Source organism: Microbispora hainanensis, assembly GCF_006874475.1.
GTDB classification, from domain to species: Bacteria; Actinomycetota; Actinomycetes; order Streptosporangiales; family Streptosporangiaceae; genus Microbispora; species Microbispora hainanensis.
Genome location: NZ_VIRM01000004.1, coordinates 114,684 through 229,131, shown reverse-complemented (window position 1 = coordinate 229,131; position 114,448 = coordinate 114,684). Strand labels below are relative to the sequence as shown.

The window sequence follows — 114,448 nt, the reverse complement described above, 5'->3', positions numbered from 1 at the left end:
CCTGCGCGAGACGGGCCGCGGGCCGGCGTAGCCGCCGGTAGAGCGCGCCGAGGGCCACCACCGCCGCCAGGAAGAGCAGGGTGAACCACTGGAAGAACCAGTGGCCGGTGATCGGGGCGTACACCTCGGCCCTCGGCCACGCCAGGTTGACCGCCATCGCCAGGCCGTAGCAGAGCGCCAGCGCGTTGACCGGCAGGCCCCAGCGGCCCATGCTGAACAGCCGGCTGCCGTCCTCGGCGAACCCGGCCGGCGCGCCGCCCCGCCAGCCGCCGCGGACGCGCTGGAGCAGCAGGGGGCCCGTCACCATCGCGTACGCCAGGTAGAGCAGCACGATGCAGGTGGTGCCGATGGCCAGGAACGCCTCGGGAGAGGCGAAGTTGAGCAGCAGGATGGCCGCCGCGGCCACCCCGGTGACCAGCGCGGGCCCGGTCGGCATCCCGGTGCGGGGCGAGACCCGCGACAGCGCCCTCGACCAGGGCATCGCCCCGTCGCGTGCCATGGAGAACAGCATCCTGGTGGCGGCGGTCTGGATCGCCAGAGTCGCCACGGTGATCGCGAGCACCACGTCGGCCAGCAGCAGCTTGCCCACCCAGTCGCCCAGCCTGCTGGTGAGCACGTACGACAGGCCCTCGGCGGCCAGCCTCCCGTCGGTCAGGCTGGGCGCGGCGAGCAGACCGGCGAACAGGATGAGCCCCCCGAGCACCCCCGCCGCCGTGAGCGCGGTCAGGATCGTACGCGGGGCGACCCGCCGGGGGTTGCGGGTCTCCTCGCTCAGCTCCCCCGCGCTGTCGAACCCGATGAGGACGTAGGCGGCGGTGAACGAGCCGACCAGCAGCGCGCCGATGGCTCCGCCGTGCCCGCCGGTGCTGAGCGTGATGCCGGGGCCGTGCTCGGCGTGGGTGAGCAGCAGCACCACGATGAGCACCGCCCCGATGATCTCGGCGCTGACGCCGATGCCGTTGACCCGGGCGAGAACGCGGTTGTCGACGACGTTGACGGTCGTGGTGAGCGCGAGCAGGATCAGGCCGAGGATCGCGGCGTTGGCCGCTCCCGTGGCGGTGGTGGGCGTGGGGTCGCCGCCGACGAGCTGGAATCCCGGCCAGATCGCGGGCAGCACGACCTGGAGGGCGAGCGCCGCGGCGGCGATCACGACGATCTGCCCGAGAATCATGATCCATCCGGCGAACCAGCCGAACGCCGCCGTGCTGAGCCGGGTGGACCACTGATAGATGGAGCCGGAGATCGGATAACGGGCCGCCAGCTCGGCGAAGTTGAGGGCGACCAGGATCTGCCCGGCCAGCACCACGGGCCAGGTCCAGAAGAAGGCGGGGCCTCCGAAGGCGTACCCGAACGCGAAGAACTGGAAGACCGTGGTCAGCACGGAGATGAAGGAGAATCCGGCGGCGAAGGAGGCGTACCTGCCCATGCTGCGGTGCAGCTCCTGGCGGTAGCCGAACGTCTGCAGGGCGCTCTCGTCGGTGGGGGGCGAGGAAGGGACGGTGACGGCCATCGAGGCTCCGGGCGCTGGGGGGATTTCTGTCGATTGACAGATATGTACGGGGCCGTCGTTTCCCCGGCGTCACGCGCACGTTCATCCGCCGTAACGCATCCCTCACCGCTGAACCGGCGCCCAGCCTCCGCCCGCAGCCGGTATCCCCTTGCCGGCGGGTGAGACCGCCGGCGGACCCGCAAGACGCAGGCCGCGCCGCTCTCCCGACCATCACGTCCGAGATCCACGCGCCGCCTGAGCGAGTCCGGCACAACCTCCCCGAGCGGAGCGTCCCCCCACTTCTTCATACGACTCCCATACAGCACGAAGGCCGCGGTCCAACGGACCGGGGCCTCGTCTCGACTGAGATCGAGGGATCAGCGGACGTAGACGGGCGAGGTCATCGCGACCATCGCCGCGTCGTACGGGCACAGGTTCGCGCCGACGTCGATCGGTGGCCAGTGCTCGCTCGATCCGACGAAGTTCAGGTCGTGCTTATCGCGCCCAGACCCGAAGTAGTCGGCGGGTCGCGAGCCGGGCCATCCGTCGGAATAGCCGCTGTGCTCGTGCAACGCGCCGATGAGCTCGCGCTCGTGGGGCGCCTTGATTCGGGGCGTTGTGACGGCCTGAGGTGTCGTGACGACCGAGGCCTTCTCGGTCTGAGCGTCGTCCGCCGAGCCGGACGTTGCGAGAGCGGGGGTCGCGGCGCCTATGGGCGCGGATGCGCATTTCGTGCTTCTCCGTCTGTTGGGTAGGAACGCCCGCCTCCGAGGAGAGGCGGACACGTTCCACCCGTCATGCGGGCGATGACCGCCGGGTGGCCTGGACCTGAACGTCGTGCGAGGCCTTGTCTCATGGAGTTGCGCCGGTGGCGGCTGACTCGTCATGGTCAGGAAGTGCTGGAGTACGCGGAGCCGGACAGCATGCGCCAGAGCTCTACCGACGCCACATGTGGGGGCCGGCCTTCATCGTGCTCAGTGCGCCGCGCGCACCGCCGAGACCAGTCCGCCGGCGCCCTCGTCAAGCTGCGACGGGGTGAGCATCGGACGCCCGTAGACCTCGGCGCGCTCACGCAGGGTGAAGGTCTCCGCCTCCCAGCCGAGGCCGTCCAGCCAGCCGACCGGGTCTTCCGGCATCTCCCAGACCCACATCGACGCCGCCGATCCCGGAGTGGTGTCCCCGCCGAAGCGTTCGAGCACACCGCGCGAGCCCAGTGTCAGGCCCATCCTGCTGCCTGCGGCGGACAGCGCGCCGACCCGTTCGAGCAGCGACTGCACCGCGTCCTCGGGCAGATAGATCAGCAGTCCCTCGGCGATCCACACCGTCGGCTGCGCCGGATCGTGCCCGGCCGCGGCCAAGGCGCCGGGCCAGTCCTCATGCAGGTCGACCGAGACGATGATCCGCTCGCAGCGCGGAACGGCCCGCTCCTGACGCAGCACCGACGCCTTGAAGTCCAGCGGTTCGGCTGTGTCGACCTCGAACAGCCGGGTCCCCTCAGGCCATTCCATCCGGAAGGCCCTGCTGTCCATCCCGGCTCCGAGCAGCACGACCTGCCGGACGCCGGACGCGACCGCCCGCTCCAGCAGGTCGTCGAGGAACTTCGTCCGAATGACGATCGAGAAGGCTACACCGAGGCGGCGGCGCTGCGCCGCCTCGTCCGCGCGCGGGGGCGGCGGCGCCCCAGGGTCTCTCCCACCGGCCATGGCGAAGGCCTGCGCCAGCGGGTCGCGGAACAGCGGCTGCTCGCGTGCCGTCTCCATCGCCCTCACCCGGGCCACGCCCACGGCTGTGGCCCACACCCCAGACGGCTCGACCCGTCCCGCCGCATCAGTCACGCGTTCAGCCTAGCCAGCACAAAAACCCGAGCGTAGATCAGCGATCGACGCGTCCCTCCGCCTGGGCACCTTCCAAGGGAACGACGTCGTCGAGCACTCAGACGGCTCTTCTGGTTCACCGGACAGCCGGCGTCGGTGATCGTGATGTTGACGCCGAACCCGCTGCCCCACGATGTGTCCGTTTACCTCACCGCGCAGGGGATGGCCGAGGGCGTCCAGTTCGTCGTCATGGCCCGGCGCCCTGCTCCGCGAGCCTGGCCTGGTCGCGCGCATGCGCTGGGGTGCCGCCGCCCGGTCACTGTGCGTCCACTGCAAGAAGTGCATGCCGATGATCTACACCGGCACCCACTGCGTCCTCTCCTGAGGCAAGGTCCCGTCCGAGGGCCTCTCCGCAGACGCGAGGCCGCGGGCGCCGGGGGTGCTCGTGTCGGGGGCACCGGTGCCACTGTCCCCCTCTCCAGCCGACGCGGGCCACCTCCAGAGGAAGCCTGGTCAAACCTTCTCCGGGTGTGATCCGCGCCATATTTCGGTCCGATCGGAATCCTTCTCTCGGCTCACGGTGTTGCCATTCCGGACAATTGCCCCAAAGAAGGACAAAGAAGTGCCCTTGCCTGCGGCGACGCTGCGCTCTTTTCGCCATCACAACTACCGCCTCTGGGCAGGAGCAGACCTGGTCTCGGTCACTGGCACCTGGATGCAGGTGCTGGGGGTCAACTGGCTGATCCTCTCGGCCACCGGATCCGCGACCAGCGTGGGCCTCAGCCTGGTCCTCCAGGCCGCGCCCACGCTCCTGCTGGGGCTGTGGGGCGGCTCCCTGGCCGACCGGCTCCCCGCCCGCCCGGTCGTGCTCGCCACGCAGGTGGCTCAGGCGGCGCTCGCCGCTCTCCTCGCGCTCGCCGCCGCGGGCGCCCCCGGCTCGCTGGCACCGGTGTACGCCATCGTGTTCGCGAGCGGCGTCGTGAACGCCATCGGCGGCCCGGCCCTCGGCAGATTCGGGGCCGAGGTGGTCCCCGCGCGGGACCTGCCGAACACCTTCGCGCTGGGATCGATCATCAATTCGGCCGGCCGCATCCTCGGCATGAGCCTGGCCGGGGCCCTTCTCCCACTCACCGGCACGGCCGGCTTGTTCCTCGTCAACGCCCTGAGCTTCGCCGCCGTCATCGTGGCCGTCCTCGCCATGCGTGCCTCCGAGATGCACCGGCTCCTGCGCTCCGAGACGGACCGGGGCGGGGTGCGCGCCGGCCTGTCGTACGTGCTTCGCACGCCCTGGCTCGTGGTGCTGCTGGCGCTCGCGCTGATTCTGGGCAGCCTGGGCCGCAACTACCAGGTCACCATGGCGGCGATGAGCTCCGGACCGCTGGCCGCCGGCGCCGGAGGATACGGGCTGCTGTCGACGATCTTCGCGATCGGCACGGTGATCGGCGGGGTGATCGCCGCCGGACGTCCCCGCCTCACGGTGGCCCTGCTGCTCGTCACCGCGCTACTGACCGGCGTGGGCCAGAGCGTCAGCGGCTTCATGCCCGGCCTGGCCGCCTTCGGCGTGCTCATGCTGCCGATCGCCGCCGGCGCTGTGATCATCGACACCACCCTCGCGACCCGCGCCCAGCTGGACAGCCCCGACCACATGCGCGGCCGGGTCATCGCCGTCCAGGGCGTGGTCAGCGCGGGCGCGGGGGCCATCGGCGGGCCGCTTCTCGGCCTGCTCTGCGACATCGTGGGCCCCCGCGTGACTTTGCAGGTCACCGGTGTCGTGGTGGTCCTGGCCACCGTGGCCGCCGGGCTCGCCCTGGCCCGGCTGCGCGGGCGCGCGCCGGCCCGGCCCGCACTCGCGCATGCGGCTCCCCTCCAGTTGCCGCCCGCGCCTGAGCCGCCCGGCCGGGAGCCCGCCCAGCAGCGTGTCCCCGCCGGTGTGGCGTCCGGTTCGGCCGAGCAGGCGCCTGCGCTGGCATGATCCGTCCGCCCTGGCCGTCTCCCCGACCGAGCGCCGCCCCTGCGCCCTGCACCCGCACGCGCGGCCGGTCGTACGACGTGTGACCCCTCATTCGCTGGGCTGGCCGCGTCGGGCTTCCCGGCCGGCCTACGCCATCCTCGACGGCACGCTCACTCCGGTAGAGCGCGGCTGGCGTCGATGACCACTCCCGCTACTGCGTGATCGTTAAGGCGTTGCCGAGGGCCACCAGACGTGCGGTCTGCCTGGCCTTCGTCGAGGCCCTGCGCGTTCGGGGCGCCGGGTGAGGTGCTCTTCGATATTCAAATCGATCAACTTATGTAGTCCCCAGAAGGCCAATCAGGCTGCGCCTGTCGAGGCCCTCCATCTCGATCCCGTCGTAGATCCGTGCCTCACTGGGCGAGCCGGTGGGTCCCCCTGCCTGTGCTCCATGCCGTCACCCCGCCGGAGGCGAAGAAGGATCTCAGCCGTCTGCGGCGCGTACGTGTGGTCGCGGTGGCCGGCGTCGTGCTCGTCGCTTTGAGCCCTCGGCAGGAGCGGGTGCGGCCCCGGCGGCACGCATCCTCGGGCACGAGCGGATCACGACGCACGCACTCCTCACGCACCGCTACGGCAGTCTGCCCCCGATCTGCCCCTGAGACCGGACATTCCCCCTGGCCGCTGCGACGAAGTCCCGGGCCGGTGTCAAAGCTTTGGACAGCGAAAAGGCCCGCTGGAGAGGCGGTCTCCAACGGGCCTTGATCGCGTGGGCGATACTGGGATCGACCCAGTGAGCTCTTCGGTGTGAAGCACATCCACCAGATCGTCGACATGCCCGGACACGGCTGCTGACCTGGACCGATTGGCCGTGGACGTCCGTCTCCGTCTGTGGGCGTCCAGGGTCGTTGTCACTCAGCTCGTCACCCCGATGGCGGACCACCGGGCACAACACCGGCCTCCCGCTGAGTCTCGCGTTACCCTGCCCATGTCACATTGAAGATCGTGATGAGCTCGTCGGCATCGTCCACTTTGAAGTACATGACACCGAGATCCCCGAATGCGGTCATGCGGAATTCCGGCTCGTCCTTGTAGAGGGCACGCGCGTCCCAAGGTTCTTCCACAAGATCCGCCGTTCGTGAAATCAGAGCATCGAGCGCCTCCACCGGGAGCCCCTTCATCTGAGACAACGCCGCCACGTGTAGCTCCACGCGGTAGCTCATCAGCGATCGGCCCAACCAGGAAAGGCATCCTCCATTGAGACGAACTCGTCGCGGCGATTCTCCCGAACCGCTCGCTCGGCACGGGCGAAGTCCGGATTGGACACCGCGGCCGCGTGTAGCCGCCACACATGCAACAATTCACGAAGTTGCTGGAATCGCCATACTTCGTGGGCTGCATCCAACGCGCTGTGGTACTCGTTGAGGAACTGCTCGTGCCACCGCTCCGGCAGCACACGCAAGATCTCCGCAGGGTCGTCGTCGGCGTGATGTACCGGCTCGGCAGTCATGCCATCAGGCTACCCTCCGCAGCTTGGAGCACCCCGAAGGTTCCACCACATCGATCAACTCATGTAGCCCCCCGCAGAAGGACGCTCGTCCTTCGGCTGTTGAGCCCTCCTCCTCCTCGATCCCGATGCTTGGATCGTGCCTAGCGGGGCGAGCCGGTGGGTCCCCCTGCCTGTGCTCGATGCCGTCACCCCGCCGGAGGCGAAGAAAGATCTCACGCGGGCAGGACCGGCCCGAAGAGGCCACATGCGCGGCCGCGTCCGGACGCGCCGCACCAACGTCGCCCGGCACGGGCGGCGGTTTGAACCGTGAGGCAACCTGTGACTACGCCCGGCTGCCCCCGTGCTTCCGTCCCCAGGTCGCTCGTCGGCCGCCTATGGCTCTGTTAGCGCCCCGGTCCACCTGTAGGTTTCGGTGGTGATCGAACTACATGTCCTGAACGAGGACGATTGGGCGACTTGGCGCGAGCTGCGGCTCGCTGCGCTGGCCGAGGCGCCGCAGGCGTTCGGCTCGACGTTGTCGGAGTGGCAGGGAGAAGGCGACCGCGAGGAACGCTGGCGGGCGCGCCTGGCGATGCCCGGTTCCCACAATGTCATCGCCACGATCGACGACCGTCCGGTTGGAATGGTCACCGGCATTCCGGCCGAGACAGCCGACGAAGCAGAGTTGATCTCCTTCTGGGTGAGTCCCTCGGTTCGCGGTGAGGGAGTGGGAGGCCTGTTGATCGGAGAGGTCGAGCGGTGGGCCGTGTGTGATCGGGCGGCTAGGACGTTGCGGTTGTCCGTGATGCCGGATAACAGTCGGGCCATCGCCCTGTACGAACGCCACGGCTTCAAGGACACCGGAGAGTCGGGGGACCTGCTGCGTGACGGCGTGGGCAGGAAGCAGGTCATGGCGAAGGCGCTGACGGGCAGAGGAGAGGGCCCTTCGGCAATCACCGCTGACCAGCTCTGAGTCCTCTGCAGGAGCGGGCACGCGCCCCCGGCGGCACGCATCCTCGGGCACGAGCGGATCGCTACGCACGCACCCCTCACGCACCGCTACGGCGGTCTGCTCCCGAAACCGGACAGTCATCCCGCCGCCGATCTCCGAGGCGAGGAGGACCGGAGCCGGTATCAAAGCTTTGGACAGCGAAAAGGCCCGTTGGAGACGTGTCTCCGACGGGCCTTGATCGTGTGGGCGATACTGGGATCGAACCAGTGACCTCTTCGGTGTGAACGAAGCGCTCTCCCGCTGAGCTAATCGCCCGGGTTCGTCTGCGCCTTGCGGCGCCGACGGGGAAAACCATACCGCACTCGAGGGGGTGATGGCGAAAGCGCGGACCGGCCGGCCCGATCGTCCCGCCTTCGTCAACACCTTCGAAAGGTTCGCCAGAGCGTCCCCGGCGTGGGGGTGTGGTGTCATAGCATCGTGATGCTCCATGCTCGACCTATACGCACGACCTGAGATCATTCGCCCGCAATGGCATCGCCGACGCGGCCCCGCCGACACGCAAAGCAGAGGTAAGGACAAGCCTGTTGGTGATGTTTGAGCTGGTAGATGACCGAATGTCAAGCTGTGATCTGCGTTACAGAAGGGCCTGGAGGCGGAATCTTTCCTACGGGTCTCTTCGTTCGTCTCGTAGCACGAGCGCCCGGCGAGGCCCGACCGCACAGTGAAGACGCAGTGAAAGCCCCTGACAGGGGACCCGACGACGAAAAGGTTTGGCTGACGATGAACAGCACCACCGTCTCTGCCGAGCTAGGCCTTCGGCTTGTGGTCCCCGACCGTACGACCGTCCCCCTGCTCGCCGGCCTGAGTTATACGGCAGAGGATCCGTACGCCATCCGGATGGCCTTCCACGTGGGGAATGACGAGCCGGTCGAGTGGATCTTCGCCCGCGAGCTGCTTACCGTGGGCATCGTGCGGCGCGTGGGTGACGGCGACGTCCAGGTGTGGCCGGCCCGCTCGGACGGCGAGCGGACGCTCAACATCAGCCTCACCTCGCCCTTCGGCCAGGCCCTGTTCGAGGTGCCCCTGGCCCCTCTCACCGAGTTCCTGCATCGGACCTACGAGCTCGTCCCCGCCGGTCGTGAGACCGACTTCATGGACCTGGACGAGGAGCTCACCAACATGCTCTGGAGTTCCTAGAACGACTAGCCCAGCCTCCGCTGGATCCCCCGCATCCGGGCGATCTCGATCTGCTGGCCGGTGACGACGTCCTGGGCCATCGTCCGCATGGCCCGGTCGCGTCCCCGGCGCAGTTCCTGCGCCGCCATGCTCACCGCTCCCTCGTGGTGCCGGATCATCAGCGTGAGGAACAGTTTGTCGAAGTCGCGCCCGCGTGCCGTACGCAGCCGGTTGAGCTCCTCCTCACCTGCCATTCCATAGCCGCCCGGTCCGTGGTCGTGCGCGGGCGGCGCGGTGCGGCCCAGGCCCCGCAGCCACGACTCCATCACGGCGATCTCCGGGCGCTGCCCGTCCACCACGCGTTCGGCCACCGCCGTCACCAGCGGGTCGCCGGCCCGCGCCGCGGCCAGCGCCGCCATCTCCAGCGCCTGCCGATGATGCGGGATCATCGCCTCGGCGAACCGTACGTCGGCCGCCACAGGCCCCGCCTGCGCCGGTGAACGGGCCGGCGCGGCCCCGGACTGCCCGGGGGCGCCCGGGACGATCACGGGGGCGTCGGCGTGCGCCGGTGGAGCGGCTTCGGACGAGCAGGCGGCCAGCACCGGCGCAACTGCCAGCCCAACCGTTACCAATCCGGTCCACAGCGGCCGCGGGCTCGACATAGCTTCCATAGTGGGCGATGATCCACCGACATGGGGGCGACGTGAGCAGACCGAGGCTGAAGGCCGCGCTGGCGGCGTCCGCCCTCCTCCTGGCGGCGGCCTGCTCCTCCGGCGAATCCGCGCCGTCCCCGGAGGCCGCTGCGACCGGCGTTCCGGGCCAGGACGAGATCCGGCACAGCCCCAACATGACGCTGGTCGCCAACGTCCCCCTGGCGGCGCCGTTCGACGGCCCGGAGGACTGGGGCACCGACATGGCCTTCCAGGGCCGCTACGCGTTCGTGGGCAACTACAAGGGCTTCACGGTGCACGACATCGGCGACCCCGCACACCCCAAGACCGTCGCGAGGGTCGAGTGCCCCGGCGGGCAGAACGACGTCTCGGTCTCCGGCGACCTGCTGTTCCTGTCGGTGGACGAGCCCCGTACGGACGACACCTGCGCGAGCCAGGCCGGAGACCCGGCGGACTCCGGAGAATGGGAGGGCATCCGCGTCTTCGACATCTCCGACAAGACCCACCCGCGCTACCTGAAGTCCGTACGCACCGAGTGCGGCTCCCACACGCACGCCATCGTGCCGGGGAAGGACGCCGGGACGCTCTACCTGTACGTCTCCTCCCCCGGCCCGGAGCCGGACACGACGAACTGTGCGCCGCCCCATCAGAACATCTCGATCGTCGAGGTCCCCGTCGCCGATCCCGGGAAGGCGCGGGTCGTGGCCAAGCCGGAGCTGTTCGCGGGCAGGCCGGACAGCGATGACGTGGCGGGCGGCTGCCACGACATCACCGTCTATCCGGAGAAGAAGCTGGCCGCGGGCGCGTGCTTCGGCGACGGTGTGTTGCTGGACATCTCCGACCCGGTGCACCCCACGCTGCTGCAGTCCGTACGCGACGAGAAGAACTTCTCCATCTGGCACTCGGCCACGTTCAACAACGACGGCACGAAGGTGGTCTTCAGCGACGAGCTGGGCGGCGGGATGGCCGCCACCTGCCTGCCCTCGATCAGCGCGACCAAGGGCGCGGACGCGATCTACGCGCTGACGCCGGAGCGCACGCTCGTCCGGCAGGGCTATTTCAAGATCCCCCGGGCCCAGAGCGACAAGGAGAACTGCGTGGCCCACAACGGCGCGCTGGTGCCCGTGCCGGGCCGCGACGTGATGGTGCAGGGCTGGTACATGGGCGGAGTCTCGGTCTGGGACTTCACCGACTCCGCCCACCCGCGGGAGATCGCCTACTTCGAGCGCGGGCCGCTGGCGCCGGATCTGCATCTCGGCGGCTCATGGTCGGCCTACTACTACAACGGCTACATCTACTCCAGCGACATCACCAAGGGCCTCGACGTGCTGCGTCTGGACGATCCCCGCACCGATCCCGCCAAGGCCGTACGCCTCGACGAGCTCAACGCCCAGAGTCAGCGCTCCTACTGACCGATCACGGGTCGAGGTCGGAGGCCGAACGCTCGGCGAAGACCTTCATGGCCGCCAGCGTGACCGGTCCGGGCGCCTGCGGCAGCGCCTTCCCGTCCACGGCCCTGATCGGCTGGATGTCGCGGGTCGTGGAGGTGAGGAAGGCCTCCTCGGCCTCGTACAGCGCCGAGATCGGCACGTCGGCCTCCTCGCCGCCGCACCATTCGAGGGTGAGCGCGCGGGTGATGCCGGCCAGGCAGCCGGAGGAGAGCGTCGGGGTGATCAGGCGCCCGCCGGTGACGATGAAGATGTTACTTCCGGTGCCCTCGCACAGGTTCCCGGCGAGGTTCTCGAAGATCGCCTCGGCGCCGCCGCGCTCCTTGGCGTACGCCAGGGCCTTGGCGTTGTCGCCGTAGGAGGTGCTCTTGACGCCGGCCAGCGCGCCGCGCTCGTTGCGGGGCCAGGGAACGACGGTGACGTCGGCGGTGGCGGGGAAGGGCGCCTGCTCGCCCACGATGACGATGGCGTTCGTGCCGGCCGCCCCCCGGTCGGAGCCGAGCGGGCCAGGGCCGCTGGTGTAGGTGATCCTGATGCGCGCCAGCGGCCACTTCGGCGCGGCCGCCAGGCAGCGGCGCACGCCGTCGGCGATCGCGGCGAGATCGGGCTCGGGCAGGTCCATGCGCTTGGCCGACAGCGCCAGCCGGTCGAGGTGGCGGGTCAGCGCGAAGGACTCCCCGTTCACCGCCTTGACCGTCTCGAACACGCCGTCGCCGACCATCAGCCCGTGGTCGTACACCGAGACCACGGCCTTGTCGGGCTCGTACAGCTCCCCGTTCACCCAGATGGGTACAGACATCTCCTGCTCCGTTCCTTACCGACGTCGCGGCCCGTCCTCGGACCGTCCTCCGGAAGCGAGGCCGATGAGCCGGGCGGCCTTGAGCTCGGTTTCGTGCCATTCCCTCCCGGGGTCGGAGCCCCAGGTGATGCCCGCGCCCGTACCGAACCGGATCGTGTCGTGCTCGATCCAGAAGGTGCGGATGCCGACCGCCAGCGCCCCCTCGCGCCGGTCGGCGTCGACCCAGCCCACGGCCCCACAGTACGGCCCGCGGGGCTCCGGTTCGAGCTCGTTGATGATCCGCAGCGCCGACGACTTCGGCGCTCCGGTCACCGATCCCGGAGGGAAGGTGGCGGCGAACAGCTCCGGCCAGCCGGCGTCGCCGTCCAGCCGCGCCCGCACCGTGGACACCAGGTGCACGAGCCCGGGGTGCTCCTCGACCGCGAACAGCGAGGGCACGGTCACAGAGCCTACCTCCGCCACGCGACCGAGGTCGTTGCGAACCAGGTCGACGATCATGAGGTTTTCCGCGTAGTCCTTGTCGAGGAGATCGTCCGCCGTCACGCCGGTGCCCTTGATCGGCCGGGACTCGATCACCTCGCCGTGCCTGGACAGGTACAGCTCCGGCGAGGCCGACACGACCGTCAGCCCCGGCACGTCCACGACGGCCGCGTACGGGGCCGGGTTGCCCTCGGCCAGCCGTACGGCGAGGGCAAGGGGGTCCACGTCCGGCGAGGGCAGCGGCGCGGACAGGACGCGGCAGAGGTTGGCCTGGTAGACCTCTCCCCGCTCGATGTAGTCCCTGATCCGCTGGACGCCCCGCTCGTATCCCTCCCGGTCGAGGGACGTGGCCCAGGCGTCGCGGCCGGGGCCCCGCCACGGGCCGCGCGGCCGGGGCAGCGGAGCGCGCCGCACGTCGTCGAACCGGGCGCAGACGACCTTCCCCTCGTACGACACCACCACCGCCCACCAGCCGGAGCCGTCGAGGGCGGCCAGATCGGTGGTCACCTCCCGCAGGCCGGTGGCCAGGTGACCCCCGATATGGGCGAATGCGTCGTACACGTGTCCATTCTCGCGCCCCCGGGCCGTCCCGTGCGCGGCCGGCCGGAGCCGTCAATCGGACGGCCCGGCCCACGCCCTACGCGGACGCCGTACGCGGACGCCGTACGCGGACGCCGTCGCTCAGGCCGCGCGGCGGGCCAGCAGGCCGAGCAGCGCGCGGGCGGCGGGCAGCGGAGCCGTGCGCGGCAGGGCGGCATACACGGTGCGGCGCGGCGCGAGCTCGCCGAGCGACCGCAGCGCCACGTCCCCGCGTACGGCGGGCGCGGCCATGGCGGGCACCAGCGTGACACCGAGCCCGGCGGCCACGTAGCCGAGCTTGCCGGTCCACTCCCCGATCCGCAGGTCGACCCTGGGGGCGAAGCCGGCCCGGGCGCAGGCGGCGCCGAGCATGGTCACGGTGCCGGGAGGAGCGCCCTCGATCCAGCTCTCGTCGCGCAGGTCGCGCAGGTCCACCCGCTCGCTCCCGGCCAGCGGGTGATCGGCGGGGAGGGCGACGAGCAGCTCGTCCTCCAGCAGGCGGGTGACCTCGACCTCGGGACCCGCCCCGAGCCCGGAGGGGTAGTCGCTCACGACCGCGATGTCGATCTCCGCGCGGCCGAGCCCGTCCATGAGCGCGGTGCTCAGGCCTTCCACCATGCTGACCGACACCTCCGGGCGGGAGGCTCGCAGCTCGCGCAGGGCGGCGGGGACCAGCACGGCGTTGGCCGTGGCGAACGCGCCGACCCGCAGCCGCCCGCCGCTGCCCTGGTGGATGGCGGCGAGCTCCTCCCCCGCCCGGCCGAGCCGTTCCAGCACCTCCCGGGCGTAGCGGTGCAGCGTCCGGCCCGCGGGCGTCAGCCGCACGCCCCGCGGCAGCCGTGCGAACAGCGGACCGCCCGCCTGGGCCTCCAGGGACGCGATGCGCCGGGACACGGCCGACTGGGTGTAGTTGAGCTGTATCGCGGCGGCCGTGAACGATCCCGTACGGGCCACGACGTCGAGCAGCACAAGCGCGTCGGTGTCGAACATGCTCCGATCCATGAGGGAGGGGAATGGTCGCCATGCAATCTAGTCGCTGGTGGAATGGTTTTTTCCTCCAATAGTGTCCAGGACATGATTGCTTTTCTTGGTTTGGGGCGTATGGGTGTCCCGATGGCCGGTCGCCTCGTCGCGGCCGGTCACAAGGTGACCGTGTGGAACCGTACGCCACGGGACGTGCCGGGCGCTGAGGCGGCCCCCTCTGCCGCGGAGGCCGCCGCAGCAGCGGACATCGTGATCACCATGCTGAGCGATCCGGACGCGGTGTCCGAGGTCGTGCGGGCGGCGCTGCCGGGGCTGCGGCCGGGGTCGGTGCTGGTGGAGATGTCCACGATCGGCCCCGACGCGGTGCGGAGCCTGAGCGGCCTGCTGCCCGAGGGCGTGGGCCTGGTCGACGCCCCCGTGCTCGGCAGCGTGGGCCCGGCCGCCGAGGGAACGCTGGTCGTGCTCGCCGGGGGCCGCCCAGAGGACCTCGCCCGGGTGTCGGACGTGCTGCGCGTCTTCGGGACGGTCCACGAGGCGGGCGGGCCGGGATCGGGCGCCGCGACCAAGCTCGCCGTGATGAGCGCGCTGGTGACCGCCCAGGTGGGGCTGGCGGAGACGATGGCGTACGCGGACGAGCTCGGAGTCGGCCGCACCGCGCTCCTCGACGTCCTCGGGGCGACGCCGCTGGCCGGGCTCGCGGAGCGGCTGCGGCCGGTGGCCGAGTCCGGCCCCTTCGAGACCCGGTACGCCCTCGGCCTGGCCGCCAAGGACCTGCGGCTCGCCACCGAGGGGCCGGGGAGACACCAGACGGTGACCGCCGCCGCCCGTGACCTGCTCGCGGGGGCGGTCGCGGCCGGGCTGGCGGGGCACGACCTCACCGCCGTCGTCCCGTTCGCGGCGTCCCGGGCGACGGAAGCCCCCGCCGGATCCCGCACATCAGGACGTTCCTGACCGACATGGACCGACATGGACCGACATGGACCGACATGGACCGGCTGCGCCTCTGAGGCGTCGATCTGGGGGCTCAGACCAGGCGGACTCGGTCCAGGAGACCTAGCGCAGGAGACTCAGTCCAGGGGGCCGACGGCGGACTCGGCGGCGGTGACCACGGCGCCGCTTTCCACGAGCCGGACGACCGCCTCGATCTCCGGCGCGAGGAAGCGGTCCTGCCCCGGCCCGGCGACGGACTCCCGCAGGGTCGCCACGACCGCGCCGGTGCCCGGCGCGGGCGCGTGCGGCGCGCGCAGGTCGAGCGCCCTGGCGGCGGTCAGCAGCTCGATCGCGAGCACGCGGGTGAGGCCGTCGACGGCGCGGCGCAGCTTGCGGCCCGCCGACCAGCCCATCGAGACGTGGTCCTCCTGCATCGCGGAGCTCGGGATCGAGTCCACGCTGGCCGGCACCGCCAGCCGCTTGAGCTCGGACACGATCGCCGCCTGGGTGTACTGCGCGATCATGTGCCCGGAGTCCACCCCCGGATCGTCGGCGAGGAACGCCGGAAGGCCGTGGCTGCGCGCCACGTCCAGCATGCGGTCGGTGCGCCGCTCGGCGATCGACGCGAGGTCGGCCACCGCGATGGCCAGGAAGTCCAGGACGTACGCCACCGGGGCGCCGTGGAAGTTGCCGTTGGACTCCACGCGCCCGTCGGCGAGCACGACGGGGTTGTCGATGGCGCTGGCGATCTCGCGGGCCGCGACGGCGGACGCGTGCGCGAGGGTGTCCCTGGCGGCGCCGGCGACCTGGGGGGCGCAGCGCAGGGAGTAGGCGTCCTGCACCCGGGTGCAGGAGCCGTCGCGGTGGGAGGCCATGACGCCCGAGCCGGCGAGCAGCGTCCGCATGTTGGCCGCCGCCAGGGCCTGACCGGGATGGGGCCGCAGCGCCTGCAGGTCGGCCGCGAAGACGTAGTCGGTGCCGAGCAGCGCCTCCACGCTCATCGCGGCGCTGATGTCGGCGGTGGTGAGGAGCCGCGACAGGTCGTGCAGCGCGAGCACCAGCATGCCGAGCATGCCGTCGGTGCCGTTGATCAGCGCCAGCCCCTCCTTGGCGGCCAGCTCGACGGGCTCGACGCCGTGTTCCTTGAGCGCCTCCGCGGCGGGCCGCAGGCGTCCCTCGGCGTCCCTCACGACACCCTCGCCCATGATCGTCAGCGCGACGTGGGAGAGCGGGGCGAGGTCGCCCGAGCAGCCGAGGCTGCCGTACTCGTGGACGACCGGGGTGAGCCGGGCGTTCAGCAGGGACTCCAGCACCCGGGCCGTGGCCGGGCGCACACCGGTGTGGCCGGTGGCGAGCGTGCGCAGGCGCAGCAGCATCATGGCCCGCACCACCTCGGTCTCCACCTCTGGCCCGGAGCCGGCCGCGTGGGAACGGATGAGGCTGCGCTGGAGCTGGGCGCGCAGCGAGGGGTCGATGTGGCGGGTGGCGAGGGCGCCGAAACCGGTGGAGACGCCGTAGGCCGGGGTGTCGGACTCCGCGAGTTCCTCCACCCGCCCGCGCGAGGCGGCCATCTCGGCGATCGCGTCGCCGGTCAGACGGACCTGTGCGCCGTGCCTCGCGACCCGGACCACGTCGTCGAAGGCGAGGGGTCCCGGGCCGACGGCCACGACCTCGTTGTCGCGCATGTCCCACTCTTTCACGTCGTGCCGCTCGCGCCCTCTGCGCGTGGCGAGTAACTAGCGTATCTCAGCTTAGGTCCTTACATCCAAAGATCCTCTCCAGTCCCTCCCGCCCCGCGCCGGTCAGCCGCAGAGCGCGGGGAACAGTGCCCCGGACCAGCCATTCCCGCGCCAGGAGCCGGTCCAGCACCGCGGCGCCGAGCGCCCCGCCGAGGTGCGGGCGGCGCTCCAGCCAGTCGAGGCAGTCGGGGGCGAACCTGCGGCGGGCGCGGCGCACCCGCTCCACGTCCACGCCGAGCTCCGCCAGCGCGTCCGCGCCGCTCGCGGTCAGCAGGCAGCCGCCGTCCGCCTCGATCAGACGCCCCTCGCGCACCAGCGCGTCGTACAGTTCGACCCCCACCCGGCCGGCCAGGTGGTCGTAGCAGCTACGGGCCTCCCGCAGCAGCCGGGCCTGCCGCGACTGCCGCAGGGACCGTACGGCGACGCGCCCGCTGATCCGGGCCAGCACCTCCAGGGTGCGGGCGACGTCGGGACCGGCGAGACGGTAGTAGCGATGCCGTCCCTGCTTGACCACGGTCACCAGGCCGCCGTCGAGGAGCCGGGCCAGGTGGGAGCTCGCGGTGGGGGCGCTCACCCCCGCGATGGTGGCCAGCTCCCCCGCCGCCAGCGCCCTGCCGTCGAGCAGCGCGGTGAGCATGGCGGCCCGGGTGGCATCCGCGATCAGGGCCGCGACGGGGGCGATGTCGGCGTCCCCCGCGACCTCGGCGGTCCCCCCGATCTCCTCGCCTGCCGCGATCCCGGCGTTCGGCGCGACTCCGGCACTCCCTGCGATCTCGGCGTTCCGTGCGATCTCGGCCGTGCCGGGCTCCGGCGCGGCCCCGGCGGCGCCGAGGACGGCGGCGTGTGTGCGGTCATGTGTCACGGACATGCTTCGACGCTAACGCGGAGACGGTTCGACCGGGCTCGAAGCATCGGCCCGAACTCGCGGCCTGAGCAGGGGGAACGCCGTTGATTTGGGGAGTCGGCGGGAGATTCGATAAAGTCTTCCCGTGAGCCCGGCCGGACAGAGCCGGGGACGCGGAAGTGGCTCAGTGGTAGAGCATCACCTTGCCAAGGTGAGGGTCGCGGGTTCGAATCCCGTCTTCCGCTCGGAGCTTGACACTGTGCAGCTTGTCACGGTGGAGTGGCCGAGAGGCGAGGCAGCGGCCTGCAAAGCCGCGTACACGGGTTCAAATCCCGTCTCCACCTCTTGGTTCGTCCAAGGGCGATTAGCTCAGCGGGAGAGCGCTTCCCTGACACGGAAGAGGTCACTGGTTCAATCCCAGTATCGCCCACCACCAAGCACCATCCGAAGGCCGGACCCGAGACCACGGGACCGGCCTTCTTCGCGCTGCGGCCACCCCTCGCCGACCGGTCAGGGCCCGGTTCGAACGGCAGGGCACGATCAAGAGCCGGACCTCGTCCGGCGAGGACGGCGGATTCTGTCGGAGCCGTCTGTGAGGATGCCGGCATGCGCATTCGCATCGAGGCCACCGATCTGCCCGGCCGCGTCTGCCCGCCCGGCGCGGGGTTCCCGGGATACTCCGGCATCCACGTGGGCGTGCAGCGGCGAGACCGCCCTGGCGAGGTCCTCGATCTCCACCCGGGTGACGCCGCGACGGCGCAGTGGACGCTCGACTGCACGGTGTCCGCGACCGCCGAGGGCGCGGCGGACATCCGCGGGCCGTACGTCCAGGGCAGGCCGGGCGGCCGGTTCGTCTACCTGTGCTGGGGCACGCTCGACGCGGCCGGCGGCTTCACGGTGTTCCGCCGGGCCAAGCTCATGCTCGACCGGCTCGAACCGGATCTCATCGAGGCCGCGATCGGCTCCGGCACGCTGGTCGGGCGGCTCGGGCTCACCGACGCGCAGGGGCGTCCCCTGTGCGCGGCCGTCCGGCCGCCCGTCATCGCCTGGTCGCCCGCGCCGTAGCGGGGCGCGGCCGGCGAGCCGATCAGTCGGCCCGGGCGGAGAGCTCGTCGAAGAGCTCCAGCGCGGCCTGCCGGACGTCGTCGGGCGAGATGCCGTTCAGTGTGCTGCGGGCCTGGGCGGCGTCGCGGGTGGTGGCGAAGGTGATCGCGACGGACTTGGCGGCGGCGTGGCGCAGAGATCCGGTGGGCGCGCTGTCGGCGACTGCCTCCGCGCTCGCGGCCAGGTCGAGGTTGTCTTTGCCGAATTGAGTGGTCAAAGCGTTCTCCTGGGATGATGGCGGCTTGGCCCATTATCCGTGATGGCCCCCGTGTATGGGGCGGCACCCCGCGTTGTTCGCGTGTCCGCGTCCTGTTTCACCGTTCAGTCCCCCGATGGGCGTCCGGCGAGCCGGGTCCGTACGACGAGGTCGTGCAGGGCGTCGTGGGCCGAGGGGGCGTCCGGGAGCGCGGAGGCGTCCCGGGCCTCCTCCAGGCGGGCGGTGAGCGCGTCGAGGTCGGCCGCGAGCCGTTCCGCGGCGGGCGCGCCGCCCGTCAGCCCGCCGTGCTCGGCCGCCCGCTTGGCCTCCACCAGGCCGGGCAGGTACGGCGGCCCGTCGTCGAGAAGCGTGAGATCGGCGACGAGCTCGCCCGTACGCATGAGGTGGACGCCCGTCAGCAGCACCCGGAACGCGTAGAGCAGCGGCTTCAGCTCCCCCGTACGGTCGAACAGCCGCCGCTGCGTGCGCGCGAACCCCAGGTAGTGGTGGGCGTGGTGCCGGGTCAGGCAGCCCCGCGCGAGGGCCCGCATCTCCTCGTGCAGCGGGGATGTGGTCACGACCAGCGGCGACAGGAGCTGCTCCAGCACGTAGCCGTTGCGGCCCAGCAGCAGCCGGCAGAACTTGGCGAGGTCGTGGGTCACGAGGTCGACCTCCACGCCCTCGCGGATCCACGAGCGGGTCACGGTCTCCTCACCCGTGCGCAGGCCGACGACCTCCTCGGCCGGCAGCACGTGCACGCCCCGCAGGTCCACGTCCGAGTCCACGGAGGGGAACCCGTACAGATGGGCACCGCTCACGGTGGCGAACACGAGCGGGTGCCGCTCACCCGCGGCCACCTCCGGCAGCCAGGACGGCAGGACGGCGGTCACGGCGCCTCTCCTTCGATCACGGTCATGGAGCGGGCCTCCGCGACGCCAGGAGTCGTCCGCGCGACGCCACGAGTCACAGGGCCGACCTCCGCACCTCGGTCAGGAACTCCTCGACAGCCGCCCTGTCGGGCCGTACGGGCAGCGCGCGTCCGGCCGGTTCGTCCAGCTCGGCGAGCAGCCGCGCACGCCACGCCAGCACCTCGGGCCAGGGCGTCTCCCCCCGCCGTACGGCGAGCAGCCGGTCGCGGTGGGCCCCCACCGCGATCAGCGGCTCCCCCTGACGGGCCAGGTGGACGGCGCCCAGCAGCAGCCGGATCATGTGCATCGCCATCTTCCACCGCCTGCCGTCGCCGCCCGGCCCGGGCGGGTCATGCGGCCCAAGACGGCGGAACTGCCGTTCGGCCGATCCCGCGAACGCCCGCTGCGCCTTCGCGGACAGGAACGCCGGGCGCAGCGCAAGCAGCCGCTCGCCCACCGGGGTGACCAGCTCCACCAGCGGCGACCACAGACACTCCAGCACGACCGGGTTGCCCTCCAGCGCGAGTACGCAGAACCGCTCGACCTCCCACGAGAACTGCTCGGGCAGCGGCCCCTCCACGTGGTCGGGCGGCTTGTCGAGCCACCAGAACATCGGGGTGGGCGTCACGAACACCCCCCGCCTGTCGACGTCCGACTCCTCGGTGTCCAGCCCGTACGCGCGCGAGCCGATGACGACCGACAGGACGGTGCCACCGGGGGCGGTGAGGGACATATCGCCGGATCTTGTCACGAAGGTAGGCTCCCGGTCCGAGACGCGGAAAGGTAGCGATTTAATGGCCGACTTTGGACATGAGCTGTGGTTCGGGGCGTTCCTCACGCCCGACGCGGCGGGGCACCACCGAATCGTCCGGCAGGCCGTGCTGGCCGACGATATCGGGCTCGACATCGTCGGCATCCAGGACCACCCCTACCAGCCGGCGTTCCTCGACACCTGGACGCTGCTGTCCACGCTCGCGGGGCGCACCGAGCGGGTGCGGCTGTTCCCCGACGTGGTGAACCTGCCGTTGCGCCCGCCGGCGGTGCTCGCCAGGGCCGCCGCGTCGCTCGACATCCTGAGCGGAGGCCGGGTCGAGCTGGGCCTCGGCTCCGGGGCGTTCTGGGACGGCATCGCCGCCATGGGCGGCCCCCGACGCAGCCCCGGCGAGGCCGTGGACGCGCTGGAGGAGGCCATCACGGTCCTGCGCGCGCTGTGGACGCCGGGCGACGAGGGCGTACGGCTCGACGGCGGGCACTACCGGCTGGAGGGCGCCCGCCCGGGGCCGTTCCCCCCGCATCCGATCGGGCTGTGGCTCGGCGCGTACAAGCGGCGCATGCTGGAGCTGACCGGGCGGCTCGGCGACGGGTGGGTGCCCTCCTCCGGCTATGCCGCGCCCGGCGAGCTGGGCGCGATGAGCGAGATCGTGGACACCGCGGCCGATCGGGCCGGGCGCGACCCCGGTGAGATCCGCCGCGTCTACAACATCGCCGGCCGGTTCTCCGGCGCCGCCGGTGAGGGGTTCCTGGACGGCCCGCCGGCCGTGTGGGCCGAGCAGCTCAGCGAGCTCGCGCTCGGCCACGGCATGAGCGTGTTCGTGCTGGCCGTGGACGACGACAGGGACCTCAAGGTCTTCGCCGAGGAGGTCGCCCCCGCCGTACGCGACGCAGTGGCGCGGGAGCGCGCCCGCGAGCCGCGGCCGGACGCCGAGGGCCCGATCGGGATCGCGAAGGCGGCCCAGGCGGAGGGGACGCAGACGAGGGCGGTGCTCGACGAGGCCACCCGGCCGCGGCTGCCCAAGCGGGACATCGCCGCGCTGCCGCCGCGCCAGCAGGCGAACGGTCAGCGGCTCGTGCTCATCCACGACCACCTGCGCCGGGAGCTGACCCAGATCAGGGACGCCCTGGAGCAGGTCGCCGCGGGACGCTCCGACGCCGCCGCGCTCCGCTCGATGATCAACGAGCTCACCATGCGGCAGAACTACTGGACGCTCGGCACGTTCTGCGCGTCGTACTGCCGTCTGCTGACCACCCACCACACCATCGAGGACGAGCACATGTTCCCGATGCTGGCGGCGGCGCAGAAGTCGCTGGCGCCGGTCGTGGCCCGGCTTGAGGAGGAGCACGAGGTCATCGCCGGGGTGCTGACCCGGCTGGACGCCGCCCTCGTCGCGATGATCGAGGACCCGGACCGGCTCGACGGCGTACGCGACCAGGTCGAGCTGCTGTCCGACGTACTGCTGTCGCACCTGCGCTACGAGGAGGAGGAGCTCGTGGAGCCCATCGCCCGCCTCAACCTCGACATCTGACGGACGCCGGACCGGCCGGGCTTCGGACGGGCTTCGGACGGGCCGGGTGCGGCGCGGTTCAGCCGGCCTTGACCAGCAGCCGGCGCGGCCGGTGGATCAAGCCGTCGTCGGTCCACCGCACGCCCGGAAGATCCTCCTGCGGGCGCAGCCGCGGCAGCCGCGTGACCAGGGCGCGGAACGCCTCCTGCAGCTCCATCCTGGCCAGGTTCGCCCCAAGGCAGTAGTGGGGGCCGTGGCCGAACGCCAGGTGCGGATCGGGCGTGGACTCCGCGAATCTCCGGATGTCGAAACGCCACGGGTCGTCGAAAACCGAGGGATCGTGGTTGGCCGCCGCCGGGTTGGGCAGCACGACGGTCCCCGCCGGCACGGTGCCGCCGGACAGCTCGACGTCCTCCGTCACGAGCCGGAGCAGACCGTTGCCTCCCGGACCCTCATGCCGCAGGATCTCCTCCACTGCGGCCTCCAGCAGCTCGGGGCGCACGGTCAGCTCCGCGTACTGCCCGGGGTGACACAGCAGGCGGAACGCGCCCCGGATGATCATCGAGGCGGTCGTCTCGTGCCCCGCCATGATCAGTGTGAAGACCATGTGGGTCAGCTCGTCCTCGCTCAGCGCGTCCTGCCCGTCGCGCGCCGAGATGAGCAGGTCGATGAGGTCGTCGCCCGGCCTGGTCCGGTGCTCCGCGACCAGGTCCCGCGCGTACGCCATGAACGCGGTGAACCCCTCCGCCCTGGCTTCCGCGCTCGCCTCGGAGGTGGACAGGAACATCTCCGTCCAGCCGCGGAACTGCTCGAACCGGTCCATCGGCACGCCGAGCACCTCGCAGATCACCCGGGCGGGCAGCGGCAAGGCGAAGTCGGCGACCACGTCGAACTCCTCCCCCGCCGCGTCGAGCAACTCCGCGGCGATGGCCACCGCGCGGGGCCGCCAGCGCTCGATCTGCCGGGGAGTGAACGTGCTCTGCATGATGCGCCGATAGCGGGTGTGCTCGGGCGCGTCCTGGTTGATCAGAGCCGCCGGGTCGTCGTCCAGGCTCGTGCCGCCGACCATCCTGGGCAGGCTCGGCGCCCGCAGGTTGCGGCTGCTCGCCGGTACGTAGCGGTCACCGGCCGGTCAATGTCCCGCCGCGGCCACACTCCCGTTGAACCCGCGGCGACGGCGTGTTCACGGAGAGCCGTGTTTGGCACCAAAGGGCGGCGCGATTCTGGAATGATCTCGAGGAAAACCATCGGACGTCGAGAGACCGTGACTGATGCCCCCCATTGACCAAATCACCGCCTTCGTATCGGCCAATCCGGTCGAAACGATCATCATCAGCGTCATCGCCCTGGTCTTACTGGTCCTTGCCTTCTTCGCCCTGCGCGCCCTGATCCGTCTGTTCCGCCGCTGGGCGGCCGGCCGGCCCACCGAGGACGTTCTCACGATCGTCGCCGCCAGCATCGCCACGGGCGTCTCCGCCCAGGGCATGTGGCGCTTCTCCGGCGACGTCCTCGGATTCGACGGGCCGCTGCGGCTCCTGCTGTTCGCCTTCATCGAGGTCGCCGTCATCACCAGCGCCGTACGAGCGCGCCGCAACATGCGGGAGAACTACTCGGCCGGCATCGACGGCCTTGCCGTGTGGGTGCTGACGTGCCTGTCGGCCGTCCTGTCGAGCATGGACGCCCGCAGCGTCGCCGAGGCCGTCTTCCGTCTCGCCGCCCCGCTCGTCGCCGCCTGGCTGTGGGAGCGCGGCATGGCCATCGAACGGGTCCGCATCACCGGCCGGGGCCGCATCAACTGGCGGCTCACCCCGGAGCGCATTCTGGTCAGGGTCGGCCTGGCCGAGGCGAGCGACCGCACGGCGAGCGAGGTGGACGCCCACCGCAGGCTGACCAGGGTGGCGCTGGCGGCCAAGCGGGTCCGTGCGCTGCGCGAGGCCGGGGCGTCCGGCCGCAAGCTGCGCGTCGCGATGGCCAAGCTCGACAAGGCGATGGACCAGGCCGTGGAATACACCGGCCTGGCCGTGGACGAGAAGCGGCAGGAGGCCCTGCTGTCCCAGATCGGCGCGCTCTACAACACCTCCGCGCTGATCGACCTCGCTCCGCCGGTCCCCTGGGCGCCCGAGCCCGAGCAGCCCGTTCCCCCGGCGCTGCCCGCCCCCACCATCGCCGAGCTGATCGACGACGAGGAAGAGGACATCCCGGCCGAGCCGGCGCCGCCCGTCGTCGACACCGCCCAGCGCGCGGCCCAGCTCCGGGCCGCCCGGCAGTATTGGGACCAGCAGATCGCCCGCAAGTACGTCCCCCGGGCCGCCGACATCGCGCAGGAGGTGGGCATCCCCCTCATGGTGGCGAAGGAGTGGCGGGCGCTGTGGAAGCTCGAACCACAGGCGTACGCGCTGATCGAGGCGGCGTTCCGGGAGCACGGGATCGTCGACACCGGAACGTTCCCGGCCATCGAGGTGCCCGAGCGCGAGCGCGTGCTCGTCGTGAACGGCTCCGCCCCGGGGTCGGCGGCGCACGACTCCTGATGCAGGCCCTGACGCGGACCCTGACCCGGACTCTCACGCGGAGAGCCACGCGCGGCTCCTGACAGAGAGAGCGCCGCGCGGCTCCCGACGGAAGCGGGGCGGCGGGACCGGACGAACCGGTCCCGCCGCCCCGTCGCTTTCCCCCGCCGGAGGTGATCGCACGGCGACCGCCTCCGAGACACCTCGCGTACGGTGACCCGTCCCGCCACGCGAACCTGATCAAGATCAGATTGTGTGCGGTTTCCGCAAAACGTATCGCGGGGCCCGCAATCAGGCGATCATGGAGCCCGCGACGACCGGAGGGCGCCGTCCGTCACCGGGCCGGCGGCACGACCAGTGCGGCACCGTCTCCGCCGCCTACGCGATCGACCACTGGACCGGCCACGAGGAGAACCCCATGCGCAAGGTCGTGCTCTATCACCTGATGTCGCTCGACGGCGTCGCCTACGAGGACGGCGACTGGCTCGCCGACGACGGCCCCCAGCTGGTCGCCTACCTCGGCCGGGTCATCGCGACTCAGGACGACGTCCTGCTGGGACGCGGGACCTACGACTACTGGGCCGGATATTGGCCCACATCGGACTTTCAGCCGTTCGCCGGCTTCATCAACGGCACCCGCAAGCACGTCGTCACCTCCAGCGCACCCACGCAGGATTGGGCGAACACCAGCGTGGTCACGACCCCCGCGTACGACTACGTGACCGCCCTGAAGTAGGGGCCTCCGGTAGCTGTCGCCGCCCTGCGCCACACAGCCCGCCCCACCGAGCCGTTCGCCCCGCACATGTCGAGAGGGCGGGGTGCTTTTCCGGCATAGCGGGGCAAGGACACTCCTACTTTCCCGTGACATCGCGGGCGCGGGCGCGGACGTCCTCTCCTGCGGCGGCCACATGGTCACGCGTTGGGAGGAGCTCATGGAGATCTCGGGGGACGGCGCGGGGAACCGCGTGGCCCGGCTCGCGGGTGGGCGGGACCAGGTGGGGCGGGCACGCAGGCTCGTGTCCGCCGCGCTCGGGCGCGGACATCCCCGGCATGACGACTGCGTGCTGCTGACCAGCGAGATCGCGACGAACGCGGTCGTCCACTCGCGATCGGGGGACGGCGGCACCTTCACCGTCACCGTCTCGCGCCTGCCCGACCGCGTGCGGATCTGTGTGGAGGACGACGGGTCGGCCGCGCCGCCGTGCGCCGGCCATCCGCTCCCCAACGGGTCGAGCCAGGGCGGCCGGGGCCTGCCGCTGCTGGACCTGCTGGCCGACCGGTGGGGGCTGGTCCGCGAGGCCGGCCGCAACGAGGTGTGGTTCGAGGTCTGGTCCGACGGCGAGCGGCACGCCGCCGCGCTCACCCGTCGCCGACCGGCCGTGTGGGTGCGACCGGCCGTCGCGGCGCGCGGCGCGACCTCCGGCTGACCCGGTCCCCACCGCGTCCCACCACGTCCCACCGCGTCCCACCACGTCCCACCACGTCCCACCACGTCCCGCCGCTTCCCGGTCGCGGCCCTGCGTACCGGGCGGGGAGCCATGCGTCCAGATAGGGGCTGCGATACGGCATTGCCACCCGTTTCGGGTGGTACTACACCGACGTCGGGTGATTTTTCCGGGCAAGGAAGGGGCAAAACCAATCTAATCAATCGGGAAAGTAGGAGGACTCCCATGGCCCTGCCCGACTTCCTGGTCATCGGGGTGCCGAAGGCCGGCACCACCGCCCTGCACACGGCACTGGCCCGCCATCCCCGGCTGTTCATGTCTCCCGTCAAGGAGCCGAAGTTCTTCCTCACCGACGGCCCGCCTCCGCTGAAGGGTGGGCCGGGGGACGCGGAGACCTACCGCGAGCACGTGTGGCGGCGCGCCGACTACGAGGCGCTGTTCGCGGACGCGCCGCCGCAGGCGCTGCGCGGCGAGTCCACCCCCTTCTACCTCTACGACCGGGCGGCCCAGCGGCGGATCAAGGAGGCGGTCCCGCACGCGAAACTCATCGTCTCGCTGCGCGACCCAGTGGAGCGCGCCCACTCGAACTGGACCCACCTGTGGTCGGCCGGGCTGGAGCCGATCGGCGACGTCATCGAGGCGTGCGCGGCCGAGAAACGGCGGATCGCCGACGGCTGGTCGCCGTTCTGGCACTACGTCGGCCTCGGCCGGTACGGCGAGCAGCTCGCGCACCTGTTCACGCTGTTCCCCCGCGAGCAGGTGCTGGTCTTCCGCTATCGAGACCTGGTGGACCGCCCCGCCGCCACCCTCGATCGCATCTGCGCGTTCCTCGGGGTGGAGCAGGGGCTGGTCGGCGAGGTGCCCAGGGAGAACGTCACGGCCCATCCGCGGCACAACCGCAGGCACCGCCTCCTGGCCCGGCTCGCCCGGTTCGGCGATCCGGTGCTGGGCCAGCGGCTCACCGCGCCGCTGGAACGGGTGCTGCAGCGCGACGGCCAGCCCCGGCGGCCGCTCACCTGGGCGCAGCGCCAGGAACTGCTCGCCTATTTCGCCGCCGACATCGCGCTGCTGCGCGACGTGCTCGGCCGCGACTCCGGCGACGACTCCGGCGACGACTCCGGGGACGACTCCGGGGACGACTTCGGCGACTGGCTGCGCCCCCGGGAGCGCTCGGGCGGCCTGGTCGGAGCCCGCCCCTCCGGCCAGCGGCAGGCTCGCAACGGCCGCGTCAGGAACACCCCCGATCCGGCCGTCCGGCCACAGGGCATGAACGGCCCGCCTGGAGGCGATCCCATGGGGGCGTGACCCCCGCCCGGGGCCCCGGGCGCCGTAACCGCCCGCCGGAGCGATCAGTGCAGCTCGGTGCGCAGCTCGTGGGCCCCGTCGACGCGGGTCAGCTCGTAGTAGAGGCGGTGGCCCCCCGCCACGGGCACGATCGACAGATAGCGCAGTCCTCCCCCGGCGTGCTCCGACTGGGCGACGGGGGCGGTTCCGGTGGCGGTGAGCGTGGACGGGTCGGGGCCGATGGCCACGCCGGTGCGCTCCTCGTAGTTCTCCTCCGCCGACGCGCGGCCGTCGTAGTAGGCGATGACGGTCCCGCCGCTGAACGTGACCGCGCTCACCCGCACGCCGCGCGAGTCCCACTCGCCGGGCCGCCGGTCGAGCGCGGTCCCCTGCCAGGTCCACTCGACGCCGTCGGTGCTGGTGGCGTACTCGGTCACCATCTGGTCGGCCTCGTCGGGGTCCTCCAGGGGGTGGCAGGACGCCCACAGGTGCCACACGCCGCCGTGGTGGAGGATCACGGGGTCCTTCACACCGGTCTTGAGGTCGCCGGGCAGCACCACCCGCGCGTCGGCGGGGTCGAACTCCGCGGGCCCGGCGGCCTCGATCATCTCGACCCGCCAGTGCTTGGTGCCGTACGTGGCGCAGCTCAGGTAAAGGCGCCACCTGCCCTCCGGCGTCACCACGAGGGTCGGGCGCTCCAGCGACTCGGTCTTCATCTCGTCTTTGGTGATGGTGAGGATCTTCTCGAACCGCTCCCCGTCGGCCGAGCGGGCGATCTCCACGGCGTACCCCCGCCCATCACCGAGCGGCCGGCGCAGCCGGTAGGCCAGGTAAATCCATCCGTCCCTGGCCACGGCACTGGGCGCACCCGCCCAGAATCCGGGCCCGTCTCCGGGCGGAGGAACCGCGACGACTGACCGTTCCGGCTTCGGTGCGAACACGTCTCTTCTCCGTACTGAGCGACGACGGTGGACGGGGCCGGCTCGGCACCGGCCCTTCTTGGCTGTAGTGAATTACCAGCGGGCTGGCGCGAGGCCAAGTGTCCTCGCCATCGGACGACCATGTCTATACAAAACCCGCTTGCTTTGCGGGTTTTGTCAGGATAGGGCAAACCTGCCACTGCCCGCGCCCGCTACCTGCGGAAAAGTCGGGTGAACCCGGAACGGGACGGCGGCGTATCTCCGGGCGTAAGGGCATGCCGACACAGTTCTGACCACTCTCAGGAGGCCCCATGCGGGCACGTATCGTCACGCTCTGCGCCGCGCCGCTCGCGCTGGCGCTGGCCGGAGCGGCACCGGCCCACCCCGCTTCGTCCCTCCACGCGTCCCACGCCCCCCAGGCCCCCCACGCCTCCCGCTCCGGGCAGGGCTCCGGCCACCAGGTCCACACCGCGGCGAACCGGTCCGGGAGCACGGCGCGCACCCCCGCCCGGTTCGCCCGGGTCGACCTGGTCTCCGACGTGGCGGGCAGGGCGGCGCTCACCGACCCCGAACTGGTCAACCCCTGGGGCCTCGCGATGGGCGCCACCCTCTGGGTGTCCAACGCGGGGACCGGCACCGCGACCGTCTACACGGGAGGCGCGGGTACGGCCAGGAAGGCCCCCACCACGGTGGCGATCCCCGGCGGCACCCCGACCGGCCAGGTGGCGTACACGGGCGACGCCTTCACGATCAAGGGAAAGGCCGGCACCGCGCCCGCCTCGTTCATCTTCTCCAGCCCCAGCGGCGCCATCACCGCCTGGAGCGCCAAGGCCGATCCGCGCAGCGCGGTCATCGCCGCGTTCACGCGCGGCGCCGACTACAAGGGTCTGGCGCTGATGAACACCGACCGGGGCACTTTTCTGCTCGCGCCCTCCTTCTCCCACGGCGCCCTCCACGTATTCGACGACGACTTCCGGCGGGTGCGGCTGTCGCGCCGCGCGTTCCGCGACCCGTTCCTCCCCGCGCACTACTCCCCCTTCAACGTCGAGATCGCCGGGACCTCGGTCGTCGTCGCGTACGCCAAGCGGGACCCCGCGACCGGCAGGCCGGTGGCGGGCCGGGGCAACGGGTTCGTCAGCCAGTTCACCGCGAGCGGCCGCTTCGTGCGGCGTCTCGCCTCCCGCGGCCCGCTGAACGCGCCGTGGGCGCTGACGCTCGCCCCCGCCGGGTTCGGCGCGTACGCCGGTGCGCTGCTGGTGGGCAACTTCGGCGACGGATGGATCAACGCGTACAACCCGAGGACCGGCCGCTACCTCGGCCCGCTGCGCGGGGCGGACGGCAGGGCGATCGCGGTCGAGGGGCTGTGGGATCTCGAACCCGGCACGGCGGCCAACGGCGGCGCCGACGCCGTGTGGTTCTCGGCCGGCATCTCGGGGGCGCGGCACGGGTTGCTCGGCCTGATCCGCCCGGCCGCGGGCGCCGCCTCGCCCAGGCCGACGTCCAGGCCGGCGCCCACGACCTCGGCCAGACCGGCGCCGTCACACTCCCATCCGTCCGGCGGCTACGGCTACTGAGCATCCACTGACCGGCCACTAAGCATCCACTGAGCGGCCACGAATCGGCACAGATCGACCACCGAGCGGTCACCCGCGGCGGACCGGCCCGGGACACACCCACCCGCGCCGGTCGCCCACACCCCGGGGAGCGGTATGACTGTAGACATGGACAAGGCAGACATCGGAGTGACGGGCCTGGCGACCATGGGCCGCAACCTCGCCCGGAACTTCGCCCACCACGGTTACGTGGTCGCGGTGCACAACCGCACGGAGAGCCGTACGACCCGGTTCATGGAGGAGCACCGCGACGAGGGCGCGTTCCTGCCGGCGGGCACGATCGAGGAGTTCGTGGCCTCCCTCGAACGGCCTCGCAAGGCGATCATCATGGTCAAGGCCGGGGCGCCCACCGACGCCGTGATCGAGGAGCTCGCCGCCGTCATGGAGCCGGGTGACATGATCATCGACGGCGGCAACGCCCACTATCTGGACACCCGCCGCCGGGAGGCCGCGCTGCGCGAGCGGGGCATCCACTTCGTCGGCACCGGCATCTCGGGCGGCGAGGAGGGCGCGCTCAACGGCCCGAGCATCATGCCCGGCGGCGACGCCGCGGCGTACGAGACCCTCGGCCCCCTGCTCGAGGACATCGCGGCGAAGGTCGACGGGGTGCCGTGCTGCGTGCACGTGGGCCCCGACGGCGCGGGCCACTTCGTCAAGATGGTGCACAACGGCATCGAGTATGCCGACATGCAGCTCATCGCGGAGTCGTACGACCTGCTCCGGCAGGCTCTCGGGCTCACCCCGAAGGAGCTGTCCGACGTCTTCCGCGAGTGGAACCGGGGCGACCTGGAGTCGTACCTGATCGAGATCACCGCCGAGGTGCTCGGCCACACCGACGCCGCCACGGGCAAGCCGTTCGTGGACGTCGTGCAGGACCAGGCCGAGCAGAAGGGCACCGGCCGCTGGACCGTGCAGAGCGCGCTCGACCTCGGCGTCCCGGTCACCGGCATCGCCGAGGCGGTGTTCGCCCGGGCCCTGTCGGGCCACCCCGAGCAGCGGGCCGCCGCCCGTTCGCTCACCGGCCCCTCGGGGACGGCCGGCGACTCCGGCCTCGTCGAGGACGTGCGGCGGGCGCTGTACGCCTCCAAGATCGTGGCGTACGCCCAGGGGTTCGACCAGATGGCCGCCGCGAGCGCGGAGTATGGCTGGGACCTGAACCTGGGCGCGATGGCCACGATCTGGCGCGGCGGCTGCATCATCCGGGCGCGCTTCCTCGACCGGATCCGGGCGGCGTACGATGCGGACCCGAATCTGCCGACGCTGCTGGTGGACCCGACGTTCGCCCAGGCCCTGGACGAGGCCCAGGAGTCGTGGCGACGGGTCGTGGCGACGGCGGCGACGATCGGGGTGCCCACGCCGGGCTTCTCCTCGGCGCTGGCCTACTATGACGGGCTGCGCCGCGACCGGCTCCCCGCCGCGCTGCTGCAGGGGCTGCGCGACTTCTTCGGCGCGCACACCTACCGGAGGGTCGACCGGGAGGGTTCCTTCCACACCGACTGGTCGGGCGACCGGGCCGAGCGGCCCGCCTGATCCGCCCGCAGAACGCGATACGGCGCACGTCCGCGCGGGGACGTGCGCCGTATCGGCTCCGGATCAGGCCACCGGATCAGGTCATCCGGATCGGGTCACTCGAAGGCGGCGGCCGCCATCGGCTCCGCCTTCTCGCCGGGGGCGGCGCCGGGAGCGCCGCTGCGCAGCGGAACGTGCTTGATGAAGGCCGCCATCACCGGGACGACAGCGGCGAACACGACCGACCACAGGAAGACCGTTCCGATCGTGTTGGCGAGCGCCTCCAGGAAGCCCGCCTTGATCGTCGGCGGGAGAGCGTCGAGCACCTTGTGGTCGACGGTCCCGCTGCCGGAGCCCGCCAGGGCGGCGCCCTTCGGGCCGAGCTTGGCGGTGATCTCGTCGACCAGCCGGCTGTTGAAGATGGCGCCGAACAGCGAGATGCCGAACGAACCGCCGATGGAGCGGAAGAACGTCGAGGCGCTGCTGGCGACGCCGATGTCCTTCTGCTCGACGCTGTTCTGCGCGATCAGCATGGTCGTCTGCATCAGGAAGCCCATGCCGAGGCCGAGGACGGCGATGTAGACGCCGGTCCGCCAGGCGGGGGTGTGGACGTCCTGCGTCGACAGCAGCCACATCGCGATGGCCATGATCACGCCACCGATCACCGGGTAGCTCTTGTACTTGCCCGTCTTGGTGATCGCCCGGCCGACGAACAGCGACACGACCATGGACGAGGCCATCATCGGCAGCAGGAGAAGCCCGGAGTTGGTGGCCGTCGAGCCCTGCACGATCTGCTGGAACATCGGCAGGAAGGTGATCGCGCCGAACATCGCGAAACCGAGCAGGAAGCCGAGCAGGTTGATCAGCGTGAAGTTCCGGTTGGCGAACACGTGCAGCGGCAGGATCGGCTCCGCCGCCTTGCGCTCGATCGGGACGAACACCGCCAGCGCGACGACCGCCAGCGCGGCCAGCCCCAGGATCTGCCAGGAGCCCCAGGGGTATCCGTGCTCCTGACCGCCCCACGAGGTGATCAGCACGATCGCCGTGATCGCCACGGTGAGGACCGCCGCGCCGAGCCAGTCGATGCGGTGCTCGGTGCGGTGCCGGGGCAGGTGCAGCTTGAGGACCAGCCAGAGCAGCGCCACGCCGCCGAGCGGGAGGTTCACGTAGAACGCCCAGCGCCAGTTGAGGTTGTCGGTGATGAAACCGCCGACGAGAGGCCCCGCGATCATGGCCAGCGACATGATCGCCGCCATGATGCCCTGGTATTGACCCCGCTCACGGGGCGGGACCAGGTCCCCGATGATCGACATCACGCCGACGATGAGCCCGCCGGCGCCGAGGCCCTGCAGCGCCCGGAAGGCGATCAGCTCGATCATGCCGTCGCCGGTGCCGCCGAACAGCGACGAGCCCGCCATGCCGCAGAGCGCGGAACCGACCAGGAAGATGACGATCGAGCTCAGGAAGATGTTCTTGCGCCCGTAGAGGTCGCCGAGCTTGCCCCAGATCGGCGTGGAGACCGTGGTGCCGAGCACGTACGCCGTGGTGACCCAGGTGAAGTAGTCCAGGCCGTTGAGTTCCCCGACGATCCTCGGCATCGCCGTACCGACGATCATGTTGTCCAGCATCGCCAGCATCATCGCCAGCATCAGACCAGGTAAAACGATCATCACTTCCCGGGACCGGCCGGGCGCGGCCGCGGTCTCCGTAGTCATGGGTGCCCCCTTTGGAGAAAATTACTTACTTGCCGACAGGCTAGTGCCCGAGGCACGGTATTGTCCTTACTTGCCGGCCGTCAAGTTAATTAGGAACCGTGGGAATGGGTGCTCAAACCGATACGCGCAGCCGCATCCAGGAGGTCGCGATCAGGCTCTTCACCGAGCAGGGGTACGAGGCGACGTCGCTCCGGGAGATAGCCGAGGCCCTCGGCGTGACCAAAGCGGCACTCTACTACCACTTCCGCACCAAGGAAGACATCGTCGCCAGCCTGATCGAAGACCGCGTCAAGGCGCTGGACGAGCTGATCGCATGGGCGAACGGGCACCCCCGCACCCCGGAGATCCGGGGGGAGCTCATCCGCCGCTACTCGGCGCAGATGACCGACGGACGCCACCACGAGATCATGCAGTTCATGGACCGCAACAAGACGGCGCTGCAGGGCCACGCCCAGGTCGACCTGATGCGCGAGCGCATGGGCGAGCTGATGCGGGCGCTGTGCGGCCCGGACGACCCGCTGCCGGTCCGGCTGCGGCGCTCGATGGCGCTGTTCGCGATGCACGCGGCCTGGTTCTTCATCCGCGACGAATCCTCCACCGAGGAGGAGCGGACCGCGGCGGGGCTGCAGGTCGCCCTGGAATTGGCCGACGCCTCGGGTAGTTGATCCCGCTCTGATGGGAAGGTGATCGACATGCTCTTCGGACAGGAACACGTCAAGCGTTACATCGAGACCGACGGCGAGGAAGGCCACGACTGGCAGGGCACCACGGTGGCCATCCTCACCACCAAGGGCCGCAAGTCGGGCCTGCCTCGTAGCACTCCTTTGATCTATCAGCCGTACGGCGACGCCTATCTGGTGGTGGCCTCCAAGGGCGGGGCCCCCGAGCACCCGCTCTGGTATCGCAACCTCCAGGCCGAGCCCGAGGTGGAGTTCCAGATCAAGGGGGACAGGTTCAAGGCGCACGCCCGTACGGCGACCCCCGAGGAACGCCCGGACATGTGGCGGACGATGACCGCCACCTGGCCCGCGTACGACGAGTACGTCACCAAGACCGACCGGGAGATCCCGATCGTCGTCATCGAACGCGTGTAGCCGGCGGGGGCGGGCCGGGCGGCCGGCGGTCAGGAACCGCCCGGCTCCCGGCTCGCCCCGTCGCCCGCACGCCGCTGACCGTGCGGGGCAGCCGCACCCTCTGGGCGGCCCGCCACACTCTCCTGCCTGCCCCGCGAACCCAGTGACTCGTGCGGCCGTCGGCGGTATCTTTCCCGCGTGATCCTCAGTGACGGGGGAGGTTCCGTGAGCGACGGCCGCACCGCCGAAATCATGATCGCCGAGGCCAGGAAGGCCTTCTGGGTCATGGTCGGCTTCCTGGCGCTGATCTGGGTCGTGCAGGTGGCCAACTGGGCCTCGGCCTACTCGCTCAGCTACAGCTACGGAATCAGGCCATGGGACCTCGGGCGGCTGCCCGGGATCGTGTCCGCGCCGCTCCTCCACTGGAGCTGGGAGCACATCGAGGGCAACTCCGGGCCGCTGTTCATCTTCGGGTTCCTCGCGGCCTACCGGGGCGTGCGGCGCTTCCTCGGCGTGACCGCGCTGATCGCCGTCGCCAGCGGGCTCGGCTCGTGGTTCACCGCCGACTCCTCCACGGTCGGCGCGGGCGCGAGCGGGCTGGTGTTCGGCTACTTCGGGTACGTGCTCGTGCGCGGAGCCTTCGACCGGCACCTGATCGACATCGTCATCGGCCTGGTCATGGGCCTGTGCTTCGCCTACCAGTTCGCCGGGCTGCTGCCGGCCGAAGGCATCGGCTGGCAGGCCCACGTCTTCGGCTTCGCGGGCGGCATCCTCGGCGGCTACCTGTTCCGCGACCGGCGGGCCAAGGGCACCAGCGCGGGCACGGGCACGGGCACGACCGGGAGCGGGTCCACCGGCACGCCCGCCCCGCCCGGCTCCAGGGCGGCCCTGCTCAAGGAGATCGAAGACCTCGGCCTGTGACGCGTACGGGTCAGGCCTCGCACGGCTCGGGCGGGTGGAAGGGGATGGTGGCGGTGAGCGCGAACCCACCCTCGCGGGTCGGGCCGTACGTGAGCCGCCCGCCCAGCTGGGCGACCCGCTCACGCAGGCCCGGCAGCCCGTAGCCGCCCCCGGCGTCGGCCGGCACCCGGACCGGCACCGCCCGGCCCTTGCCGCTGTTGACGACCGACACGTTCAGCACGCCGCCGTGGGCCTCGCAGACCACGTGCACGTCGGCCCCGGGCGCGTGTTTGCGCACGTTGTTGAGGCCCTCCTGGACGACGCGGTAGCAGGCGTGGCCCGTCTGCCGCGACAGCGTCTCCTCCGGCACGTCGTAGTGCAGGGCGACGCGCAGGCCGGTGGCCCTGCACTCCTCGACCAGGCGGGGTATCCCCTCGACGCTCTCCGCCGAGGGCGGCAGGTCCCTGCGCCGCAGCGCCGTGAGCAGCTCGCGCAGCTCGGTCAGCGCCCGCACGCCCTTGTCCTCGATGTTCCTGGCCAGCTTGCGGATCTCCTCCAGTTCGTCGGTGTCCTGGATGAGACCGGCGTTCAGCACCATCACGGTCACCGCGTGCGTCACCGTGTCGTGCAGCTCACCGGCGATGCGGCGGCGTTCCTGGGCGGCGGCGCGCTCCTCGCGCGCCCGCACGCCCGCGCGCAGCTCCCGGATCATCGTGCGGTAGCGCCACACCCAGGTGCCCACCAGCGCTGGCAGGAAGATCAGCGTGATCGCCCGCACCGCGACGGCGACGGGCAGCCGGTCGGTGTAGGGGCTGGCCCAGTCGGCCAGCATGTAGATCCCGGCGAGCGCGGCGGCCACCCACGGCCATCGGCGCACCGTGTTGTGCGCCGTCATCGAGTACGCCGCCAGCATCAGCGGGATGGTCTCACCGGCGAGCAGGGCGCAGGCGACCGTGGCCCCGATCATCGGCCAGGCCACGCTGCGCCGCACCAGCATGGACAGGGCCGCCGCGCACACGGCGGTGACCTGCGCCCACCACGGCACGGCGAGGAACGGCAGGTCCGTGAAGGCACGGCCGAACAACACCGGCGGCAGCCCGAAGGCGAGCACCGCGACGGCGAGCAGCACGTCAGCCGCCGCATCCCGGCGCGCGGCGAGCCCGGCCCACTTCTCCCCCATACCGCTAGTTTGTGGGTTTGACCTGCGGCTTCGTGCAGCGCCACACCCCTTTGACGTAGCTGTGCCACACCTTGCCGTACGTCGGGCCGGTCGAAACAGTCATGCGTCTTGGGCAGGATAAGAGGCGTGAGCGAAAGCATGAGCCTCCTCCGCCGTCTTCCGTCCGGCCCAGAAGCCGGAGCCGACCCGGACGCGCTGTTTGACGCGTTCGCGTCCTGGAACGCCGATCGGGGGCTCACGCTCTACCCGGCACAGGAGGAGGCGCTGATCGAGGTCGTCTCCGGCAACAACGTGATCGTGTCCACGCCCACGGGCTCGGGCAAGAGCCTCGTCGCCGCCGGGGCGCACTTCGCGGCGCTGGCCCGCGACGAGATCAGCTTCTACACCGCGCCGATCAAGGCCCTGGTGTCGGAGAAGTTCTTCGACCTGTGCGCGCTGTTCGGCACGGAGAACGTCGGCATGATGACCGGCGACGCCACCGTGAACGCCGACGCGCCCGTCATCTGCTGCACCGCCGAGATCCTCGCCCAGATCGCGCTGCGCGACGGCGCGGACGCCGACGTCGGCACCGTCATCATGGACGAGTTCCACTTCTACGCCGAGCCCGACCGCGGCTGGGCCTGGCAGGTGCCGCTGCTGGAGCTGCCGCAGGCGCAGTTCGTGCTGATGTCGGCCACGCTCGGCGACGTCGAGCGCTTCCAGACCGACCTCACCCGCCGCACGGGCCGCCCCACCAGCGTGGTCAAGCACGCCGAGCGCCCGGTGCCGCTGATCTACTCCTATCGGACCACTCCCCTGCACGAGACGCTGGAGGAGCTGCTGTCCACCCAGCAGGCCCCGGTCTACGTCGTGCACTTCACCCAGGCCGCGGCGATGGAGCGGGCCCAGGCGCTCATGAGCATCAACATGTGCACCAAGGCCGAGAAGGAGGCCATCGCCGCCCTCATCGGCAACTTCCGCTTCACCACCCGCTTCGGCCGGGCCCTGTCGCGGCTCGTACGGCACGGCATCGGCGTGCACCACGCGGGCATGCTGCCGAAATATCGCCGGCTGGTGGAGCGGCTGGCCCAGGCGGGCCTGCTGAAGGTCATCTGCGGCACCGACACGCTCGGCGTGGGGGTCAACGTCCCGATCCGCACCGTGCTGTTCACGGCGCTGTCGAAGTTCGACGGCACCAAGGTGCGGCGGCTGCGGGCGCGGGAGTTCCACCAGATCGCCGGGCGGGCCGGCCGGGCCGGTTTCGACACGGTCGGATACGTCGTCTGCCAGGCGCCCGACCACGTGATCGAGAACGAGCGGGCGCTGGCGAAGATCGGCGACGACCCCAAGCGGCGCCGCGGCTACGCGCGCAAGAAGCCCCCGGAGGGGTTCGTCGGCTGGAGCGAGGACACGTTCGAGAAGCTCCAGACGGCCGAGCCGGAGCAGCTCACCTCCCGTTTCAAGGTCAGCAACGCCATGCTGCTGTCGATCATCAACCGGCCCGGCGACTGCTTCCAGGCGATGAAGCGGCTGCTCACCGACAACCACGAGGACCGCAAGGCGCAGCGCCGCCACATCAGCCACGCCATCGCGATCTACCGCTCGCTGCTGGCCGGCGGCATCGTGGAGAAGCTCGCCGAGCCCGACGAGCACGGCCGGATGGCCCGGCTCACCGTCGACCTGCAGGAGGACTTCGCGCTCAACCAGGCGCTGTCCACCTTCGCGCTGGCCTCCTTCGAGCTGCTCGACCGCGCCTCCCCGACGTACGCGCTCGACATGGTCTCGATCGTCGAGTCCACGCTCGACGACCCCCGGCAGATCCTGCACGCCCAGCTCAACAAGGCCAGGGCCGAGGCGGTCGCCCAGATGAAGGCCGACGGCATCGAGTATGAGGAGCGGATGGAGCGCCTCGCCGAGATCACCCATCCGATGCCGCTGGCCGACCTGCTCTTCGGCGCGTACGAGACCTACCGGCGCGGCCACCCGTGGGTCGGCGACCACGTCGTCAGCCCGAAGACGATCGTGCGCGACATGTACGAGCGGGCCATGACCTTCACCGAGTACATCCAGTTCTACGAGCTGGCCCGCTCGGAGGGCACGGTGCTGCGCTACCTGGCCGACGCCTACCGGACGCTGTCGAAGACGGTGCCCGAGCACCTGAAGACCGACGACCTGGTGGACCTCATCGAATGGCTCGGCGAGCTGGTGCGCCAGGTCGACTCCAGCCTGATCGACGAGTGGGAGAAGCTGGCCAACCCGGCCGAGGCGTTGGCGGCCGGGGAGGAGCTGGAGACCAAGACCCGCCCGGTCACCGCCAACGCCCGCGCCTTCCGGGTGCTGGTCCGCAACGCGATGTTCCGGCTGGTGGAGCTCGCCGCGCTCGACCGCGAGGAGGAGCTGGTCGAGCTCTACCCGGACGTCGACTGGGGCGCGGGCCTCGACGCCTACTACGAGGAGCACGACGAGATCCTCACCGGCCCCGCCGCCCGCGGCCCGGCCCTCCTGCTCATCGAGGAGGAGAAGGAGCTGTGGCGGGTGCGTCAGATCATCGACGACCCGGCCGGCAACCACGACTGGGGCATCGGCGCCGAGGTCGACCTGGCCGCCTCCGACGAGGAGGGCCACGCCGTGCTCCACGTCACCGGCCTCACCCGCCTGTGAGCCGCGCCCTTCTCCGCATCGGGCCCGCCTCCGGATCGGGCCCGGTCAGCCGTAGAACTTCCGGGCGCCCTCGTGGAGCGGCACGGGGTCGGTCTTCGGCGCGTCGGCCAGGGTGATCTCCTTGGCCGACGCGTGCACCTTCTCCAGGTCGGCCTTGTGGTCGAAGAGCAGCCGGGTGAGGTCCTCCGCGAGCTTGGCGTCCATCGCGGTGTTCACCACGAGGAGGTTCGGCACGACGATGGTCGGCACGTCGGACGCGGTGCCGTACGCCGCCTTGGGGAGCACGCCCGCCGCGTAGACGGGGCCGTGCGCGGCCTGCACGGCGGGCAGCACGTCGTCCAGCGGCACGAAGGTCACCTCGTCGCCCATGCTCGTCACCAGGTCGGTGATGCCCGAAGTGGGCAGCCCGCCCGACCACACGAGCGCGTCGAGGGTGCCGTCCTTGATCCCCTGCACGGTCTCCGGCAGCGACAGCGCCTGACGTTTCACGTCCTTGTCGGGATCGAGCCCGGCGGCGGCGAGCAGCCGCTGCGCGATCACCTCCGTTCCCGAGTTGGGCGAGCCCGTGGACACGCGCCTGCCGCGCAGTCCGGCGACGGAGGTGATCCCGGCGTCGGCCCGCGCGATCACGTGCGTGTAGTTGGCGTACAGCCGGGCGAGCGCGCGGATCGGCTGCGGCGAGGTGAAGGCGCCGGTGCCCTTGACCGCGTCGGCCGCCGTGTCCGCGAGCGTGAAGGCGACGTCGGACTGCCCCCTGACCACCCGCTGGATGTTCTCGACCGAGGCGCCGGTGGCCTCCGCGGTCGCCCGGTGGCCCGGCAGGTGCTTGTCGATCAGCTCGGCGAGCCCGCCGCCCAGCACGTAGTAGACGCCGGTGGTGTTGCCGGTGGCGATCGACAGACGGGTCCCGCCGCCCGTGCCGCCGTTCGCGGCCGACCGGTCGCCGCCGCAACCGGCGGCCAGCAGTGCAGTGGTGACGGCCAGCGCCGTCACAAGCCTGAACCTCACGGAAGGGCCTCCCTGTGTCTGCGGACGAAGTGGACGGCGAGCGCCAGGGCCGCGACGCCCAGCCCGGCCAGCACGGGCCAGGGCGACAGGACGAGCAGCAGGACCGCCGCGAGCGCGCACAAACCCCTCTCGGCCGGACCGGCGGGGCCGATGATCCAGCCTCCGGTGGCCGCCGCGAGGACGGCCACGGCCAGCGCGGACACGGCCGCGGCGAGCAGGACCTCGCCGATCGGGCCCTGGGCCAGCAGGCCGGCGCCGGACGGCGTGAGCACGAAAGCGAACGGCACGAGGAACGCCGGAAGCGTGTACTTCCAGGTGGCCCACATCGTGCGGTGCGCGTTGCCGCCCGTGATCGCCGAGGCGGCGAAGGCCGACAGCGCGGTCGGCGGGCTCACCTCGGACAGCACGGCGTAATAGAAGATGAACATGTACGCCTCGGCCGGGGTGACGCCGAGGTTCAGCAGCGCGGGGCCGATGATCACGGCGGCGATGACGAACGACGCCGTGACCGGCACGGCCAGCCCGAGCAGAAGCACGGCCAGCGCGCAGGCCACGGCGGTGGCCGCCAGGTTCCCCCCGGACAGGCCGACGATCAGCGATCCGGCCTTGAGCCCGAGCCCGGTGAGCGTGACCACGCCGACGATCGTGCCCGCCGCCGCGCAGGTGACCGCGACGGGCAGCACGCCGGTGGCGCCCGCCGCCAGGGCCCGTACGGCACGGCGCGGGGTGAGCCGGTGCTCCCGGTCGAGGAACGAGAGCGCGAAGGCCAGCAGCGTGGCGTACACGACCGCGCGGAACGGCGACTGGCCGAAGGCCATCAGGATGATGATCACGAACAGCGAGCTGAAGTGGTAGCCGAAGCGCCTGATCAACGGCCAGGGGCCGCCCGTGTCCACCGGCACCGCCCGCGTGCCGTACCTGCGGGCGTCCATCTCGATCGCGAGGAAGACGCCCAGGTAGTAGAGGACGGTCGGGATCGTGGCGTAGACGAGCACGGTCAGGTAGCTCACGCGCAGGTATTCGGCGATGATGAACGCCGCCGCGCCCAGCGTGGGAGGGGAGAGGATCGCGCCGATGCCGGCCGCCGCGAGCACTCCCCCGGCCTGCTCGCGCGGATAGCCGGCCCTGCGCAGGATGGGCCAGGCCACGCTGCCCACGCTCACCGTCGTCGCCACGCCGGAGCCGCTCACCGTGCCGAGCAGGAACCCCGCGAGCGTGACCGTGCGCCCCGGCGCGGAGCGCGAGCGGCGGAACGCGGCGAAGGAGACGTCGACGAAGAACCGTCCCGCCCCGGAGACGTCGAGCACCGCGCCATAGATCGTGAACAGGATGATGTAGGTCGCCGCGACGTCGAGGGGCACGCCGTACACGCCCTCGGTGCCCATCGTGAAGGCCGCCACGATCCGGTCCAGGTCGTAGCCCCGGTGTCCGAGCGCCCAGTCGGCGGGCAGGTAGCCGCCGTAGTAGGCGTACGCGAAGAAGACCACGCACACGACGGGGAGGATCCACCCCACGGTCCGCCGGCACGCCTCGAAGAGCAGCAGCGTGAGCAGCGCGCCCGCCGCCACGTCGAGCGCCGTCGGCGCGTACGCCCGGCGGATGAGGTCGTCGAAGACGACGATCGGATACAGGCAGACGGCCAGGGACAACGCGGCGAGCACCCAGTCGATGGCGCCCGGGCGGTCTCTGCCCCCGCGCCGCGCCTTGTAGCAGACGAAGGCCAGCGGCAGCACCACCGCCAGGAACGCCATCCGGTAGGGCAGGACCGCCCCCGGCCGGAAGGTCTGGTAGAGCGCGTAGAGCGACAGGGCCAGCGCGACGATCGTCACGAGCGCCGCCGTGCGGCCGGACAGGCGCCGGGCGGGACGCTCCGCGTCGAACTCGGCGACGAGGTCCTCCGCCGACGTCTCGGCCCGGGTCTCGGTCACGCCCCTCCCCTGCGGTGCGGCAACGCCTTGACGGCAAGGTACGCCGAAGTTGACTTCGCGTAGTCATCATCGAGATCACAGTCGGGTCACAGTCCGTAGTCCCACTCCTACGCGCAGGCCGGGCCGTTCGAAGCGGGTCGCGCACTCCTGCCCGGCCGTCCGCAGAGGCGGGCTCCGGCTGTCAAAGCCCGATCGGGCATGGCCCGTTCGCGGGAACGCCAAGCGCCGCGGCGCCGGGCTCGGCACGATGGCCACCGCACCACCACGATCCCCGTCCGCGAATGTCGGTGCCGGAGCGTACGTTCTCGCCGGAAGCACATCCGAGTTGGTGATGAGCATGACCACGATCCAGGAGCAGGCGGGCGTCCTCGCCCTCACCAGGGCCACGCACGGCGCGCCCTGGTTCCACACCGCACGCGTCATCCTCGACGCCGGCAGCGCGCTGAAGCTGCTCGACGGCGCGTGCGCGAGCCGGGACGAGGACGACCGGGCGCACGCCGCCGCCCTCGCCGCCCGCGTCGGGCCCGCCGACCTCGCGTGGGGGCGTGAGCTCATCGCCGCCATGCGAGCCGAGGGGGTCCACCTCGTCACCGTGCTCGACGCCGTCTACCCCGGCAACCTGCTCTGGGCGTACGACCGGCCGCCGTTCCTCTGGGTGCGCGGCGGGTTCCGGCCCGGAGACCATCGGGCCGTCACCGTGATCGCCGGCCACGCCGCCGGCCACGCCACCGCCGCGGCGCGGGCCCTAGCCGAGGCCGGGCTGGTCGTCGTCGCCCCCCTCCGCACCCCCGTGGACGCCGCCGTCCACCGGGCCGCGCTGGCCGCCGGCGGGCGGACCGTGTGCGTCCCCGAGGGCGGCGTCGGCGACCTGGCAGCCCTCGGGGAGTACGCCAGTGTGGCCGAGCGGATAGCCGAGCGCGGCGCGGTCGTCTCCTCCTGCTGGCCCGGCACCGCTCCCGGCGGCCGCGCCGCGGACCGCGCGCGCGTCGTGACCTGCGGACTGGCCGACTGCCTGTACGTCGTGGACGGCGCCGACGGCGGCCCTTCCTCCCGGCACGTCGCGGAGGCGCTGCACACCGGCAAGCATGTGTTCGTGTCACAGCGGCTCCACCAGGAACAGCCGTGGGCGCGGCGAGCGGGCGCGCGGGGAGGCATGACTGTGCGCCAGGGCGGTCGTGGCCCTCGTGATCGCCAGGTTGGTGAACCCGGCGTCGAGCGACCCCTACAGCGCCGGGATCTGGCAGGAGTCGGGCGACCGGCCGTTCCGCTTCGACCGCTGCTGCGTCTGCGACCGCGGCGGGGACCACCCGGCGGCGTGGCAGCCGGTGCGGCGGGCCCGGGGATGATCCGGGCCCGCGTTCACGGGCGGTTGCCGCTGCCCGTCCGCAGGATGTAGGCGGCGAGCACCGCGGCCCCGGCGACGGCCTGGACCGCGAGGTACGGCGCTACCGAGGCGGGTCGCGACGCCAGGGCGGCCAGCGTGGGCAGCGACCCGACCAGCGCGAGGTCAACGCCGGTCAACGCCCAGAACAGCGGTCCCGTCGGCACCGCGCCGCCCGGGGTGTCGATGACCGGCATGGAGTGGTCGACGGGCCGTCGCCGGGCCATCCGCAGCGCGCCCGCGGCGAGCGCGGGGGCGACCGCAGGACCGAACGCCCACCAGGCCCCCGGCGGCAGCGCGCCCACGGCCTGGAGCACCGCCAGGGCGAGCGCCGACCAGGCGGCGGCCAGCAGCGCGGGCAGCACCGCCCGTGCGGCCATCACGGCCCTGCCGTCCACGGCCAGCATCCGGGCCAGGGCCGGGTCGCCGCCGTCGCGCCGGACCCCTGCGGTGCACATCGCGGCCGCGGTCAGCGCCCCGCACAGCAGCAGCCCGGCGGCCGGTCCGAGCCCGCCGCCGGTGGCGCTCGCACAGACGGCGGGCAGGGCCGCGGCGCCCATCAGCGCCGCCAGGCGGCCCGGCCGCCTGCCCACCCGCAGCCACTCCTGCCAGGCCAGCGCGGACGCCGGGCCGAGCCGCGACACGAGGCGGGGCCAGGGACGCGAGCGCAGTGCACGGCCGCGCCAGTGGGCGTCCTCCGCGACCCAGGTGAGCATCCCGGGATCCAGGGTGGTCGCCGCCGAGGTCACCCGCGCCGTCCTGGTCGAGGAGGCCAGGATCCGGCGGGCGGGGATGCGGTCGAGCGCCGCCCAGGCCTGCCGTACGAGAAAGGCGGCCACGACGGAGGCGACGCCGGCGACCGCCGCGCCCAGGGACGCGGGCGCCTCGGCGACGGCGGCGAGCACCCGGCGGGTGGGCCCCGCGCCGAGCACGGCCGCGAGCACGGCCACGGAAAGAGCCCCGCCGATCAGGAGCTGCAGCCGGACGTCCGCCGCCGGGGACTGCTGGCCGAGCACCGCCGTGGCCATGCCGCCCACGCCCGCCGCGGCGCCGAGCACCAGCGCCGCCGCGAGACGCACCCCGAGTTGGCCGGGGGCTCCGAACATCCACAGCGCGGTCAGCCCGAGCGCCGCCCCGGCGAGCACCGCCGCCGCCAGCAGGAGCAGCGCCGTACGGCCGAGCACGGCCCGGCGGGGCAGCGGCGACGTCACCAGCCACGACGCGTCGGCGGCGGGCAGCACGACGGGCCCGAGCGCCCGGGCCAGGGCGAGGAAGCCCGCGTAGGCCGCGGCGACCAGCGCGAGCCCGGGGCCGAGCCGCGCGGGATCGGCCCGATGGGCCAGCCCCGCGAGCGCCTCCGCGACCGGATGGCCGAGCACCGCGGCGGCGACGAGCAGGACGAAGACGCTCGTGTAGCGGTCCGACCAGGACGCCGGCCGCCTCCGGCGGGCGCGGAGGTAGGCGAAAGCGGGATGTGTCCGCGCAGTCGCCGGGATCACGACGCCGCCCGCAGCGTGATCACACGGGCTCCCGCCTCCCGCGCCAGCAGCGCGTCATGGGTGGCCATCACGACCGTGCCGCCCTCGGCGGCGTAACCGCGCAGGATCCCCGCGAGGCGCTGCCTGAACCCGGCGTCCAGGCCGCGCTCCGGCTCGTCGAGCAGGAGCAGGCGGCTCGGCCGGAGCAGCGCCATCGCCAGCGACAGCCGCTGCCGCTGGCCGGTGGACAGCGACAACGGGGCGAGATCGGCCCGGGCGGTCAGCTCGAACGTCTCCAGCGCCTCGTCGACCGTCAGGCGGGCGTCCTGCTGGACGGCACTCATCAGCTCAAGGTGTTCGCGGACGCTCAGGCCCGGATACCAGGCGGGCTCGTCGCCGGCCTGCACGACCCGCCGCCAGAAGCCCGGGAGGTCCGCCGGCGGCCCGCCGAACACGTCGATCTCGCCGCGGGGCGAGGGATGCAGACCGGCCAGGCAGCGCAGGAGCGTCGACTTCCCGACGCCGTTCTCCCCCATGACCGCGACGATCTCCCCCGGAGCGGCGGTGAGATCGACGTCGCGCAGCACGGGCACACCGCCCAGGTCCAGCCCCACGCCACGGGCCGTGATGATCGCGTTCGCCATGCCCCCGAGCCTACGCGCGGGTGCCACAGGCGCGGTCAGCCGCCGGAGGTGGGGTCCTCGGCTCCGGCGCCGGGGATCGTCATGTCGTCGGGGTCGTCGAGCCAGCCGTGCGGCAGCGACACCTTCGACCGCTCGCCGCTCTTGCCGCGCGGGCCGTCGGCCTCCTCCGGCCACGGCTGGTCCGCGTCGAGCTCGGCCACCCGCTCGGCCATCTCCGGCAGCCGGGTGACCGAGGTGAGGGCACGGCGGGTCTCGGCTCCGACGACGAAGCCCTTGAGATACCAGCCGACGTGCTTGCGGAAGTCGGCCAGGCCGTGCGGCTCGCTGCCGATGACCTCGCACAGCAGCTCGGCGTGGCGCAGCATCATCGCGCCGACCTGTCCCAGGCTCGGCCGGACGCGCTCGGCCGAGCCCCGGAAGGCGAGGTCGAGGTCGCGGAACAGCCACGGCCGCCCCAGGCAGCCCCGGCCGATCACCACTCCGTCGCAGCCGGTCTCCGCGACCATGCGCAGCGCGTCGTCGGCGCTCCAGATGTCGCCGTTGCCGAGCACCGGGATCTCGGGCACCGCGTCCTTCAGCCGCTTGATCGCGTCCCAGTGCGCGGTGCCGCCGTAGTGCTGGCGGGCCGTACGGGCGTGCAGGGCGACGGCGGCGAGGCCCTCCTCGACGGCGATCCGGCCCGCTTCGACGTAGGTCAGGTGGTCCTCGTCGATGCCCATGCGCATCTTCATCGTGACCGGCAGCGGCCCGGCGCCGGTCACCGCCTCGCGCAGGATGGCGCGCAGCAGGTTGCGCTTGTACGGCAGGGCCGACCCGCCGCCCCTGCGGGTGACCTTGGGCACGGGGCAGCCGAAGTTCAGGTCGATGTGGTCGGCCAGGTCCTCCTCGGCGATCATCCGCGCGGCCTTGCCGATGACGGCCGGATCGACCCCGTAGAGCTGGATGCTGCGCGGGGACTCGTCCGAGCCGAACCGGATCATCTGGAACGTCAGCGGCACCCTCTCGACCAGGGCGCGCGAGGTGATCATCTCGGACACGAACAGGCCGCCGCCCTGCTCCCGGCATAACGTCCGGAAACCGATGTTCGTGATGCCCGCCATGGGAGCGAGCACCACCGGGGGCCAGACCTCGAGCGCGCCGACTTTCACCCGTTCATTCTCCCCGCTGCGGACTGTGAGACGTACAAGATCGTGGACGTGAGGGATTTGCCCCGGATAATCTGACCAGGACCATCGGTGGGGGAGGTCGTCATGCTGCTGCGGCTGAGAATCGCCTTGCCGGACCGTCCGGGCTCGCTGAGCCAGGTGACCGGGATCCTCGGGTCCGCGGGCGCCGACATCACGCAGGTGACGGTGCTCGACCGGGGCGACGGGCGCGCCCTCGACGATTTCACCGTCTACTGGCCCGACGCCGCCCCTCGCGAGGACCTCGTACGGGCCCTGGAAGGCGTGGACGAGGTCAGCATCGAGGGCATCTGGGGCACCAGGGAGGCGCCCGGCACCTATCCGGAGCTGGAGATCCTGAAGTTCCTCACCACGGCGGGCGACCGCGCGCTCGGCACGCTGATCGACTCCATGCCGGTGCTGTTCAGCGCCGACTGGGCGGCGGCGGCGACCGAGAAGGACCCGCGCATGACCGTGTACGCGAGCTGGCGGGCGCCCGAGGACATCCCGTTCCCGGAGGAGACCCCGCCCCGGCCGACGGCCGCCACGCTGCCGTCCGGCCTGCACGTGATCGTCGCGCCGCTGCCGCCGCTGGCGCTGTCGCTGATGCTCGCCAGGGCCGAGGGTCCGTACTTCCACCGCAACGAGGTGCACCGGCTCACGCGGATCCTGGAGATCTTCCTGACGCTGCCCGCGATCGAGCGGGGAGCCGACCGCGCGTTCCGCAAGCCGAGCGCCCGGCCGTTCTGAGTCGCGCACCACGGCGCCCTTCGGAGCCGGACACCGGAGCGCCGTTCCGAGTACACACCGCTGCCGAAAACCCGGTACAGTAGCCACGTCGCCGCAAGGCGGACGCGGAAGTGGCTCAGTGGTAGAGCATCACCTTGCCAAGGTGAGGGTCGCGGGTTCGAATCCCGTCTTCCGCTCCGAGAGGTCACGATTATGGGCCTCGCTCTGGTGGAGTGGCCGAGAGGCGAGGCAGCGGCCTGCAAAGCCGCGTACACGGGTTCAAATCCCGTCTCCACCTCTTCTTTTCTGTGCGGACGCCGCGGTGCGGTGCATCGGACGCCGTAACGCGGGGCGCGCTCGGCACACCGTGACTCGAGACATAAGCGGGCGGGGCATCGGCGACTGGTCTCCCGGTCCCGGCCGGCTCCCGGCTCGGTTCCACGACCCGGCGACCACGGGCCGGCGCTCTCCTCCCCTCCTTGTCTCCTCCTTGTCTCCGCCGTGTCACTGACGCGTCCCGGCATGCGATGGACAAGTCGCGGTAAGAGTTCTTCTCAACGTCCGAAGGCGGGCGCACACTGAAAGGGACACAACAGGCGATTCAGCGTGGAGTAGCTCGTGCACGGTCAGATGCCTCCAGCGATGCCCATGCTCTCTCGTGGAAAGCATCGCAATCCCAGCAAGGGCGCCTGCTTCATGGAGTTCGCGTCCTACCTCGCAGGCGAGCGGTGGAGCGACCATCCGTCGTGCACACACCCGCTGCTCGCCGGGCTCGCCCGCCTCGTCAACGACCACACCTCCGACGCCGCCCGGCCTCGCCTGGCCGAGCTGATCCCGTCGGTGATCGGCCTGACGGGCGACGATCCGCGCCTCGACGCGCGGATCGCCCTGTGCGCGGCCAGGGCCGCGCTGCCGGTCGTCGCACATGAGCGCCAGCTCGCGATGGCGGTCTCGATCCTGTCGGGCGAGCACGTGCTCGCCGAACTGGAGGGCCGCCCCGCCGGCTACCTGGACGAGCGCAGCAGGTATGCGCTGGCCCAGGTGCCGGAGGCCGCCCGCTGGGCCTACACCTTCGGGCGCGGCGTGCGGATCTCGCCCAAGGGCTTCCGCAGGTATGCGGCGCCCAACACGGTGCAGCTCGCGGTGCGGGGCATCGCGCAGGCGTGCGTGCCCGACCCCGATCCGCTGCTGCGCGACCTGCTGGCCGACGCGATCGACGACTGCTGGGCGCTGCTGCGTCCCGCCGCGGGAACCACCGCCGGATCCGACGCCGGATCGGGCGCCGGGCCGGATGCGGGAACCGCCGCGGAACCCGCGACGGCGACCGCCCCCAGCGTGGTCGATCCCGCGCGCTGGGCGGACGCCTGCCGCCTCACCGGCGTTTCGGCCTGACCACACGCGGCCACCGGCTCCCCGTCGAGCCGGTGGCCGCCCATGTGCCTGTGCCTTCTGTGGTGCGCTGTTCCTCCTGTGGCCGTACGAGCCGGGTCAGGTCAGCGCGGCCCCGCGTACGGCCCGCTTCTCCGGCGCGGCCCGCCGCGCCGTGATCGGCCGCAGCAGCAGGGCCTGGGCGAGCACGACCACGCAGAAGATCCCGAGCACGTAGCCCCAGCTCACGTCGGTCAGATGGTGCATGCCGCGATAGAGCCTGGCCAGGCCGACCGCCAGGGCCGCGCCCGCGCCGAGCAGCCACCACAGCGCGTTCAGGATCGTGTGGCGATGGGTGTGCAGGGTGAGCACGACCGCGGCGCCGCAGTAGAACGCCACGGCGGCACTGGTGTGCCCCGACGGATAACTGGACGTGGGCGGCGCCGGGTCGAGGTGCGGCACGTGCGGGCGGGCCCGCTGCGCGAACACGGTCGCCAGCAGGAAGATCGCCGACTGGGCGCAGACGGCGGCCACCAGGAAGACCGACTCCCTCCACCGCTTGTACGCGATCCGGAAGAGGATCGCCATGATCGCCGTGACCACGATGATCACCGGAGTGTCGGACAGCATCGAGGCGTAGTGGGTCACCTCGTTCCAGAACGGCGTGCGCTCCTGGGCGATCTCACGGCTGACCGCCTCGTCCTGCGCGACGAGCGTCGAGTGCTCCATGACCTTCGTGAGCAGCAGGCCGAGCCCGAGGGTCACCAGGGCCATGAGCGCGAGCGGCAGCAGGATCCGCCGCGCGGCCTCCGCGGCCGCTGCTCGTCGGCCGGGCGTCGAGGATGTCCGGGCGCTCCGGGCCGTGCCACGACTACCGTCCAATTCGTCCTCCTTAGGGGGAGATCGCCCTCTTCGTCTCGGGCCCGACGCCCTCGCGTAACGGCCGGGCCGGCCGGCGGCCCGCATCGCGGCGGCGCCAGGTCTCGAAGGCGGCGGCCGTGGTGGCCACCACGGCCACGCCGAACAGCAGCCCGCCCACCACGTCGCTGACCCAGTGCACGCCGAGCGCGATGCGGCTGAAGCCGACCGCCAGCGGAATCAGCACGGCGAGCGTCCAGGCGAGCACCCGGCCGCGCTTCCGTACGAGGGGCAGGACGAGCAGCAGCAGGATCCCGGCACCGAGCACGGCGTTGACCGTGTGTCCCGAGGGGAACGACGCGCCGGGGGCGACGGCGACGGGATCGGGCAAGCTGGGCCGGGCCCGCGCGACGACCACCTTCAGAGCGAGACCGAGCAGGCCGCCGACCGTGATCGTGGTGGCCGCCCACAGGGCGAGGTGGTAGGCGCGGCGCCAGACCAGCCAGGCGACCGCGACGCCGACCGCGATCCGCCAGGTCAGCGGCGCGAAGACGTCGCTGATCAGGTGCATCAGCCGGGCGAAGCCCGGGTTGTCGATCGCGTAGGCGTGCAGGCGCCACGCCACGCCGCGGTCGAGCTCGGTGAGCGGGCCGAAGGCGGTCTTGACGAAGACCAGCAGCACCGTGAACGGCACTGCGATCAGCGCCAGCGCCGCCGTCGCCACCGTCAGCCGCAGGCCCAGCGCGCGCTCGGGGCCGAGCCGCCCGCGCCACCCGTTCATCGGCCGCTCCCGGCCGGCCGCCGCTCCCGCGCCGAGGCCGGGGCGGGGCCGGAGCCGGCGGACTCGCCGCCGTGCCGACCGCCACACCGCCGGATGGCGGCGTGCGCGCCGTCGGCCGGCAGGTCGTGGTCGCTCCTGCTCCTGGTCTCCGGCACCGGGGTCGCGGTTCCCATGTCAGTCCTCACGTGATCAGGAAGTGAGGACCGCCGGAGGCCGGGTCGCGGGCGGGCCTCCGGCGGTCCCCGCAGGCCCACCGACTACCCCGATCACGATGCTTGGAACGCCAGGCCTCTCAAAAGCTCCGCTGACCTCCGTTGGGGACTCCCCGTGACATGCCGGAGGACCGGCCCGACCGGACCGGTCCTCCGTGCTGTCGTCAGTGCCGTCGTCTGCCGTGTGGTCGTCTGCCGTGCGGCGTCGTCGGTGCCCTCGTCCCGTGGCGTCCGTCACAGGACGGCGCAGCCGACGCGTACGGGAACGCGGGGCGACCAGCGGCCGGACACGACGTCCTGGGCCTGCGCGTAGGCGTTGGCCGCCTTGCCGCCCCCGGAGCAGTCGAACACGCCGGTCTTCTTGCCGAAGCTGCCGCCGGCGTAGCCGCTGTGCGCGCTCGCGTTCACCGTGCCGCTCCAGTAGAGCCTGCCGGTGTTGTAACGGATGTAGAGCCTGACCTTGCCGAAGTTGTAGTGGTCGCCGTTGAGCTTGAGGCGCGGGATGTCGTCGACCGAGGTGCGGGTGGCGGTGCCGTCGCCGTTGTCGACGGGCGCCACGGTGTAACGGCTGATCCACAGCCGGGCCGAGACCCTGCGGTCGGCGGCCTTGGCGTTGTCGGCCTTGGCCTGCGCGCGGACGGCGGGGGTGACGCACACGTCGTCGCCGGTGAACGCCTCGCGCCAGACGTACCCGTTCACGCAGGTGTGCGGGCCGAACGGGCCGGAGGTCCAGCGGGAGGCCTTTGCGGCGTTGTCGGCCTTGGTCTGCGTGCGGGTCGCGGGCGTCACGCAGACGACGTCGCCGGTGCGGGCCTCACGCCAGACGTAGCCCTCCAGGCAGGTGCTGGGGCCGAAGTCGCCACCGGCGGAGGCCGGGCCGGCCATGAGCGTGACGGGGGCGGTGACGGCCAGACCGGAGATCGTGGCGGCGGCCAGACCGAGCAGGGTGCGCTTCATGACAGTCTCCTGTGCTGCTGCGGGGGTGAGGGTGCTGGTCGGCGGTCCCGGTCCGGCCGTCGCCGCCGGGTCCGTGCACCTCAGTGATAGGCCCGCCCGCCTGCACATCCCTTGCCGCAGGCTTTCCGCAACCGCCGCAAGCCGCCGGCAAGAGCCCCCGCCGTCTGTGGCGTCTGTCGTCAGGTCCGGACCCCGCGCGAGGCCGCCCGCGTGCGGAGTCCGTCGAGGATGACGATGGTGAGCGCGTCGTCGGGCCGGGCACCGGGACGGCACACGGCGACGCTGAGCAGCCCGACGACCTGGCGCGGTGTGATGTCGTCGCGGACGGCACCCTCCCGCTGGGCTCCCTCGGCCAGGTCTTCGAGCATGGCGTCGAGGCCGCGGACGAGCGGACCCAGCTCCGGATGGGCCTCGGCGCCGTCCGACAGCGACTTGGTCAGGGCCAGTGGCAGGTCGGCACCGCGCCGGACGCACGCCAGCAGCGCGTCCCACCGGCTCCCCGGGCGGGCGGCATGGTCCCGAGCCGCATCCAGCAGGGTCCGCAACGCGCCGGCCGCGATCTCCTCCAGCAGCGCCCGCCGGTCCGGGAAGTGGCGGTAGAGCGTGCCCACCCCGAGGCCGGCCGCCTGCGCGATCTCCTCCATCGAGACCTCCGGGCCCCTGGCGGTGAACAGGCCGGCGGCCGCGTCCACGATGAGCGCGCGGTTGCGCCGGGCGTCGGCTCGCACAGGTCTCTCCCAACCGGAATCCGAGGTTCAGCTTATTGTAGGGTGCGCACCTGGAAGCGGAATTTCCGATTCACCTTGGAGGCGCGATGCGACTCGGAGTGCTCGCCGGAGGCAACGGCCTGGGCCTGGACGAGCTGATCGGGCAGGTGCGCGAGGCGGCCGGGGCCGGCCTCGACAGCGCCTACTTCAGTCAGGTCCTGTCGTGGGACGCCGTCCAGCTCGCCGCCCTCGCCGCCCGCGAGGTGCCCGGGATCGCCGTCGGCACGGCGGTGACCCAGACCTACCCGAGACATCCACTGGCGCTCGCCGGGCAGGCGCTCACCGCCCAGGCCGCCAGCGGCAACCGCTTCACGCTCGGCATCGGGCCGAGCCACGGGCCGCTCGTCGAGACACACTTCGGCCTGTCGTACGACCGGCCGGCACGGCACGTCCGCGAATACCTGTCCGCTCTGGTGCCGCTGCTGCGGGGCGAGCAGGTCGACTACCACGGGGAGACGCTGACCGCGGCGGGGCGGGTCGTGGTGCCCGGCGCCGAGCCGCCGCCGGTCCTGCTGGCCGCCCTCGGGCCGGTCATGCTGCGGATGGCCGGCGAACTCGCCGACGGCGCGGTGACCGTCTGGACCGGCCCGGAGACGATCGCCGGCCATGTGACACCGGCGGTCACCCGCGCCGCCGCGGCCGCCGGACGGCCGCGGCCACACGTCGTCGCCAGTGTGATCATGAGTGTGACCGCCGGCCCCGAGGGCGTACGGCGCCGGGTCGCGGAGTCCCTCGGACCCGCAGGCAACCTGCCCAGCTACCGGGCGATCCTGGACCGCCAGGGCAAGTCGGGGGTGGAGGAGACGGTCGTGGCCGGGGACGAGCCGGCGGTCGAGCGCGCCGTGCGGGCCTATGCGGAGGCGGGCGTGACCGAACTCGTGGTGAGCCTCTTCGGAGACCCGCGCGAGCGCGCACGAACCCTCGGCCTCCTGGGCGCGCTGCGCGGGCCGCGTGGCGATGCTCAGTAGGACTGGAGCTCCAGCAGGTTGCCGTCGGGGTCGCGCAGGTGGGCGGTGCGGCAGGTCGGCCCCCATTCGGGCCGGGGGCTCGGCGGCGCCACGATCCGGCCGCCGTTGGCGGCCCCCACGGCGGCGGCCTGGTCGACGTCGCTCACGGTCAGGACCAGCATCGTGCCGTCATGGCCGCGGTCGAGGTCCACGCCGATGACCTTGGCGAGCATCTCGCGGTCGAGCAGGGCCAGCACCCCCTCGTCGTCCCGGTCCCAGTTGACGTACGGCCCCGTCTCCGCGCCCTTGGCGAGGTGCACGCCCGCGACCGCGGTGAGCAGGCCGTCGTAGAAGCGGAAGCACTCGGCGAATCGGGAGGCGAGCACGCGAGGGTAGAGAGCGTCCATGAAAAATTCCTTGGTAGGTACCAACGATAGGATGTGCCCTATCCTGCTCCGGTGAGCGACGTGCCGCAACTTCCCCCGTCCCTGCTCGGGATCACCGCGTTCCTGCTCTCGAAGGTGGGCATCGCCGGACGGCGCCGCATGGGCGACCGGCTCCGCGCGCACGGCATCGGCCTGTGGGACATGGCCGTGCTGGCCGCGCTGCGCGACTTCGGCCCGGCGTCCCAGCGCGAGCTCGGCGCCCGGCTGGGCATCGACCCCAGCGACCTCGTGGCGGTGATGGACACGCTCGTGCCGCTCGGTCTCGTGGATCGCGAGCGCGACCCCGATGACCGGCGGCGTTACCGGGTGGCCTTGAGCCCCGAGGGCCGGGCCACGCTGGATGCGGCCCTGCGCGAGGCCGGAGAGGTGCGCGACGACCTGCTGGCCGCGCTGGACGAGGACGAGCGGGCGACCCTGCACGCGCTGCTCAGGAAGGCGTACGCCGGGCTGGAGCCACGGGCACAGGCCTGAGACGCCCCCCCGCGGCCGTCGCGAAGCGGGCTCAGGCGCCGGTGAGCCAGACGTAGCCGGCGAAGCGCCCGGTGCGCTGCTCACGGCGGTAGGAGTAGAGGTCGGCCGTCTCGATCGTGCAGCGGTCGTCGTGCCGGACGTCGGCGACCCCGGCCCGGGCGAGCTGGGCCGCGATCCCGGCCCGGATGTCGAGCGCGGGCGTGCCCTGCCGGGTCCGCGATCGGGTCTCGGGCACCCGGGCGGCGACGCGCTCGCACAGGTCTTCCGGCACCTCGTAGCACAGGCCGCAGGCCGACGGCCCGATCACGGCCGTCATCCGCTCCGGCCGGGCGCCCCGCGCGGCCATCGCCTCGACCAGGGCGGGCACCACGCCCGCCTCGGTGCCCGGCCGCCCGGAGTGTGCGCCGCCGACCAGGCCGGCCACCGGATCGGCCACCAGCACGGGCGCGCAGTCGGCGACCAGGACCGCCAGGCCGAGCCCGGGAAGGTCGGTGAACACCCCGTCGAGCGCGGGCGGTTCCTCCCCGAACGGCTCCTCCACGTAGGCGACGTCGGTCCCGTGGACCTGGCGCATGTAGACCACGCGGTCGAGCCCGAACTCCGCGGCCGTCTTCGCCCGGTTCCCGGCGACCGCCGCCGGGTCGTCCCCCACCGCCCCGCCGAGGTTGCGCGTGCCGTACGGTTCGGTGCTCATACCGCCGTGCCGGTCGGTGAAGGCCATCCGCACCCGATCGATCGCAATCACCCGATTAGCGTACGGCCTGGGAAAGGAGCGTGGACATGCGCGCGGTTGTGTACGAGGAGTTCGGCGGGCGGGCCGAGGTGCGCGAGGTGGCGGACCCGGTGGCGCCGCCGGACGGCGTCGTGATCAGGGTCGAGGCGACCGGGGCGTGCCGCAGCGACTGGCACGGGTGGATGGGCCACGACGCGGACATCGCCGTGCTTCCCCACGTGCCGGGGCACGAGCTGGCGGGTGTGGTCGACTCGGCCGGCCCGGGGGTGCGCGACTGGCGGCCGGGCGACCGGGTGATGGTGCCGTTCATCTGCGCCTGCGGGAGCTGCCGCGAGTGCACGACCGGCAACCAGCAGGTGTGCGAGCGCCAGACGCAGCCCGGCTTCACCCATTGGGGGTCGTTCGCCGAGCTGGTGGCGATCGACCACGCCGACGTGAACCTCGTGCGGCTGCCGGACGGCATGGCGTTCACGACGGCGGCGAGCCTGGGCTGCCGCTTCGCCACCGCGTTCCGCGCGGTCGTCGAGCAGGGGCGGGTGCGGGCGGGCCAGTGGCTCGCCGTGCACGGCTGCGGCGGGGTCGGCCTGTCGGCCGTGATGATCGGCGCCGCCGTGGGGGCGCGGGTCGTCGCGGTGGACGTGTCGCCCGGCGCGCTCGACCTGGCCCGGCGGTTCGGCGCGGCCGAGTGCGTCCTGGCGGGCGAGGGCGACGGTCCCGAGGAGACCGGCGCGCGGGTCAGGGCGGCCACCGGGGGCGGCGGCGCCGACGTCTCCGTCGACGCGCTTGGCGCCCCCGCCACCTGCGCCGCGTCGATCGGCGGCCTGCGCAGGCGGGGCCGCCACGTGCAGGTGGGCCTGCTGCCCGGGGAGACGTCCCTGCCGATGGGCCGGGTCATCGCGCACGAGCTGGAGATCGTGGGTAGCCACGGCATGGCCGCGCACGCCTATCCCCCGATGCTGGAGCTGATCGCGGCGGGCGTGCTCCACCCCGATCTGCTGGTCACCCGCACCGTCGGCCTGGACGACGCGCCGGACGCGCTGACCCGGCCGGGCGCGCATCCGGGCGTCACCATGATCATCCCGAGCTCGGCCGGGTGAGCGACGCGTAGAGCTCGTGGGTGCGCTCGGCGATCCGCCGCCAGGAGAAGTGCTCGATGGCGCGCACGCGCCCGGCCTCGCCCATCGCGGCGGCCAGGCGCGGATCGCCGAGCACCGCGTCGACCCGCTCGGCCAGCGCCGCGGCGAACGCCTCCGGGTCGTGCGGCTCGCCGTCCGCGCCCTGGTCGATCGGGACGAGCAGGCCCGTCTCACCGTCGGCGACGACCTCGGGGATCCCTCCGGTCGCGGTCGCCACGACGGCGGTCTCGCACGCCATCGCCTCCAGGTTCACGATGCCCATCGGCTCGTACACCGACGGGCACACGAACACGGTGGCGTGCGTGAGGATCTGGATCACCTCGGGCCTGGGCAGCATCTCGGAGATCCACACCACGCCCTTGCGGGAGGCCGACAGCTCGCGCACGAGCGCCGTGACCTCCTCGGCGATCTCCGGCGTGTCGGGCGCGCCCGCGCACAGCACGAGCTGCGCCGCCGGGTCGAACGACCGGGCCGCGTGCAGCAGGTGTACCAGGCCCTTCTGCCGGGTGATCCGCCCCACGAAGACGACGTACGGCACGGCCGGGTCGATGCCGTGCTTCACCAGGGCCTCCGTGCCCCGGGACGGCGCGTACTCCTCGGTGTCGATGCCGTTGTGGATCACCCGCACCCGATCGGGCGATATTTCGGGATATGCCGTTAGCACGTCCCGGCGCATGCCCTCGGAGACCGCGATGATCGCGTCGGCCGCGTGGAGCGCGGTCCGCTCCGCCCACGACGAGAGCGTGTAGCCGCCGCCGAGCTGCTCGGCCTTCCACGGGCGCAGCGGCTCCAGGCTGTGCGTGGTCATCACGTGCGGCACGCCGTACAGCAACTTGGCGACGTGCCCGGCGAAGTTGGCATACCAGGTGTGGCTGTGCACGACGTCCGCGCCCTCGCACCCGGCCGCCATCTCGACGTCGACCCCGAGCACCTGGAGGGCGGCGTTCGCGCCGGACAGTCCCCCGGGGACGGGGTAGGCCCGCACGCCGGGCTCCTCGCGCGGCGCGCCGAAGCAGCGGACGCGCACGTCGGCCAGCCCGCGAAGCTCCCGCGCGAGGTATTCGACATGGACTCCGGCGCCGCCGTACACCTCGGGCGGATACTCGCGGCTCAGCAGATCGACACGCATACGAGTGAGCTTAGAGTCCCGATCCGCGCTGTTTGCCGGTGTAACTGGTGTTTGTTAGCCATTTCGCGGGTTAAGGTCCTGCCTATGAAGGTCCTGGCGATCGTGCTCGCGGGTGGAGAGGGCAAGCGGCTCATGCCGCTGACCGCGGACCGGGCCAAGCCCGCCGTGCCCTTCGGCGGCATCTACCGGCTCATCGACTTCGTGCTGTCGAATCTGGCGAACGCGCACTACTGGCAGATCGTGGTGCTGACGCAGTACAAGAACCACAGCCTGGACCGGCACATCTCCCGGACGTGGCGGCTGTCGTCGATGCTCGGCAACTACGTGACCCCCGTGCCGGCGCAGCAGCGGCTCGGGCCGCGCTGGTTCGCCGGATCGGCCGACGCGCTGTTCCAGAACCTGAACCTGATCTACGACGAGATGCCCGATCACGTGATCGTCTTCGGCGCGGACCACATCTATCGGATGGATCCCCGTCAGATGGTCGACCAGCACATCGACTCGGGCGCGGACGTGACCGTCGCCGCGATCCGTCAGCCCCTCGAACTGGCCGACCAGTTCGGGGTCATCGAGGCCGACCCCTCCGGCCGCCGGATCGTCGCGTTCCGCGAGAAGCCGAAGGACGCCGTCGGCCTGCCCGACGCGCCCGACCAGATCTTCGCCTCGATGGGCAACTACGTCTTCAAGACCCAGGCCCTCATCGAGGCCCTGCGCGAGGACGCCCTCGACCCCAGCAGCAGGCACGACCTCGGCGGCGACATCATCCCGATGTTCGTCAAGAGCGGCGGCGCCGAGGTGTACGACTTCGCGGACAACGTGGTGCCCGGCTCGACCCAGCGCGACCGCGGCTACTGGCGCGACGTGGGGACGCTCGACGCCTACTACGAGGCCAACATGGACCTCATCTCGGTGCAGCCGGTCTTCAACCTCTACAACGACCGGTGGCCGATCTACACCGGCAACGATCCGCTGCCGCCGGCGAAGTTCGTGCACAACGAGGGCGACCGGGTGGGGCACGCGCTGGAGTCGCTCGTGTCGCCCGGGGTGATCGTGTCGGGCGGCACTGCGGTGCGCTCGATCCTGTCCCCCGGCGTGGTGCTGCACTCCCACTCGCACGTCGAGGACTCGGTGCTGATGGGCTCGGTCAAGATCGGCAGGGGTGCGATCGTCCGCAAGGCCATCATCGACAAGAACGTGGTCATCCCCGACGGCGCCCGGATCGGCTTCGACCTCGAGTATGACCGCCAGCGCTTCGCGGTGACCCGCAGCGGTGTGGTCGTGATCGGGAAGAACGAGATCGTCGACCGCTGAGCCCCGAGCGGGGCAGAATGCGGGGATGGATCTCGATATCGGCGTGGTCTGTGATGCGTTCGGCCTCGGCCTGGCGGTGACCCGCGGACTGCGGGTGGCCGGCTACTACCACAACGAGGTGTGGCGGCTCGACACGATCACCGGCGCGTACGCCGTGAAGCGGCTGCCGCCGTCGGCCGCGCCCGCCGTGGAGATCGAGGTCGCGGCCTGGCGGGCGGGCGTCCCCGTGCCCGAGCCGGTCCCGTCGCCCGCGACAGGGGCGTACGTCGTCCCGATCGGGGACGGCTCGGTCCGGGTGCATCGCTGGCTCGACGGGAAGGCGCCCGCCCTCGGCGATCTCAGCGCCGAGCTGTCGGCCGCGATGGGCGAGCTGGTGGCCGCCGTCCACGCGGCCGGTCGTGCCGGCGCTCCTCAGGAACCACCGCGGGCGGACCTCTCCGGCCCCGCCGGCCACCCCGCCGGCCACCCGGCCGGGGATCCGGCGTGGGGGCTGTCCGGCCTCGAAGCCGCGACCGCGCGACCGGCCGGTGTGGGCACCCTGACCATGTCGCACGGCGACCTGCACCCGAAGAACGCCCTGCTCCGGTTCGACGGCAGCCTGGCGATCATCGACTGGGACACCGCCGGTCCGTACGTCGCGGAGCAGGAGGCCGCGGGCGTGGCCCTCGACTGGGCGGCCCGCCTCGACGGGAGCGTCGATTTCGACCGGTTCGACGCCGCCGTGAGCGGCTATCGCAAAGCCGGCGGCGACATCCCGGCGGAGCCCTGGGTCTTCGGCGGCTGGGTGCGCGGCTATCTGGCCTTCCTCGGCGGAGCCGGGCGAGACGAGCCCACCGGCACGCTCGCCCGGCTCCGCTGGGTCGAGGCCAACCTCGGCGCGCTGACCCGGCGCCTCTAGTTCGAGGCGGCGCGACTCCGGATGGCCTCGACGCCGACGAGGTCGTCGGGCAGCGCGTCCGGCATCTCGGTGTCGAGGCGGGCAAGCCGCCTCACCCGCAGGGCGCCGGCCGCCACGAGGATCATGCCCAGCGCGCACACCAGATAGAGGAAGGCGATCCCACGGCCGGGGCCCACCCCGATCAGGGCGCCCACGGTCGAGGCGAGCGCCCCACCCGGGGCCAGCAGCGGGTCGAACAGCGCGGTGCCGAGCGGGGCGACCAGGCCGATGCCGATGGGGAGCGTCGACCAGGCGACCAACGTGTTGAGCGCGAAGACCCGCCCGTGGAACCGCGCGGGCACCTTGATCTGCACGATCGTGACGTAGATGCCGTTCATCAGCGTGAGGAAGTAGGACAGCGCGAACGCCCCGACGCCGACCACGACGAGCGAGGGGGCGAGGCCGGTGACGACGGCGCCCGCCGCGATGGCCACGGCGAAGGCCAGCACACCGCGGAACCGCCCGCGGCGCGGGCCGCCCCACAGCGACATGGTCAGCCCGCCGAGCAGGACGCCGAGCCCCGACACCAGCGAGATCACGCTGACGTCCTTGAGCGTGGCGAAGGAGAGCACCAGCGGCGAGACCAGCAGGAGCAGCGGCGACAGGAACACGTTGAGCACGGCGAAGAACACCAGCGTCGAGCGCAGGCCCCGGTCGTGCCACGTGTACGTGAAGCCCTTGGCGATCTCCGTGCTCAGCGGCTCGCGCGGCCGCCAGGGCAGCGTGTCGGGGAAGCGGACCAGCAGCACCGTGACGATGGCGAACGCGTAACTCGCCACGTCGATCGCCACGATGCCGCCGAGCCCGATCCAGGCCAGCAGCCCTGCCGCGACGAGGGGGACGACGAGCTGCGCGACGCCGTTGGTCATCTGGGTGACGCCGATGGCATGGCCGAGATAGTGCTTCGGGACGAGCTGCGGCACCGCCGACTGGTAGGCCAGCCGCTGGAAGCTCGTCGCCGTCGACAGGGCGACGATCAGCAGATAGATCTGCCAGATCCGGATGTCGCCGAAGAGGAGCAGCAGGGCCAGCACGCCCTGGATCCCGGCCGAGGCGCAGTCGGCCCACAGCATCACGCGCCGCCGGTCGGCCCGGTCGACGATCGCCCCGGCCAGCGGGGAGATCAGCAGCCCGGCCAGGTTGAGCACGGCCAGCGTGGAGAACTGCCCGATCGAACCGGAGTCCATGAGGACGGTCAGCGGCAGGGCCCACCCGGTGAGGGCTGAGCCGATCATCGAGAGCTGCTGCCCGGCGGACATCGTGAGGAAGCGGCCCATGCTGGGCCGCACGCCCTGCTTGTCGGACCCGGGCGTGCCGGAGCCGTGCTCGTCGGACCCGTGCTCGTCGGGCCCGTGCGACACCGCGTGCACCCACCACGAGGGGTCGCCCGAGCGGTCGGAGACCTCCATGTGGGTGTGGGTGCGCAGGGCGGCGGCCAGTTCCTCCGCCCGGTAGCGCAGGAAGTAGTGGCCGCCCTCGTCAAGGACGACGAGCGCCGTGACGTCGGTGAGGAAGCCCCACTCGCGGTAGCGCTCGGTGTAGAACTCGGTGGCGGGGTCGCGCTCGCCGACCACCGAGATGATCGGCGCACGTAACCGTGGCCGGTCCGGCGCGTCGAACAGCCCGGTGAAGTATTTCTCCGCGGCCTTCGAGTCGTGGCGCATCGTGCGGATGATGCGGTCGGCCACGCCGGGATCGAGCTCCTCAAGGTCCACCCCGCGGGCCTTGAGGCGGTTGATGTCGGTCTGACTGCTGCGAAGGCGGTCGAACTCCCCGATTCTCGACAGTGCCCGCATGACCCCGCGCGGCCGGGCGAACGGGAAGATCGCCCCGACGTAGACGGCGTCCACCGCACGGCCCGCCGCCTCGACCCGGGTGGCCAGCTCGACCGCGAGCGCGGCGCCGACCCCGCAGTGGCCGTAGATCACCAGGGGACCGTCGATGGCGAGGATCTCCTCCGTGGCGCGGGCGGCCAGCTCGTCGAACGCCATCGGCTCCTCGTCCAGGCCCACGTCGTGGCCCGGGATCGCGAGCGCGTACAGCGCCTGGTCTGCCGGCAGGGCGTCGGCCAGCGGCTGGTAGACCACGGCGCTGCCCGACCCGTACGGCACGCACACGTAGGTGACGCTCGCCGTACGCGCCGGGGTGAGCCGCTGGAGCAGCGGGCGCGGGCGGTCCTCGCCGGATCCGGCGTAGGCCGCCAGCTCGCGCACGGTCCGGTAGGTGAAGACGTCCACCAGCCCGACCTGCGCCGATCCGGCGGGCAGCGCCCTGCGGAGCTTCGCGACGACCTGGACGGCGAGCAGCGAGTGGCCGCCGAGATCGAAGAAGTCGTCGTCGGCCCCGATCCGCTCGGCCGCCAGCACCTCGGCCCAGACGGCCGCGACGGCCCGCTCGGTCTCGGTCTCCGGCTCGGCGTACGGCACGTCGGCCTGCGCCTGCGGCACGGGCAGGGCGGCCCGGTCGAGCTTGCCGTTCGGCGTGAGCGGAAGGGCGTCGAGCACCACGAACATCGACGGCAGCATGTATTCCGGCAGCGTGCCCCTGATCGCCGCGCGCACCTGGGCCGGCTCGGGCACGTCGTCGCCCGTGAGGTAGGCGACCAGCCGGGGGTCGCCGGGCACGTCCTCGCGTACGATCACCGCGGCGTCCCGCACCCCGGCCTTCTCGCGGAGCACGGCCTCGATCTCGCCGAGCTCGATGCGCAGGCCGCGCAGCTTGACCTGGCCGTCGAGGCGGCCCAGGAACTCGATCGTGCCGTCCGGCAGCCGGCGGGCCGCGTCGCCGGTGCGATAGCGGCCTCCGGCGAACCGCTCGGCGGTCAGCTCCGGGCGGGCGTGGTAGCCGAGCGCGACGCCCACGCCGCCGATGTACAGCTCGCCGGGCACCCCCACGGGCACGGGCTCGCCGTGGCGGTCGAGCACGTGCAGCGTGATGTTCTGGATGGGCGAGCCGATCGGCACCCGCACCCGGCCCGCCAGCGCGGGCAGCGTGCACTGCCAGGCGGAGACGTCGACGGCCGCCTCGGTAGGGCCGTACAGGTTGTGCAGCTCGGCCGGGAGGGTGCGCAGGCAGCGCTCGGCCAGGTCGACGGGCAGCTCCTCCCCGCTGCACACGATGACGCGCGGCGAGGTGCAGGTCTCCACGCCCTCTTCGGAGAGGAACGCGCCGAGCATGGACGGCACGAAGTGCAGGACGGTCACCCGCTCGGCGTTGATCAGGTCACGCAGGTAGGCCGGGTCGCGGTGGCCTCCGGGCTCGGCCAGCACGAGCCGCGCGCCGGTGAGCAGCGGCCAGAAGAACTCCCACACCGAGACGTCGAACCCGGCCGGGGTCTTCTGCAAAACCACGTCGGCATCGGTGAGCCGGAAGCGTTTCTGCATCCAGTCGAGCCGGTTGACGATGCCGCGGTGGCTGTTGGGCACGCCCTTCGGCCGGCCGGTGGAGCCGGAGGTGTAGATCATGTAGGCGGCCGTGCCGGGCCCGCCCCTCGCCTCGGGCGGGGTCGCCGGCAGCCCGTCCCACACGGCGTCCAGGTCGAGCGGCAGGATGACGGCGCCGCCGGTGGCCAGCCGCTCCGCCAGGTCCTGCTGGGTCAGCACGACCGGCGCGCCCGAGTCCGCCAGCATGAACGCCAGCCGGTCGGCCGGATAACCGGGGTCGAGCGGCACGTACGCCGCGCCGGTCTTGAGCACGCCGAGCAGTGCCGCGACCAGGTCGAGCGAGCGTTCGGCGCAGACCGCGACCAGGCCGCCCGGCTGCACGCCGAGCCCTGCGAGGCGGTGCGCGATCCGGTTGGCCCGCTCGTCGAGCTGCCGGTAGGTCCACGACCGCCCGGCGAAGGTCACCGCGACGGCCTCGGGCGTGCGGGCGGCCTGCTCCTCGATCAGGCCGTGCAGGGTGGCCGTGTCCGGGTAGTCCGCGCCGGTCGCGTTCCAGCCGGCGATCAGGGCGTCGTCGCCCGTCAGCGGCAGCCGGCTGATCGGGACGTGCGGGTCGCGCACGATCGCCCGCAGCAGGTCTTCGAGCTGCCCGGCCATCCGGGCGACGGTGTCCTCGCGGAACAGCTCGGGCCGATAGGTGAACGCGCAGTTCAGGCCTCCGTCGTCGGTGGGCACGACGTACAGCTCCACGTCGTGCCTGGCCGACGCGGGGGCCAGCGGGAAAACCTCGATGCCGTCGCCGGGGGAGAACTCGTTCATCGAGCAGATCGTGTCGATCAGGGGCGGCCTGCTGGTGTCCCGCGGCACGCCGAGGGCCTCGACGAGCTGGGCGAAGGGGAGCTCCTCGTGATCGAGCGCGGCGAGGACCGTGCTCCTCGTGCGGGCGAGCAGCTCGGCGAACGTCGGCTCGCCGTCCAGCCGGGCCCGGATCGCCAGCACGTTGACGAACATGCCCACGACGTCCTCGAACTCGGGTCTGCTCCGCCCGGCCACCGGCACACCGACGGCGAAGTCGTCCTGGCCGGTCAGCCGGGAGAGCAGGACGTGATAGGCGGCCAGCAGGGTCATGAACGTGCTCGCGCCGTGGTCGCGGCTCAGCGCGGCGACGCCGTCCATCAGGTCCGGCGGGAGGGAGCGCACGTGGGTCGCGCCGTCGAGTGTCTGCAGCGCCGGGCGGGGCCGGTCCGTGAGGAGTTCGAGGCGCGGCAGCCCGGCCAGCTCCCCGCGCCAGTAGTCCAGCTCGCGGCCCACGGACCGCTCACGCTGCCACACGGCGACGTCGCCGAAGCGTACGGCGGGCTCGGGCGGCTCCTCACCGTGCCAGAGCGCGAGCAGGTCGCGCATGAGCAGGTGCAGCGACTGCCCGTCGGCCACGATGTGGTGCACCAGCAGGGCGACGATGTGCTCGTCCTCGGCCTTGCTGACGACGACGCACTTGAGCAGCGGGCCCCGGGCGAGGTCCAGCGGGATGGCGGTCTCGGCGCCGATGAGCGCGATCGCCTCGTCGTCCGTGGCCGCGGTGGTGCGGTTCAGCGGCACCTCCGCCGTGTCCACGACGTGGACGGCGGGCGTGCCCTCCTCGGTCGCCGGGAACCGCTGGCGCAGGCCCTCGTGCCGGCGCGGCAGCTCGGCGAGCGCGCGGGCCAGCCGGTCCTCGTCCAGCGGCTCACGCAAACGCACGGCGAGCACGAGGGTGTAGGTGGTGGTGCCCGGCGTGAACTGCTCCATGAACCACAGCGGCTCCTGGGCCGGGGACATCGGGGGTTCGACGCCCTCCGGGCGGCGGGGAATGGAGTCGCGTGCGGAGCGGGCCCGCAATCTGCGTCGGAGCAGTTCTCGCTTGGCGTCTGACAGGTCAGCCACAGACATGTGACACGGCCCTTCGATGGCGTACAGGCGGACAGTCACGCACGCAGTGAAACGATCTCGTTTCGGCGTTCAATCACATAGGCCATATTTGGTGATCTGGACGTTATCCGTCACTGTACGTTGGCGGCACCGCGTCCGGGCGTAGCCGACGATGGTCCGTCTGGTGTCCGGGGATGACCGGCGGTCGCGGCATGCCGTGCCGCTGAAATTTTCACCCTGCCGAGGCAACAGGCCGTCGAACTCCAGGGCTCGGCGCAGGGCTTGGTCAAGGCGTGAGGGGGCGTCGAGGCGGCCGAAGAGCCGGCCGGCATGCACGTCGCCCGGTCATGTCGGCCTGCCGGCGTCACGATGCGTTACGTCGGTCGTGGACGCTGTGGCGTGGGCCCGGTCAGCGGCCGTTGATCCGCCACATGGGCTCGACCACGGTCCACTGGGCCTCCCACGCCCGGCGGGCCCTGCGCTGGTTGACCAGGCGAGTGCAGGTCACCAGCAGCGCGAGGATCGCGGTCGCGGCCAGCGGGACGCCCGTGCCGACGGTCAGCGCGGCGACCACCGTGGTCTCCCGGTCCTGCGGCCGTGGCGTGATCACGCCTTTGTCGTCGGTCCAGATGCGCACGGTCTCTCCCGCGTTCCTGTTGGGCGAGACCTCGATGACACCGGCTCTCACCGTGCCGTCGGGGGCCACCCAGGTGGCCTGGGCATGCCCGACCGCCGCTCCGGCCACCGACAGCCGGGGCGTCGCCACGTTGCCCGTCAGCGTGGCGACGACCTGATGCCGCGTGCGCGCCTGCTCGGCCTCCGTCTTCAGGCCGTTGCCGTACTCGCGCATGCCCAGCATCACGCCGAACACGATCGCGGCCACGATTCCCAGCACCGCGACAAGCCGAACCACCGCTTCGACCCGGTCGCACCGGCGCCGAAGCGGATTCCTGTCAAGTCCCAGCCAGCGGGCGAACCTGGCGAATAGATTCTGCGACATCTCACACCTCACAGGGTCATTACCACTGCGAGTCCCGTTTATGCCTATTTTGCATCCCAAGAGAATCCAGGGGAACGCCCCTCCCGATATGCCCGGACACCTTCGGCCAATTCGCCGCTCTCCCTGGCCTCCCGCTGCCAGGCGCGCACCTCGGCCTCCCCGGCCCGGCCGTCGATGATCTGCTTGGCCGCCGCCAGCGTCAGCCGGGACCGGCCGGCCATCGTGGCCGCCAGGCCGTACACGCGCCCGCGGAGGTCCTCCGGGTGGCAGACCTCGTCGACGAGGCCGGTGCGCAAGGCGTGATCTGCATCGATGAGCTCCGCCGAGAAGAGCAGGAGCTTCGCGGTGGCGGGTCCGGCGATCTCCGCGAGCCGCCGCGTGGACCTGAGCGGATAGACGATCCCGAGCTTGGCCGGGGTGACGCCGAAGCGGGCCCCGGCCGCCGCGACGCGCAGATCACAGGCGAGCGCGAGCTGGCATCCGCCGCCGACGCAGTATCCCTCGATCATCGCGATCACGGGTTTCGGAAAGGTCATGAGTGCGTGCTCTGCGACAACGGTGAGACCGGTGTCATCCTCGTTATCGCCAAGCTCATGAATTTCCGAAATATCGGCACCGGAACAGAAAGTTCCGCCCGCTCCGGTGAGGACGAGGACGCGCACCTTCGGATCGGCGGCGAGGTCCGCGAGGATGCCCGGCAGCGCCCGCCACATGGCGGCGGTCACGGCGTTGCGCTTGGCAGGCCGGTCGAGGGTGAGGGTGGCGACGTGCTCGTCGAGGCGCAGGTCGAACCCGTCGGTAACTTCCATCTCTCGATTGTCCGATTCGTCCGTCCCACAGCGGCAGCAGGGTCCCGGCGCCCGATGGCATAATCGCCGCGCAGCGGGACGATCCCGTACGCATGACCCCCCAAGGAGTCTCTCGGTGTTCGGGATCCTCCGGCCGTGTGCCCGCCACTCCTGCCCGTCCGTCCACGCGGCCTGGCGCGCGCACCTGTGCGGGCTCTGCCTGACATTGCGGGACCGGCACGGGCAGCCGGCCCGCATGGCGACCAACTACGACGGCCTCATCCTGTCCGTCCTGACCGAGGCCCAGACGCGGGCACACTCGCGGGACCGGTCACAGGAGGGCGGGCCGAACCGGCGGACCGCCGGGCCCTGCGCGCTGCGCGGCTTCCAGCGGGCGGAGGTGGTGCCGTCGGACGACCGGGGCGCCCGCCTGGCCGCCGTGGTCTCGCTGGCCCTCGCCTCGGGCAAGATCCGCGACCACGCGACCGACGGCGACGGGATCGCGGCCCGGCGCGTGGCCGGAGTCCCCCTGCGCGCCATGGCCGCCGCCTGGGCCTCGGCCGCCCGGCGCGGCGCGGAGTCGATCGGCTTCGACACGGCCGTCCTGACCGAGGTCTCCGCCCGCCAGGCGCTGCTGGAGTCGTCTTCCGGGCGCGGCCTGCTCGACGTCACCGAGCCCACCGAGACCGCCGTGGCCGCGGCCTTCGCGCACACCGCCGTGCTCGCCGACCGGCCGGGCAACGCCGAGAGCCTGCGTGAGACCGGCCGTTTCTTCGGCCGGATCGCGCACCTGATCGACGCGGTCGAGGACCTCGCCGAGGACCGGGCCCGCGGGGCGTACAACCCGCTGGACGCGACCGGCGCCTCGCCCGCCGAGGCCCGGCGCGTGTGCGAGGAGGCGCTGCACGGGCTGCGCCTGGCCGTACGCGACCTCGACCTGGAGGAGCGGCACCTGGTCGAGGCGCTGCTGTGCGACGAGACCCGCCGTGCCGTCGACCGGGCGTTCGGGACGCGTGCCCACGGCGCCGCCTGCGCGGTGCACCGCACGCCGGACGGGGACGCCTCCCCCACGCCGCCCGACGCCCCGCCCGACGCCCCGCCCGACGCCCCGCCCGGCGGCTCCCCCAGGGGTCCCGGCAACCGTCCGGGGATCGCGCTGACGGCGTTGGCCGGGGTGGGGGTCTTCCTGACCTGCGGGCTCTACCGCCCGCCCTGGAGCGAACATCGCGACGCGCCGTGGAACGAGCGGTGCTGCTGCGACAGTTGCGACTGCCCCGACTGCTCGGACTGCTGTGACTGCGCCGACTGCTGCTCGTCGTGCTCCGACTGCTGCTCGGGCGACGGCTGCTGCGGGGACGGTTGCTGCTGCGGGGACGGCTGCGGCTGCGACTGCGGCGCCTGACACCGGACTGCCGACGCCTGCTCCCCCAAGGGCTCCTTGGAAGATCGGCGCTATCGTCGGCCCATGGGAAGATCGCGCCCCCCTTTCCGCCGGCTCACCCCCGCCGAGCGGCGGCTCTGGGACGCCTACCCCACCGGCGACTGGGTCGACCTGCGCCACGGCCGGGAGACGGACCCCTCCTCGGGCGGCGAATGGGGCCGCTCCCGGGTGGTCAGGGCGGAGGTGATCTCCGCCCTGGTGCTCGACCGGGGCGCCGGCGCATCGGCGCGGGTGCCGGGCGTCCGGCTCGCCGGAGCCCGGATCATCGGCGATCTCAACCTCTCCGACGCCACGATCGATGCGAAGATCCACCTGCTCGACTGTCACATCGCCGGGACGGTCTCGTTCAACGACGCCAGGACCAGGGGCGTACGGCTGCGGCGCTGCGACATCTTCCGCTTCCGGGCCGGCCGGGCCACGATCGACGGGCTGCTCGACCTGGACGGATCGGCCGTACGCGCGGGGGTGCGCCTGGACAACGCCCACGTGACCGGGCAGCTCCGGCTCTCCGGCACCCGGGTGGGCACACCCGGCGAGGATCCCTACCGTGACGCGCCTGCGTCGTCCCTCCTGGAACAGGCCCGCTGGAGCGGGCCGGAGGGATCGGAGGAGCCGCGCCCCTGGGAGTCGGTCGCGCTGTGGGCCGGCGGGCTGGTCGTGGACGGCAGCGCCTTCTTACGGGACATGCGGGCCACGGGCGGGCTGCGGCTGATCGGCGCCCGCTTCTCCAGCGGCCTCTACCTCCAGGGCGCGGTCGTCACCGCGGACGGCGTCCCCGCCGTGCACGCCGACCACCTGGAGGCCGCCGCGGCCGAACTCGGCGCGGGCTTCACCGCCCACGGCACCGTACGGCTGCGCGGCGCGCGCATCGGCGGGGTCCTGTCGTTCCACGGGGCGGTGCTGCGGGCCTCCGGACGGGCGCTGCACCTGAGCCACATGCAGGCGGACGAGCTCATCCTGCTGCCCGAGTCGATCGAGGGCGAGGTCAACCTGGGCTACTCCCGCTTCGGTGTGCTGTTCGACCGTCCGGACAGCTACCCGGGCCACGTGCGGCTCGAAGGGCTCACGTACGAGTCGCTGCGCGGCCCGGCGACCCTGGCCGACCGGCTCTCCTGGCTGCGGCGCGACCCCGGAGGCTACCGCCCCCAGCCGTACGAGCAGCTCGCCGCCTACTGCCGGCGCATCGGCCACGAGCCGGACGCGCGCCGGGTGCTGCTGGCCAGGCAGCGGGCGCGGCGGCGGACGCTGCGGCTGCCCGGGCGGCTGTGGGGCCGGCTGCTCGACGGGCTCGTCGGGTACGGATACCGGCCCTGGCTCGCCGGGCTGTGGGCCGCGCTGCTCCTCGCGACGGGCACGGCAATCTTCACGCGGTGGCCGCCGCACCAGATCGGCCTGGACGAGACGCGCCATTTCAACGCCTTCGTCTACACGCTCGACCTGCTCGTGCCGGTGAGCGTGTTCGAGCAGCGCGGCGCCTGGGAGCCGGCCGGATGGACCCAGTGGCCGGCGAACGGCCTGATCGCGGCGGGCTGGATCCTCGCCACCGCGCTCATCGCCGGTGCGAGCAGGCTCTTGCGGCCGTCCAACGCCCCCTGACACCGTCACCGCTCTCAGGGCCCGGTCCGAGGAGAGGGCCGATGAGACGGGTCAGCGTGCGGCGGTGTCGACGCGCAGGCGCGGGAGGCTCTCGGGGTACTTCTCGCGGACGAACTTCACCAGGTGCTCGCGGATGTCGCAGCGCAGGTCGAAGGCGCTCGCGGAGTCGGCCGCGCTCATCAGGGCGCGCAGCTCGACCAGCCCCTCCTGGGTGACGTCGGTGACCTGGAGCGTCCAGTCCTTCTGGTCCCACAGCGGGTTCTCGCGCAGCGCGCGGTAGAGCTCGGTGCGCACCTCCTCGACGGGGATCGACCAGTCCACCCGGAGGTACACGCTGCCGAGGATGCGGCTCTCGTGGCGCGTCCAGTTCTCGAAGGGGTTGCCGGTGAAGTAGGACACGGGCAGGATGAGCCGCCGCTCGTCCCACAGGCGCAGCGCCACGTAGGTGAGGGTCAGCTCCTCGATGCGGCCCCACTCGTCCTCCACCACGATCACGTCGTCGAGCCGCAGCGCGTCGCTGAAGGCCAGTTGCAGCCCGGCGAGCATGTTGCCGAGGGTGGACTGGGCCGCGATGCCGCCCACCACGCCCGCGATCCCCGCGGAGGCGAGCAGTCCCGCGCCGAGCGCCCGCACCTGCGGGAAGGTGAACAGCATCGCCCCCAGCGCGAGCACCACCACGACCGCCGCCGACACCCGGCGCACCAGTCCGATCTGGGTGCGGATGCGCCGGGCGCGGCGGTTGCGCGCGCCCTCGACCCGGATGAGCCGGTCGAGGACGACGTCGGTCACCGCGTACGCCGCCTGGATCAGCAGCCAGGTCACGCACGCGATCAGCAGCAGCGAGAGCACCCGCTGGAAGCCGTGGGAGTCCGATCCGGGCATGCCGGGGTCGTAGGCCGCCTTGACGGTGCCCGCCAAGGCCGCGGCGAAGCCCGGCCAGGTGCACCTGCGCACGAACGGCCCGGCGAGCGCCCACCGCTCCCCTATCAGCCGCGACTTCAGCACCCGGCGCACCAGTTCCACCGCGACGATCGCGGCGGCCACGGTGATCGCCAAGGTCGCCCAGTTCCACGCTGCCGTTGTGACGGCGCCCCCTCTCGTCGTCATGGCGTTCCCTTTGCCCTTTATGGGAGCGCCGAAAACCGACAGATCAGAAGGCCTCGTCGAAGCTGACGTCGCCTTCGACGGCCACCTGGTAGGCCGAGACGCGGCGCTCGAAGAAGTTCGCCAGCTCCTGCACGTCCTGGAACTCCATGAACGGGAAGGGGTTGTCCGTGCCGTACCGCACGGGCAGGCCGAGCCGGGTGAGCCTGCGGTCGGCCACGTACTCCAGGTAACGCCGCATGTTGCCGGCGCTCATGACGCCGTGCCCGTCGCCGCACAGGTCGCGGGCGAAGGCGAGCTCGGCGGCGACCGCCTCCTCCATCATCCGCGCCACCTGGGCCGCCAGCTCGTCGTCGAACAGGTCCGGCTCCTCGCGGCGTACGGTGTCCACCACCTCGAAGGCGAACTCCATGTGCATCGACTCGTCGCGGAACACCCAGTTGGTGCCGGTCGCGAGACCGCCGAGCAGCCCCCGCGAGCGGAACCAGTAGACGTACGCGAAGGCGCCGTAGAAGAACAGTCCCTCGATGCAGGCGGCGAAGCAGATCACGTTGAGCAGGAAGGCCCGCCGGTCCTCCCGGGTCTCCAGCCGGTTCAGCTCGCTGATCGAGTCGATCCAGCGGAAGCAGAACTCGGCCTTGTCGCGGATCGACGGGATGTGCTCGACGGCGGCGAACGCCTTGGCCCGCTCGTCGTGGTCGGGCAGGTAGGTGTCGAGCAGGGTCAGGTAGAACTGGACGTGCACCGCCTCCTCGAAGAGCTGCCTGCTGAGGTACAGCCGCGCCTCTGGGGCGTTGACGTGCTGGTAGAGGTTCAGCACCAGGTTGTTGGCCACGATCGAGTCGCCGGTCGCGAAGAACGCCACGAGCCGGTTGATCAGGTGGCGCTCCCCCTCGTCGAGGGTCGCGAGGTCGGCCAGGTCGGAGGCGAGATCGACCTCCTCGACCGTCCAGGTGTTCCTGATCGCCGCGCGATACCTCTCGTAGAACCCGGGGTAGCGCATCGGGCGCAGGGTCAGGTCCATACCGGGGTCGAGCAGCATCGTTCTCATTGGCATGCCTCGCAGATCTCCGGGTTCTCAAGGGAGCGGTTTTCAAGCGAACAGGCGACGGCCTCCACCGGCGCGACCGCGGGGACGGTCGTCTGGGCGATCCTCGTCGCCGGGCGGGAGCGCAGGTAATAGGTGGTCTTCAGGCCCGACCGCCAGGCGTAGGCGTACATCGACGAGAGCTTGCCGATGGTGGGGGCGGCCATGAAGAGGTTGAGCGACTGCGACTGGTCGACGTACGGCTGCCGCGCGGCGGCCAGGTCGATGAGCGCCTTCTGGGGCAGCTCCCAGGCGGTGCGATAGAGCGTCTTGAGCTCGCCCGGGATGGCGGCGATGTCCTGGATCGAGCCGTCGTTGAGCTTGATCGCGTCGCGCATCGACCGCGTCCACAGGCCAAGCGCCTGGAGATCCCGCACGAGATAGCGGTTGACCTGGAGGAACTCCCCCGACAGCGTCTCCCGCTTGAAGACGTTGGACACCTGCGGCTCGACGCACTCGTAACAGCCCGCGATCGAGGCGATCGTGGCCGTCGGCGCGATCGCGATCAGCAGGGAGTTGCGCAGCCCGGTCTCCGCGATCCTGGCCCGCAGCGCGGCCCACTCCTCGGGGTGGGCCGGGGTGCACGGATAGTGGTCGAGGTGCAGCACACCGTCCGCCGCCCGGGTCTCCTCGTACGCCGGCTGGCGTCCGCGTTCCGCGGCCAGGCCGGCCGAGGTGCCGTACGCCGCGAGCGCGATCTCCTCGGCGATGCGGGTCGACAGCGCGAGCGCCTCCGGCGAGTCGAACGGCAGGCGCAGCGCGAAGAAGACGTCGGCGAGGCCCATCACGCCGAGGCCGACCGGACGCCACTTGCGGTTGGCCGCCTCGGCCTCGGGCGTCGGATAGAAGCCGAGGTCGATCGTCCGGTCCAGGAACCGTACGGCGGTGCGGACGGTGGCGCGGAGCCTGCCGAAGTCGACGGCGTCGCCCCCGGGGGTCAGGTGCGCGGCGAGGTTGACCGAGCCGAGGTTGCAGACGGCGGTCTCGCCGTCGCTGGTGACCTCCAGGATCTCGGTGCACAGGTTGGACAGGTGGATGACGTTGCCGGGCCTGGCGGTCTGGTTGGAGGCGCGGTTGGAGGCGTCCTTGAACGTCATCCAGCCGTTGCCGGTCTGGGCGAGCGTGCGCATCATCCGGGCGTAGAGGGCGCGGGCCGGCACCTGCTTGACGTAGCGCCCGGCGGCCTCCAGCTCGCGATAGCGGGCGTCGAACGCCTCGCCCCACAGGTCGGTCAGCTCGGGGGCCTCCTTGGGGTCGAACAGCGACCACGTGCCGTCCGTCTCGACCCGGCGCATGAACTCGTCGGGCACCCAGTTGGCCAGATTGAGGTTGTGCGCGCGGCGCGACTCCTCGCCCGTGTTGTCGCGAAGCTCCAGGAACTCCTCGATGTCGGCGTGCCAGGTCTCCAGGTAGACGCAGGCCGCGCCCTTGCGCCGGCCGCCCTGGTTGACGGCCGCCACGGACGCGTCGAGGGTGCGCAGCCAGGGCACGATGCCGTTGGACAGGCCGTTGGTGCCCCGGATCAGCGAGCCGCGCGAGCGCACCCGTGTCCAGGCGACGCCGATGCCGCCGGAGTACTTCGACAGCCGCGCCACCTGGCCATACCGCTCGTAGATGCTCTCCAGCTCGTCCCGTGGCGAGTCGAGCAGGAAGCACGACGACAGCTGCGGGCGGCGCGCGCCCGAGTTGAACAGCGTCGGCGAGCTGGGCAGGTAGGCCAGCGTGGACATCAGGCCGTACAGCTCGGCCGCCTCCGCCACCGTGGCCGACAGCCCGCAGGCGACCCGCAGCAGGAAGTGCTGCGGGCGTTCGACCACGCGCCGGGTGACGGGGTGGCGCAGCAGGTAGCGGTCGTAGACGGTGCGCAGCCCGAAGTATTCGAACCGGTCGTCGGCCGCGGGGTCGATCAGCGCGTCGAGCGCCTCGGCCTCGCCGGCCACGAACGCGGCGACGGCGTCGCCCAGCAGCCCGGCGGCGTGGGCGGCGGCGACCGACTCGGAGAACGTGCGCACCCCCTCGGCCGCCGTCTCCTCCGCGATCAGCCCGGTCAGCAGCCTGGCGGCCCGGCGCGAGTTCTCCGGGTCGGCGATGACCCCGGCCGCCGCCGCCTCGATGGCCTGCCAGACCTTCGCCGCGTCCCACCCGCCGTCAGGGCCGGCCGATGCCTGCCGTACGGCGGGTGCGGTGATCGTCATCAGATGCCCTCTCCTCGTCGTCTCGTGTCCCGGCCGGACCGGAGGGAGGCATGCCGCGGCGCACGCGCACGAGAGGGAACCGTGCCGTGACGATGCGGCGAGCCCGCCCTCGGGGCCCGGCGCGGAGCGCGCGCCCATGCGCACGCGTCGCTGGCAGGTCTTCGGACTCGCGGGCGCCCGGCCGGGCTCGCGCCCTGCCGGTCCTACTGGCCGTCGCTTCCCGGGCGCGCTCGCGCCCAGTGCTTGAAGACACAGCACCGTGCTGTGCCGACGGCGGTCGTTCCCGCTCACCGCTGCGGGGCAGTCCCGGGTTTCCACCGGGTTCCCTCTTGCCTCACCAAGGTGAACCAGCAACGCGATGGATCCTACATCTAGTGGCCCTTCCCGCAAGCGCCCCCACAAGTTGTGTTTTTCACCGGAGTCCGAGATCATTGAGGAGCAGAGCCGTACGGCGTGCCTCGCCGACGAGCCATTGGCGGAAGTCGTCGCCGTCGAGCCACATCGGCGTCCAGTCGTTGCGGTCGCACAGGCTCCGCCAGCCCGGCGTGTCGGCGACGGCCCGGCACAGGTCGAGCAGGGCGTCCGGTTCGGGTGTGCCGCGCGGGGCGATCAGCCCCGTCCAGTCGGCGAACACGACGCGCACGCCCGACTCCGACAGCGTCGGCGCGTCCACCCCGGAAAGCCGCTCGGCGGAGGAGACGGCGAGCGGCCGCAGCCGTCCGGCGCGCACGTGGGGGGCGACCTCGCGCCTGCTGCCGAACCCGAGCGCGAGCCGCCCGTCGAGGACCGCGGCGACGGCCTGCGCCCTGGTGCCGAACGCGACATAGTCGAGCAGGCGGGGGTCGGCTCCCAGGCCCCGGGCGGTCATGCCGAGCAGCAGGTGTTCCGGGCCGCGGTCGGCGCCGCCCGCGACCCGGTGCGCTCCGGGGTCGCGCAGCAGCGCGGCGGCGAACTGGTCGAACGTGCGATAGCCCGAGTCGGGCGAGGCGACCAGCACCTCCCACTCCCCCGCCAGCCGCGCGAGCGGGACGGCCCGGGCCACGAGGAGGGGGTCGCGGGCCAGCGCGCAGGCGGCGATCAGCGCGGAGTCGGCGACCACCAGGCCGGCCCCCGGCCGGTTCAGGTCGGCGAGAGCCGTCCCGCCGTCGCCGGCCTCCCGCCTGATCCGTACGGCCCGGGCCCAGCCACGCCCTTCCACGAGGGACTTGAATCCGGCGGCGACGCCCTCCCCGCACCCGCCGGGCGGGCCCGGGACCGTCAGGGAGAGCTCCCCGCGGCGCGTGGGTGCCTGGACGCCGCATGCGCCCGCCAGGGCCAGGACTCCCAGCGCGAGGACCGTACGGCGTCGCATGTCGGCACCCTCCCGCCCGAAGAGTCCCTTACACGCACAGACTATGAGTAACTACACCATGTCACCACATAACGGACGCTACGGCTGCGGCGATCGATGGGCGGTTCTCGCACCCGGGTCCCGAACCCGGGGCTGCGTCAGATACAGGCGTCGGATAGAAAGGCACCCATGGAGGACCTCGTCGAGCACCGTTACGGCCGGGACGACATGCGGCTGGTGACGGCGTCCTTCCGTACGCATCGGTTCGTCCCACACGCGCACAGCGAATACGCCGTCGCGGCGATCGAGCGCGGGGTGGAGGCGGTCCGCTATCGCGGCGCCACCGAGCACGCGCCCGCGGGCAGTCTGCTCCTCCTCGACGCCGACACCATCCACGCCGGCCGCCCCGGCATCGCCGAGGGCTGGGACTACCGGGTCTTCTACATCCCGCAGCCGCTGCTGGTGGAACTCGCCGGGCACCGGCCGGCCTTCTCCTCACCGACTCCGCACGACCCGCGCCTGGCCGCCCGCCTGATCCGGCTCCACCGCCGCCAGGACCAGACCTCCCTGGCCGCGCAGGAGGAGTTCGAGGCGCTGTGCAGCGAGATCCTCGCCCGCTACACGCGCCGCGGGATCGCCCCGGCGCCGTCGGCGCCCATCCGCACGGCGCCGTCGGGGCCCATCCGCACGGCGCCGCTGGGGCCCATCCGCACGGCGCCGCTGGGGCCGATCCAAAAGGTGCAGCGGCACCTGGCCGAAGACCTCCGGCGCACGCCGAGCCTGGACGAGCTCGCGCAGGTGGCGGGATTGCCCCGGTTCCAGCTCCTGCGCGCCTTCCGCCGGGAGACCGGCGTCACTCCGCACGGCTACCTGCTCCAGCTCCGCCTGCGCTGTGCCCAGCAGCTCCTGACCGCCGGGCACACCGTCGCGCGTGCCGCCGCGGAAAGCGGCTTCTACGACCAGGCGCACCTGCACCGCCATTTCCGCCGTACGTTCGCGGCCACCCCGGGCAGGTTCGCCCGCAACGACGTACAAGACCGGCGCCGCTCGCGCGCCTAGCGTTGCCGGACGTGGACGAATACACCAGCCCCGAGTTCTCCCGCAGCGCTCTGCTCACCATCGACCTGCAGCGCGACTTCGTCGCCGGCATCGCCGGCACCACCGAGGTGCTGCCCGCGGTCCGGCGCCTCACGCACGCGTTCCGCGAAGCGGGGCGGCCCATCGTGCATGTCGTGCGCCTCTATCTGCCCGACGGCAGCAACGCCGACCTGTGCCGGCGGACGCTGCGCGGCACGGTCAACCCGCACTCGCCGGGCTCGCAGCTCGCCGCCGGCCTGCTCCCCGGCAGACTGCTCCCCGGCAGAGCTGGGGAACGTGAGCTCGACCCGGACCTGCTCCTGGCGGGACGCGCGCAGCAGATCGGCCCGGACGAGCACATCCTGTACAAACCCCGCTGGAGCGCCTTCTTCGGCACCCGCCTGCTGGAGCACCTCGCGGAGCGCGCGGTGAGCACCGTGGTCGTCGCCGGGTGCAACTACCCCAACTGCCCGCGTTCCACGCTCGTCGACGCGACAGAACGCGACCTGCGCACCGTCGCCGTCCGCGACGCCCTGTCCGGCTGGACCGCCGGCGCGGACCGCGAGATGGCCGGGATGGGCGTCGCCTGCCTGGACACGAGCGAGGTCGTCGCCGCCGTCCGCACGCCTGCGGCGTCCCCGGCCTGACCACCGGCGTCCACCGCCTGACGTCGTACGGCCCGCACCGGCGCGCGGCGCGGGCCGTACGGCGTGCACCCGGTTATTCGACCGTCACGCTCTTGGCGAGGTTGCGCGGGCGGTCGACGTCGCGCTCCAGGGCGACGGCCGCGTGGTAGGCGAACAGCTGCAGCGGGATCGTCAGCAGGATCGGGTCGAGCTCGACCTCGTTCTTGGGCACCACGATGCAGTCGTCGGCCGCCTCCGAGGTGCGGTGGCCGACCATGAGGATGCGTCCGTGCCTGGCCCGGATCTCGCCCAGCGTGGTGAGGTTCTTGTCGAGCAGCTCGTCGTCCGGGACGATCGCGACCGTCGGCAGCTCGGGGCTGATCAGCGCGAGCGGGCCGTGCTTGAGCTCGCTCGCCGGGTATGCCTCGGCGTGGACGTAGGAGATCTCCTTGAGCTTCTGGGCGCCCTCGCGGGCCACCGGGTAGCCGCGCACCCGGCCGACGAACATCATGCCCGGCGAGTCGGCGTACTTCTTCGCCAGATCCCTGATCCGGTCCTCCAGCGTGAGGATCTCCTTGATCTGCTCGGGCAGCCGGCGCAGGCCCTCGCAGATCCTGCGGCCGTCGGCCGGCGACAGGTCGCGTACGCGGCCGAGGTGCAGGGCGAGCAGCGCGAACGCCACGGCCGTGGAGGTGAACGCCTTGGTGGAGGCCACCGAGACCTCGGGGCCCGCGTGCAGGTAGATGCCGCCGTCGGTCTCCCGGGCGATGGCGCTGCCGACGGTGTTGACGATGCCGAGCACCCGGCCGCCCTTGCGCTTGAGCTCCTGCACGGCGGCGAGCGTGTCGTACGTCTCCCCCGACTGGCTGATCGCGACGTACAGCGTGTCGGGCTCGACCACCGGGCTGCGGTAGCGGAACTCCGACGCGGGCTCGGCGTCGGCGGGGATGCGGGCCAGCTCCTCGATGAGCTGCGCGCCCATCTGCCCCGAATAGTACGCGGACCCGCAGCCGATGATCTTCACGCGGCGGAACGAGCGGGTCTCGCGGGCGTCCATGTTGAGGCCGCCCAGGTGGGCGATGTGGAACCGGTCGTCGATCCGGCCGCGCAGCGTGCGGGCGACCGTGTCGGGCTGCTCGGAGATCTCCTTGAGCAGGTAGTGCTCGTAGCCGCCGTTGTCGTAGTGACCGGCGTCCCAGTCGACCGTGAACGGCTCCTTGGCCGTCTCCCTGGCGTCGCTGGTGAACGTGTTGAACCCGTCGGCCTTGATGACCGCCAGCTCGCCGTCCTCCAGGTGGACGACCTGCCGGGTGTAGCGGATGAGCGCGGCGACGTCGGAGGCGGCGAACATCTCCTTCTCGCCGAGGCCGAGCACGATCGGGCTGCCGTTGCGGGCCACCACGATCTCGCCGGGCCGCTGCGCGTCGATGACGGCGATGCCGTACGTGCCGACCACGCTCTTCAGCGCCCGCGAGACGGCCTCACGCAGCGAATCGGTCTCCTTGACCATGCGCCCGACGAGCTGCGAGAGCACCTCGCTGTCGGTCTCGCTCTCGAACTTCACACCCTCGCCCTCCAGACGGCGGCGCAGCTCGTCGGCGTTCTCGATGATGCCGTTGTGCACGACGGCGATGCGCTGCTCCTGGTCGAGGTGCGGGTGCGCGTTCACGTCACTGGGCGCGCCGTGGGTGGCCCAGCGGGTGTGCCCGATGCCGCTCGTGCCCTTGAACTTCGCGGGTACGGCCGCCGCCAGGTCGGCGACCCGGCCCTTGACCTTGCGCGTCTTGAGGCTCTTGGCGTTCACGACGGCGAGGCCGGCCGAGTCGTAGCCCCGGTACTCCAGTCGCTGGAGACCTTCGAGCAGGATGGGTGCCGCATCCTTGGGCCCGACGTAAGCGACGATTCCGCACATAACCGCTCCTATCCGTAAACGATCCGCCGGAGCTGGCGCAGGGTCAGCTCCGGTGCCGCGACACGCCTTCCCGCGAGCTCGGCGGAGATTCTGGGAAAGATCTGGTCGTTCGTCAGCCCCCTCGACTTGAGTTCGCCGTGGCGGCGCCGCACGTACTCTTCCGCGGGCTCGCCGAAGTACGCCAGAACGTCGGCCACCACGCGGGCCGCCTCCCCGGGCCCCAGTGACGTGGTCCGGGTGAGATGACCGATCAGATCCTCGAAGGGATGCCGTGCCGTGGACACAGAGCAGGACCCTAACGCAGCGCCGATACCGACTAACAAGTTTCCTGCCCGTTTTCGGGCAGGATCAGCTCCGCGAAGGCTCCAATCGGCGCCATGACAGCCCCTCGCCCCGGTCAGGCCAGTGTCCGCGAGGCTGCCCGCCGGGGTTCAGCTCCTGCGCAGCAGCAGGCGGCCCTGGCGGAACCGCTCGCCTTCGAGAGGCGCGCGCAGCATCCGTGCCACCTCGGCGAAGCCCGCCTCGCGCGCCAGCTCGGCGAGGCCGTCGATCGGCCAGCGGTACGCCGGCGCCGCCTTGTGGTCGAACTCCGTCACCGGATCGCCCTCGGATTCGAAGAACCCGAGCAGGAGGTGACCGCCGGGGGCCAGGACACGGCGGAACTCGGCGAAGTACGGCGGCAGCTCCCGCGGCGGGGTGTGGATGACCGAGTACCACGACAGGATGCCGCGCAGCTCGCCGTCGGCGAGGTCGAGCGCGTGCATGGAACCGACCTCGAAGCGCAGCCCGGGGTACGCCGCACGGGCGAGCTCGATCATCCGGGGTGACAGGTCGACGCCGAAGGCGTCCAGCCCCAGAGCCCGGAGGTGCGCCGTCACGTAGCCGGGGCCGCAGCCGAGTTCGGCGACGGGCCCGGCGCCGCCGGCCCGCACGAGCTCGGCGAACGCGGCCATCGCCGCGCGGTCCAGCGGCAGGCGGCCGAGCGAGTCCCGGAAGAGATCGGCGTAGAGGTCGGCGACGGCGTCGTACGCCTCGGCCGTCGCGGTGAGATAGGGGGCGGATTCGGTCATGGCGGGTGACTCTAGTGCCTCGGCCGACGCCGCGCGGCCCTCCGCACATGCGGCGTGCGGGCCGCCGCGATCGGGGGCGGATCCGGGAAGAACCGCCCCCGCAGGCCGGCGCGGGCGATCAGATCGCCGGGGCGGCGGCGCGCAGCACCTTCATGAACTCGCGCATCCACGCCGGGTGGTCAGGCCAGGCCCGCCCGGTCACGAGGTTCCGGTCGACGTGCGCCTCGCTGTCGACCCACGTGCCGCCGCCGCTCTCGACGTCGGTCGCGCAGGGGGGGTACGCGCTGCTCTCACGGCCCTTCAGCACCCCGGCGGCGGCGAGCACCAGCGGCCCGTGACAGAGCGCGGCGATCGGCTTTCCGGCGTCCGCGAAGTGGCGGACGATCTCCTGGACGTCCCGGTCGCCGCGGATGTACTCGGGGGCCCGGCCGCCGGGGATCACCAGCGCGGCGTACTCGTCCGGGTTCACGTCGGAGAACGCGACGTCGGCCGCCCAGGTGTGGCCCGGCTTCTCGGTGTAGGTGTCGAAGCCGTCCACGAAGTCGTGCACCACGAACTGCAGCTTCTTCGCGGACGGCGCCGCGATGCGCGCCTCGTAGCCCTCCTCCAGAAGCCGCTGGTACGGGTACATCACCTCAAGGTCCTCGGCCGCGTCACCGGTGATGATCAGCACCTTCGCCATGGCGTAACCCCCTCGTGCGTACCGTTGCCGCTCATCCTGCGCGCGACCTCGTGCGCGGGTCAACGTCTCGCCTCGCTTCGGTCACGTGCCGCGTGCGCGCCGGGATTGAAGTCAGTTGGCACCGGCACCCTCCGGGATCCGCTAGAGTTGTTCACGCGTCGCCGGGAAAAACCCGGGCGATGGCTGCGGAAGTGGCTCAGTGGTAGAGCATCACCTTGCCAAGGTGAGGGTCGCGGGTTCGAATCCCGTCTTCCGCTCGGAGTCCGGGCAAGATCCGGGCACGGACGATTAGCTCAGCGGGAGAGCGCTTCCCTGACACGGAAGAGGTCACTGGTTCAATCCCAGTATCGTCCACCACACCCGTCAAAGGCCGGGCCGCGTTCGCGGCTCGGCCTTTTTCGTTTGTTACGGTCGCCGCCGGGCCGACCGGGCGCCCGCACCCCTGAGCGGTCCCGATCCCACCCTGACCCAGGCCCGGACTGTGGGCCGAGGGCTCCACCTGGCGCTCAAGACGTGATTCGGCCGAGGTACGGCCGTCCAGCGAGTTGTAGACGTCGGCGTTCACTAATTCTTATAGTGTGCGGAGTAGACGTCCACGTTCACTATCGGCCGGCCGACCCGACCGCCCCGCTGCTCCCTGGAGCCCGCTTTGCCGACCCCCACGACCGACACGCGGTCCACCCGCCCGGCCCGGCACCGGCCCGGCGTCATCCTCACCGCCCTGCTGTTCTGCCAGCTCATGCTGGTCCTCGACGTCACCGTCGTGAACATCGCCCTGCCCCAGATCCACGACACGCTCGGCTTCACCTCCGAGGGCCTGGCCTGGGTGCTCAACGCCTACACCGTCACCTTCGGCGGGTTGCTCCTGCTCGGCGGGCGGGCGGGGGACATCCTCGGCCGCCGCCGGGTCTTCATCACCGGCGTCGCGCTGTTCGGCGTGGCCTCGCTGGCCGGCGGACTCGCCCCGACCCCGGGCTGGCTGCTCGGGGCACGGGCCGTCCAGGGACTGGGGGCGGCGCTCGCCTCGCCGTCCGCGCTCGCGCTCATCTCGGCCAACTTCGCCGAAGGGCCCGAACGCACCCGCGCCCTCGGGTCGTGGGGAGCCGTTTCCGGCTCGGCGGCCACGCTCGGGCTCATCGTCGGCGGCGTCCTCACCGACGTGGCCTCCTGGCGCTGGGTCCTGTTCATCAACGTGCCCATCACCGTCGCCGTACTCGTCCTCACACCACTCTTCATCCGCGAAGCCGAGCGGCTGCCCGGCAGGTTCGACCTCGCCGGCGCACTCACCTCCACGATCGGCATGGGCGCCCTGGCCTTCGGGCTGATCAACGCGGCCTCGGCCGGCTGGGGCGACCGGGTCACTCTGATCGCGATCGGCGTCGCCGTGGTGTCGCTGGCGCTGTTCGCGCTGGCCGAGTCGCGCGCCCGGCAGCCGATCACCCCGCTCCACCTGCTGCGCGACTCGCTGCGGCTCCGTTCGTACGCGGCCATGCTGGTGGTCGGCGCGAGCATGGCCGGGATGTTCTACTTCCTCACCCGGTTCCTGCAGGAGGTGCTCGGGTTCGGCCCGCTCCAGACGGGTCTCGCGTTCCTGCCCATCTCGCTCGTCCTGGTCGTGTCGGCACAGCGCACCGCGGCGCTGCTGCCGAAGACCGGACCGGCGATCCCGACCGCCATCGGGGCCCTCGCGGTCACGGCCGGGCTGCTCTGGCTCAGCCGGCTCGACGAGAGCAGCAGCTACTTCCCTGGCATCGCCGTTCCGCTGGTGCTGTTCGGCATCGGCGCGGGCCTCGTCTACGTCCCCGCGACCGTCGGCGCGACAGCGCGGGTGGCCGTGACCGAGTCGGGCGCCGCCTCGGGCATGCTCAACACCACCTCCCAGCTCGGCACGGCACTCGGCCTGGCCGCGCTCGTCACCGTCGCGGGCACCGCGGCACGCGACGCCGCCGCCCATCCCGTGGCCGGCCTGTCCGCGCAGGCCCAGGCGCAGCACGCGGCCACCTACGGCTTCACCCGCGCGTTCCTGGCGGCGGCGGTGCTCGGCGCCGCGCTGCTCGTCATCAGCCTCACCAGCGGCTTCAGGACGCGCGAAGAACAGCCTTAGCCCGGCTCGCCTACGAGCTTCTCGCCGGGATCGCCGCCGTCAGGGGCAGCAGGACGCGGTCGACGACCGAGATGACCAGGTCTTCGGAGATGGCGGTGCCCTCGGTGATGATGTGGTCGGCGAGCAGGGCCGGGCCGGCCGCGGCCACCAGCGGATCGGCCGCCTCGGACGCCACCTCGCCCCTGGCCACCCCCTGCCGCAGGACCTCGGCGATCAGTTCCTTGCAGGGCCGCAGGACCCGCTGGTCGAACAGTTTGCGGCAGTCGCCGTCGCCCTCCACGGCCATCGCGTGGAACGCGCCGGCCCGGGTCGCGTCGGCCGCGCGCTGGATGCACGACAGCAGCGCGATCAGGTCGTCGCGGACGTGCCCGGTCAGCTCGACGGCGTACGGCGACGGCAGCACGCTGCCGAGCGCGTCGAGCACGAGCTCCTTCTTGTTGCCCCAGCGGCGGTAGAGCGCCGCCTTGCCCGTGTGGGCCGCGAGCGCGACGCTGTCCATGGTCATCCGGGCGAAGCCGACCTCGCTCAGCTCGGCGAAGACCGCGTCGAAGATGGCCCGCTGCAACTCGGCTCCGTGCCGGCGCTGCCCTCCGCCGGCATGTCCGGACTGGTCACGAACGGCGACCCCGCCCATCTCGGCCCTCCCGTGAAGTCGGCCCCCATCCTACGCCGCGACGGGAAAAGCGGTTTCGCGGTCCGGCCTCGCCGCGTGGCTGGGAGCGGCACGGACACCGGTGACGGGCTGGGCACATCCCCGTTCCCGCGGAGCCTCGATGCGTGGCGGCGCCGGCCGCTGACACGCGGCCGGCGCCGCCGGCGAAGTCGCGGCAGCCCGTATCGCCCGGGACGAAACGCTTCCGCCGCCACCGGTGCGGCCCCCGCCGTCGAGCACCGGTGTCACGATGGGCGCGGCCCGCTCCCCGCCGTTCCAGCGCCGCGATAATCTTCTATCAATTACCCTCTACATACACAATCTATTTACTCCGGAAATCCTACGATTCGGCTCTAGATTTCTTCTTAATGACGGCCTTTGTCGCCCTTTTGTGGACTCGCAGACGGCACGACGAGAACCTGCGGCGCGGCCTGGTGCATCCGGGTGCGCAGCCAGAGCAACTGGACGGCCGTTTCGGGGGCGCAGTGGCGGGCGAGGCCGAGCAGCTCGTCGTCCCTGAGCCCGCGGGCGGCCTGCGCGACCACGCTCCACGACAGGTCGCACCCGGTGGCGAGAAGGTACAGCCCGTGCAGGTCGCGCAGCAGCGCGAGGCCGCCGCCGTCCCCGCCGGGCGAGCCCGGCCCCACGCGAGGGCGCCGGGCGATCCCGGCCTCCGTGCCCACGGCCTCGAAACCCCCGCCGTCGATACTCGCGGCGTCGAAACCCCCGGCGTCGAAACCCCCGGCGTCATAACCCCCGGCGTCATAACCCCCGGCGTCGAAACCCCCGGCTTCAAAGCCGCCAGGAGCAAAGCCACCGGTATGAAACTCGCCCCTGCCAAAGCCACCGGCGTCGAAAGCACCCGTGCCGAAACCCCTGCCATCGAGCCCGGCATCGAGCCCGGCATCGAGCCCGACATCGAACCCCAGGGCGTCGAACCCCGGTGCCTTCAGCCCGGGAGGCCGCGACGGGGCGGAACGCGGATCGCGCCATTCCGCGGAGCGGTACCTGTGCAGGAAGGGCTCCAGTCGTTCGGCGTGATCGCGGCACTGCGCGGCCAGGCGCTCGCAGACGCCGCACAGGTCCGGCTCGCGGGGATGGCCTCGCCGCAGCGCGCGGAACCCGGACGACAGCGCGTGCTGCGTGCGGGACAGCGTCTCCAGGTAGCGCGCCAGTTGCTCGCTCACCGCTCATCCCATCCGCGGACGGCGTCCCCCCAAGCGGTGCGTGTGCCTGCAAGGGCCATGTGTCGTCGCTTCCTTCCGGTAGGCCGACCCACCTCATCTCCGGCGATCGCGGACGTCAGACCTCCTCGTATCGCTCCGGCGCCTCCCCTCCCCCGGCTGCGGCCGTCACTTCGGGCCGCGCGCTCGCGCCGCAGCCGAGGCGCGTGGCGGCGGCCGAGTAGAGGCCCTCCCCCACGGGGGCCTCCCCCACTGGGCCCTCCTCCACCGGGGCCTCCTCCACCGGGGCCTCCCCGCGCCGCCCGGCCTTCACCAGCCGGACCGCCACCGCCGTGCGCAGCGGCCGGCGGGACACCGGGTCCCACGCGGTGAGCGTCAGCTCCGCCACCGTTCGCGCCAGGGCCTCGCCCGGCCCGTCGAGCGGCAGCACCACGACCCCCCGGCGCACGCCGCCCGACAGGCGCGCGACGGCCTCCAGCGCGCCGAGAGGCGACTCGGCCCTGACGAGGTCGCCGTCCTCGATGCCGAGCAACGCGGCGTCGCCGGGGTGGACCTCCAGGCACGGCTCGGCCGGGAACGGCTCGGGGGCGGCGACGGCATCGCCGAGACGGGCCGGACCACGGCGCCGCGCCGGGCGGACGGTGAGGACCAGAGGATGCTCGTCGCCGGCGACCTCGGGAGACGGCTCGAAATCCGCGGCGTGAAGAAACGCCCGTCCCCCGGGGTTCTCCGCGCGGTATCGCTCCTCGCCCAGCTCGGCCCCCGTGGCGAGGTCGGCCCCGAACGTCTGGCAGTCCCCCGGCCTGGTGGCGAAGCGCCCCCCTGCGTACAGCCGCTCGAGGCCGTGAGAGCCGGCCGGCGTGCAGGGCCACTGGACGCCGCCGGCCCGCAGCCGGTCGTAGGTGATCCCGGTGTGGTCGCACGGACGGCCCCTGGTGCACGCCTTCCACGCCTCGAACGCCGACTCGGCGTCCGTCCAGTGCACGAGCGGCCGGCCGTCCCGGTCGCGCAGGTCCATCCGCCGCGCGTAGTCGAGCAGGATGTCGAGGTCGGCCCTGGCCTCCCCCGGCGGGTCGACCGCCTTCTCGCACAGGTGCACCGTGCGGTCGGCGCCGGTGACGGTGCCGGTCTTCTCGCCCCACACCGCCGCCGGGAGCACCACGTCGGCAAGCCGCGCGGTCTCGGTCAGGTACGCGTCCTGGACGACGACGAACAGGTCCTCCCTCGCGAGGATCCGGTCGAGGCCGGGGATCGTGGCCGCCGGGTCGGAGGCGGTGATCCACAGCAGCCCGATCGAGCCCTCCTCGGCATACCTGAGGATCTGGGTCGCGTGCGTGGCAGGCCCCCAGTGCGGGATCACGGCGGGGTCGACGTTCCACAGGTCGGCGAGCTCGCGCACGTGCCCGGTGTCGGCCCAGTTGCGCAGGCCGGGCAGGTCCGCGCCCGAGCCCGTCACCAGCGCGTCGCACCCGGGTCCGCCGAGCTGGAACAGCCCGGCCCCCGGCCGGCCGAGCATGCCGCGCAGCAGGTGGACGTTGTTGACCTGGCAGGCGGCGGCCGTCGCCTGATTGGAGCCCAGGAAGTCGGGGCCCACGGTCGACACGAGCCGTTCGGCCGCGCCCAGGATCTCGGCGGCCTGCTCGATCTGCCCGACCGGCACCGCGCAGATCTCCGCCGCCCGCTTGGCGGGGTACGCCTCGACGATCCGCCACAGCCGTTCGAACCCCACGGTGTGCGCGGCGACGTAGGCGGCGTCATACCAGCCGCCCGCGATCAGTTCGTGCAGCAGGCCGTTGAGGAGGGCCACGTTGGTTCCGGGACGCACGGCGAGGTGGACGTCGGCCTCCACGGCCGCCGCCGTCCCCTCCGGGCCCACCGCGATCATGGCGGGCGGCCGGGATCCGAGCCGCCGGTCGAGCATGCGCTCCCACAGCACGGGATGGGTGGCGGCGCAGTCGTGCCCCCACAGCGCGAGCGCGTCGCAGTGGTCCACGTCGGTGTACGAGCCGGGCTGGCCGTCGGTGCCGAAGCTCGCCGCGAGCGCGGCCGCGGCCGCCGCCGCGCCCCAGCGGGTGTCGCCGTCCATGTGCGGGGTGCCGATCCCCGCCTTGCCGACGACGGCGAGGGTGTAGTGCTCCTCCAGGAAGAGCCGCGTGCCGGTGTGGAAGGCGAGACGGCCCCAGCCGCCGGGCCGGGCGAGCAGCTCCCGCGACTTCGCGACGACGCGCTCCATCGCGACGTCCCACGTCGTCTCCACCAGCCGCCCGTCCGTACACGCCCCGCCTTCACGAATGAGGGGCCGGGTCAGCCGGCCCGCGCGAGGCTGCCATGCCTGCCACTCCCGGGGGTCGAGCCTGCCGTGGTTGACGCGGTCGCCGGCCCGGCCGCGTACCCCCACGATCCGGCCGCCGCGCACCGCCAGGTCGAGGGCGTCGCCGTTGGAGCCCGCCGCGGACACGGCGGGCACCCAGCGCTCGGCGCCCGGCTCGGCGGCGCCGTCCTCCGTCAGCATGTCCACCCGCACCGGCCAGGGGCTGCCGAGGCGGATGACCGGGGGAAGCGCGTCGCGCATGTGGCTCGGCAGGGCGGCGGCCAGCCGTTCCACCGCGTCGGGAGGTCCGTACGGCGTGCGCCGCCCCCTGGGATCGGCGATGCGGTCCAGCACCTGGCACCTCCGCGGTGACGACGCCCGAACGAGGCGTCCCGTACCCGGTGCCATGCACCTCTGATCCCGCAATCGCCCGAACTGACCGGTTCCTTTTCGAATACTTTCCATAGGGTGTCAATGCCGGACCTGCCCCCTGCACGGGTCCCGTGATCTGTAAAGTGCATTTACTGGTGTTGTCGGCGCGGCCTGGCGGGGGGCGGCCCGCGCGTTCGCGTGTGGGGTGCGAATGGACGGACGTACGACCGGTCCGGTCGTCACGGGCACGTCCACGCCCCTTGTCGGACGGCGGGACGCGCTGGCCGCGCTGCGGAGCGCGATGGCCGCGAGCCGCAGCGACGGGTTCCAGTTCCTCGCGCTGGCCGGTGAGCCGGGCGCGGGCAAGACGCGGCTGCTCGGCGAGCTCGCGGCGATGGCCGGCGGAGACGGCTTCACGCCCCTGTGGGGACGCGCCGCCGAGTATGAGCAGATGCTTCCCTACAGCGCCCTGGTCGACGCGCTCGACGACCATCTCGACGCACGCCGGGAGGCCGTCGTCAGGGCCGTGGGGGCCGGGCAGGCCGCCCTGCTGTCCGGCGTCTTCCCCGGGCTCGCGGCCGACGGCGCCCCCGCCGGAGGGACGGCCGCCGGCGGGGCCACTGCCGGCGGGGCCAGGGCCGGTGACGAGCCGGCGCTGGCCGACGACCGCAGCGGCCTGGCCCGCTACCGCCTCTATCGGGCCGTACGGCACCTGGTGGGCGCGCTGGCCGACCCGGCCGGCCTGCTGCTGGTGCTCGACGACGTCCACTGGGCCGACGACGGCACCATCGAGTTCCTCGACCACGTGGTGCGGCATCCGCCCGCAGGCCCGGTGCTGATGGCCGTGGCCTTCCGCCCGGCCCAGGCCGCGCCCCGCGTGGCCAGGCTCGCCTCGGCGGCGGGCCCGCGCGGGCACGAGGTCGTGGCCGGTCCCCTCAGCGCGGCCGAGGTCCGGCAGTTCCTCGGTCCCCGGGTCAGCCGGGGGCGCAGCATGGCCCTGTATGAGGCCAGCGGCGGAAACCCGTTCTATCTTGAGGCGCTGGCCCGGATGGACGGCACCGACGTGACCGAGCTGCCGCCGACCGTGCTCGCCGCGCTGCAGGTCGAGCTGGGTGACCTGTCCCCCGGCGCGCTGCTGGTGGCCCAGGCCGCCGCGGTCGCCGCCGACGAGTTCGAGCCGGCCATCGCCGCGGTGGCCGCCGAGGTGCCGCCGGCCGCCACGCTGGCCGCGCTGGACGAACTGGTGGAGCGCGACATCGTCCGCAGCGCGGGCGGGCGGTTCCGCTTCCGCCACCCTCTCGTGCGGCGGGCCGTCTACGAGTCGGCGGCGGCGGGCTGGCGCCTGGGCGCGCACGCCAGGATCGCGGCCCACCTGGCCGAGCTGGGCGCCCCCGCGACCGTACAGGCCCACCATGTGGAGCATTCGGGGTCGTTCGGCGACCGGCGGGCGGTGAAGGTGCTGGTGGACGCGGCCCGCGCGGTGACCGCGCACGCGCCGGCCACCTCGGCGCACTGGCTGCAGGCGGCGCTGCGGCTCATGCCGGACGACGCCGCGGCCCGGGAGGAACGGCTCGCGCTGATGCTGGAGCTGAGCTGGGCCCAGGGGATCAGCGGCAGGCTGGCGGAGGGCCGCGACACCGCCCGCGAGCTGCTGCGCATGCTGCCCGACGACGACTACCCCCGCAGGGGCCGCGCGGCCCGGGTCTGCGCGCTGATGGAGCGCCAGCTCGACCGCCCGCAGGAGGCCAGGGCGCTGCTGCTCGACGAGCTGAGCCGGATGCCCAACCCGCGGGCGGCCGCCGCGGTGCCGATGCGGATGCGCCTGGTCGCCGAGAGCATGATGCGGGTGGACTTCCGGGCCGCCCAGGCCGTGCTCGACCTGATGCCCGACAACGCCGACGACTGGGAGCCCGGGCTCGCGGTCGCGGTCGCGGCACTGCGCCCGATGCCCGCCCTGGCCGCGCGGCGCGTCGACGACGCACTGCGCTACGCCGACATCGCCGGCAAGCTGCTCGCGGACGCGCCGGACGAGCACCTGTCCGAGTGGCTGGACGCCATCGCCTGGCTCTGCTGGGCAGAGTCCTACCTGGGCCGTTATGGCGATGCGCTGCGGCACTTCGACCGGGCGGCGGCCGTCGCGCGGTCGACCGGGCAGACCTACATCCTGACCAACCTGCTGGCGGGCCGGGCCAAGACGCTGGTGGCGACGGGCCGCCTGGCGGAGGCCAGGGCCACCGCCGAGGAGTCCGTCGAGTGCGCCCGGCTGCTCGACTCCGGCCAGCAGCTCGTGTTCGCGCTCACCCAGCTCTGCCTGGCCGAGTCGTGGAGCGGCGACGACGAGGCGGCCATCCGCGCCGGCGAGGAGGCCGTGCGCTGCGGCGTCGGGGCGGGCGAGACCTGGGAGGCCACGGCCCGCTACGCGCGCGGGCAGGCCCTGGTCAACGCGGGCCGGTTCGCCGAGGGCGTCGAGGCGGTCCTGGACGCGTGCAACCGGTTCGACTCGCCGCGGGTGGACCCGGGCACGCTGCTCCAGGCGTGCGAGGCGCTCGCCTACGCGGACGCCTCCCGGGAGACGAGCGCTGTGGCCGGCGCCGTGATCGGCATTGTCGCCGGCATTGTCGCCGGCACTGTCGCCGGCACTGTCGTCGACGCCGAGGCCGGCACTGAGACCGCGACTGAGGCGGGCGCGCGGGCCGCGCAGTGGGCGGCGCTCGCCGTACGCCTGGAGGAACCGCGCCTGCCGGCCTACTGCGGCTTCGCCGCGCTCGCCCGCGCGCACGCGCTGTCCCGTCAGGACCCGTCCTCCGCCGCCGGGGCGGCGGAGGAGGCGGCCCGCCTGCTGGCCGCGGGCGAGCGGCGGCTCGACGCGGGCCGGGCCCTGCTCACCGCCGGGCTCGCGCATCTCGGCGCGCCCGGCGGGAGGAGCCGGGCCAGGGAGAACCTGCGCGCCGCGGCCGAGGTCTTCGACTCCTGCGGCGCCCGCGCGCTCAAGGCGCGCACCGAGCGCGAGCTGCGCCGCCTCGGCGTACGGGTGGGCGGCGGCGCGACCACGGCCGCGAGCGGGGAGGCGGCCAGGTTCGGGCTGTCGCCCCGGGAGCTGGAGGTGGCGCTGCTGGTCGCCGAAGGGCTGACCAACCAGCAGGTCGCCGAGCGGCTCTTCCTCAGCGTGCGTACGGTCGAGACGCACCTGTCGCGGATCTTCGCCAAGCTGGAGGTGACCTCCCGGGTCGGCGTGGCGACCGCCCTCACGCGCTGAGTGCGGACAAGTACGGGTTTTCCACGATGTCGTCGCTATAGCCGGTCCTGGGATCGTAGCCCCGGGCAGAAAGGCGACCGAATGGAACACCGCATACCACGGTTCACGCTCGACGGCGTGCGAAACTCCGAGGTCACGGTCCATCCGTTCGCCACAGAGGACGAGCTGGGGTTACAGCTCACCCGGTTCCGCAGTCACGACACGCCGGCGCAGGGGGCGCAGGACGACGTCGTGCTGCTCGTGCACGGACTGACCTCGTCGAGCGACATGTTCATCATGCCGGAGCACACGAACCTGGTCGGGTTCCTGCACGACGGCGGGTTCGGCGACGTGTGGGCGCTGGACTTCCGGATGAGCAACAGGTTTCCGTACACCATGGAGACCCGCAGGCACACGCTGGACGACATCGCCCAGTATGACCACCCGGCAGCACTGCGCGAGATCCGCCGCCATGTGGGGGCGCGGCGGATCCACGTGGTGGCCCACTGCCTGGGGTCGGTGAGCTTCCACATGAGCCTGTTCTCCGGGGCCGTGAGCGGGATCGCGAGCGTGGTCGCCAACAGCGTCGCGCTGACCCCCCGGGTGCACCCCTGGGCCCGCCTCAAGCTGACCCTCGGCCCGGCGCTGCTGGAGTATGGCACCGGCCTGTCCTACCTGGACCCCCGCTTCAAGGACGCGCCTCCGCTGTCGCGGCGGTGGCTGCTGGCCCGCGCCATCTCCTTCTTCCATCCCGAGTGCCGGGAGCCGGCCTGCCACATGCAGAGTTTCATGTGGGGCAGCGGCAGGCCCGCGATGTACCGCCACGGCAACCTGTCGCCGAGCACGCACCTTCACGAGCGGCTCGCCGACCTCAACGGCGCCAGCGACCTGCACTACTACCGGCACGTGCGGAAGATGGTGGCCGCCGGGCGCGCGGTGAAGTACGACACCGGCGACCCGAGGTTCGCCGCGCTGCCGGACGACTACCTCGTCAACGCGGCCGACGTCGACACGCCCATCCTGTTCCTCACGGGCGACCACAACGACGTCTTCACCGACTCCAACATCGTCTGCCACCGCGCCCTGTCGAAGGTGGCGCCCGGGCGGCACGAGCTGCGGGTCCTGCCCGGCTACGGGCACATCGACCCCCTGATCGGCAGGAACGCGCACCGGGACGTCTTCCCGCACATCCTCGACTTCCTGAAGCGGCACAGCGGCCGCTGACCACGGCACTGACAGATCATTAGTGAGAGATCATTCATGGAACACGTCGACGCGGTCGTGGTCGGTTCGGGTTTCGGCGGCTCCGTCGCCGCCTACCGCCTCGCCGAGGCGGGGCTGTCGGTGGTGGTGCTGGAGCGCGGCAGGGCGTACGCGCCGGGGGACTTCCCGCGCGGCCCGGCCCAGCTCGGCCGCGCCTTCTGGGACCCCGCCGAGGGCCTGTACGGGATGTTCGACATCTGGAGCTTCTCCGACTGCGACTCGGTGGTCGCCAGCGGCCTCGGCGGCGGCTCGCTCATCTACGCCAACGTGATGCTGCGCAAGGACGAGGACTGGTTCGTCCACGAGCAGGCGCTGCCCGACGGCGGTTACGAGTCGTGGCCGGTGACCAGGGCCGATCTCGAACCGCACTACGACGCGGTCGAGCGCATGATCGGCGTCTCGCCTTATCCGCTGAGCCACGCGGGCTTCGACGACACGCTGAAGACGCTCGCCATGCGGGACGCGGCGGCCGAGCTGGGGCTCGACTGGCGGCTTCCGCCGCTGGCCGTCAGCTTCGCGCCGTCGCCCGGGGCGCAGCCCTGCCAGGGGGTGCCGCTCGCCGACCCCGCGTACGGCAACCTGCACGGCGTGCCGCGCCGTACGTGCCGGTTGTGCGGCGAGTGCGACCTCGGCTGCAACGAGGGCGCGAAGAACAGCCTCGACCACACCTACCTGTCGGCCGCCCGGCGCCACGGCGCCGACCTGCGCACGCTGCACGAGGTGCGGCGCATCAGGCCGCGCGTCGGCGGCGGCTACGACGTGCAGTATGTCGAGCACATGCCGCGCGGCGACGAGGCGGTCGACGACGGCGACGGGCCGCCCCGGTGGACCGGGCCGCACACGATCAGCTGCGACCGTCTCGTCCTGGCCGCCGGCACGTACGGCACGTCCTACCTGCTGCTGAAGAACCGGGCGGCCTTCCCCGGCCTCAGCGGGACGCTCGGCACCCGCTTCTGCGGCAACGGGGACATGCTGGCGTTCCTGCTGCGGGCCACCGACCGGAGCAGGACCCGGCCCATCCGGGCGAGCCGCGGACCGGTCATCACCAGCGCGATCCGGCTCGACGACGGCGCGGACGGGCGCGGCGCCTACATCGAGGACGGCGGCTATCCCGAGTTCGTCGACTACCTGGTCGAGGGCGCGGACATGGGGCCGGGACGGGTCGCCCGGTTCCTGCTGCGGCGGCTGCGCAACATCCTCACCCACGACACCAACCTGTCGGCGGAGTTCGCCGACCTCATCGGCCGGGGCGAGCTGTCGGGCACCTCGCTGCCGCTGCTCGGCATGGGCCGCGACGTCCCCGACGGGAGGCTGCGCCTGCGCGACGGCCGGCTCGACGTGGACTGGACGAGCGAGACCAGCGAGGACTACTACGAACGGCTGCGTGCGATCATGCGCAGGATCGGCGACGTGCTCGGCGCGGAGTACGCCGACAGCCCGCCGTGGTGGCGCAAGCGGGTCATGACCGTGCATCCCCTGGGCGGCGCGCCGATGGGCCGCCATCCGGGCGAGGGGGTCTGCGACGCGTACGGCGAGGTCTTCGGCTTCCCCGGACTGTACGTGGCGGACGGCGCGGCCCTGCCCGGGCCGGTCGGCGCCAACCCGTCGCTGACGATCGCCGCGCTCGCCGACCGCATGAGCACCCGGATCCTGGAGGGCCGCGCGTCCCTCGCCGCGCCCCTGGCGGGGGCCCGGGCCGTGAAGGTGTCCGCCGTGCCGGTGGGGGCGGCGGCCACCGCGCCGGAGGCCCAGGAGACGGTGGGAGCGGCGGAGACGCAGGCCGGCGGCGGGGCACAGGTTTCAGGGGCGCAGGCCGGCGCCGGGGTTCCGGTCGCCGTCTCCGGCGGCGGCCGTCCCTTCGCGGGCGGGCCCGCAGACGAGCCGAGCGTGTTCGATGGCCGGACGTCGCTGTGGTTCGTGGAGGAGATGCGGGGACGCCTGACGCCCGGCCCGGCCCGCCGTGCGGCCCGTGGGGGTGTCGCCGGGTCCCCGTTCGCCTTCCGCCTCACGATCACCCTCGACGACGTCGACCGTTTCCTCACCGAACCCGAGCACGAGGCCAGGGCGGAGGGCTGGATCGAGGCCGACATGTGCGGGGGCAGGCGGCCGATCGCCCGGGGCTCGTTCAACCTGTTCGTCCCCGGGGAGACGTCCGAGCAGCGGCGCATGTGCTACCGCCTGCACTTTTGGGACGCCGACGACCGCCCCCGCACCCTGGCCGGGCGCAAGGAGATCCAGCCGGGAGCGCCGACCCGCCTGTGGCTGGACACCTCCACCCTGCACGCCCGCCTGCTGGAGGGGCACGTCGAGGAGGACGGGGACGAGGACGCCACGGTGGTCGCCGCGGGCACGCTGCGCATCCTGCCGTCCGACCTCGTGCGGATGCTCACGACCTTCCGTACGGCGGGGCCGGACGGCGCGGCGGCAGTGACGCGCTTCTGCCGCTTCTTCCTCGGCGAGCTGTGGGAGGTCTACGGCCCCGGCTGATCTCTCCGGTAGGACTCATAGGGGTCGTAGTCGACCTCAAGGGGTTCCTGGCCGGGGCGGTCGGGCTCGGGGACGTGCCGGAGGTTGACCCTGATCCTGGTCCACGTGGAGCTGCGCCCGCGCATCGAGTCGACCAGGACGTCGGCCGGCTGCAGCAGGCGGGCCACCTCGGGGTGGCGGGCCTTCCACCGTTCGAGCCCGGCCATCGCCTCGTCGCGCGTGGCGGCTCTGGCGATCTCGACGAGCGGCATGACGGACTGACGCCGTCCCTGCCTGGGCGGGGCCGCGGGCTTGTCCGGCCGCGGTCCCTGGGCCTCGGCCAGCTCCAGCAGGGCGTCGAGCGACCCCGCCCGCCCGTCCATCGCGGCCCACGGGTCGCCCCTCTCGGCATAGCGGTCGGGCATCGACGCGAGCGTGAAGTCCTCCGGCCGGCACCCGGGCACCTCGTCCCAGGCCAGCGGGGCCGAGACCAGGCCGGTCGGCCGTACGGAGTAGGCGGAGGCGACGGTGTGGTCGCGGGCGTTCTGGTTGTAGTCGACGAAGACGCCCTGCCGCTCCTCCTTCCACCACCGGCTGGTGGCGACGTCCGGCTCCCGGCGCTCGACCTCCCTGGCCACGGCCTCGGCGGCGCGCCGCACCTCCCGGAAGGTCCAGCGCGGCTCGATGCGGGCGTAGACGTGGAATCCGCGCGAGCCCGACGTCTTGGGCCAGGCGGTCAGGCCGTGCTCCTCCAGCACGTCCCTGGCGACCAGGGCGACCCGGACGATCTCCGCCCAGCCGACGCCGGGCACGGGATCGAGGTCGATCCGCAGTTCGTCGGGATGGTCGAGGTCGTGGGCCCGCACGGGGTGGGGGTTGAGGTCGACGCAGCCCAGGTTCACCGTCCACAGCAGGTGCGCGAGGTCGCGGATGACCACCTCGTCCGCCGTACGGCCGGAGGGGTAGCGCAGCTCGACGACCTCCACCCACTCGGGACGCTTGGCGGGCGCCCGTTTCTGGAAGAACGCCTCCTGATCGACGCCGTGCACGAATCGCTTGAGTATCACCGGCCGGTCGGCCACGCCGCGCACCGCCCCCTCGGCGACCACGCGGTAGTAGGAGATCAGGTCGAGCTTCGTGTGCCCGGTCCGCGGGAAGACCACGCGGTCCGGATTCGTGATCTTCACGATCCTGCCGTCGAGCTCCAGCGTCATGCCGCCACACTACGTCGCCGCTCCGCCGCCGCCCGGAAGCCACGTGTCGCGCCGGTTCGCTGACGTCCACGGCCCGGAGGCTCTAAGATCGCCGCCCATACCGCATATGTGGCTGGAAAGGCGGGCACCCCCCTTGATCTCCGATAGATGGTCCCCGTCGGCCGTGGAAGGGCTCATCTCGTTGCCGCTGGAGTCCCTGCTCACCGAGGACTACGAAGCCGATCCCGCGCTCGTGCACGAGCGCCTGCGCGCCAGGTATGGCCCGGTGGCCCCGATCGACGTCCTCGGCGTGCCGGTCTGGTTCGCGATCGGCTACGACGAGGTGCTGCACATCATGCAGAACCCGCGCGACATGTGGAGCAAGCGCGTGGACCACTGGCGGGCGTACGCGGAGGGGCGCGTTCCCGCCGACTGGCCGCTGCTCGCCCTCCTCCAGGCCGACAACTCGGGTTTTCACGACGGGGAGAGGCACCGGGCTCTGCGCGGCGCCTGGATCGCGGGGCTCCGGCCGTTCCAGGAGCCCGGGAGCGAGCAGGCACAGCGACTGGAACGCGCCATGGTGAGACACTGCGACGATCTCGCGGGCGTGCTGGCGGAGGGCGGGCCCTCCGGGCAGGCCGATCTCGCCGCCCAGTATGGACGGCCGTTCCCGCTGCTCGTCGCCAACCACCTGCTCGGCGTCACGATCGAGCGGGGCGAGGAGATGGTGGAGGACCAGTGGCGTCTGCTGAACGGCCCCGACTCCGCCGGGGCGTACCAGCGGTTGCACGCCGCCCTCCTCGAACTGGCGCGGGTCAAACGGCAGCGGCGCGGCGACGACCTGCCGTCGTACATGATCGAGGCGAAGCCGGACCTCACCGACGAGGAGCTCGCCCGTGAGCTGATGATGCTGTCCGGTTTTCTCGACTTCACCGGCAGCCTGATCTGCAACGTCGTCTTCGAGGCGATCACCAATCCCCGGCTCAGGGAGAGCGTGTCGATCGGCGCGATCGAGGAGGTGGTCAACCGCGTCGCCCTGACCAACCCGGCGCTGGCCAACCTGACCTTCCGTTACGCCAGGACGGAGGTGAAGCTCGGCCGCTTCACCATCGCACCCGGCGACCCGGTGATGCTGTCCATCGCGGGCGCGCACGCCGATCCGCGGTTCGGCGGCGCGCTCGCCCGCGACTCGGTCCGGAGCACCCGCGCCCATCTGGCGTGGGGCGCCGGCCCGCACAGGTGCCCGAGCCAGCGGCTGGCCACCCAGATGTCCACGATCGCGGTGCGCCGCCTGCTCGAACGGTTCTCGACGCTGAAGCCCACGCAACCGGCAGAACGGCTTCCCTGGCGTCCCTCCCCCTTCGTCCGCACGCTGAGCGCCCTGCCCGTGCACTACGAGCTCAGCCGGAGCTTCTCCGGCACGCCCCGGCCGGAAGCCGGCGACGAGCCGGCGCCACCGGCCCCGAATGACGGCGCACAGGACGGTGCCACGGACGGCGGCGACGCGCGCCCGAGGTCCGGGATCCTGGCGTTCCTGCGCAGGCTGCGCGGCGCGCAGTGAGTCACGGACGGATCTGCCCGGCGATCGTGGGGTCGGTGATCTCGGTGTCGGCGGCGAGCGACAAAACCGCGGGGAACGACGGGCGCGGTCACGCGAACCAGGTCATGGCCTGCCCGTGCGGCATCGTCCAGGCGAGCGGTCTCCCGTCCAGCGCGAGCACGCTGCGCAGCGGGGGAACACTGCGCAGCGCGACACCCGGCGGCGGCTCCGGCAGATCGGGGTACGGCAGCACGTCCGGGGTCTCGTTCGCGATCCAGTGTCCCGGCAGCCCCCGGACCACCTCGGCGAACGCCTCGCGGCGCGGCGGCGGCACCTGATACAGCACCGACGTGTGGAACACCACCAGCGTGGCGCCCGCCGGGGCCCGCGCGGCCAGCTCCGGCAGGTCGTCCACCAGGTCGCCGCGCACGAGCAGCGGCGGCTCGGCCGCGGCGACGGCCGCCGCCGCCCGCAGCCGTGCCCGCCGCCGCTCGTGCTCCGGCCAGATGAGGGCGTCGAGCCACGCGACGTCGGCGGGGTCGGTCACGTCGAGCGGGTTCAGGTCCAGCCCGGCCCGCCACACCACGTCGGGGAGACGGGCCGGCGGCGTCACCCCGGTCGCGGCGCAGTCCAAAACGGGCTCGCCGGAGCCGACCGGATGGTCGCCGTAGCGGTAGGCGTACCGGTCGGGGTAGAGGCACAGACCGGCCGAGGCTCCGACCTCCAGCAGCGCGAGCGGCTGCGGCAGGGCGGCGAGCACGGGCAGCAGCACCGCGCACCGCCCGGCCTCGTTCGTCTGCGTGGCCCGGATGCGCATCTCCGCCTCGACAGCGGGCCAGTGCCCCATGACGTGGTCGCGGAACGCCGCGGGGTCCTCGACCGGGCCGCCGAGGAGCCGTACGACGGCGAACAGCAGGTTCGGCTGCCGCTTCACGGGCGGGAGCGTGCCGAGCAACGCGAGCATCTCGCGGTCGCGGGCGACCGCGAGCGCCAGGCGCTCGTACGCCGGGGACACGCCGTGGGCCTCTCGTGCGGCGAACTCGGCGTAACGCGCGGCGGTCGTCATCCCACCATCTTCGCCGGGTCCTGTCCCCGGCGCGCGCCCGGCGAGGCCCGGTCAGGCGAGGCCGGCGGCGCGGAGGGCCTCGCCGAACGCGGCGCGGTTGGCCCGCTGGTCGGCCACCGCACGCGCGAGGGCCTCGGTGTCCGAGGCGCGGAAGGCCGTGACGTCCTGCTCGATCACGATCCAGCCCTCGTAGCCCGATCGCCGCAGCTCGGCCAGTACGGCGGGCAGGTCCAGGTCGCCCTGCCCGAGCGGCGGGAAGCCGCCCGCCGCGACCAGGTCCCACAGGTCGCCGCCGTTGGCGCGGACCCGGGCGAGGACGTCCCGGGAGGCGTCCTTGACGTGCACCTGCCTGATGCGCGAGGACCAGTCGCGGATCGCCGCGACGGGGTTGCCTCCGGCCAGCCACAGATGCCCGGTGTCCAGGCACAGCGAGACGTCCGTCGAGCCGAGCAGCCGCTCGATCTCCTCCGGCGTCTCCACGTCGGTGCCCAGATGGTGGTGGAAGACGGGTTCCAGGCCGCGGTCGCGGCAGCGGGCCGCCGCCTCGTCGATGCACCCGGCGTACGCGGGCCAGTCGCCGTCGGGAAGGGACAGCCTGCGGTCGGCCGGCATGCCGGGACGGGCGAACCGTTCGGGCCGGTCCGGGCAGGCGAGCGTCGGCCGGGGCGCGAACCGCGGATCGGCCGCCCCTTCGGCGTCGCGGACGGCGGTGAACACGTCGAGGGCGGTGTCGAGAGCGGCCAGGTCCTCGCGGAAGCCGTCCGGGTCGTCGTAGCGCAGGTCGACCCAGCCGCCGGCGAGCCCGAGACCCTGCGCCGCGAGCCGTTCGGGAAGGGTCCGCGCGGTGCCCAGGTAGCCGATCGGCCCGGAATCGGTGCCGTCATACCCGGCCTCGCGCATCGTCGCGAGCATCTCCTGCGGCCCCAGCGGCGCGCCGGCCGGGCGGTAGACACCGAAGCTGACGGGCGCGCTCGCCACTCGCACTTCCCAGGGGGAGGTGTGCGCCCTCACCCCGTCACCTCCGGGAGCCGCACGAGCCCGCGTTCCGCGGCGAGCACCGCCGCCGCCTCGGCCGCGCTCTCACCATCGGGGTCGCGGGACACCTGCTCACCCTCTTCACTTCTCACGGACGAACCACCACAGAGCATGGTCCGCCCGATTGAACCACAACCGGCTCACCGCATCCTGCGATCAGGTGTGGTCACAGGTACTTCTCAGAGTGATCCGCCGAGGTAGCGCTCGGCCAGCTCGCAGCTTCCCTCGGTGTAGCCCGCGCCGAGCTCCCCGGCGATGTCGGCGGCCGGATGGGAGCCTATCCACGCGACGAGAAGGAGGCGGCGGAACAGGATGAACGTCCAGATCTCGGCCTCGTCCTCCTTCGGGAGGTCGAGCACGGACCGGTAGCCGCGCACCCACGACTCCGCCATGTGCGGCACCTCCGGCCGGTGCTCGATGAAGCTGACGGCGGCGCCGAGGTCGTAGAGATACCAGCCGAGACCGCAGTCGTCGAAGTCGATGACGCTGGTGCCCGCCCGGCCGTCCACGAGGAGGTTGGCCAGGCGCAGGTCGGCGTGGATGAGCCCATAGCGGTCTGCGCCCTTGCCGAACCGCTCCAGCCTGCGGCGCAGCTCGGCCTCCAGCCGGGCCAGCACGGCGTGCGCCTCCCGGTCGACGCCGACGCCGTCCTGCCACCTGCCCCACCGCGCCCCCGGGCCGAAGGCGGCGTCGAGGTCCCAGTGGAAGCGGGTGAAGAACGCGGGCCTCGCCCAGGCGCGGGCGTGGCGGTGCATGCGGGCGGTCAGCGCGCCCAGCCGTTCGAACTCCTCCACCAGCCGGTCCTCGGCCGGCTCCGCGCCGGGAAGGAACTCGAACATCACGCAGTGACGGGGCTCCGCGCCCGGCTCGCGGACGGTGACGACGCGCGAGCCGTCACGGGCGGGCAGCACACGCGGCGTGACGATCCCGGCCTCGTCGCGCAGCGCGTCGAGCCAGGCGAGCTCGCTGGCGATCGCCTCCGGCGAGTGGTAGCCGAGCCGGTGGACCCGCAGGATCGTCGTACGCCCGCCGCCGGCGACCGTGAAGGTCGCGTTCTCCGAGACGTTGAGCAGCGTCACGGAGGCGTCGGGGGAAACGTCGTAGTGGCGAAGGGCGCGGCGGGCGACCCCCTCGACGCGCGTGAGGACGTCACCTCCGGCGGACAGGTCGTGGACCTGCATGCATTTTCTCCTAAGGGCCCTGGGGAAGTGTCCGTCAAATCTTCCCCCGGACGGTGCCTCCCCCCGTCCCTCGCTCCCCCGCTGCGCGCCGCCCCGCATGCCGGAGAGAAAAAACCCTTTTCCTGCCAGGGCGGTTTCCGTACACTCGCCAGTGATCACGCGCGCCCCACTGCGGCGTGCGCCTTGACCGAGTGAGAGGAGTTGACCATGCGCCAGCGCGTCGCGGTCGTCGTCCTCCGGTCACGGCACGAGGTGATCCTGGTGTCTACGTCGCTTCCCGGTGCCCGCCGCGCGGCCCGCACCGGACGTTCCTGACGAGCTTCCGCACCCCTTCTGAGACTTTCCTGCTGAGACTTTCCTGCTGAGACTCTCCCCCCTCTGGTGAGGACGGAGCCTGCGCCCCCACTGCGACCACAAGGTGCCTGAACACTGAGGCCGCATGCGGGCTCTCCGGGGCGGTGCCACGTGCCCCGCTCCGCCTGCCGTCCGCCGGACTCCCCGGCGGTCCTCGCGTTGTCTCCCCAGGGGTCGCGCCCGGCCGGAATCCGGCCGGTTCGTCTCGTCAGGCCGATCGCGCCCGCCACCGTACGCACCTTCCCGAAGGGCATGGCCATGCGCGCCGACCTGAACCGCGATCACCTCGTCCCGCTGACCGGCATCCGCAACCTGGGCATCCTCGCCCATGTCGACGCGGGCAAGACCACCGTCACCGAACGGATCCTCTACCTCACCGGCACCGTCCACCGGCGCGGTGAGGTGCACGAGGGCACCACCGTCACCGATTTCGACCCCCTGGAGCGCGACCGTGGGATCACCATCTTCGCCGCCGCCGTGAGCTGCCTGTGGGACGGCCACCGCATCAACCTGATCGACACCCCGGGTCACGTGGACTTCTCCGACGAGGTGGAGCGGTCGCTGCGGGTGCTCGACGGCGCGGTCGCGGTGTTCGACGCCGTCGCCGGGGTGGAGCCGCAGAGCGAGTCCGTGTGGCGGCAGGCGGACCGGTACGGGGTGCCGCGCATCGCGTTCGTCAACAAGATGGACCGCGCCGGGGCCGACCTCGACACGGCGGTCGAGTCGATCCGCGCGCGGCTGCGCGTCATCCCGCTGGTCGTCCAGCTGCCCATCGGGCGGGAAGACGGGTTCACCGGCGTGGTCGACCTGCTGCGGATGCGGGCGCTGGTGTGGGAGGCCGGCCGTGACACGGTCGCAGAAGGTCCGGTGCCGGACGCCCTCGCCGACGAAGCGCGCCGGCGCCGGCGCCTGCTGGAGGAGACGGTGGCCGAGCTCCATCCGGCGGCGCTGGAGGAGTTCTGCGCCCTCCCGGAGATCTCGGCGCCGACCCTGGCCGCCGCCCTGCGCGACCTGACCCTGCGTGGTGAGGCCGTCGTGGTGCTGTGCGGGTCTGCGTACCGCAACCGGGGTGTCGAACCGCTGCTCGACGCCGTCGTCGCCTACCTGCCCGCGCCGTCCGACGTACCGCCCGTACGCGCCGCGGGCGACGGAGCCGGGCAGGAGCGGCCCGCCGACCCGGCGGCGCCGTTCGCCGGGCTGGTTTTCAAGGTGCACGCCGCCCCCACCGGGCGGCTGACGTACCTGCGCGTGTATTCGGGGACGATCAGGAGAGGAGACGTCGTGCTGGACGCCGGCGCCCGCCGCACCGAGCGGATCGGACGCATCCTCCGGGTGCAGGCCGACCGGCACACCGAGACGGACCGCGCCACGGCCGGTGACATCGTCGCGGTGGCCGGGATCAAGGCCGCCCGCGCCGGAGCGACCCTCTGCGCTCCCGGTGCGCCGCTGGTCCTCGAGCCGCCGGTCACGGCCTCGCCGGTCGTCTCCGTGGCCGTCGAGCCGCGTGGGCGCGGCGACGCCGACCGGCTCGCGACCGCGCTGGCCCGGATGGCCGACGAGGACCCCTCGCTGTCGGTCCGCACCGACCCAGAGACCGGCCAGACGGTGCTGTCGGGGATGGGCGAGCTGCACCTGGAGGTCGCCGTGGAGAGGCTCCGCCGCGACCACAGGCTCGACGTCGCCGTCGGACGGCCGAGGGTCGCCTATCGGGAGACCGTCGTGCGCGGGGTGTCCGGGCTGCTCTATCGGCACGTCAAGCAGGACGGCGGTGCCGGGCAGTTCGCGCACGTCGTGCTCGACGTGAAGCCGCTGGACCACGACGCGGGCTTCGAGTTCCGGTCGACGGTCACCGGCGGCCGGGTGCCGCGCGAGTACGTCGGCGCGGTGGAGGCCGGCTGCCGGGACGCCCTCGCCGAGGGCCCGCTCGGCGGTCACCCGGTGACCGGCCTGCGGGTCACGCTGACCGACGGCGCGACCCACCCGAAGGACTCCTCGGAGATGGCGTTCCGCACGGCGGGGCGGCTCGCGCTGCGGGAGGCGTTGCGTGCCGGTGAGATGGCGCTGCTGGAACCGCTGGCCGAGGTCACGGTCACGGTGCCCGAGGACGCCGTCGGCGGGGTGCTGGGCGACCTCGCGGCCAGGCGCGGCCGGGTCACCGGTTCGGCGGCGCGGGCGGGCACGGTCGTGGTCACCGCGACCGTGCCGCTGGCCGAGCTGTTCGGGTATGCGACCGGGCTGCGCGGCCGCACCCAGGGCAGGGGCTCCTTCACCAGCCGCCCCGCCGGCCACGCCCAGGTGACCGGTCCCGTACCGGGCCTGACGCGGTAGGCGCCCTGCTCCCGGCCCTGCTTTGGCCCTGCTTTGGCCCTGCTCCGGCCTGCTCCCGGTGCTCCCGGCCTGCTCCGGTCCCGTCCGCGTCTCGGCGTGGGCGGGGCCGTGACGCCGCCAACGGCACGGCGCTGCTGACCATCCCCCTCGCGCACACGGGTTCGCGTCGGTCCTTGGGGAGCCCGAGGAGCTGCGGATCGACCTGGCGTCCCGCCGTACGTCGGCCGTGGACCCCCGCGCCGACGCGCCTGCCTACGCGGTCGCCCGCGCCTACCAGCGGTTCCTTGACGACCTGCGCGAGGGCGGTGCCTCAGGCAGCGTCTCGGGTGGCGCCCTGGGCAGGTCCGTGGGCGGTGCTGTGGGCGGCGCCTCGGGTGTGCTCGATTTCGCGCACGGCACCGCCTGGCACCGCAGCATCGAGTCCGCGGTCACGACGCCCTGACAGCGGCCCCTCAGCCGACAGGCCGCACGGGGCCGGACTGTGAGCCCCTGCGACGCAGCACTGCGAAGCCCCGCAGCGCAGCACTGTGAAGCGTGCGGCGCACTGTGAAGGAGGACTGTGAAGGACTGTGCGCCCAGCGGACATCGCGCCGGCGACCCTCGCATCGGTCCTCGTGTCGGCCCTCGGCCTGGTGGTCATGCACGCAGCCGCCCGGCCGGCCTGCGCGTCGCCCACTTTGCCTCCCGCCTCACTCCCGCAGTCGCCCGGTCCTGTCCGCGCGTCGCCCCTCCCTCACTCCCGCAGCCGCCTGCTCCCAATCCGGTGGTAGGTGAAGGCCCAGCGGTCGGTGCCTTCTTTGCGGCGGGTGTAGCGCTCGGGGTGCTGGTAGCGGTCCCGGTTGTGGAACTGGCAGGCCGGTCCGAGGAGCTTCAGGTCGGTGAGGCCGCCGGTGCTCCAGTTGTCGGCGTGGTCGATCTGGCACATGGTCGCGGGCAGGGGGCAGCCGTCGATCCAGCAGGTGGCGTACCGGGCGAAGATGGCCCGTCTTTGGGCGGGGGTGGCCAGGCGGACTTTTCGGCCCATGTCGAGCACCTGCCCGTCGGCGTTCATGACGATCCGCACCAATGTGCTGGTGCGGGCGAGGCGGTGCACGCTGGAGAGGGGCAGCACCTGCCCGGTCGCCAGCAACAACCCCGGCACCATCCCCAACGACGCCCCCAATGCCGTCCCGAGCGACGCCCCGGGCATCGTGCCCGCCGACGCACCCGGTGACGTCTCGGGCGTGCACTGTCCATGCCGGCAGTCCCCCGCAGGCCGAGGCCCGGCGTGGGTGTGACGTGCGGAGGGGTCCTCGGGAGGAGGATCCGGCCGCGCCGCCTCCGAAGGCGCTGCCTGCGATGGTTGTGCGTCCGAAGCCGTCGCGTCCGAAGGTGCTGTGTCCGAAGGGGCCACGTCCGAAAGGGCTGTGTCCGAAGGGGCTGTGTGCGAATGCCCGCCACCGTCGGCCGGCCATGCTGACGCGCGCCGCGTGGCGTAGGTTGCTCCAGACTGGGCCGGGGCACGCTCGCCGTCTCCGTCCTTGGCGGACGCGCTCTCGTCGCCCTCGGCAGAGCTGGTGTTCACGGTGTGGTCGCCCCCGGCGTCGTCGACCTCGGGGGAGGCGGTGCTTGCGGTGTCGCGCGGCGCGCACTCGCCGGGCCGCTGCTCGCCGGGCCGCCGCTCACCGACCCCGCGCTCACCGACCCCGCAGCCGCGAGACTCCTCGTCGGGAAGTCCGGGCGTGGCGTCGCCGGAGCCGGTGGCAGGGGCGGTGGCGGCGTCGGTGCTGCCCAGGTCGCTGAGGTCGCCCAGGTGGCCCATCTCGGCCCGATCACCAGCGCTGTCGGCGGGGTCGGCGGCGGGGTCGGCCTCGGCCGTGCCGACGCCGCTGACGTCGCCCTCTGCGATATCGCAGACGCCCTCGGCGCCCCCACCACCGCCGTCTACAGCTCCGTCGGCATCGCTCCCCGCACCGGCACCTGCCTCGGCCTCGGCAGTGTCGAGGTCGTCGGCTTCGGCGGGCGCAGGGTTGCCGGTGTTGTCGGCGGCGGGGTCGTCGGGGTCTTCGGTGGCTGGGTCGGGGTTTTCGGGGTCGGTGGGGAGGGATTCGGCGCTGACCACGACGAGGAGTTCGGTGACGATCTTCTGCTCCAGCAGCGCGGCGATGAGCGCGTCCGCCTGGCGCTCCGTCAGCGTGCGGTCATCGCCGTCGGCCTTCTTCTTGGCGTACTCCTGCAACAGGGTCATCAGGCGGGCGCCGGGCTCACGGGGAATGTAGAACTCCCCTTCCACGCCGCCGCCCTTGCCCGGGCGGACCCGCAGGAACCGCCGCCCGTAATCGGCCTGCTCATCGCGTTCTTCGCCGTCGGGGTCGAGCACCGCCCGCAAATGGCGACCGGCCTTGGCCACCTCCGCCGCCCCCGCCTTGCCCGCCAGCTCCACCAAAATCGGCTCCGCCAACCCGGCCTGCTCATCGGTCAGCCCGGCGACAGCGGCGCAGATGGCCTCCACCACCCCCGCCGCCAACTCACCCACGGCGAACTTCTCCCGCACCACCGGTAGCCGCGGCAGCTCCGCCCCCAGCATGAGCAGGCGGCCCGCACCGCCCACCGTCATCCCGGCGGCGGTACGCAGCCAGGAGCGGGTGGAGGCATGCCCATGCTGCTTGGCCTGACCGGTCGCATGCACCCGGCCTACGCGGTCGGCCAGCGCACACGTGATCCGATCACGGGCGAACAGCAACTCCTCCGCCTCAGCAAGGCAGACGTCCACGTCATCGGGAAGCGGCGCCAGCGCCAGCTCCTGCGCCACCTCACGAACACACCCCACCACCACCCACGACGACCGTGCACGGCCGCGACCACGGCCACCCACGCCGGAGGCACCCGCGCCAGATTCCGCGCTATCGGCACCCCCACGCGTGGCATCCGCGCCAGCGCCGTCTGCACCAGGGGCAGTCCCACACGCGGTATCCGTGCCGTCGGCCGTGCCGTCGGCCTCTGTGTCGTCGGCAAGCCTGCCAGCGGTGTCCGCGCCCGGGCCGGCTGTGCTCCCACTACTGGACGCACCGTCGCCGGCGGATGTGCTGGCGTGCTGGCTCGCGTTCTGCGGCGGCTCGAAGCCGATGATCGGGAAGGGGTCGCGGGCGGATGAGCCGTCGGACGACCACAGCGGGGAATTGGCGATCAGACGGTCCCACCACTCACCGTCGCCATCGTTCGAATGACGAAGGTGCTCAGGATCGATGTCGAACAGATCCATCACACCTCCATCCATGGATTCGAAAACTTGTATTAATTTTCTCGCTTCCCTGAGGACGATGCAAGATCAACTAAGAATCTCCTGGGATCACAGATGAGGGCTGCGGGGGGCCTGGCGACGTGGGTCTTGGCGGTCAGCGGGCTGATGGCCAGGCGCTCGGCGATCTCGCCGTTGGACAGGCCGAGCGCGACGAGCCGCACGACCTCCAGCTCGCGGGTGGTGAGGGCGGCCAGCCGCTCCCCAGCGTCGGGCGCGAGGTCCTGTCGCCGGGCGAACCGCTCGATGACGCGGCGGGTGACCTCGGGGGGACAGGAACGCGTCCCCGGCGGCCACGGCGCCACGGCGGCCACTCCGCAGCGCAGCCCGGCCGGCGACGTCCCTGGTCAGGAAGCCACCGGCTCCGGCGCGCAGCGCGGCGAAGACGTGCTCGTCGGTGTCGTGCACCTCGCGCGCCACGCTCAGGCGCTCCTCCGCGGCGCGGGCACGCTATTCGGCCTCGCGCAGCAGGCCGCCCCGGCGCCGCGCCCCGGCGCCGCGCCGGGCGCGTAGGCAAGGCTCGCGTAGGCAAGGCCCGCGGCGACGAGGGCCGCGTAGGCAAGGCCGGCGGCGACGAGGGCCGCGAGCGGCGCCCCCTCGCCGAGGGTCCCGTCCGCTCCCGTCCGTCCCGCAGCCGAGGTGCGGGTGCACGGGCCGGTTGACGCCCTTTTGGCTAACCGCTATCTATTGAGGGGTCGCAGAGGAGGGTGGTCCGTGCAGGACGTGGTGCTGGCGCTGCTGACGAAGGAGCCGTCGCACGGCTACGACCTGCGCCAGCGGCTGGCGGCCGCGCTCGGACCGCTGGGAGACACGCTCAACGCGGGCCAGATCTATGTGACGCTCACGCGGCTGGAGAAGGCGGGCCTGGTCGTCCAGGAGCGCGAGGACGCGCCGGTGCGCGGCCCGCGGCGCAAGGTGTACGCGCTGACCGCGGCCGGGCAGGAGCGGGTGGCCGCGTGGATGGCCGAGAGCGCCGGGCCCAGAGCGGACGTGACGGAGTTCCATCTGAAGCTGGTGGCCGCTGGGGAGTCGGGTCTGGCCGACCCGGTCGCGCTCGTGGACGCGCGGCGGCGGGAGCTGATGCGCAGCCTCGCCGAGGCCCAGCGCGCCGCCCTCGCTCACGACACGGATTCGGAGGCCGGGCTGCTTCTGGAGGGCATCGCGCTCCGGTTGCAGGCCGATCTGCGCTGGTTGGAGGCGTGCGAGCGGGCCTGGTCCGCCCGGCGCGGGGAAGGCGGAGGAAACGGATGAGAACAGTCGTTCCGAGGGTCAGGGGCCGGTCGTCGCGAAGTGACACGGACGACAGCCCGCGCCCGGGACCGTACGGCCGCCGGCCCGCCGAGGCCCCCGGGCCGGCGCTGCGGGCGGTCGGCCTGACCCGCGTGTACGGGCAGGACGAGAGCATGGTGTGGGCCGTCGACGGGGTCGATCTCGACGTTCCCGCCGGGCAGACGCTCGCCGTGACCGGGCCCAGCGGCTGCGGCAAGTCCACGCTGCTCCAGCTCCTCGGCGGGCTCGACCGGCCCACCGAGGGCGAGGTGTGGCTCGGCGGCATGCGCATCGACCACCTCGGCGAACGGGCGCTGGCCCGGCTGCGGCGCCGATCCGTGGGGTTCGTCTTCCAGGCCTACCACCTGATGTACGAGCTGAGCGCGGCGCAGAACGTCGAGCTGCCCGCGCTGCTCGCCGGCGCCTCGCCGCGGGCCGCCCGCCGCCGCGCCGGGGAACTGCTGCAGCAGGTCGGGCTCGCCGGCCGCGCCCGGCATCTGCCGTCCGAGCTCTCCGGCGGGCAGCGGCAGCGGGTCGCCGTCGCCCGCGCCCTGGCCAACGACCCGCTGGTCGTCCTCGCCGACGAGCCCACCGGCAACCTCGACAGCGCCGCGACCCACGACATCCTCCGGCTCTTCGACGAGCTGCGCGCCGCCGGCCAGACCCTGGTCATGGTCACCCATGACGAGCGCGTCGCCGCCGCCGCGGACCGCGTGATCTCCATGCGGGACGGGACGCTGGCGGACGACACCCGCCTGGACGGCGACGGCCGCGGCATGCGACACGGCCACGACGGCGGCACAGGGCTCAGCCATGACGGTGGCACGGGGTTCAGTGGCACAGGTCTCGGCGCGCTGCTGCGCTGGGAGGACTGAGCATGGGACACCTGCTGCTGACCTGGCGCCTGATCCTGCACGACGTGCGCCGCCACCCCGCCGAGGCCCTCGTGTTCCTGGTCGCCGTCACCCTCGCCATCGCCTCCCTGACCCTCGGGCTGACGGCCCGCACCGCCCTGGCCACGGCGTACGTGAAGACCCGCGAGGCCACCGCCGGCCCCGACATCACCGCCATCACGACGGACAGGGATCCGTCCGGCCTGGCCGGACGCCTCGCGGACACGCCCGGCGTGGCCGCGCAGGCCGAGCCGATCTTCGCGTTCGACACCGTCATCCGGACGCACGGCCAGAGCGCGCGTTCCTCGGTCGAGGGGCGGGACAGCGCCCCGTCCGAGCTGGACCGGCCGCTGGTGACCTCCGGCACCTGGGTGCGTCCCGGCGGCGCGGTGATCGAGCGCGGATTCGCGCAGGCGCTCGGCGTGCGCGTCGGCGACAGCGTCACCATCCGCAAACGCGGCTATCCGGTCGTCGGGATCGCGATCAGCGCATCCACCCCGGTGTATCCGTGGAGCGACTGGGCCCAGGGGCCCGGGCCATCCGACTACGGCGGCAGGGTCTGGCTCACCACCGCCGACGCCCGCGCGGCGGCGGGCCACACCGCCGGTGTCCACCTGATCCATCTCAAGCTGACCGACCCGACGGATCCCGGCCGGTGGAGTCACACCGTGTTCACCGACGACCGCAGGGGCGACTCCTGGGTGAACACCCACAACTGGCAGACCGTCCTCCGCACGGACACGGTCATGATCAGGAACATGCAGCCCGCCCTGGTCGTGGGCGGCTGGCTGCTCGCCGCGGCCGCGCTCGTCACCCTCGCCGCGCTCGCCACCGCGCGCGCCGCCCGTGACACCCGGCGTGCCGCGCTGCTCAAGGCCGTCGGCGCCGGCCCCGGCACCGTCACCGCCGTCCTGCTGGCGCCGCACCTGCTGCTGACCTTCCTGTCCACCGCGCTCGGACTGGCCGCCGGGACGCTGGCCGCGCCCCACCTGATCGATCCCAGCGCCGGGCTGCTCGACACCGCCGGCCCTCCGGACTCCGTCACCGTCTTCGCCGCGGTCTTCCTCGCCGTCGTGGTCGCCGTGACCGGTGCGCTCGGCCCCGCCGTACGCGCCGCGCGGGGCAGCACCGTCCAGACCCTGGCCGACCCGGCGCACACGCTCACGCGCCGTCCGCGCCTGAACGCCGTGACGGCCTACCTGCCGACCTCGCTGCTGGTCGGCGTGCGGCTGCTCGCCCGCCGGCCCGGCCGCGCCGTCCTGGCCTCCGCCGGCACGGCCGCCACCACCGTCATGGTCACCGCGCTGCTCACCTTCCACGCAGAGCTCGACGCGACCCCCGCGGTCAGGCGGTTCGGCCCCCTCGAAGTGCGGACGGACCAGACCGGTCAGGTGCTGCTCGCCGTCACCTTCGCGCTGGTGGCGCTGTCCACGCTCAACACCGTGCTCCTCAGCTGGGGCACCGCCGTGCAGGCCCGGCGCGCCCTGACCATCACCCGTACGCTCGGCGCCACCCCGGGCCAGATCGTCGCGGCGCACTGCGTCACGCAACTCCTGCCCGCCGTGCCCGGGGTGGCGGCCGGCGTTCCGGTCGGGCTCGGCCTGTACTGGTTCTTCGCCACGTCGGTCACTCCCCCGGGCACATGGTTGCTGACCGCCGCGCTCGCCATCCTGCTGGCCGTCGCGGGGTTGACCGCGCTGCCCGCGTGGATCCACACCCGCGAGCCCGCGGGGCGCGTCCTCACGATGGAGCCCGCGTGACGGCTCCTTCCGTCATCGCCCCGCCCGGCGGCCGGCGCGGACGGATCCGCTAGCCTTAGATCGTACCGATCGGTTCGATCTATGCGAGGACGGATGACCCCCGAGATTCCGGCGGCCAACGCCAATGTGATCTTCGACAGCGACGGCGAGACCCTGCTGGGCGTCCTGCACCTCCCGGCCGGGCCGGGACCGCATCCGGTCGTCGTGCTGCTGCACGGCTTCCCCGGGCACGAGCGCAACTTCGACCTGGCCCAGCATCTGCGCCGCGCCGGATATGCCGCCCTCGTCTTCCACTACCGCGGGTCCTGGGGCGTCGGCGGCTCCTGGTCGTGGGCCACCTCGCTTGAGGACGCCGCCCGTGTCGTGACGGCCGTACGCGAGCCGGGTTTCGCCGCAGCGCACCGCCTCGATCCGGAGCGGCTGGCGCTGGCGGGGCACAGCTTCGGCGGCTTCGCCGCGCTGAGGACCGCGGCGGGCGACCCGGGCGTCCGCGCCGTCGTGTCGGTGTCGGCGTTCGACTTCGGCTCCGTCGCGGCCGCCTGCCGGGAGGACGCGGCGCTTCGGGCGGCGTACGTCGAGGGGTTCGGCGACGACCTGCTGCCCCTGAGGGGGACCAGCGGCGCCGCGCTCGTGGACGAGATGATGGAGGCGGGCGAGGCGTGGAGCCTGTCCGCGCTCGCCCCGAAGCTCGCGGACCGGCCGGTGCTGCTCGTCGGCACGGCCGGGCGCGACACCATCACCCCCGCCGCGCGGCACCACGATCCCGTGGTGGCCGCCTACACCGCTTATCCTGTGCCGCGCCTGGAGCACCGCGTGTTCGACACCGACCACGCCCTCTCCGACCACCGCCTCGAACTCGCCGAGACCGTCCGCGATTTCCTCGACCGGCACATCGGCGGCTGACCGGCCGTCGTCCCGGCCTCGCCGCACCGGTCGCGGCGAGGCACAGGGCCGCGCGGCACAGGGCGGCGAGGCACAGGGCGCGGCGAGGCGGAGGGCGCGGCGAGGCGGAGGAGTGGTCTGGGCGAGGGCGTGATCACGCCGCCTGCTGCTCCCGCATGCCCCACGGGGTGCCGTACGCCGTGAGCAGGTCGAGGAACGGCCGGGGCGGCAGGGCTTCGGGACCGAGGACGCCGGCGCCGGACCAGACGCCGGTAGCCATCAGTTCGAGGGCGACGACCGGGTTGACCGCGGTCTGCCACACCACCGCCTGGGAGCCGTACTCGCGCATGGACCACTGGTTGTCGACGACGTGGTAGAGGTAGACCTCGCGCGGGGCGCCGTCCTTGGCGCCCTTGACCCAGGTGCCGGCGCACGTCTTGCCGTGCATGCGGTCGCCCAGGGTCGCCGGGTCGGGCAGGCACGCCGCGACCACGTCGCGCGGGGACACCTGGACGACGGCGCCGCCCTCGGCGACGACCCGGACGGGCTCGGTGCGGTCGAGCCCCAGCAGATGCAGGGTCCGCAGTGTGCCGATGAACTGCTCGCCCAGACCGTATTTGAAGGTCACCCGCTCGGCGTCGATCCAGCGGGGCACGAGCAGGACCTCCTCGTGCTCGACGTTGACGCACTCGACCGGGCCGATGCCCTCGGGAAAGTCGAAGACCTCCGGCTCGCTGAACGGCGGGGTGGTGAACCAGCCCCGGCCGGCCTCGTAGACCACCGGCGGGTTGAGGCACTCCTCGATCGTCGTCCAGATGCTGAACGAGGGCGCGAAGTCGTACCCGTCGACGGTGAGGTTCGCGCCGTCGCGTACGCCGATCTCCTCGATGTGGTCGAACAGCTCGTCGGCGGCGTACCGGGCGAAGACGTCCGACAGCCCCGGCTCCACCCCGATGCCGACCAGGGCCAGCCTGCCCGCCTTCTCCCATTCGGCGGCCATCTCGAACTGGGCGTCCCCCAGCTTGACCCCGCACGCCTCGTACGGACGCTCCGGATGCGGCCGTGACAGCGACATCGCCATGTCGAGGTAGTGCGCGCCGGCCGACAGCGCCGTCCGGAACAGCGGCATCACGAACCGCGGGTCGGTGGCGTTGAGCAGGACGTCGCAGCGGTGCTCGGCCAGCAGTGCCGCCACCGCGGCCTCGTCGCCCGCGTCCACCCGCCGGGCGGTGAACCGGGCGCCCGCCTCCCCCAGCGCGGCGACGGCCGCCTCCGCGCGGGACAGGTCGTAGTCAGCGACGACCATGTGCTCGAAGAAGGACCGGCGGGCCGCGATCCGGGTGATCGCCGTACCGACGCCACCGGCGCCGACGAGCAGAACACGCATGACAAAGCTCCCTTTTAAGGACAAAGACCCCTTTGGTGTCCACGATCCAACGTCACCCGCGGACGGAACGTCAATGGTGTTGGCATAAGGTGGCGCCCGGGGAAAGGCCGAGGAAGGGCCGAGGAAGGGCCGAGGAAGACGGCGGAGAAGGGAGCACCATGCCCAAGCCGGTGGTTTCCGAGTCGGCACGCCGGAGGCGCCGCCCGACGAAGAACGGAGTCGTCCTCTCCGAGGACCTGATCGTGCGCACCGCGCTGCGCATGCTGCGCGAGCACGGCTCCGCGGGACTGTCCGTACGGCGGCTCGGCATCGCCCTGGGCGCCGACCCCAGCACGCTCTACCGCTACTTCGCCGGCATCGACGACCTGACCCTGGCCATCGGCGACATGCTCATCGGCCGGGCCATGGACGGCTGGCACGCCACGGGCGACTGGCGCGCCGGCCTTCGCGAACTGGGCCTGCGCATCCACGCGGCCTACCTCGAACACCCCCAGGCCGCGGTGCTGACCGCCAGCCGCATCAGCGGGAAGTCACACGAGATCGCGGCCGACGAGGCGATCCTCGGGCTGCTGCGCGGCGCCGGTTTCCCCGACCGTGCGGCGGTCCGCGTCTACCACGCCTTCATCGACATGACGCTGGCCTTCGCGGCGCTGGACGCGGCGTCCCTCGCGCTGCCGGATCGGGCGCGCAGGGCGGACGAGGAGATGTGGCAGGCGACGTACGCCCGCCTGTCCCCCGCCACCCACCCCAACATCGCGGCGGTCGCGCCCCTGCTGGTGGCCGACATGAACGACAGCGCCTACCCCGCCGCGCTCGACATGCTGCTCGACAGCGCCGCCCGGGACCGCGAGAGCCACGGATGAGGGCGGACACAGGGCGGACACCGGCACGTCCCGGAAAGCGTGAGCCGTCAGCCGCCGAGCTGGGAGTCCAGGGGGAGGCGGACGAGGAAGCGGGCGCCTTGAGCGCTGTCCGCTATGGTCAGGGTGCCGTCGTGGCGTTCGGCGATCAGCCGGGCGATGGGGAGGCCGAGACCGATTCCTCCCGCGTCCCTGCTGCGTGCGCTGTCGAGCCGCGCGAAGCGCTGGAACACCATCTCACGGTGGTCGGCGGCGATCCCGGCGCCGTCGTCGAGGACCTCCAGCTCCGCGACGCCCTTCGCGAAGCGCGGGTCGCCGTTCTCTCGCCGGAGCGTGACCGTGATGGTGGACGACGCGTACCGCTGAGCGTTCTGGATCAGGTTGCAGATCAGCTGCCGCAGCTGCAGCCGGTCGCCGTTGACGATCATCCCGGGCGCCAGCTGGAGGACGACCCTCCTGTCGCCCTGGTGGCTCTTCAGCTCCAGGGCGATGAGCTCGGCCAGGTCGACCGGGTCCCGTGAGTTCGGGACGCCCGCGTCGAACCGGGTGAGCGTCAGCAGGCCGGTGGTGATCGCCTGGAGACGCTCCACGCTCGGCAGGACGTCCTCGCACAACGTGCTCAGGTCGACGTCTTCGGCCGCCAGGAGGGCGTCTTCCAGCTGGACGCGGATGGCGGTGATCGGGGTGCGGAGCTCGTGGGACGCGTCGGCGCAGAAGCGCCGCTGCTGTTCGAGCATGCGCTCCAGCCGGTCCAGCGTCTCGTTCACGCTCCGGGCCAGGCGGTAGATCTCGTCCTTGACCTTGGGGACGGGGACCCGGCGGCCCAGGTTGGTGCTCCGGATGTGGTCGAGCTGGGCTCGGATGGCGTCCACGGGCCTGAGCGAGCTGGCGACGGTGTGCCGCGCCCCGTAGGCGACCGCCCCGGTGAAGAGGACCGTTCCCCCGACCAGGAGGGCCACCATGCCGGGATAGACGAAGAACGGCAGCGCCGGTGCGGCGCTGTACACGGTCCAGTCGCCGTCGCGATACACCTGTTGCGCGACGACGATATGGCAGCCGCCGGAGGGAAAGACCGAATTGCAGATCAGGGCGCTCGCCACCCGCCTGGGGCTTGCCGGCGTGAAATGCGCCATGAGCGGCCGGTGCTGCAAATCCCTGGTCGCGGCGACCACCTGTCTCTGCGGGTTGACCACCTGGACGGGGCGGATCAGGTTCGCCGAGATCGGCGGCAGCGGATTCTCGATCTGACCGTGGTCGACGTTGTACGCGGTCAGCTCGCCGACCGCCGTCACCTCTTTGGTGAGGTTCTCGGTGGCCATCTTGTTGAGGGCGAACAACAAGACGATGGAGAACACGATGCAGAGCAGGCTGACCACGACGCTCACGAACAGCGCCAGACGGGCCCGGATAGAACAGTTCTCTAACTTCATGATCACCCCGTTTCAGGCTGCCGGACTCGCGGCAGCCGCAGGACGAATCGCGCCCCGCCTGCTGTGCTTTCTTCGACGCCGAGGGTCCCCTGATGCGCCTGGGCGATGTCGCGGGCGATGGCCAGGCCCAGCCCGGTGCCGAGACTGTCGAGCCTGCGGGCGTCGTCCAACCGGGTGAAGCGCTGGAACACCCGCTCACGGTCGGCCT

Annotated in this window: 97 protein-coding genes, 8 tRNA genes and 1 riboswitch (3 of these 106 cut by a window edge); of the genes, 50 read left to right on the top strand and 55 right to left on the bottom strand. The window is 72.4% G+C overall.

The features are described from left to right. Positions 1–31, top strand: the 3' portion of a protein-coding gene (locus FLX08_RS42880; protein ID WP_142617047.1) for a TetR/AcrR family transcriptional regulator. 650 nt of this gene lie to the left of the window's left edge; only the last 31 of its 681 coding nucleotides appear in the window; its start codon lies beyond the left edge, outside the window; it ends in the stop codon at positions 29–31. Here the strand turns inward: FLX08_RS42880 and FLX08_RS05345 are convergent. The 3 genes from FLX08_RS05345 to FLX08_RS05335 all read right to left on the bottom strand — a co-directional run. Further along, positions 1–1,510 carry the 5' portion of an amino acid permease gene (locus FLX08_RS05345; protein WP_142617046.1) on the bottom strand. It extends 38 nt beyond the left edge of the window, so the window shows 1,510 of its 1,548 coding nt (coding positions 1–1,510); the start codon lies at positions 1,508–1,510; its stop codon lies off the left edge, out of view. The two genes, FLX08_RS42880 and FLX08_RS05345, sit on opposite strands and share 69 nt — an antisense overlap. Positions 1,511–1,866: 356 nt before the next feature. Continuing rightward, positions 1,867–2,061 carry a hypothetical protein gene (locus FLX08_RS05340; RefSeq protein WP_142617045.1) on the bottom strand — a complete coding sequence of 65 codons (195 nt, stop codon included), beginning with the start codon at positions 2,059–2,061 and terminating at the stop codon, positions 1,867–1,869. Between the two features lie 402 nt (positions 2,062–2,463). Beyond that, the gene (locus FLX08_RS05335) at positions 2,464–3,324 is read right to left on the bottom strand and encodes a class I SAM-dependent methyltransferase (RefSeq protein WP_208761270.1); all 861 of its coding nucleotides are present in this window, start codon (positions 3,322–3,324) and stop codon (positions 2,464–2,466) included. 601 nt (positions 3,325–3,925) lie between these two features. On the opposite strand from FLX08_RS05335, the gene FLX08_RS05325 reads away from it, so the two are divergent. Beyond that, complete coding sequence (locus FLX08_RS05325; protein WP_208761269.1) at positions 3,926–5,275, top strand: MFS transporter; 1,350 nt, start codon at positions 3,926–3,928, stop codon at positions 5,273–5,275. A 950-nt stretch (positions 5,276–6,225) separates the two neighbouring features. On the opposite strand, the gene FLX08_RS05315 is transcribed toward FLX08_RS05325, so the two are convergent. Both FLX08_RS05315 and FLX08_RS05310 read right to left on the bottom strand, forming a co-directional pair. Beyond that, on the bottom strand, positions 6,226–6,459 hold the full coding sequence (locus FLX08_RS05315; RefSeq protein ID WP_142617044.1) for a hypothetical protein: 234 nt from the start codon (positions 6,457–6,459) through the stop codon (positions 6,226–6,228). A gap of 11 nt (positions 6,460–6,470) precedes the next feature. Next, positions 6,471–6,758 carry a DUF6247 family protein gene (locus FLX08_RS05310; RefSeq protein ID WP_142617043.1) on the bottom strand — a complete coding sequence of 96 codons (288 nt, stop codon included), beginning with the start codon at positions 6,756–6,758 and terminating at the stop codon, positions 6,471–6,473. A 415-nt stretch (positions 6,759–7,173) separates the two neighbouring features. On the opposite strand from FLX08_RS05310, the gene FLX08_RS05305 reads away from it, so the two are divergent. Continuing rightward, positions 7,174–7,710, top strand: a complete 537-nt coding sequence (locus FLX08_RS05305; protein ID WP_142617042.1) for a GNAT family N-acetyltransferase — start codon at positions 7,174–7,176, stop codon at positions 7,708–7,710. Positions 7,711–7,932: 222 nt separating this feature from the next. Here the strand turns inward: FLX08_RS05305 and FLX08_RS05300 are convergent. After that, positions 7,933–8,004, bottom strand: a tRNA-Val gene (locus tag FLX08_RS05300). A 465-nt stretch (positions 8,005–8,469) separates the two neighbouring features. Here FLX08_RS05300 and FLX08_RS05295 point away from each other — a divergent pair. Continuing rightward, positions 8,470–8,886, top strand: a complete 417-nt coding sequence (locus FLX08_RS05295) for an SsgA family sporulation/cell division regulator (protein WP_036329836.1) — start codon at positions 8,470–8,472, stop codon at positions 8,884–8,886. Between the two features lie 5 nt (positions 8,887–8,891). On the opposite strand, the gene FLX08_RS05290 is transcribed toward FLX08_RS05295, so the two are convergent. Then, the gene (locus FLX08_RS05290; protein ID WP_142617041.1) at positions 8,892–9,527 is read right to left on the bottom strand and encodes a DUF305 domain-containing protein; all 636 of its coding nucleotides are present in this window, start codon (positions 9,525–9,527) and stop codon (positions 8,892–8,894) included. Between the two features lie 41 nt (positions 9,528–9,568). Between FLX08_RS05290 and FLX08_RS05285 the strand changes: the two genes are divergently transcribed. Further along, entirely contained in the window at positions 9,569–10,948 is a 1,380-nt protein-coding gene (locus FLX08_RS05285) for an LVIVD repeat-containing protein (protein ID WP_244312429.1), read from the top strand. Positions 10,949–10,952: 4 nt separating this feature from the next. On the opposite strand, the gene FLX08_RS05280 is transcribed toward FLX08_RS05285, so the two are convergent. The 3 genes from FLX08_RS05280 to FLX08_RS05270 form a co-directional block, all read right to left on the bottom strand. Continuing rightward, complete coding sequence (locus FLX08_RS05280) at positions 10,953–11,783, bottom strand: aminotransferase class IV (RefSeq protein ID WP_142617039.1); 831 nt, start codon at positions 11,781–11,783, stop codon at positions 10,953–10,955. A gap of 15 nt (positions 11,784–11,798) precedes the next feature. Further along, positions 11,799–12,824 carry a chorismate-binding protein gene (locus FLX08_RS05275; protein WP_142617038.1) on the bottom strand — a complete coding sequence of 342 codons (1,026 nt, stop codon included), beginning with the start codon at positions 12,822–12,824 and terminating at the stop codon, positions 11,799–11,801. Positions 12,825–12,944: 120 nt separating this feature from the next. Beyond that, entirely contained in the window at positions 12,945–13,832 is an 888-nt protein-coding gene (locus FLX08_RS05270) for a LysR family transcriptional regulator (RefSeq protein ID WP_142617037.1), read from the bottom strand. 54 nt (positions 13,833–13,886) lie between these two features. On the opposite strand from FLX08_RS05270, the gene FLX08_RS05265 reads away from it, so the two are divergent. Then, the gene (locus FLX08_RS05265) at positions 13,887–14,777 is read left to right on the top strand and encodes an NAD(P)-dependent oxidoreductase (RefSeq protein ID WP_341874311.1); all 891 of its coding nucleotides are present in this window, start codon (positions 13,887–13,889) and stop codon (positions 14,775–14,777) included. A gap of 116 nt (positions 14,778–14,893) precedes the next feature. On the opposite strand, the gene hutH is transcribed toward FLX08_RS05265, so the two are convergent. Together hutH and FLX08_RS05255 are read right to left on the bottom strand one after the other, a co-directional pair. Next, positions 14,894–16,441, bottom strand: coding sequence for a histidine ammonia-lyase (gene hutH / locus FLX08_RS05260; protein WP_142617035.1), 1,548 nt, complete (start codon positions 16,439–16,441; stop codon positions 14,894–14,896). A 61-nt stretch (positions 16,442–16,502) separates the two neighbouring features. After that, positions 16,503–17,363 carry an ArsR/SmtB family transcription factor gene (locus FLX08_RS05255; RefSeq protein ID WP_142617034.1) on the bottom strand — a complete coding sequence of 287 codons (861 nt, stop codon included), beginning with the start codon at positions 17,361–17,363 and terminating at the stop codon, positions 16,503–16,505. Positions 17,364–17,512: 149 nt separating this feature from the next. Between FLX08_RS05255 and FLX08_RS05250 the strand changes: the two genes are divergently transcribed. The 4 genes from FLX08_RS05250 to FLX08_RS05235 all read left to right on the top strand — a co-directional run bounded on the left by FLX08_RS05250 (position 17,513) and on the right by FLX08_RS05235 (position 18,404). Continuing rightward, positions 17,513–17,584, top strand: a tRNA-Gly gene (locus tag FLX08_RS05250). A gap of 28 nt (positions 17,585–17,612) precedes the next feature. Further along, positions 17,613–17,683 (top strand) — tRNA-Cys (locus FLX08_RS05245). Between the two features lie 14 nt (positions 17,684–17,697). Further along, positions 17,698–17,772: transfer RNA gene (locus tag FLX08_RS05240), tRNA-Val, on the top strand. A 173-nt stretch (positions 17,773–17,945) separates the two neighbouring features. Next, positions 17,946–18,404 carry a DUF5990 family protein gene (locus FLX08_RS05235; protein ID WP_142617033.1) on the top strand — a complete coding sequence of 153 codons (459 nt, stop codon included), beginning with the start codon at positions 17,946–17,948 and terminating at the stop codon, positions 18,402–18,404. Between the two features lie 22 nt (positions 18,405–18,426). On the opposite strand, the gene FLX08_RS05230 is transcribed toward FLX08_RS05235, so the two are convergent. From FLX08_RS05230 to FLX08_RS05220, 3 genes are all read right to left on the bottom strand, one after another. Beyond that, positions 18,427–18,660: a hypothetical protein gene (locus FLX08_RS05230; protein WP_142617032.1), complete on the bottom strand. Its 234-nt coding sequence runs from the start codon at positions 18,658–18,660 to the stop codon at positions 18,427–18,429. A gap of 104 nt (positions 18,661–18,764) precedes the next feature. After that, a complete protein-coding gene (locus tag FLX08_RS05225) occupies positions 18,765–19,529 on the bottom strand; it encodes a nucleotidyltransferase domain-containing protein (RefSeq protein ID WP_142617031.1) in 765 nt (254 codons plus the stop codon). A 73-nt stretch (positions 19,530–19,602) separates the two neighbouring features. Continuing rightward, the gene (locus FLX08_RS05220) at positions 19,603–20,298 is read right to left on the bottom strand and encodes a nucleotidyltransferase domain-containing protein (RefSeq protein ID WP_244312427.1); all 696 of its coding nucleotides are present in this window, start codon (positions 20,296–20,298) and stop codon (positions 19,603–19,605) included. Positions 20,299–20,341: 43 nt separating this feature from the next. Here FLX08_RS05220 and FLX08_RS05215 point away from each other — a divergent pair, with 43 nt between their 5' ends. After that, the gene (locus FLX08_RS05215) at positions 20,342–21,850 is read left to right on the top strand and encodes an LLM class flavin-dependent oxidoreductase (protein ID WP_142617030.1); all 1,509 of its coding nucleotides are present in this window, start codon (positions 20,342–20,344) and stop codon (positions 21,848–21,850) included. 58 nt (positions 21,851–21,908) lie between these two features. On the opposite strand, the gene FLX08_RS05210 is transcribed toward FLX08_RS05215, so the two are convergent. Beyond that, a complete protein-coding gene (locus FLX08_RS05210) occupies positions 21,909–22,898 on the bottom strand; it encodes a cytochrome P450 (protein WP_142617029.1) in 990 nt (329 codons plus the stop codon). A gap of 202 nt (positions 22,899–23,100) precedes the next feature. On the opposite strand from FLX08_RS05210, the gene FLX08_RS05205 reads away from it, so the two are divergent. The 4 genes from FLX08_RS05205 (at position 23,101) to FLX08_RS05190 (ending at position 27,086) form a co-directional block, all read left to right on the top strand. Continuing rightward, positions 23,101–24,357: a hypothetical protein gene (locus FLX08_RS05205; protein WP_142617028.1), complete on the top strand. Its 1,257-nt coding sequence runs from the start codon at positions 23,101–23,103 to the stop codon at positions 24,355–24,357. A 280-nt stretch (positions 24,358–24,637) separates the two neighbouring features. Then, positions 24,638–25,072 carry a dihydrofolate reductase family protein gene (locus FLX08_RS05200; RefSeq protein WP_142617027.1) on the top strand — a complete coding sequence of 145 codons (435 nt, stop codon included), beginning with the start codon at positions 24,638–24,640 and terminating at the stop codon, positions 25,070–25,072. 172 nt (positions 25,073–25,244) lie between these two features. Then, entirely contained in the window at positions 25,245–25,763 is a 519-nt protein-coding gene (locus tag FLX08_RS05195; protein ID WP_244312426.1) for an ATP-binding protein, read from the top strand. A gap of 243 nt (positions 25,764–26,006) precedes the next feature. Then, the gene (locus tag FLX08_RS05190; protein WP_142617026.1) at positions 26,007–27,086 is read left to right on the top strand and encodes a sulfotransferase family protein; all 1,080 of its coding nucleotides are present in this window, start codon (positions 26,007–26,009) and stop codon (positions 27,084–27,086) included. Between the two features lie 44 nt (positions 27,087–27,130). Here the strand turns inward: FLX08_RS05190 and FLX08_RS05185 are convergent, their stop codons facing one another. Next, positions 27,131–28,006 carry a hypothetical protein gene (locus FLX08_RS05185; RefSeq protein WP_142617025.1) on the bottom strand — a complete coding sequence of 292 codons (876 nt, stop codon included), beginning with the start codon at positions 28,004–28,006 and terminating at the stop codon, positions 27,131–27,133. 290 nt (positions 28,007–28,296) lie between these two features. Here FLX08_RS05185 and FLX08_RS05180 point away from each other — a divergent pair, with 290 nt between their 5' ends. Then, positions 28,297–29,559, top strand: a complete 1,263-nt coding sequence (locus FLX08_RS05180) for a TIGR03118 family protein (protein ID WP_142617024.1) — start codon at positions 28,297–28,299, stop codon at positions 29,557–29,559. A gap of 147 nt (positions 29,560–29,706) precedes the next feature. Beyond that, positions 29,707–31,128, top strand: a complete 1,422-nt coding sequence (gene gndA, locus FLX08_RS05175) for an NADP-dependent phosphogluconate dehydrogenase (protein WP_142617023.1) — start codon at positions 29,707–29,709, stop codon at positions 31,126–31,128. 95 nt (positions 31,129–31,223) lie between these two features. Here the strand turns inward: gndA and FLX08_RS05170 are convergent, their stop codons facing one another. Continuing rightward, entirely contained in the window at positions 31,224–32,822 is a 1,599-nt protein-coding gene (locus tag FLX08_RS05170) for an MDR family MFS transporter (RefSeq protein WP_142617022.1), read from the bottom strand. A 104-nt stretch (positions 32,823–32,926) separates the two neighbouring features. Here FLX08_RS05170 and FLX08_RS05165 point away from each other — a divergent pair, with 104 nt between their 5' ends. From FLX08_RS05165 to FLX08_RS05155, 3 genes are all read left to right on the top strand, one after another. Then, on the top strand, positions 32,927–33,487 hold the full coding sequence (locus FLX08_RS05165; protein ID WP_142617021.1) for a TetR/AcrR family transcriptional regulator: 561 nt from the start codon (positions 32,927–32,929) through the stop codon (positions 33,485–33,487). A 27-nt stretch (positions 33,488–33,514) separates the two neighbouring features. Next, a complete protein-coding gene (locus FLX08_RS05160; RefSeq protein ID WP_142617020.1) occupies positions 33,515–33,916 on the top strand; it encodes a nitroreductase family deazaflavin-dependent oxidoreductase in 402 nt (133 codons plus the stop codon). A 204-nt stretch (positions 33,917–34,120) separates the two neighbouring features. Then, positions 34,121–34,816: a rhomboid family intramembrane serine protease gene (locus tag FLX08_RS05155; RefSeq protein ID WP_208761268.1), complete on the top strand. Its 696-nt coding sequence runs from the start codon at positions 34,121–34,123 to the stop codon at positions 34,814–34,816. A gap of 10 nt (positions 34,817–34,826) precedes the next feature. Here the strand turns inward: FLX08_RS05155 and FLX08_RS05150 are convergent, their stop codons facing one another. Further along, positions 34,827–35,975, bottom strand: a complete 1,149-nt coding sequence (locus FLX08_RS05150; RefSeq protein WP_142617019.1) for a sensor histidine kinase — start codon at positions 35,973–35,975, stop codon at positions 34,827–34,829. Between the two features lie 138 nt (positions 35,976–36,113). Here FLX08_RS05150 and FLX08_RS05145 point away from each other — a divergent pair, with 138 nt between their 5' ends. Next, positions 36,114–38,615 carry a DEAD/DEAH box helicase gene (locus FLX08_RS05145; RefSeq protein ID WP_142617106.1) on the top strand — a complete coding sequence of 834 codons (2,502 nt, stop codon included), beginning with the start codon at positions 36,114–36,116 and terminating at the stop codon, positions 38,613–38,615. 45 nt (positions 38,616–38,660) lie between these two features. On the opposite strand, the gene FLX08_RS05140 is transcribed toward FLX08_RS05145, so the two are convergent. After that, a complete protein-coding gene (locus FLX08_RS05140) occupies positions 38,661–39,623 on the bottom strand; it encodes a TAXI family TRAP transporter solute-binding subunit (RefSeq protein ID WP_208761267.1) in 963 nt (320 codons plus the stop codon). Continuing rightward, a complete protein-coding gene (locus FLX08_RS05135; RefSeq protein WP_142617018.1) occupies positions 39,620–41,551 on the bottom strand; it encodes a TRAP transporter permease in 1,932 nt (643 codons plus the stop codon). Before FLX08_RS05135 ends, FLX08_RS05140 begins: the two co-directional genes overlap by 4 nt. A gap of 337 nt (positions 41,552–41,888) precedes the next feature. Here FLX08_RS05135 and FLX08_RS05130 point away from each other — a divergent pair, with 337 nt between their 5' ends. Then, complete coding sequence (locus tag FLX08_RS05130; protein WP_167530279.1) at positions 41,889–42,947, top strand: DNA-processing protein DprA; 1,059 nt, start codon at positions 41,889–41,891, stop codon at positions 42,945–42,947. On the opposite strand, the gene FLX08_RS05125 is transcribed toward FLX08_RS05130, so the two are convergent. Genes FLX08_RS05125 through dusB form a run of 3 tightly spaced genes read right to left on the bottom strand, consistent with a single transcriptional unit; the run spans position 42,911 to position 46,202 of the window. Continuing rightward, positions 42,911–44,431 (bottom strand): DUF6297 family protein, encoded by a 1,521-nt coding sequence (locus FLX08_RS05125; RefSeq protein ID WP_244312425.1) that lies wholly within the window; start codon positions 44,429–44,431, stop codon positions 42,911–42,913. The genes FLX08_RS05130 and FLX08_RS05125 overlap by 37 nt on opposite strands. Then, positions 44,428–45,054, bottom strand: a complete 627-nt coding sequence (ccmA, locus tag FLX08_RS05120) for a heme ABC exporter ATP-binding protein CcmA (protein WP_142617016.1) — start codon at positions 45,052–45,054, stop codon at positions 44,428–44,430. The genes FLX08_RS05125 and ccmA overlap by 4 nt, the downstream gene beginning before the upstream one ends. 35 nt (positions 45,055–45,089) lie before the next feature. Further along, the gene (dusB, locus tag FLX08_RS05115) at positions 45,090–46,202 is read right to left on the bottom strand and encodes a tRNA dihydrouridine synthase DusB (protein ID WP_244312424.1); all 1,113 of its coding nucleotides are present in this window, start codon (positions 46,200–46,202) and stop codon (positions 45,090–45,092) included. A gap of 87 nt (positions 46,203–46,289) precedes the next feature. Here dusB and FLX08_RS05110 point away from each other — a divergent pair, with 87 nt between their 5' ends. From FLX08_RS05110 to FLX08_RS05095, 4 genes are all read left to right on the top strand, one after another. Next, the gene (locus tag FLX08_RS05110) at positions 46,290–46,967 is read left to right on the top strand and encodes an ACT domain-containing protein (RefSeq protein ID WP_142617015.1); all 678 of its coding nucleotides are present in this window, start codon (positions 46,290–46,292) and stop codon (positions 46,965–46,967) included. 104 nt (positions 46,968–47,071) lie between these two features. Continuing rightward, positions 47,072–47,143 (top strand) — tRNA-Gly (locus FLX08_RS05105). Between the two features lie 30 nt (positions 47,144–47,173). After that, a tRNA-Cys gene (locus tag FLX08_RS05100) sits at positions 47,174–47,244 on the top strand. A gap of 350 nt (positions 47,245–47,594) precedes the next feature. Continuing rightward, complete coding sequence (locus tag FLX08_RS05095) at positions 47,595–48,338, top strand: hypothetical protein (protein WP_244312423.1); 744 nt, start codon at positions 47,595–47,597, stop codon at positions 48,336–48,338. 96 nt (positions 48,339–48,434) lie between these two features. On the opposite strand, the gene FLX08_RS05090 is transcribed toward FLX08_RS05095, so the two are convergent. The 5 genes from FLX08_RS05090 to FLX08_RS05075 form a co-directional block, all read right to left on the bottom strand. After that, a complete protein-coding gene (locus FLX08_RS05090; protein ID WP_167530278.1) occupies positions 48,435–49,196 on the bottom strand; it encodes a phosphatase PAP2 family protein in 762 nt (253 codons plus the stop codon). Positions 49,197–49,206: 10 nt separating this feature from the next. Beyond that, positions 49,207–49,953, bottom strand: a complete 747-nt coding sequence (locus FLX08_RS05085) for a phosphatase PAP2 family protein (RefSeq protein WP_142617013.1) — start codon at positions 49,951–49,953, stop codon at positions 49,207–49,209. Continuing rightward, positions 49,950–50,126 carry a hypothetical protein gene (locus tag FLX08_RS40410; RefSeq protein ID WP_167530277.1) on the bottom strand — a complete coding sequence of 59 codons (177 nt, stop codon included), beginning with the start codon at positions 50,124–50,126 and terminating at the stop codon, positions 49,950–49,952. The genes FLX08_RS05085 and FLX08_RS40410 overlap by 4 nt, the downstream gene beginning before the upstream one ends. A 273-nt stretch (positions 50,127–50,399) precedes the next feature. After that, positions 50,400–51,122 carry a hypothetical protein gene (locus tag FLX08_RS05080; RefSeq protein ID WP_142617012.1) on the bottom strand — a complete coding sequence of 241 codons (723 nt, stop codon included), beginning with the start codon at positions 51,120–51,122 and terminating at the stop codon, positions 50,400–50,402. A 179-nt stretch (positions 51,123–51,301) separates the two neighbouring features. Continuing rightward, positions 51,302–51,850, bottom strand: a complete 549-nt coding sequence (locus FLX08_RS05075; protein ID WP_142617011.1) for a TetR/AcrR family transcriptional regulator — start codon at positions 51,848–51,850, stop codon at positions 51,302–51,304. Between the two features lie 86 nt (positions 51,851–51,936). Between FLX08_RS05075 and FLX08_RS05070 the strand changes: the two genes are divergently transcribed. Next, positions 51,937–52,857 (top strand): TIGR03564 family F420-dependent LLM class oxidoreductase, encoded by a 921-nt coding sequence (locus FLX08_RS05070; RefSeq protein ID WP_142617010.1) that lies wholly within the window; start codon positions 51,937–51,939, stop codon positions 52,855–52,857. On the opposite strand, the gene FLX08_RS05065 is transcribed toward FLX08_RS05070, so the two are convergent. Continuing rightward, the gene (locus FLX08_RS05065; RefSeq protein WP_142617009.1) at positions 52,851–53,243 is read right to left on the bottom strand and encodes a VOC family protein; all 393 of its coding nucleotides are present in this window, start codon (positions 53,241–53,243) and stop codon (positions 52,851–52,853) included. The genes FLX08_RS05070 and FLX08_RS05065 overlap by 7 nt on opposite strands. Positions 53,244–53,294: 51 nt before the next feature. Between FLX08_RS05065 and FLX08_RS05060 the strand changes: the two genes are divergently transcribed. Continuing rightward, positions 53,295–53,753 (top strand): MarR family winged helix-turn-helix transcriptional regulator, encoded by a 459-nt coding sequence (locus FLX08_RS05060; protein ID WP_208761266.1) that lies wholly within the window; start codon positions 53,295–53,297, stop codon positions 53,751–53,753. 31 nt (positions 53,754–53,784) lie between these two features. On the opposite strand, the gene pgeF is transcribed toward FLX08_RS05060, so the two are convergent. After that, positions 53,785–54,474 (bottom strand): peptidoglycan editing factor PgeF, encoded by a 690-nt coding sequence (pgeF, locus tag FLX08_RS05055; RefSeq protein ID WP_142617100.1) that lies wholly within the window; start codon positions 54,472–54,474, stop codon positions 53,785–53,787. A gap of 59 nt (positions 54,475–54,533) precedes the next feature. Here pgeF and FLX08_RS05050 point away from each other — a divergent pair, with 59 nt between their 5' ends. Then, positions 54,534–55,583, top strand: a complete 1,050-nt coding sequence (locus tag FLX08_RS05050; RefSeq protein WP_142617008.1) for a zinc-dependent alcohol dehydrogenase family protein — start codon at positions 54,534–54,536, stop codon at positions 55,581–55,583. Here the strand turns inward: FLX08_RS05050 and glgA are convergent. Next, entirely contained in the window at positions 55,561–56,751 is a 1,191-nt protein-coding gene (gene glgA / locus FLX08_RS05045; RefSeq protein WP_142617007.1) for a glycogen synthase, read from the bottom strand. The two genes, FLX08_RS05050 and glgA, sit on opposite strands and share 23 nt — an antisense overlap. Here glgA and glgC point away from each other — a divergent pair. Further along, positions 56,689–58,062, top strand: coding sequence for a glucose-1-phosphate adenylyltransferase (gene glgC, locus FLX08_RS05040; RefSeq protein WP_280117085.1), 1,374 nt, complete (start codon positions 56,689–56,691; stop codon positions 58,060–58,062). The two genes, glgA and glgC, sit on opposite strands and share 63 nt — an antisense overlap. A 25-nt stretch (positions 58,063–58,087) precedes the next feature. Beyond that, the gene (locus FLX08_RS05035) at positions 58,088–58,960 is read left to right on the top strand and encodes a phosphotransferase (RefSeq protein ID WP_142617006.1); all 873 of its coding nucleotides are present in this window, start codon (positions 58,088–58,090) and stop codon (positions 58,958–58,960) included. Here FLX08_RS05035 and FLX08_RS05030 read toward each other — a convergent pair. The 3 genes from FLX08_RS05030 to FLX08_RS05020 all read right to left on the bottom strand — a co-directional run bounded on the left by FLX08_RS05030 (position 58,957) and on the right by FLX08_RS05020 (position 66,099). Continuing rightward, complete coding sequence (locus FLX08_RS05030) at positions 58,957–64,311, bottom strand: non-ribosomal peptide synthetase/MFS transporter (RefSeq protein WP_142617005.1); 5,355 nt, start codon at positions 64,309–64,311, stop codon at positions 58,957–58,959. The two genes, FLX08_RS05035 and FLX08_RS05030, sit on opposite strands and share 4 nt — an antisense overlap. A gap of 388 nt (positions 64,312–64,699) precedes the next feature. Then, entirely contained in the window at positions 64,700–65,290 is a 591-nt protein-coding gene (locus FLX08_RS05025; protein ID WP_425280613.1) for an Rv1733c family protein, read from the bottom strand. Positions 65,291–65,334: 44 nt separating this feature from the next. Continuing rightward, positions 65,335–66,099, bottom strand: a complete 765-nt coding sequence (locus tag FLX08_RS05020) for an enoyl-CoA hydratase/isomerase family protein (protein ID WP_142617003.1) — start codon at positions 66,097–66,099, stop codon at positions 65,335–65,337. A 115-nt stretch (positions 66,100–66,214) separates the two neighbouring features. Here FLX08_RS05020 and FLX08_RS05015 point away from each other — a divergent pair, with 115 nt between their 5' ends. After that, on the top strand, positions 66,215–67,480 hold the full coding sequence (locus tag FLX08_RS05015) for a DUF5685 family protein (protein WP_142617002.1): 1,266 nt from the start codon (positions 66,215–66,217) through the stop codon (positions 67,478–67,480). A 63-nt stretch (positions 67,481–67,543) separates the two neighbouring features. Then, the gene (locus tag FLX08_RS05010) at positions 67,544–69,115 is read left to right on the top strand and encodes an oxidoreductase (protein WP_142617001.1); all 1,572 of its coding nucleotides are present in this window, start codon (positions 67,544–67,546) and stop codon (positions 69,113–69,115) included. 51 nt (positions 69,116–69,166) lie between these two features. On the opposite strand, the gene FLX08_RS05005 is transcribed toward FLX08_RS05010, so the two are convergent. From FLX08_RS05005 to FLX08_RS04990, 4 genes are all read right to left on the bottom strand, one after another. Beyond that, positions 69,167–70,222 (bottom strand): mechanosensitive ion channel family protein, encoded by a 1,056-nt coding sequence (locus FLX08_RS05005; protein ID WP_142617000.1) that lies wholly within the window; start codon positions 70,220–70,222, stop codon positions 69,167–69,169. A 43-nt stretch (positions 70,223–70,265) separates the two neighbouring features. Then, entirely contained in the window at positions 70,266–71,270 is a 1,005-nt protein-coding gene (locus FLX08_RS05000) for a ribonucleotide-diphosphate reductase subunit beta (RefSeq protein ID WP_244312422.1), read from the bottom strand. Continuing rightward, on the bottom strand, positions 71,267–73,501 hold the full coding sequence (locus tag FLX08_RS04995) for a ribonucleoside-diphosphate reductase subunit alpha (RefSeq protein ID WP_142616999.1): 2,235 nt from the start codon (positions 73,499–73,501) through the stop codon (positions 71,267–71,269). Before FLX08_RS04995 ends, FLX08_RS05000 begins: the two co-directional genes overlap by 4 nt. A gap of 135 nt (positions 73,502–73,636) precedes the next feature. Further along, a riboswitch (cobalamin riboswitch) is annotated at positions 73,637–73,868 on the bottom strand. Positions 73,869–73,913: 45 nt separating this feature from the next. Next, positions 73,914–74,852: a Bug family tripartite tricarboxylate transporter substrate binding protein gene (locus FLX08_RS04990; RefSeq protein ID WP_142616998.1), complete on the bottom strand. Its 939-nt coding sequence runs from the start codon at positions 74,850–74,852 to the stop codon at positions 73,914–73,916. Positions 74,853–75,020: 168 nt separating this feature from the next. On the opposite strand from FLX08_RS04990, the gene FLX08_RS04985 reads away from it, so the two are divergent. Beyond that, positions 75,021–75,890: an AraC family transcriptional regulator gene (locus FLX08_RS04985; protein WP_142616997.1), complete on the top strand. Its 870-nt coding sequence runs from the start codon at positions 75,021–75,023 to the stop codon at positions 75,888–75,890. 11 nt (positions 75,891–75,901) lie between these two features. Then, a complete protein-coding gene (locus FLX08_RS04980; protein WP_142616996.1) occupies positions 75,902–76,555 on the top strand; it encodes a cysteine hydrolase family protein in 654 nt (217 codons plus the stop codon). 73 nt (positions 76,556–76,628) lie between these two features. Here the strand turns inward: FLX08_RS04980 and glmS are convergent, their stop codons facing one another. The 4 genes from glmS to FLX08_RS04960 all read right to left on the bottom strand — a co-directional run bounded on the left by glmS (position 76,629) and on the right by FLX08_RS04960 (position 80,198). Continuing rightward, positions 76,629–78,446: a glutamine--fructose-6-phosphate transaminase (isomerizing) gene (glmS, locus tag FLX08_RS04975; RefSeq protein WP_142616995.1), complete on the bottom strand. Its 1,818-nt coding sequence runs from the start codon at positions 78,444–78,446 to the stop codon at positions 76,629–76,631. 8 nt (positions 78,447–78,454) lie between these two features. Continuing rightward, positions 78,455–78,730 (bottom strand): hypothetical protein, encoded by a 276-nt coding sequence (locus tag FLX08_RS04970; RefSeq protein ID WP_030505148.1) that lies wholly within the window; start codon positions 78,728–78,730, stop codon positions 78,455–78,457. Between the two features lie 147 nt (positions 78,731–78,877). Beyond that, the gene (locus tag FLX08_RS04965) at positions 78,878–79,516 is read right to left on the bottom strand and encodes a class I SAM-dependent methyltransferase (protein ID WP_142616994.1); all 639 of its coding nucleotides are present in this window, start codon (positions 79,514–79,516) and stop codon (positions 78,878–78,880) included. Positions 79,517–79,634: 118 nt separating this feature from the next. Further along, entirely contained in the window at positions 79,635–80,198 is a 564-nt protein-coding gene (locus FLX08_RS04960) for a DJ-1/PfpI family protein (protein WP_142616993.1), read from the bottom strand. Positions 80,199–80,383: 185 nt separating this feature from the next. Between FLX08_RS04960 and FLX08_RS04955 the strand changes: the two genes are divergently transcribed. The 3 genes from FLX08_RS04955 (at position 80,384) to FLX08_RS04945 (ending at position 82,302) form a co-directional block, all read left to right on the top strand. After that, positions 80,384–80,455: transfer RNA gene (locus FLX08_RS04955), tRNA-Gly, on the top strand. Positions 80,456–80,480: 25 nt separating this feature from the next. Further along, a tRNA-Val gene (locus tag FLX08_RS04950) sits at positions 80,481–80,555 on the top strand. Positions 80,556–80,847: 292 nt separating this feature from the next. Next, positions 80,848–82,302: an MFS transporter gene (locus FLX08_RS04945; protein ID WP_142616992.1), complete on the top strand. Its 1,455-nt coding sequence runs from the start codon at positions 80,848–80,850 to the stop codon at positions 82,300–82,302. A gap of 10 nt (positions 82,303–82,312) precedes the next feature. Here FLX08_RS04945 and FLX08_RS04940 read toward each other — a convergent pair whose 3' ends face one another. The 3 genes from FLX08_RS04940 to FLX08_RS04930 form a co-directional block, all read right to left on the bottom strand. Then, on the bottom strand, positions 82,313–82,936 hold the full coding sequence (locus tag FLX08_RS04940) for a TetR/AcrR family transcriptional regulator (protein WP_142616991.1): 624 nt from the start codon (positions 82,934–82,936) through the stop codon (positions 82,313–82,315). Between the two features lie 383 nt (positions 82,937–83,319). After that, a complete protein-coding gene (locus tag FLX08_RS40405; protein WP_167530276.1) occupies positions 83,320–84,141 on the bottom strand; it encodes a hypothetical protein in 822 nt (273 codons plus the stop codon). A gap of 115 nt (positions 84,142–84,256) precedes the next feature. After that, the gene (locus FLX08_RS04930) at positions 84,257–86,803 is read right to left on the bottom strand and encodes a molybdopterin oxidoreductase family protein (protein WP_142616989.1); all 2,547 of its coding nucleotides are present in this window, start codon (positions 86,801–86,803) and stop codon (positions 84,257–84,259) included. 229 nt (positions 86,804–87,032) lie between these two features. Between FLX08_RS04930 and FLX08_RS42875 the strand changes: the two genes are divergently transcribed. The 3 genes from FLX08_RS42875 to FLX08_RS04915 all read left to right on the top strand — a co-directional run bounded on the left by FLX08_RS42875 (position 87,033) and on the right by FLX08_RS04915 (position 93,806). Continuing rightward, a complete protein-coding gene (locus FLX08_RS42875; protein ID WP_142616988.1) occupies positions 87,033–90,077 on the top strand; it encodes a helix-turn-helix transcriptional regulator in 3,045 nt (1,014 codons plus the stop codon). 117 nt (positions 90,078–90,194) lie between these two features. After that, positions 90,195–91,280: an alpha/beta hydrolase family protein gene (locus FLX08_RS04920; protein WP_244312421.1), complete on the top strand. Its 1,086-nt coding sequence runs from the start codon at positions 90,195–90,197 to the stop codon at positions 91,278–91,280. Positions 91,281–91,316: 36 nt separating this feature from the next. Beyond that, positions 91,317–93,806: a GMC oxidoreductase gene (locus FLX08_RS04915; protein WP_142616986.1), complete on the top strand. Its 2,490-nt coding sequence runs from the start codon at positions 91,317–91,319 to the stop codon at positions 93,804–93,806. Here the strand turns inward: FLX08_RS04915 and ligD are convergent. Beyond that, positions 93,791–94,999, bottom strand: a complete 1,209-nt coding sequence (ligD, locus tag FLX08_RS04910; RefSeq protein ID WP_142616985.1) for a non-homologous end-joining DNA ligase — start codon at positions 94,997–94,999, stop codon at positions 93,791–93,793. The genes FLX08_RS04915 and ligD overlap by 16 nt on opposite strands. Positions 95,000–95,162: 163 nt before the next feature. Between ligD and FLX08_RS04905 the strand changes: the two genes are divergently transcribed. After that, on the top strand, positions 95,163–96,539 hold the full coding sequence (locus FLX08_RS04905) for a cytochrome P450 (protein ID WP_142616984.1): 1,377 nt from the start codon (positions 95,163–95,165) through the stop codon (positions 96,537–96,539). Positions 96,540–96,627: 88 nt separating this feature from the next. On the opposite strand, the gene FLX08_RS04900 is transcribed toward FLX08_RS04905, so the two are convergent. From FLX08_RS04900 to FLX08_RS04890, 3 genes are all read right to left on the bottom strand, one after another. After that, positions 96,628–97,584 (bottom strand): DUF2332 domain-containing protein, encoded by a 957-nt coding sequence (locus FLX08_RS04900; protein WP_142616983.1) that lies wholly within the window; start codon positions 97,582–97,584, stop codon positions 96,628–96,630. Between the two features lie 51 nt (positions 97,585–97,635). Beyond that, the gene (locus tag FLX08_RS04895) at positions 97,636–98,562 is read right to left on the bottom strand and encodes a sugar phosphate isomerase/epimerase family protein (protein ID WP_244312420.1); all 927 of its coding nucleotides are present in this window, start codon (positions 98,560–98,562) and stop codon (positions 97,636–97,638) included. A 236-nt stretch (positions 98,563–98,798) separates the two neighbouring features. Next, positions 98,799–99,800, bottom strand: coding sequence for a phosphotransferase enzyme family protein (locus tag FLX08_RS04890; protein ID WP_142616982.1), 1,002 nt, complete (start codon positions 99,798–99,800; stop codon positions 98,799–98,801). Positions 99,801–100,412: 612 nt separating this feature from the next. On the opposite strand from FLX08_RS04890, the gene fusA reads away from it, so the two are divergent. Then, complete coding sequence (gene fusA, locus FLX08_RS04885; RefSeq protein ID WP_142617096.1) at positions 100,413–102,482, top strand: elongation factor G; 2,070 nt, start codon at positions 100,413–100,415, stop codon at positions 102,480–102,482. A gap of 226 nt (positions 102,483–102,708) precedes the next feature. Then, the gene (locus tag FLX08_RS04880; protein WP_208761264.1) at positions 102,709–102,924 is read left to right on the top strand and encodes a hypothetical protein; all 216 of its coding nucleotides are present in this window, start codon (positions 102,709–102,711) and stop codon (positions 102,922–102,924) included. Between the two features lie 291 nt (positions 102,925–103,215). Here the strand turns inward: FLX08_RS04880 and FLX08_RS04875 are convergent, their stop codons facing one another. Beyond that, entirely contained in the window at positions 103,216–105,273 is a 2,058-nt protein-coding gene (locus FLX08_RS04875) for an HNH endonuclease (protein WP_167530275.1), read from the bottom strand. 482 nt (positions 105,274–105,755) lie between these two features. After that, on the bottom strand, positions 105,756–105,923 hold the full coding sequence (locus FLX08_RS41910) for a LuxR C-terminal-related transcriptional regulator (protein ID WP_244312419.1): 168 nt from the start codon (positions 105,921–105,923) through the stop codon (positions 105,756–105,758). Positions 105,924–106,017: 94 nt separating this feature from the next. Between FLX08_RS41910 and FLX08_RS41905 the strand changes: the two genes are divergently transcribed. The 5 genes from FLX08_RS41905 to FLX08_RS04850 all read left to right on the top strand — a co-directional run bounded on the left by FLX08_RS41905 (position 106,018) and on the right by FLX08_RS04850 (position 110,584). Next, positions 106,018–106,272 carry a hypothetical protein gene (locus FLX08_RS41905; protein ID WP_244312418.1) on the top strand — a complete coding sequence of 85 codons (255 nt, stop codon included), beginning with the start codon at positions 106,018–106,020 and terminating at the stop codon, positions 106,270–106,272. A gap of 201 nt (positions 106,273–106,473) precedes the next feature. After that, entirely contained in the window at positions 106,474–107,010 is a 537-nt protein-coding gene (locus tag FLX08_RS04865; protein ID WP_142616980.1) for a PadR family transcriptional regulator, read from the top strand. 152 nt (positions 107,011–107,162) lie between these two features. Beyond that, the gene (locus tag FLX08_RS04860; RefSeq protein ID WP_244312435.1) at positions 107,163–107,903 is read left to right on the top strand and encodes an ABC transporter ATP-binding protein; all 741 of its coding nucleotides are present in this window, start codon (positions 107,163–107,165) and stop codon (positions 107,901–107,903) included. A 2-nt stretch (positions 107,904–107,905) separates the two neighbouring features. Further along, positions 107,906–109,681: an FtsX-like permease family protein gene (locus FLX08_RS04855; RefSeq protein ID WP_142616978.1), complete on the top strand. Its 1,776-nt coding sequence runs from the start codon at positions 107,906–107,908 to the stop codon at positions 109,679–109,681. Between the two features lie 93 nt (positions 109,682–109,774). Continuing rightward, positions 109,775–110,584, top strand: coding sequence for an alpha/beta hydrolase family protein (locus tag FLX08_RS04850; protein WP_167530274.1), 810 nt, complete (start codon positions 109,775–109,777; stop codon positions 110,582–110,584). Positions 110,585–110,717: 133 nt separating this feature from the next. On the opposite strand, the gene FLX08_RS04845 is transcribed toward FLX08_RS04850, so the two are convergent. After that, complete coding sequence (locus FLX08_RS04845; RefSeq protein ID WP_142616976.1) at positions 110,718–111,950, bottom strand: saccharopine dehydrogenase family protein; 1,233 nt, start codon at positions 111,948–111,950, stop codon at positions 110,718–110,720. 158 nt (positions 111,951–112,108) lie between these two features. Here FLX08_RS04845 and FLX08_RS04840 point away from each other — a divergent pair, with 158 nt between their 5' ends. Further along, complete coding sequence (locus FLX08_RS04840; RefSeq protein WP_142616975.1) at positions 112,109–112,813, top strand: TetR/AcrR family transcriptional regulator; 705 nt, start codon at positions 112,109–112,111, stop codon at positions 112,811–112,813. 47 nt (positions 112,814–112,860) lie between these two features. Here FLX08_RS04840 and FLX08_RS04835 read toward each other — a convergent pair whose 3' ends face one another. Together FLX08_RS04835 and FLX08_RS04830 are read right to left on the bottom strand one after the other, a co-directional pair. Beyond that, positions 112,861–114,240: a sensor histidine kinase gene (locus FLX08_RS04835; RefSeq protein ID WP_142616974.1), complete on the bottom strand. Its 1,380-nt coding sequence runs from the start codon at positions 114,238–114,240 to the stop codon at positions 112,861–112,863. Positions 114,241–114,242: 2 nt separating this feature from the next. After that, positions 114,243–114,448, bottom strand: the end of a protein-coding gene (locus FLX08_RS04830; RefSeq protein WP_167530273.1) for a sensor histidine kinase. The gene runs 1,558 nt beyond the window's last position; the window shows 206 of its 1,764 coding nt (coding positions 1,559–1,764); its start codon lies off the right edge, out of view; the stop codon is at positions 114,243–114,245.

Bases quoted from the DNA above. Each gene is read 5' to 3' on its own strand.
- FLX08_RS04965 (WP_142616994.1), bottom strand. From the start codon at position 79,516: ATGACCGAATCCGCCCCCTATCTCACCGCGACGGCCGAGGCGTACGAC.
- FLX08_RS04850 (WP_167530274.1), top strand. From the start codon at position 109,775: ATGACCCCCGAGATTCCGGCGGCCAACGCCAATGTGATCTTCGACAGC.
- FLX08_RS04915 (WP_142616986.1), top strand. From the start codon at position 91,317: ATGGAACACGTCGACGCGGTCGTGGTCGGTTCGGGTTTCGGCGGCTCC.
- hutH (WP_142617035.1), bottom strand. From the start codon at position 16,441: ATGCGCGACAACGAGGTCGTGGCCGTCGGCCCGGGACCCCTCGCCTTC.
- FLX08_RS05005 (WP_142617000.1), bottom strand. From the start codon at position 70,222: ATGACGACGAGAGGGGGCGCCGTCACAACGGCAGCGTGGAACTGGGCG.
- FLX08_RS05205 (WP_142617028.1), top strand. From the start codon at position 23,101: ATGCCCCCCATTGACCAAATCACCGCCTTCGTATCGGCCAATCCGGTC.
- FLX08_RS05280 (WP_142617039.1), bottom strand. From the start codon at position 11,783: ATGTCTGTACCCATCTGGGTGAACGGGGAGCTGTACGAGCCCGACAAG.
- FLX08_RS05255 (WP_142617034.1), bottom strand. From the start codon at position 17,363: ATGTCCGTGACACATGACCGCACACACGCCGCCGTCCTCGGCGCCGCC.
- FLX08_RS05190 (WP_142617026.1), top strand. From the start codon at position 26,007: ATGGCCCTGCCCGACTTCCTGGTCATCGGGGTGCCGAAGGCCGGCACC.
- FLX08_RS05130 (WP_167530279.1), top strand. From the start codon at position 41,889: ATGACCACGATCCAGGAGCAGGCGGGCGTCCTCGCCCTCACCAGGGCC.
- glmS (WP_142616995.1), bottom strand. From the start codon at position 78,446: ATGTGCGGAATCGTCGCTTACGTCGGGCCCAAGGATGCGGCACCCATC.
- FLX08_RS04835 (WP_142616974.1), bottom strand. From the start codon at position 114,240: ATGAAGTTAGAGAACTGTTCTATCCGGGCCCGTCTGGCGCTGTTCGTG.
- FLX08_RS04960 (WP_142616993.1), bottom strand. From the start codon at position 80,198: ATGGCGAAGGTGCTGATCATCACCGGTGACGCGGCCGAGGACCTTGAG.
- FLX08_RS05165 (WP_142617021.1), top strand. From the start codon at position 32,927: ATGGGTGCTCAAACCGATACGCGCAGCCGCATCCAGGAGGTCGCGATC.
- FLX08_RS05215 (WP_142617030.1), top strand. From the start codon at position 20,342: ATGGCCGACTTTGGACATGAGCTGTGGTTCGGGGCGTTCCTCACGCCC.
- FLX08_RS05200 (WP_142617027.1), top strand. From the start codon at position 24,638: ATGGAGCCCGCGACGACCGGAGGGCGCCGTCCGTCACCGGGCCGGCGG.
- FLX08_RS05000 (WP_244312422.1), bottom strand. From the start codon at position 71,270: ATGAGAACGATGCTGCTCGACCCCGGTATGGACCTGACCCTGCGCCCG.
- FLX08_RS05180 (WP_142617024.1), top strand. From the start codon at position 28,297: ATGCGGGCACGTATCGTCACGCTCTGCGCCGCGCCGCTCGCGCTGGCG.
- ccmA (WP_142617016.1), bottom strand. From the start codon at position 45,054: ATGGCGAACGCGATCATCACGGCCCGTGGCGTGGGGCTGGACCTGGGC.
- FLX08_RS42875 (WP_142616988.1), top strand. From the start codon at position 87,033: ATGGACGGACGTACGACCGGTCCGGTCGTCACGGGCACGTCCACGCCC.
- glgA (WP_142617007.1), bottom strand. From the start codon at position 56,751: ATGCGTGTCGATCTGCTGAGCCGCGAGTATCCGCCCGAGGTGTACGGC.
- FLX08_RS05290 (WP_142617041.1), bottom strand. From the start codon at position 9,527: ATGTCGAGCCCGCGGCCGCTGTGGACCGGATTGGTAACGGTTGGGCTG.
- FLX08_RS05235 (WP_142617033.1), top strand. From the start codon at position 17,946: ATGCGCATTCGCATCGAGGCCACCGATCTGCCCGGCCGCGTCTGCCCG.
- FLX08_RS05160 (WP_142617020.1), top strand. From the start codon at position 33,515: ATGCTCTTCGGACAGGAACACGTCAAGCGTTACATCGAGACCGACGGC.
- FLX08_RS05310 (WP_142617043.1), bottom strand. From the start codon at position 6,758: ATGACTGCCGAGCCGGTACATCACGCCGACGACGACCCTGCGGAGATC.
- ligD (WP_142616985.1), bottom strand. From the start codon at position 94,999: ATGACGCTGGAGCTCGACGGCAGGATCGTGAAGATCACGAATCCGGAC.
- FLX08_RS05085 (WP_142617013.1), bottom strand. From the start codon at position 49,953: ATGAACGGGTGGCGCGGGCGGCTCGGCCCCGAGCGCGCGCTGGGCCTG.
- FLX08_RS05150 (WP_142617019.1), bottom strand. From the start codon at position 35,975: ATGGGGGAGAAGTGGGCCGGGCTCGCCGCGCGCCGGGATGCGGCGGCT.
- FLX08_RS05050 (WP_142617008.1), top strand. From the start codon at position 54,534: ATGCGCGCGGTTGTGTACGAGGAGTTCGGCGGGCGGGCCGAGGTGCGC.
- FLX08_RS05195 (WP_244312426.1), top strand. From the start codon at position 25,245: ATGGTCACGCGTTGGGAGGAGCTCATGGAGATCTCGGGGGACGGCGCG.
- FLX08_RS05035 (WP_142617006.1), top strand. From the start codon at position 58,088: ATGGATCTCGATATCGGCGTGGTCTGTGATGCGTTCGGCCTCGGCCTG.
- FLX08_RS05065 (WP_142617009.1), bottom strand. From the start codon at position 53,243: ATGGACGCTCTCTACCCTCGCGTGCTCGCCTCCCGATTCGCCGAGTGC.
- FLX08_RS05265 (WP_341874311.1), top strand. From the start codon at position 13,887: ATGGTTTTTTCCTCCAATAGTGTCCAGGACATGATTGCTTTTCTTGGT.
- FLX08_RS04900 (WP_142616983.1), bottom strand. From the start codon at position 97,584: ATGACGACCGCCGCGCGTTACGCCGAGTTCGCCGCACGAGAGGCCCAC.
- FLX08_RS04845 (WP_142616976.1), bottom strand. From the start codon at position 111,950: ATGCGTGTTCTGCTCGTCGGCGCCGGTGGCGTCGGTACGGCGATCACC.
- FLX08_RS05080 (WP_142617012.1), bottom strand. From the start codon at position 51,122: ATGAAGCGCACCCTGCTCGGTCTGGCCGCCGCCACGATCTCCGGTCTG.
- FLX08_RS40410 (WP_167530277.1), bottom strand. From the start codon at position 50,126: ATGGGAACCGCGACCCCGGTGCCGGAGACCAGGAGCAGGAGCGACCAC.
- FLX08_RS04890 (WP_142616982.1), bottom strand. From the start codon at position 99,800: ATGCAGGTCCACGACCTGTCCGCCGGAGGTGACGTCCTCACGCGCGTC.
- FLX08_RS05010 (WP_142617001.1), top strand. From the start codon at position 67,544: ATGGGAAGATCGCGCCCCCCTTTCCGCCGGCTCACCCCCGCCGAGCGG.
- FLX08_RS05025 (WP_425280613.1), bottom strand. From the start codon at position 65,290: ATGTCGCAGAATCTATTCGCCAGGTTCGCCCGCTGGCTGGGACTTGAC.
- FLX08_RS05210 (WP_142617029.1), bottom strand. From the start codon at position 22,898: ATGGTCGGCGGCACGAGCCTGGACGACGACCCGGCGGCTCTGATCAAC.
- pgeF (WP_142617100.1), bottom strand. From the start codon at position 54,474: ATGGCCTTCACCGACCGGCACGGCGGTATGAGCACCGAACCGTACGGC.
- FLX08_RS05145 (WP_142617106.1), top strand. From the start codon at position 36,114: ATGAGCCTCCTCCGCCGTCTTCCGTCCGGCCCAGAAGCCGGAGCCGAC.
- glgC (WP_280117085.1), top strand. From the start codon at position 56,689: ATGGACTCCGGCGCCGCCGTACACCTCGGGCGGATACTCGCGGCTCAG.
- fusA (WP_142617096.1), top strand. From the start codon at position 100,413: ATGCGCGCCGACCTGAACCGCGATCACCTCGTCCCGCTGACCGGCATC.
- FLX08_RS04990 (WP_142616998.1), bottom strand. From the start codon at position 74,852: ATGCGACGCCGTACGGTCCTCGCGCTGGGAGTCCTGGCCCTGGCGGGC.
- FLX08_RS05295 (WP_036329836.1), top strand. From the start codon at position 8,470: ATGAACAGCACCACCGTCTCTGCCGAGCTAGGCCTTCGGCTTGTGGTC.
- FLX08_RS05070 (WP_142617010.1), top strand. From the start codon at position 51,937: ATGCGACTCGGAGTGCTCGCCGGAGGCAACGGCCTGGGCCTGGACGAG.
- FLX08_RS05270 (WP_142617037.1), bottom strand. From the start codon at position 13,832: ATGTTCGACACCGACGCGCTTGTGCTGCTCGACGTCGTGGCCCGTACG.
- gndA (WP_142617023.1), top strand. From the start codon at position 29,707: ATGGACAAGGCAGACATCGGAGTGACGGGCCTGGCGACCATGGGCCGC.
- FLX08_RS04940 (WP_142616991.1), bottom strand. From the start codon at position 82,936: ATGGGCGGGGTCGCCGTTCGTGACCAGTCCGGACATGCCGGCGGAGGG.
- FLX08_RS04855 (WP_142616978.1), top strand. From the start codon at position 107,906: ATGGGACACCTGCTGCTGACCTGGCGCCTGATCCTGCACGACGTGCGC.
- FLX08_RS05095 (WP_244312423.1), top strand. From the start codon at position 47,595: ATGCTCTCTCGTGGAAAGCATCGCAATCCCAGCAAGGGCGCCTGCTTC.
- FLX08_RS04860 (WP_244312435.1), top strand. From the start codon at position 107,163: ATGGTGTGGGCCGTCGACGGGGTCGATCTCGACGTTCCCGCCGGGCAG.
- FLX08_RS05030 (WP_142617005.1), bottom strand. From the start codon at position 64,311: ATGTCTGTGGCTGACCTGTCAGACGCCAAGCGAGAACTGCTCCGACGC.
- FLX08_RS05170 (WP_142617022.1), bottom strand. From the start codon at position 32,822: ATGACTACGGAGACCGCGGCCGCGCCCGGCCGGTCCCGGGAAGTGATG.
- FLX08_RS04985 (WP_142616997.1), top strand. From the start codon at position 75,021: ATGGAGGACCTCGTCGAGCACCGTTACGGCCGGGACGACATGCGGCTG.
- FLX08_RS05020 (WP_142617003.1), bottom strand. From the start codon at position 66,099: ATGGAAGTTACCGACGGGTTCGACCTGCGCCTCGACGAGCACGTCGCC.
- FLX08_RS04840 (WP_142616975.1), top strand. From the start codon at position 112,109: ATGCCCAAGCCGGTGGTTTCCGAGTCGGCACGCCGGAGGCGCCGCCCG.
- FLX08_RS04995 (WP_142616999.1), bottom strand. From the start codon at position 73,501: ATGACGATCACCGCACCCGCCGTACGGCAGGCATCGGCCGGCCCTGAC.